Raw genomic sequence first — 110962 nt, 5'->3', positions numbered from 1 at the left:
AGTGAAAGTGCCCGGCATCGACCACGCGCCCAGTTGGCTTGACTGGCTTACTCTCTCCCTGGCCATCCTCGGTGTCCTGCTCGGCATCTTTAACACTTGGAGCAACATCAGAGCCCGCCGCCTGCGCGTGAAGGTCACTCCCGCCTTCGCCATGACAACGACCGGAGGGCAAGGCTTCAGCATCGAGGTGTTGAACCGAAGCTCCTTCCCTATCGTGGTCAATGAGGTCGGATTGACCCTCAAGGATACGACACAGCGGGTGACTGTCGGTCGCCCCTACTTTGCTGACGACGGCACAATGCCTCGTAGGCTCGGTGCGAGAGAGGGGATGATAGCTTATTTCGAAAGGCCCGCTGACATCGGCTTCCCATTCGGGGCAGCCTATGCCCACCTATCGAGTGGTGAACAGGTCAACGGGTCGGGCCATGCGATCCGGCAGCTAAATCGCGAGCTATCCAAGCGCAAGCGAACCCGCGCACAGTAGGCCGGCCGTATCCTCGCGCCTGCCCGGACCTCTCATCCGAGTGCCTCGATGTCGAGCGAGAGATGGGCCCGGTAGACAACCCTACGCGCATCGTCTCGCACCACCGCGAGGTAGTCGTGGCGGTCGTGAGCAGGGTCGAACCCTTCGGCCACCCTGCGCATGATTTGCACGAGCTTTTCCCGCGCGGCGTCGGAGTCCGGGAAATCGAAACCAACCGTATCCTGCACGTGGGTGGCTCCGTCGTGGATGTCGATGAAGTACCGTGGCATTGCCCGTGGCCTTTGAATGGGCTCCCCGGGGCGGCTTGTACTCCTTGGCGGGGGTGATGTGCCCAATCCCTATAGCCGCAGGAGGCGGGATACCGTTCGGTGATGCTATCGTGCCGCTACCCTTGATCGGGTTAAAGCGGAGCCGCGGGGTATGACACGGCGGTGAGGGTCGTCGGTGCTTGGTAACATATTCCCATCATGCGGTGGTGAACCTGCGTTGCCCACGCCCGTTGACCCAGCAGTCATGCTCACCCGCATGCCAGGAGTGCTGATGCCAGATGCCCCCCTCATGCCACCTCAAGCCCCGATGGACGTCACCTTCAAGGGACGTGGGCTGGGCCGCATGTTGGGCTTAAAGGTTGCGTTACTGATTTGCCCAAGGTGCTCTCAACGGAACGCTCCGAAGGTCGAGGCGAAGGGCTACTGCAACTGGTGCTCCTACGAGGCCACGCGGGGGACGCGGAGCCGGCGGGGAGAGGGTGAAGGATAACGGTTCGGGGGCCGGCTATCCGGCGCGGAATATACAACGACTCACGAACGAGATCGAAATGGCGAACCTCACTCGCAAATAGTTCCCCATATCTAGCACCGTTGAGGAAGCCCGCTGTGAGCGATTTCGGAATGCCAAGTCATTTGCGGGGTCGAGCAGGCGCAACGGCACCGTAGGCCGCAGATGCTACGCGGGATGGGTAGAAATTAGTTCACTGCCCTATCCAATTCGGCATCGGTGATGCCTACCGTCGCCCCGAGTGGAAGCGGTAGCGCCAGCCCTCCTCCAGCCTGCGCTCATCCGCGCTCTCCTCCGGGGGTAGTTCTAGCCTCAGCAGGATCATCGCGAAGCCGTTCTGCTGGAGATACACCTGCTCGTAGAGGGCCGGCGCGCGGAGGTCGCGCTTCACATCGATCCAAAGATCGGGACTGCACGCGGCGATGTCGCCCGCGATATTCGGCCGATGCGAACTGCTGTGATAGCGCGAGCGTGTTGGGACCGGGCTGCCAACCGCGCAGATGATGGTGGGAAAGGAGAGGCTGCGGTAGCACCGCTGCACCCGGCCGTTGCCCGCCACGACAATGGCGATCCGCTCCGGGTGGTACTGCACGTAGGCTCGCGCCGCCGCCTCCTTACCGACCGCAAAGTCGCGCGCGAGCGCAAGTACGTGCTGCAGGTCCGGCTCGCGAAAGGCAGCCATGGCCTCCCTCAGCAAGTGCGGTGGCATCAGCACGAGTGCGGCGAAGCGGTTGGCCTCGACTTCCCTAAGCTGGCGTACGTCGCCCTCCTTCGCTGTGAGGCGCACTAGGTCAGAACTCTTGCAAAGGAACCGCCCGGGCTGATCCGGGACGTGGTGCGCCATCAGGAAGTGGCCGAGTTCGTGCGCGATGGTGAAGCGGCGACGCGGTTCGCCCCCGCGCTTGGCGAGGATGGTTCCTTCGGACCGCTTCACGTTGGTGACGAGGCCGCCCTCGAACTCGTCACTGTCCAGGTCCTCGATCCTGAAGATCCCGAGGCGTGCACACATCTCATGGATCGGCACGGGCACCGGCAGGTTCGGTTCGGCCTGTAGAATGCGTTTGACGAGCGCCTCCGGCGAGCCCGCGCCCCCGATGTCTATCCTGCTGATTGCCATCCGCGCAGCCCCTTCCCCTCCCTGAGCCGAATCATCATGCTCCCCCGCACCCGCGATCCCGAAACCGGACTGCGGGGAGTTCGTACAGGCAGCATGCCGAAATAGGCTTCGTAGCCGATTGAGTGGCATGCCAAATTGAAAAGGGCCGCCCCAGAAGGCGGCCCTATCAAAACAGATAACTTGGGTTTTTACGCGGATCAGAAATCCATGCCGCCCATGCCGCCCATACCGCCGCCGCCACCCGGCATCGCCGGCGCTTCCTGCCTCGGAGCATCCGAAATCATGGCTTCAGTGGTGACCAGGAGCCCAGCGACTGACGCTGCACCTTGTAGTGCTGCACGCACGACCTTTGCGGGATCAACGATACCGGCCTGGAGCATGTCAACGTACTCCTCGGTCTGAGCGTTGAAGCCATAAGTCGCTGAGGAGTTGGCAAGGATCTTCCCGACCACAATCGAGCCTTCGACGCCCGAGTTCTGGGCGATCTGACGGATCGGGGCTTCGAGCGCCTTCAGCACGATCTTGATGCCGGCCTGAACGTCAGGATTGTCGTTGGTAAGGCCCTGAGCCGCGGCCTTGGCGCGAAGGAGCGCTACGCCGCCGCCGGGCACGATACCTTCCTCGACCGCCGCACGCGTTGCATGAAGCGCATCATCAACACGGTCCTTCTTCTCCTTGACCTCGACCTCGGTCGAGCCGCCGACGCGAATGACGGCAACGCCGCCGGCGAGCTTGGCCTGCCGCTCCTGGAGCTTCTCACGGTCGTAGTCCGAGGTGGTGTCCTCGATCTGCGCCTTGATCTGCGCCACACGTGCTTCGATGTCGGCCTTGTCGCCGGCACCGTCGATGATCGTGGTGGTCTCTTTGTCGATGCGCACCCGCTTGGCGTGTCCAAGCATCTCGAGGGTGACGTTCTCGAGTTTGATTCCGAGATCCTCGGCGATCATCTGGCCCTTGGTCAACAGGGCAATGTCTTCGAGCATGGCCTTGCGACGGTCACCGAAGCCCGGAGCCTTCACAGCCGCGACCTTGAGGCCGCCGCGCAGCTTGTTCACGACGAGCGTGGCAAGCGCTTCGCCCTCGATGTCCTCGGCGATGATGAGCAGCGGCTTGCCGGTCTGCACCACAGCTTCGAGGATCGGCAGTAAGGCCTGTAGCGAACCGAGCTTCTTTTCGTGGATGAGGATGTAGGGATCCTCGAGATCCGCCATCATCTTCTCGGGGTTCGTCACGAAGTACGGCGAGAGATAGCCACGGTCGAACTGCATACCCTCGACGACGTCGAGCTCGGTCTCGGCGGTCTTGGCTTCCTCTACGGTGATGACGCCCTCCTTGCCAACCTTCTCCATGGCGTGAGCGATCATCTCGCCGATTTCCTTGTCGCCATTGGCAGAGATCGTGCCTACCTGGGCGATCTCCTCGGAGGAGGCCACCTTGCGGGCACGCTCGCCGATGTCCTTCACGACCGCCGCAACAGCGAGGTCGATGCCACGCTTCAGGTCCATTGGGTTCATGCCGGCGGCCACGTACTTCACGCCCTCGCGGACGATGGAGGCAGCCAGCACGGTTGCCGTTGTGGTGCCGTCACCGGCGATGTCGCTCGACTTCGAAGCCACTTCGCGCACCATCTGAGCGCCCATGTTTTCGAACTTATCGGCGAGTTCGATCTCCTTGGCGACGGTGACGCCGTCCTTGGTGATGCGGGGCGCGCCGTAGCTCTTCTCGATGACGACGTTGCGACCCTTGGGCCCCAGCGTGACCTTCACGGCGCTGGCAAGAAGCTCGACACCGCGCAACATTTTCTCGCGGGCATCGACGGAGAAACGAACGTCTTTGGCAGCCATGGGGGTGATCTCTTCAGTGATGTAAGGCCCTGAGGCACGCCACAGCGGCCGCCTCGAAAGGGCAGGTCATCGGGTTTGCGAGCGACGCACCCGACCTAGGCGACGACGCCCATGATGTCGGATTCCTTCATGATCAGAAGGTCCTGACCGTCGATCTTGACCTCGGTGCCGGACCACTTGCCGAACAGCACGCGGTCACCGGCTTTCACGTCGGGAGCGTTGATGCGCCCTGATTCGTCCCGAGCGCCGGGCCCGACCGCGATGACCTCGCCCTCTTGCGGCTTCTCCTTTACGGTATCCGGGATGATGATACCGCCCTTGGTCTTCTCCTCACCTTCGATGCGGCGGACGACGACACGGTCGTGCAGAGGGCGAAACTTCATGTTTTGGATCCGGTTTCCTAGCGAACAACCGTCGCCAGTAGGGCGCGGTATCGCAAGGGAGGCAGCTGTCCGAGATTCCACAGCTTACCCCGCGGCCGAGGCTTAGCACTTAATCAGCGAGAGTGCTAACGAGCCCCGTTGCAGTATGTTTGCCCGCACCCAATCACATTGAACGGAATCTGTGATGGGTGAGAAATCAGGCAGGCCATGATACGACACAAGCGCCCCTTGAACTCATCGTCGATAGCGAGCCCTTTGCAGCTTCTCGCGTCCCGCGGAAACGCGAACTATGAAAAGCCCTGCGTTGATGCTCCTACTTTGCACGTGGCTTGCTGCCTGCTGAGCCTTGCGGAAACAACTTCGTGAAGGCAGCCTGCATTTGCTCCGGGCTTTGAGGAATCAGCGTCATCCAGCTTTTCAGGAGCGCCTCAGGTGAAAAGCGGTTCATTTCGTCTAGAACCCGTTTTTCCATCTCAGCCATAATGGCCGCCTGCATTGGCTTGACATCTGGAAGCCCCATAAACTGCCTCGCCTCTTCCGGAGTACAATCCACCTCAACCGTGACTTTCATCTCGTGAATCCCTCCCAAAACCTCAACGCCGTTGAAATGCGTTCCATTGGTGAAGCATGTGCCTGTGTAAGGCTCAAGGCGCTTGCGAGGCCAGCCATGGGAACGATGGGTCCGGGCGGCAGACCTTCCCGGCGGCACCGAATTTGAAGCGGGCCACAGGCACAAATTGCCAGCACCAGAAACGTTTCTAGTACAGCTGAAGATTTCTCATCGGTTCAGTCTATAGGGTTGTACAATGAATAGGGGGCAAGAAATAAATGCACATACGACCCTACAGGTGCGGAGATGACCAGGCTACTGTGCTCGCGGTCTTCGAACGGACCTTCCACATTTCCCATTCATTCTTAGATAGCAGCGAGCAAATAAAGGCTCGCCAGCATCTCGCACTTATGCTGAGCCGCCCGGAAACCCTGATTGCAGAGATGGATAGCTCCGTGATTGCCTTCATTACCGTGGATGATGGAGATTACATTTCAGCATTGTACGTAGACCTCCCACATGTCAGCCGGGGTGTGGCATCGGCCCTCCTGCAGGCGGCACAAGATCGTCACCAGATCCTTTGGCTTCACGTCTTCGCGCAGAATGTTTCTGCCGTGCAGTTCTACAAAGCTCGGGGCTTCGCCGTAGTGGATGAGGATAGGCAAATCGATAGCTCAGGTCGCCGGCACCGACGCTTCGAAATGGAAAACGCCAACGGTTTCGCCACGTATCGTTGACTGCGAGCCACGCGATGGAGCTCTAGTTTGCGTTGGCTCAGCTCAGGCAGTTAGTCCGATGCTTCGGGGTTTACCCTTATGGAAAACCGATCACGCGCCGTGATGCGTTCGGTGGGGAGGTCGATCACTTCCCCCTGAAATATTTCCTGGCTTAGGAAAGAGCGCTCAATGTCGGACCGCTCTTCTTCGATGTCGATATACCAGCACCGCCTCCGACTGCTCCAGCGATAGCTACGAGCTTTCAGGACGTCCTTCGTTACGATGGGTGAGCCAGCGGCCCAAATGCGAAGACTGGGCTTGCGCGCGGTTTCGAGCAGGCACGCCAGCGCAAGCCGACCGGAGGTCTTCAGGGGGGCTGCCAGCAGTGCACGAAGGGCATGGCAATCGTCGATGGCACGGTGGCCCTTATGGAAGAAACCGTAATCGGTCAGCAGGTAGCCGAGCTTCATGCCCTCGTGGCCTTCGTCACGCCATGGCACTTGATGGCAAGAGCAAGCCCAGTTCTTCTCAACGAAGATCGGCCAGCGGCTCTCACAAAACTGGCGGTCGAAGCTTGCGTTATGGGCGATCACCACGACGGCATCGCCAGCCATCGCTTGTACCGCCGCGTCATTAATCCGTTGACCGGCCACGTCAGCGTCCGTGATGCCGGTCAGTCGCGTGATCTCTGGCGGAATCGGCTTCTGCGGCTCTTGGAGTTGGTTGAAGACCTGGAGCACCCGGTAGATGCGGCCGCTCGCGCCGTACTCGAACTTGATCATGCCAAGCTCGATCACCTCGTCGTGCGTGTGATCGACCCCGGTTGTTTCGGTATCGAGGATCAGGCCAATGAACGTAGGCTCGGTCGGCTGATCGGTGCAATTGACGAACGGTCCGACCCTCCTAAGCACGCGGTATTCGCCTGTGCTCTCCAGCACAGAAGCAATGCTGTCGAGGGGGTGCATCACCGCTACCGTGTCCTTGCCTTCAGACTCACCGTCGCATGGCATCTAGGGGCTGCGTCCCGCTCGTGGAAAGACACGGTTGCGTTGGCTCAACTCGACGTGCTGAGCCTCGGTGCCGAGGGAATCAGCATGTGTCAGGGTTCATGCCCCCAAAGGCAGAGCGGCCATGCGGCCCTACGGCTTACCCGCAATAACGCTGCCACGCTCTTCAAGCGCTCGGCCTCGCGTGCGCGAGGCGAAGTCCAGCAAGATCCAGCTTTAGCCGACACAAGCCGATACAAAATGTGGGGTGAATTGGGGGTGGTCGCTCGTCGTCAAGCCAAATTCCGCAGCGATTGCAATGATTTGGCTTGGTCAAATGGCGGAGGGAGCGGGATTCGAACCCGCGATACCGTTTCCGGTATACACACTTTCCAGGCGTGCGCCTTCAACCACTCGGCCACCCCTCCAGTCTCACACGTCGATGCCAGCCAAAGAGGCGGCGGCGATGCGCGAGTGGCGTGCTGTACAAGCCGCGTTCTCGGCGTGCAAGGGACCAGAGCACCGATCGGGTGAGGAAACGTCCGATTTCGCGATTGCTCCGGTGTACCTGTGTCTCAATGGCACCGGGCGGGCGCATCGGAACGCGGCATGCGTTGCGCCATGCGAGGGGGGCTTGGACCGCCACGCGAGGGGGGCTTAGACCGCCATGCGGCGGGTTTTGCGCGATTAGGCGCATGGCGCATCGCGGGGGCTCGAGCGTGGCCTGTCATTGCCGGTTCCATTGTCGAGCGCGGGGATAAGACCGAGCGGTTCGTTCGGTCGTCGGCGCGCTTCGGCAGGCCCGGATGAACAGACCGTGTCCTGCCGTTTGCTGATGTCCCTTCCGTTGAAGGTCCGTTCCGGTTTGCCCGTCCAGCTAAGGCTCGAGGGGCGTGGTTTACCGAGCATTCCATGGACGGGCGCGTCGGCCTGTAAGATGCCTTCCCAGATAGACTAGTTGGATAGTAGCTCTCCGGTTTCTAGTACTTTTTATGCAATTGCAGCATCACTTCGCATCTGGTTTCTAGAAACGGCAGATTGCGACGAGATCATGGCGAGTTTTCGTCATGCATCGACCTGAACGTTGCGATGCAGCGAGGAGCGGGACATGCCTTCTATCAAGTATACGTACGGCGTTGAATTCGATCCTAACGCGAGCCTTGCGATATCGATATCGAACGCGATCTATGACGATGACGGCGCAAAGTACAAATTTCGCGGGCAGATCAACAACGATCCGTATGGCAATGTGATTGCCCAGCTCTATAATGGCATCAACAATCTGTCGGAAGATTATATCCTTGAACAATATAAAGTCAGTTTCAACATAAATTTCTCCGATACTACTGGAAATGTGACGCTGAATGGGCATGATTTCGATGACATCATTCAGGGCGGCGTGGGAGACGACATTCTTCGCGGTGGTGCGGGCGACGACACGATACGCGGCATGGGCGGTGCCGACACCTTCTGGGGCGGTGACGGCGACGACCGCCTCGTCGTAAGGGAGGCGGGCGCGAGCGTTCACGGCGATGCCGGCATGGACAAACTGTTCCTGCAGGGAGGAGACAGTTTCGTCTTCACTGACGATACGCTGCAGAATGTCGAGATCATTCATCTCGGTGCGGGCTCCGAATTGGACCTCTCCGCCGTCACGGCGGGCGTGACCATCATCCAGACCAGCAAGATCGGAACTCCCGGCACGATCGTCGGCACTCAGGATGCCGACACGATCATCGCAGGTGGTGGATACGTCTCTATCAGGGGCGGCGACGGCGACGATGTTCTCAAAGGGACGACCGGATTGCCCAGCTTCGCCGGAGAGGGTGGGAACGATGTCATCACCCTCGGCATGCGGGGCGGCTACGCAACCGGGGGCGAAGGCGATGACGTACTTGTCGGAAGCTCCGTGGCATCGAGCGCACTACACGGCGATTCCGGCAACGATCGCATCAAGGCCGGTGCGGGTGGAGCGACGATCGGGGGCGGCGCGGATGCCGACAAGCTGTTCGCCAATTCGGGAGAGGACCTGTTCGTCTTCACCGCCGGCTTTGGCCGCGACAACCTCTATGGCCTCGATGTCGAGAACGATCGCATCGCTGTGGCCATCGCGGGTGTGGAGTCCGGCGATCTCATGTTCCGTTCGATGAATGGCGGGCAGGATACGCTGGTGACGTTCCGCGGCGTCGAGAGCAGCAACAAGATCATCCTGCACGACGTCCACGTCGCGGACCTCAAAATGGCCCAGGACGACCTGTTCCTCTTTGGTGCGTGACGGCGAGACTGGCCGCGAGATCCCCGCCCCACCGGACGGCTCCGTCCCGAGCCGTCGACCCGCCCGGCTCAGGCTGCGGCGGGTTTCCGGCTTCGCCCGAATGCGCCGAGCATGAGAAGAGTCGGGGATGGCTTTGGACGGGTCCATGGGCCGGGCCTCCGGAGGCTTCGATCTGCGGGGTGAAAGCATCACGGAAGCCCCGTCGTTTCTCGCAGGTCATGAATGACACTTTGGCACCATGATAAACATAGGTGTATGTATTTCCGCGCAAATCCTTAAATTGTGCTTAGTATTCATTAGATTTGGAACATGGAGGATGAGTAATTATTGACCGCCGTCAGTAACGGAGAATGCCTATGTCGAACATTCGCTTGCTCGCACTCGTCGCTCTACTCGGCATGGTCCCGGTCGGGACCGCAACAGCCCAGCAGGGCACAGGATCGCCGGGCGCCAGCGGGGCTCCTACGGGGGCCGAAGGTCAGAAGGTAGAGACCGGCAAGGAGATGACGGGCGGCGAGCGCGGCGGCGGATCGGGAAATACCGGAGTCCCCGGTGGCTCCCCGGCAGCCGATGGCAACAAGACGCAGGATAGCCGGACCACCAAGACCCGCGATCGCTGATCTGCCCCTGCCTCGTTCTAGCCGGAGCGCTCCGCGCCGAAGCGGGTTCCGGTTCGGCGAAAAAGAGCGCGGCACGAGGAAGGCCTGGAGATGTGCCCCGGCCCGACGTGGTCGGGCGCATCTCTCGGCGGATCACTCCGCGCCCGGCAATCGATGCTTTCGGCGCCGTATTAGAGGCGGCCGAGAGCGCTCTCTTCTGGAAGCGAGCCTCCCTCCCCTCCTAGCGCCCCTCCCCTCAAGCCGGTTCGGTCGCCAACGAGCCGGATTTGGTGGTGGCAGTCCTCAAAAATTAACTCTTCGCTAACCCTGAGCCCGGCAATTCTTGCCGGGTCCACGTGGGACGTGAAGGGTGTCGAGTATGAGCGAGACGGGCGCCGCCGCGCCGGCTCAGGGGCCGGGTCTGGGGCAGTTCGCGAGTTTCGCGATGCCCAACCGCGCCAACCTCACCGCTCTGTCGAAGCGCACCGACCTGTTCTTCGCCACGGCGGTGATGGGCATCCTCACGGTGCTCATCTTCCCGCTGCCGGCGTTCCTGCTCGACCTGCTGCTGGCCGTCTCGATCATCATCTCGGTCATCATCATGATGACGGGCCTGTTCATCGACAACCCGCTCGAATTCACCGTCTTCCCGACCCTGCTCCTCGTCGCGACCCTGTTGCGGCTGGCCCTGAACCTCGCCTCGACGCGCCTCATCCTCGGCCATGGCCACGAGGGAACGGCGGCTGCAGGCCACGTCATCGAAGCCTTCGGCAACTTCGTGATGGGCGGCAACTTCGTCATCGGCATCATCGTGTTCGCGATTCTCATCATCGTGAACTTCGTCGTCATCACCAAGGGTTCGGGCCGTATCGCGGAAGTCGCGGCCCGCTTCACCCTCGACGCGATGCCCGGCAAGCAGATGGCGATCGATGCCGATCTCTCGGCCGGTCTCATCGACGAGAAGGTGGCGAAGGCCCGGCGCGCCGCGCTGGAGGAAGAATCCTCCTTCTTCGGTGCCATGGACGGTGCCTCGAAATTCGTGCGCGGAGACGCCATCGCCGCGCTGCTCATCACCTTCATCAACGTCATCGGCGGCATCATCATCGGCGTGGCCCAGCAGGGCATGCCCTTCGGTGCCGCCGCGAAGACCTACACGCTGCTCACCATCGGTGACGGCCTCGCCAGCCAGGTTCCGGCCCTCATCGTCTCGACGGCGGCCGGTATCCTCGTCTCGAAGGCGGGCGTGAAGGGATCGGCCGACAAGGCGCTCGGCAAGCAGCTCGCCAACTACCCGAAGGCGCTCGGCATGTCGTCGGGCGTGATGGTTCTGCTCTCGCTGCTGCCGGGCATGCCGATGCTGCCCTTCCTCGCCCTCGCCGGCGCTTCGGGCTACGCCGCATGGCACTTCGCCAAGGTCGCCCGCGAGGCCCCGCCCCTCGATTCCGACGGTGCACCGATGGACGCCACCGCCGTGGCCGCCGCCCAGGCCGCCAAGGAGGAGACGGTGACCGATCTCCTCAAGCTCGACGATCTGAAACTGGAAATGGGCTACGCGCTCCTCGCCCTCGTCAACGGGCAGGAGGGCCAGGACCGCCTGACGGACCAGATCAAGGCCCTGCGCCGCCAGCTCGCGGCGGAACTCGGCTTCGTCATGCCCTCGGTCCGCATCCTCGACAACGTCCAGCTCGATTCCAACGCCTATGTGGTCCGGGTGAAGGAGATCGAGGCCGGCACGGGTCAGATCTTCCCCGGTCAGTTCATGGCGATGGACCCGATGGGCGGACAGGTGCAGCTGCCCGGGCAACACATGCTGGAGCCGACTTTCGGCCTGCCCGCCACCTGGATCGACGCCTCCCTGCGCGATCAGGCGCAGCTCAAGGGCTACACCGTGGTGGATGCGGCCACCGTGGTCTCGACCCATCTCACCGAGATCATCAAGGCGCATGTCTCCGAGCTTCTCAACCATGTGGAGGTGCAGAAGCTGCTGAAGGAGCTCTCGAAGGACCACGCCGACCTCGTCAAGGAGGTGGTGCCCTCGCAGATCGGCACCACGGGCATCCAGCGCGTGCTGCAATACCTCCTCGCCGAGCGGGTCTCGATCCGCGATCTCGGCTCCATCGTGGAAGGCATCGCCGAGGTGGCGGGCCATGTGAAGAATCCGCGCGACATCGTCGAGCATGTCCGCGCCCGTCTCGGCCGCCAGATCTGCGCGCAGTACCAGGGGCATGACGGCATGCTGCCCATCATCACCCTCTCGCCGCTCTGGGAGCAGACGTTCCTCGAATCCATCGCCGGGGAGCGCGACGAGCGCTACCTCGCGATGCAGCCCTCCAAGCTGTCGGAATTCGTCAACACGGTGCGCGACCGCTTCGAACAGGCCGCGCGGATGGGCGAGATGCCTGTCCTCGTCACCTCGGCTCAGGCTCGGCCTTTCGTGCGCTCGATCATCGAACGCTTCCGCCGCGAGACGGCCGTCATGAGCCAGGCGGAGATCCACCCGCGCGCCCGGCTGCGGACGGTGGGGTCGGTCTAAGGCCGGGATCCGGAATCACGGTGAGGGTCCGCCTGACCGTATCGCGGCGCTCTAAAGGCTCCTTGAGCCGTTTTCCCAAAGCTCTGCCTCATCCTGAGGTGCCGCGTAGCGGCCTCGAAGGAGACGTCCAGAGATCGCGCGACCACTGGAGGTCTCCTTCGAGGCCTTCGCTGCGCTTCGTCACCTCATGACGAGGTGAGCTGATTGGATGATGGACCTTGGCACAGGTACCCGATGGGACATCCGAACGACCGGATTCTCAGAGCGGCTTCTTCTCCAGCCGCTTCTCGATCCTGTTCGGATCGATGCCCGGAGCGACGACGGGGGGAGCGGGCACGGCGGAGGCCGGCGGCGCTTTCGCGAGGTCGGCCAGGCGTGAGCGCTCGTAGAGCAGGACGACCACCACCGAGATGAGCGCCGGGATCCAGAAATAGAACACCCGGAACACGATGACGGCCGCGATGATCGCGTCCTTCTGGCCGGGATCGGTGATCTGCATCGCCGTGATGAAGACGAGTTCGAAGACGCCGAGCCCGCCCGGGGCGTTCGAGACCAGGGCGACGGAGAACGAGGCGAGGAAGATGGCGATGACCGCGATCGGGCCGGGATTCACCGCTTCCGGCAAGGCGAAATACAGGATGCCGGCGGCGCCGAGCAGTTCGAGGGGGGCCGCCAGGAGCTGGCGTCCCATGATCGCCGGGCGCGGATATTCGAGCTTGAACTTGCGGATGTGGAGCGGCGGAAGGCGCAGGATCGACCCGGCGACGTAGAGCGCGACGAAGGCCAGAAGGCCGATTCCGACGATGAGGGCGGTCTTCGGGTCGGTGAGGAAGCCCGGCAGGATGCCCTTGAGCCGCGAGAGCAGCTGCGGCTCGACCACCAGGACGACACCGCCGAGGAGCACCGTTCCGAGGAAGAAGGTGAAGGAGCAGAGAGCCACCAGCACCGCCACCTGGGCGGCCGAAAGGCCCTTGGCCGTATAGGCCCGGTAGCGGACCAGGGCGCCGGAGAAGACCGAGGCACCGATATTATGGGACAGCGCGTAGGTGGTGAACGAGCACACCGCCACGAAGAACCAAGAGATGCCGCGCACCCCCAGATGCAGCAGCGCGATCCGATCGTACCAGGCCAGGGCCGCATAGGCGACGAGGGTGGAAAGCCCGGCCAGCACCATGCGATGCGGCGGAATGGCGACGATGGCCGCCCATACCGCCGCCATCGAGGTCGTCTTCAGCTCCTGGTAGAGAAAGTAACCGGAGATGGCGATCGCCAGGATGCCGATGAGCGGCCAGGCGAAATCCTTGATTGTCTTCATCACGAACCGGTCATGCCCCCACAGCCCAGCCTACCTGCACGACCGCGAGGAGCATCGCAAGCGAGACGGCCGGCCCAGGCATTACCCGGACAGATGTCATGTGAACATGACGACTTCGTGCCGCCCGCCGCGCCTCTCGTTCAGGCGCGGATGCGGGAGAGGCCGATACTGTCCATGGCCGCCTGATCGCGGGCCGCCTCGGCGACGCGTTCCGCCGTGCGCTCGCGATCCTCGAGGATCTCGATCTTCTTGAGCTCCTCGAACGCCTCGCCGAGCTCGGCCTTGGCGTCCGTGAGCTGGCCTTCCAGGGCGAGCGCGGATTGGCGCATGTTGTCCCGGCGGGTCGCGGCGGCGCGGGCATAGGTCGGATAGGCGAAATGGCCGGTGTCGGTGATGCCGGCGCGGCCTTCCTCGTAGGCGACCTCGCGGTCGAGCTCGGACGCCATCCGGTTGAAATCGGCCATCATCATCTCGATTTGCGTCACCCGCCGACGCTTCTCGTCGACCTGGAAGCGGCGCAGCCGGATCAACGTGTCACGCGATTTCATATTGAGGGTCCCATTCCACGCCACGCACGAAAGGCCGGCGCCGTCGGCGCCGGAGACGAGAGAGAAGACGTTCCGGACGTCACTCAGGCGCCGCCGACGATCGCTGCCAACCGTTGGTAACCCTCGCCTATCGAGGTTGCTTCTTCCTTACTCTGACCCAGAAAAGCCTCGATACTTGGCATCAACCCGACGGCTTCGTCCACTTCCGCCGACGCGCCGGCCCTGTAGGCACCGAGTCTGATGAGTTCCTCCATGTCGGCATAGGTGGAAAGGATGCGCCGGGCGCGCCTCACGGTCGGCAGATGGGCAGGGTCGCAGGAGCGCGGCATGGTCCGCGAGACGGAGCGCAGGACGTTGATGGCCGGATAGCGCCCCCGCTCGGCGATGCCGCGCTCCATCACGATATGCCCGTCGAGGATGCCGCGCACCGCATCGGCAACGGGCTCGTTATGGTCGTCGCCCTCCACCAGCACGGTGAAGAGGCCCGAGATCGCGCCCTGCCCCGTGCCGGGTCCGGCCCGCTCCAGCAGGCGCGGCAATTCGCTGAACACCGTCGGCGTGTAGCCCTTGGCGGTGGGCGGCTCGCCCGCGGCGAGGCCGATATCGCGCTGGGCCATGGCGAATCGGGTGATCGAATCGATCATGCAGAGAACCTGCGCGCCCTGATCGCGAAAGTACTCGGCCATGGCCAGGGTGACGTAGGCCGCGTTGCGCCGCATGAGGGCCGGCTCGTCCGACGTCGCCACCACCACCACCGAACGGGCGAGGCCGGCGGGGCCGAGATCGTCCTGGAGGAATTCCTGCACCTCGCGCCCGCGCTCGCCCACGAGGCCGATCACCGCCACATCCGCCGCCGTGTAGCGGGCGAGCATGGAGAGGAGGACGGACTTGCCGACCCCGGAGCCGGCGAAGATGCCCATGCGCTGGCCGGCGCACATGGTGATGAAGGTGTTGATGCAGCGGATGCCGAGATCCAGCGGCGGGCCGACTCTCCGCCTTGCATGGGCCGGCGGCGGATCGGCGCGAAGGGGGTAGATGGCCGGGCCGGGCGGCAGCGGGCCGAGCCCGTCCACGGGACGTCCGAGGGCGTCGATGGTCCGCCCGAGCCAGCCGGCGGAGGGGCGGATCGCGCCGGCGGCCTCGTCGCGCACCATGGCCGGACAGCCGCGCCGAACGCCTTCGAGCGAGCCGAACGGCATGGCCAGCGCCCGGTCGCCCTGAAACCCGATGATCTCGCAGGGGACGGCGCCGCCGCCATGCTCCACCATGATGTCCAGGCGCCCGCCGAGCCGCATGGCAGCGACCGGCCCGGCGACCTCCACCAGCAGGCCCTTGATCGCCACGACGCGACCGAAGGTCTCCAGGGTCTGGATGCCCGCGAGCGCAGCCTGGGCCGCAGCGAGATTCAGCGTGGGAGAAACGCGGGGTCGGTCCGTCATATGCGCGTCTCTCAACGATTCATTTACCTCCCTCCTTAACACTGCGTACATCGGGCTTGAAGCGGTCCGTCGTCATTCATGAACGGACTTTCGTTCGTTCAGGCTGCGATGCATCGCTTGGGCGTGTCAGTTGAGATACATCTGCCGACGAAGGCAAATCTATCAAGTGCTTAGCTGAATGTTTTCGTGTAATGCTTCCGCCGGCCCCTCACCTCTCGGGGCCGGATCGCCGATCGGTCGCAGCATCATTTTCGGAAACGTTCAATTCTGTGCTTGCCACCGAGAATCAGGTTTTGTTAACGATTAACCATTAGCGTTTCACGTCTATGACGAGGGAGCGTCTGCCACGGGCCGGTGGTGGACGAATGGCGGGGGCTTGCCCGAACGCTGAATACGGCCGGCTGGGCTGGGGACCGACGATGCGGGTACTTCTGATCGAAGACGACAGCGCGACCGCGCAGAGCATCGAACTGATGCTCAAGTCGGAGAGCTTCAACACCTACACGACGGATCTCGGCGAGGAAGGTATCGACCTCGGCAAGCTCTACGACTACGACATCATTCTTCTCGACCTGAACCTCCCCGACATGTCGGGTTACGAGGTGCTGCGCAATCTGCGTGTGGCGAAGGTCAAGACGCCGATCCTGATCCTCTCCGGCATGGCCGGCATCGAGGACAAGGTGAAGGGCCTTGGCTTCGGAGCTGACGATTACCTCACCAAGCCCTTCCACAAGGACGAGCTGGTCGCCCGCATCCATGCGATCGTCCGCCGCTCGAAGGGCCATGCCCAGTCGGTCATCACCACCGGCGACCTGATCGTGAATCTCGATCAGAAGACCGTCGAGGTCACCGGCAGCCGGGTCCATCTCACCGGCAAAGAATATCAGATGCTGGAGCTTCTCTCGCTGCGGAAGGGCACGACCCTCACGAAAGAGATGTTCCTCAACCATCTCTACGGCGGCATGGACGAGCCCGAGCTCAAGATCATCGACGTCTTCATCTGCAAGCTGCGTAAGAAGCTGGCCAACGCCTCCTCCGGCAAGAACTACATCGAGACCGTCTGGGGACGCGGCTACGTCCTTCGCGAGCCGAACGAAGGCGAAGAGCGGATCGCCGTCTGATCCCCCTCGCTTCGGAACTCGGAAAAAAAGGCCTCGCGTGAGCGGGGCTTTTTTGTTGGGCCATGGTCCAGCGAGTCGAGAAGCGGGCGATTCCAGAGCTGGTTCGGCACGCGTTCGGGTGAGCTGGGCCTCGATACGGAGGGCGCCCCTCCCCCCTGTTCGTATCGGTTCGGCAAGGACAAACGCCAGCGGCGCGCCCTGCCTACGACAGGGACTGAAAGTGGCGGCACTTACGCCGATCAGCAGAATACCCGAGGCTCGGGCGATCCCTTGGGCATCGCGGCTGCCGAGAATCACCCTGTATGCGCGATCGATCCCGGCGCCTGGCGGCTCGGGCGCCGGGCGGTGGGGGAGGCTTTCGGGAAACGGCGTTCGAGAGGCATTTATGAGTCACCTGCCAGTCGAGCGGCTTGTTTTAAGCACGATGCGGACGAAGGCGACGGCGTTGAGATCGGCGGGCGTGCCGAAATAGCGTTCGTGATCCCTGGCGAGGCGGCGGAAGCGCGTCGCCCAGGCGAAGGAACGCTCCACGACCCGGCGTCGCGGCGGGAGAACGAAGCCGCGCTTGGCCTCCGGAGTTTGACGGCCTCCAGGGCGACGCTGTCCCCGGCGATGGCCTGCACGGCCTCGGCCAAATGCCCGACCCGGGCACGGTCGTCCGCACGGCGGGGGTGACGTGCAGGGCCGGGAGGTGGCCCAGGATGTCGACGGCCCGATGGACTTTCGAGCCCTTCTTGCGCTTGGCCCCATCGTAGCCGGCCCGCTCACCGCTCCCGGGCGTCGAGCGCAGGGTCCGACCGTGGAGGGTCGCCGCGCTCGGCTCAGGAGAACGCCCGGAGGCCAGACAATCTGTGCTGGGCCTGCCGGTAGGCGGACTCCCGGGGAGGGAGAGCATGGGGCAACCACCGCCACGACGCGCCTGTCTCGACGATTGAGCGCGGTCCGTTGGCAGTCCGTCGAATGCCGCGCGACGCGAAGACTCACGCGGTCGCGCATCCTCTCGCAGTAGCGTCAGGTAGGGCGCGACCCGCGACCATTCATCAACGGAAACGAAGGACGAGTAGGCTGGGCGCGAAGAGGTCATGCCGCCTCACCTGGTTCTCCATCGCCAGAGGTCCATCACAGCCTCTCTGTTCGAATGTTCGCCTTCGCGCTCGCGATAGCGCAGCCCGGCTTGAAGAAGCATGGCATCGCTGGAAACCCAGTGGAAGCGGTAAGCGATATCGATCCAATGCAGTCGACATAAAAATGCCTCAACGGTATTATTCGCTCAAGACAAAGGCACGTCGCGGCAATCAAGTTTAGAGACTAAAACAACGTATTATATTATAAATTGATGCTATAAGATTTACTTATAAGTGAATTAATCAATATTATATATAGCCTTCACAATTATGTGATCCTTGTTCGGATATTACCTCATCTATGCAAATAATCGCATGGCATATTGTGCTTAATATAGGCGGGTACGACGCCTTATTCAATGATTTATTCGTCTAATGGGAGAGAAATTTTCCTTATTTTAGTGTTTTCGGGGCTTGAATAGACTGCTTACTCCCAACCGAGGCTGTCATGGGTATCCAAGTCAAACATCTGCTGGTCGGTTTAATCACACTCCTGATGGTCGCCATTGCGGGCCAGGGCGGCATGGCGCTCATGCAATTGCAGACCGTGAACGCGAATGCGGTCGATCTGGCCGAAAGTTGGCTGCCGAGCGTGCGCGGACTGGGGGACATCAAATATAGGATCACCCGCCTTCGCCTGCTCGATGCACGGTACGTGTCCTTGCTGGAACCCACGTCCGAGTTGGATGCCCTGTCCGTCAAGCGTCTGAAAGACGTCGAGGTCGCCGCCAGGAGCTATGAGCCTTTCATCACCAGCGCGGATGAAAAAGCGCTCTATGAGACGTTCAAGTCGAATTGGTCGACCTATTTGACGATGCGCGCGAATCTCGTGGCCCTGGTCGCAGGCCGGGAGCAGGCTCCGCTGATCCAGAATTTCTCCGCTTCTCGGGTGCCATTCGAGAAAGCCCTGGGCGCCATCGACCAGAACAGCGAACTCAACACGCAGGGCGGCAACAAGGCGCAGACCGAAGCAGGCAGGACTTACCGTCAAGCCCTTTGGGTGAGCAGCTTGCTCTGCATCGCCGTCCTCCTCTGCGGTCTCGGCGCGATCGTCTTCGTCATCGGCGGCGTCACCAAACCCATCACCGGATTGATTGGCCGGATGCGCACGCTCGCCGATGGCGACCTGGAGACCCAGATCCCCTATCTCGGCCGGAAGAACGAGATCGGTGCCATCGCAGCCGCGGTCGAGGCGTCACGGGACAATCTCCTCCGCACCCGCCAACTCGAAGCGGAGACGGCGCATGCGCGCCTGGCCGCCGAGGAGCAGCGCAAGACCGGCATGCGCCAGATGGCCGATGCCTTCGAGACGGCCGTCGGCGGCATCATCGGCTCGGTGTCGTCCTCTGCGACGGAGTTGCAGGCGACGGCGCAGCAATTGACCTCGACGGCCTCTCAGACGGCCGGCCAGTCGGCCACCGTGGCGGCTGCGGCCGAGGAGGCGGCGGCCAACGTGAACACTGTCGCGTCGGCGGCCGAGGAGCTGGGCGTGTCGGTGCAGGAGATCAGCCGTCAGGTCTCGGGTTCGTCCGACCTCGCCCAGCGGACGGTGGGCGAGGCCGACCGAACCGCCGCGCTCGTTCAGGAATTGAGCGATGCCGTGGCGCGGATCGGCGATGTGGTGCAGCTGATCTCGACCATCGCGGGCCAGACCAATCTGCTCGCCCTGAACGCCACCATCGAGGCGGCCCGGGCCGGCGAGGCCGGGCGCGGCTTCGCCGTGGTGGCGTCGGAGGTGAAGGAGCTGGCCAACCAGACCGCCCGCGCCACCAGCGAGATCAGCGAGCAGATCAGTCGGATACAGGGGGCTACGGGGCAGGCCGTCGATGCCATTGGCTCGATCACGACGCGCATCAAAGAGATCAACATGGTGGCAACGACCATCGCCTCCGCGGTGGAACAGCAGGGCGCGGCCACGCAGGAGATCGTTCGCAACGTGGCAGAGGCCTCGACCGGTACGTCCGAAGTGACGAGCAACATTTCCGGCGTGGCACAAGCCTCTCAGGAAGCGAAGGCCGCTGCCAACCAGGTGCTCGGCTCGGCCTCCGAGCTGTCCCGTCAGTCCGAATATCTCTCGGCAGAGGTTCAGCGCTTCCTATCAACCGTGCGAGCTGCTTGACCCGACGATCCATCGGCTTGCACCAATCTGAATATCGATCTTCGTATCCTCATGGCTCTCGAAAGAGTGCCACGAGGGTACGATTATCTCAGATGTCTTCATGAGCCGCCTCTCAGTCGAGCTGCCTGTTTGAGCATGCGGCAGACGAAGGCGACGACGTTGAGATCGGCGGACATGCCGGGATAGCGCTCGTGATCCCTGACGAGGCGGCGGAAGCGCGTCGCCCAGGCGAAGGAGCGCTCCACGACCCGGCGTCGCGGCGAAAGAACGAAGCCGTGCTTGGTCTCCGGGAGTTTGACGACCTCCAAGTCGATGCCGTGCGTGCGCGGTCTTTGCCGGCTTCTCGCCGGTGTAGCCCTGGGCGACATAGGCCAGGGTGACGCTGTCCCCGGCGACGGTCTGCACGGCCTCGGCCAAATGCCCGACCCGGGTACGGTCGTCCGCACGGCGGGGGTGACGTGCGGGGCCGGGAGGTGGCCTAGGGTGTCGACGGTCCGATGAACTTTCGGGCCCTCTTTGCGCTTGGTGCCGTCGTAGCCGGCCCGCTCACCGCTCTCGGGCGTCGAGCGAAGGGTCCGACCGTCGAGGATCGCCGCGCTCGGCTCAGGAGAACGCCCGGAGGCCAGACAATCTGTGCTGGGCCTGCCGTAGGCGGGACTCCAGGGAGGGAGAGCATGGGGCATCCACCGCCACGACGCGCCTGTCTCAACGATTGAGCGCAGTCCATCGAATGCCGCGCGACGCGAAGACTCACGCGGTCGCGCATCCTCACTCAGCAGCGTCAGATAGGACGCGACCCGCGACCATTCATCAACGGAAACGAAGGACGAGTAGGCTTGGCGCGAAGAGGTCATGCCTCCTCACCTGGTTTTCCATCGCCATCGGTCCATCATAGCCGGTCGATCGACGCGCGGCCGCGGCCCGGGCGGCACAGATCGTGAACTACAATCCCACGACCTTGCGCAGCATCGGCTGAGGCTGCGTGGCCAAGCCCGGCCGTGCCGCGCTTGGCGCCTGGCCATAGAGCCCGCGATGCTGCGGGTGCGGCACGAGCCGGTCGGTGAGCCCGATCACGGTTTCGGCCGCGCCGAGAAGGACGACGCCGTCCGGGGTCAGGCTGGAGCTGAGACGTCCCAAAACGTCGCCCTTCGTCGGCGCGTCGAAATAGATCAGCACGTTGCGGCAGTAGATGATGTCGAACGCTCCGAGCGATTCGAACGGATGCAGCAGGTTCAGCGGGCGGTAATCCACCATCTGGCGCAGGCTGGCGGAGATGCGCCACTGATCGCCCACCTGCTCGAAATGCTTGAGCAGGGATTGTACCGGCAGGCCGCGCTGCACCTCGAAATGGCTGTAGAGGCCGGCCTTGGCCTTATCCAGCACCTCGGTCGAGAGGTCGGTGGCGACGATATCCACCTGCCAGCCGGCAAGGCGCGGTGCCGCGTCCTGGATCAGCATGGCCAGGGAATACGGCTCCTGGCCCGTGGACGCCGCCGCGCACCAGATCCGAAGGCGGCGCTGGCTCGCGCGCCGAACCAGGGCTTCCGGCAACAGCACGTCCCGGAACAGATCGAAGGGCACGCGGTCCCGGAAGAAGAAGGTCTCGTTGGTGGTCATCGCCTCGACCACCGCGCGTTCCAGGCTCGGGTCACGCGGGGACTTCAGCGCGTTGACCAGATCGTGGAGGGTCGCGAGGGTGAAGCGCCGGCAGACGGGCGTGAGCCGGCTCTCGATGAGGTAGCGCTTCTCGGCACTGAGAGCGAGGCCCGACCGCGTCTTCAGGTAGTTGCGCAGGAAGTCGAATTCGAGATCGGTCATGCGCCATGCCCCGTCAGGAGGTTGCGGAGTGCCGGGCCGATCTCGCCGAGCGGTAGCACGGCCTGGGCGAGGCCGGCCTTGGCGACGCTGCCCGGCATGCCCCAGACGGTGCTGGTCGCCTCGTCCTGGGCGAGCACGGCCGCCCCCGCCTCCGTCAGCGAGCGAGAGCCGTTGGTGCCGTCGGACCCCATTCCGGTGAGGATCACCGCGAGGGCCGCCGATCCGTAGAGGGCCGCGGCGTCGTGGAACAGCACGTCCACCGCCGGGCGGCAGAAATTCACCACCGGCCCATCGTCGAGGCGGATGGAGAGGTCGTTCCGGCTGCCCTGCAGGCCCATATGGCGGCCGCCCGGGGCGACGTAGATTCGGCCCGGCACGATACGCTCGTCGGGCTTGCCCTCCGCCGCCGGAATACCGGTCCTGGCACCGAGATGCTCGGCGAAGACCGCCGTGAAGACCGGTGGCATGTGCTGGACGATCAGGACCGGAAACTGCCGCAGGGTCGCGGTTCCGATCTTCTCGAGCACCTCGCCGACGGCGCGCGGGCCGCCGGTGGACGAGCCGATGAGCAGGCAGCGCGGCGGGATTCCCGTTCGGGTTTTCGGGCGCAGGACGAAGGGCGTCGCCGGCCGTTGGGCCGGTGCCGGGGCACTCTGGACCGCTCCGACAGGGGCTGGCGCGGCATGGGGCCGCCGCCGGGCGCGGGCCGCTCCGAACACGCGGACCCGCTCGATCAATTCGGCGCGGAACGTATCCGAGGTGGTGACGCCGCGATTGCTTTCCGGCTTGGCGAGGTAATCGACGGCGCCGAGGGCGAGGCATCGCAGGGAGATGTCGGCGTTGCGCGTCGTCAGCGTCGACATCATCACGACCTGGACACCAGGACTCTTGGCGAGAATCAGAGGCAGGGCCTGCGTCCCGTCGAGTTCCGGCATGTCGATGTCGAGAAGCACGACATCGGGATCGGTGCGCGACATGGATTCCAGCGCGATCCGGCCATTCGAGGCCGTCGCCACCACCTCGAACCCGGCTTCGCCGATCCACCGGGCCACGAGGCCGCGAACCACGGCGGAATCATCGGCGATCATGACCCGCACGCGAGCGGCGTTGCTCGCGGCGCCCCCGGTATGCGGAGCGAAGGCGGGGGCGGAGGCGGCAGCGGCCATGGAACTCTACGCTTCGTCGGGACGACGGGAAAACCTCAGCGACGATGGGGCGGGACTGGAACCCCCCTGTCTCCGGGTTAGGCGGCGTCGGCCTGCTGGCCGAATCCAACCTGTTCGAGCTTGGCCGTGACGATGTCGCGGTCGAACGGCTTCATGATGTACTCGTCGGCGCCGGCATGCAGTGCCCGTGCGATGGCACCGACGTCGTTCTCGGTGGTGCAGAACAGCACCTTCGGCGCCAGGCCTCCGGGTGTCTGGCGCAGGACCCGGAGGAACTCGTAGCCGTCCATGGTCGGCATGTTCCAGTCGAGCAGGATCACGTCGGGCATCGCTTCGACGCAGGCCGTCAGGGCCTTGGCGCCGTCCTCGGCCTCCCCGACCTTGAAGTTCATGGACTCGAGGATACGCCGCGCGACTTTCCGGATGACGGCGGAATCATCGACGATGAGGCAGTTCTTCATGGGGCTGTCCTCGATCTGGATGGTCAAGCGGCACCGGCGACGTCGAGTTTCGTTCCGAAGGCGAGCAGCGCGTCGACATCGAGGATGACGAGAAGTCTTCCATCGAGCCGGTGCACCCCGAGGGAGAGATTGCGCCAGCGGGAATCGAGGTTGATCGGCACCGGCTCATGCGTCTCCGCTCCGAGCTTCAGCACTTCGCCGACACCATCGACCACGAGGGCGAAGGTTTCGCCACCCTGTTCGAGGCCGATCGCCATCTTCTGGCTGTCGTCGGCACGGTCGGCGAGACCGAGACGGCGGCGCAGGCACAGGGCCGTGACCACGCGTCCGCGCAGGTTGAGGAGGCCGACGATCTCCATTGGCGCCAGCGGGACGGGCGTCACGCCGGCGGGAATGAAGACGTCGTGGACCCGGTCGATCGCGAGGCCGAACATTGTGTCGGCGACGAAGACCGTGATGAAGTCGGTGGTGGCGCCGGAATCGACGCCTTTGTTGCTGTTGGCGGCCTGCATCATGGCTCAGATTCTCCGATTCTGTTCGAAGGCCGTGTTCAGGCGGCTTTGGGAAGGCTGACGATGTCGATTTCGCTCAGGGCCGAGATCAGCCCGCTGCGGTCGAACTTCGCCACCAGATCGAGGATCGAAAGCGACCGGGCGCGCTCGATGGCATCGACGCCCACCGTGCCGGAGAGGCCGATGACCGGGAGCTGCGAGACCCGCTCGTCGCCCTTCCGCATGGCGGCGACCAGGTCGAAGCCGTTGCGGCCCGGCATTTCCAGGTCGCACACCACCACGTCGATCCGGCTGTTGTTCACCAGGGTGGTGAGAGCGGCTTCCGCGCTTCCGGCGGTGATCACGTTGTAGCCGGCGGCCTTGAGGACCGGGCTCAGCATGTCGCGGAAGAAGGCGGAATCGTCGACCAGGAGCAGCGTCGCGCTGCGCTTCTCCGGCTTGTGCGCGCCCCGCGCCCAGTCGTCATAGGCGAGCGGCAGGAAGTGGGCGATGTTGATGATTTCGGTGGCGCGGCCGCGCAGGACCGCCGAACCGATGAGGTCCGAACGCTCGGCCGCGATCTCCACGTCGAGGCGCTCCTCGACGATGTCGATGATCTCGTCCACGACCAGGCCCATGGCCCGTTCGCCGTCCGAGAACACCACCAGCGCCTGCGTGCCTTCGCTCCTGATCTCGATCGATTGATCGGCCGGGACCAGCGGCATGAGCCGGCCACGGTACTGGATGAGCGGGCGTCCGCCGACCCACTCGATCTTGTTGGCTTCGATCTCCTCGAGCCGTGTCACGAGCGAGAGCGGCACCGCCTTGAAGCTGCCTCCGCCGCCCTTGAATACCAGCAGCGTCGCCTTTGCGTCGGCGGCATCGGTCTCCTCCGGCTCGGCATCCACCGGGATGACGCCGGTTTGCGTGCCCTGGCTGACCTGGCGGGCGATGCCGTTCGGATCGACGATCAGGACCACGGCACCGTCACCGAGAATGGTGTTGCCGGCGAAGAGCGGCAGATGGCGCAGCTTCGACGACATCGGCTTCACGACGATTTCTTCCGTGTGGAAGACCTCGTCCACGAGGATGCCGAAACGCTGGCGTCCGACCTGGGCGACGACGACGAAGCCGGAATCGATGCTATCGGCGTTCTCCTGCTGCCCGAGCACCCCGGTCAGGGTGACGATCGGGAGAAGGCGCTCGCGCAGGCGCAGCACTGGCGAGCCGTTGATGCGCTCGACCTTCTGGGCCGTGGCCTTGTCGACGCGCACGAGTTCCAGCACCGCAACCTGCGGCACGGCGTAGCGAAGGTCGCCGGCCTTGACGATGAGGGCGGCGATGATCGCCAGCGTGAGCGGGATCTTGATGGTGAAGGTAGTGCCGCGGCCGAGCTGCGTGTTGATGTCGATGACGCCGCCGATCAGCTCGATATTGGTCTTCACCACATCCATGCCGACGCCGCGGCCGGACACCGAGGTGACCGCCTTCGCCGTCGAGAAGCCGGGATGGAAGATGAACTTCGCCACCTGGGCGTCGGTCATCTTGTCGATCTCGGACTGGCTCGCGACGTTGCGCTCCACGGCCTTGCGGCGGATGGCGGCGAGATCGAGGCCCTTGCCGTCATCGGCGATCTCGATCGTGATCGTTCCGCCCTCGTGATAGGCGGCGAGGCGGATCGTGCCACGGGCCGGCTTGCCCGCCGCTTTCCGGTCGGCGGTGGATTCGATCCCGTGGTCGGCCGAATTGCGCACCATGTGGGTGAGCGGGTCCTTGATGACCTCGAGCACCTGACGGTCGAGTTCGGTCTCGGCGCCGCTCATGATGAGCTCGATCTGCTTGCCGAGTTCCGACGACAGGTCGCGAACCACGCGCGGCAGCTTCTGCCAGGCATTGCCGATCGGCTGCATGCGCGTCTTCATGACGCCTTCCTGCAGCTCGGCCGTCACATGGCTGAGGCGCTGCAGGGGAACCTTGTAGGTGGAATCGTCGTGGCGACGGGCGATCTCGAGGAGCTGGTTGCGGGTCAGCACCAGCTCGGACACCATCGTCATGAGGTGTTCGAGCGTGTCCACGTTGACGCGGATGCTCTGGACCTTCGAGGCTCCGCCCTCGGATTCCCCGGAGGGAGCGTCCGACCCGTTCTTCCGGTTGGCGCCCTTCGAGGACGAATCCTCGGCCAGCGACGCAGGTTCGAACTCGGGAGCGGTGAATTCGGGCTGCTTCGGTTCGGCCATGGCGACGGGGGCCGGCTCGAGGGGGAGCGGCTCCGACAGGTCGGGGCCTTCGGCTTCGAGGAAGGCGCGCTCCAGATCGTCGAGGGAGACTTCGCCGGGCTTGAGCTCACGCACGACGGGGTCGGGGAGCTTTGTCTCGACCACGGCGGCCGGCGCCACGAACGGGGCGGCCGACATGGCGTCGAGGGCATTGATCAGGTCGTCGTCGTTTCCGGCCGGCTCGGTGCCGGCGATCTCGAGATCGCCGAGGATCTGCTTGAGCCGGTCCAGCGTCACGAGGATCAGGCTGACGGCGGGGCTGCTCACCGGCATTCCGTCGCGGAACTGGCCCATCAGCGTCTCGGCTGCATGCGCCAGCGCTTCCAGGCGCGGAAGGCCGAGGAAGCCGCACGTGCCCTTGATCGTGTGGACGAGGCGGAAAATGTTCCGCAGGATCGTCTGGTTGTTGGGGTCCTGCTCGAAGCGGACGAGTTCGGCGTCCACCGTGTCGAGATGCTCTGCGCTCTCGGTCAGAAACTCACGCAGCAAGTCATCCATTAGAGGCACTCGGTCCAGACGCGCACTAGGTTTGTGCGAAGTCCACCTTGAGGCCGACAGGTTAGTGAAGAGTTTCGAGAGAGAGACAAATCCACAAGTCGCGGCAGGATTTGATTGAGTCCTGCCGCGACAGTCGGGCCCGTGATCAGGCGAGCGAGGTTTCGGGGGGCTCGCTGTCGGAGGGGCGGGTATCCTCGACCGGGGCAGCGGCGGGGGGCGAGGCCGGCGCGACGGCGGCTGCCACGGGCTCCGCGCTGATCGTCACTTCGTCGCCTTCGATCCCGAAGCGCACGTTCATCGCGGCGACGCGGGCGACGAGGCCCGCATAGAACGGCAGGATGCTGTGTGCGTCCACCGCGCCGTTCTCCGGCGTTCCCGCGATCAGATCCTCCACATGCGCCGGGATGCGGGCATGCGACCCCTTCGACCTGATGACGATGGAGGGAGCCTCGCCGTCGCCGCTCACGACGACGTCGATGCGGCCGCCGCGCGGGATCGTGGTGGTGGCGATCATCACGAGGTTGAGCAGGAGCTTGACCTTGTTCTTCGGATAGAGCGCCTGCGGCGCGCTCCAGGTCAGCTGGGTCTTCTCGTCGCCGAACATCCCGCGGGAGACCTTCTCGGCATCGGCGAGGTCGATCGAGGCGCCCGCCGATCCGGCGGCGCCGAAGGCGATGCGGGCGAATTGCAGCCGCGCCGAGGCCTGTTTCGCGCTCTTGCTGATGAGTTCGAGGGCGAATTCCCGCATCGAGGTGTCGCTCTCGTCCTCCAGGACTTCGAGCCCGTTCACGATGGCGCCGACGGGGCTGATCACATCGTGGCAGACGCGCGAGCACAGCAGCGCGGAGAGATCGAGGGAATCGAGATCGACGGGGGTCATCGTGCTCTCCGCACAGGGCAATGAATGGGCCGCCGATGCGGCCGGTCCGTCGGCTCCGAGAGATGAAACCGACTGGGTGCGGCACCGATAGACGGCACAGCATGCTTTGAAAAGCGACGCGACGAGTGCGTAGGACGCTTTGAAGCCAACTCTAGAGTCGACAAGGCGCGGCTCGCAAGGCAAGACTTTCCCATGCCCCTCGATCCGCGGATGCGCGACAGCATCGCGACGACATTGACCGACATCGCCTGCGAAGCGGGCGACATCCTCCGACGACATCATGGTGGCGATTGCGCACACGTGATCAAGCCGGACGGGACCCCTTCGAGCGTCGCCGATATCGCCTCCGAAAAGCTGATCATCGAAGCGCTGAAGCAGCGTTATCCGACGATCCCGATCGTTTCCGAGGAGTCCACTCACGACCTGCCGCCGGCCGACCTGTTCTTTCTGGTCGATCCATTGGACGGCACGCGCGATTTTCTCGCGGGAAACCCGGATTACAGCGTCAATATCTGCCTGATCGAAGGAAACAGGCCGGTGGCCTCGGCCGTGGCCGGTCCGGGTATCGGCCGCGTCTGGGGGGCCGGCGTCACCGCGTTCGAGGCGGTGATCCATCGCGGGCGACCGACGGGTCGGAATGCGATCCGGGTCAGGAAAGTACCGGAGGACGGGCTCGTGGCCCTGGTCAGCCGCCGCCACGGCGACACCGAGACGGAGGCCTGTCTCGCCGGCCTTCCCATCGGTCAGAGGCGGGGCGTGGCCTCGGCCCTGAAATTTTGCCTCATCGCCTCGGGCGAGGCCGATATCTATGTCCGCTGCGGCCCGACCATGGAGTGGGACACGGCCGCCGGAGATCATGTGCTGACCACGGCCGGCGGCAGGGTCGTCGTGCCCTCCGGGCGCGAGATCACCTACGGCCATTACCGCATCTTCTACCGTAACGGCCCTTTCGCAGCCCTTGGGGATCCAAGCTATACCAGCCGTCTCGGACTGCCCGATCGGGGGCCCAACCTGAATACGATCCGGGAAGGGCACACCGCGCGGCCCTGACCGGGGCGCCCGTGTCAGCGGGTCACGCCGTCCTCCGTGAGCGACTTCAGGCTCGGCCACGTCTCTTCCGCCACCCCTATGATGGCGGGAGACGCCACGACCTTCGCGCGATGTTCAGAGTTGCGGAACAGGTAGAGCGCATCCCCCGTCGGACCGGGCAGGATCGCGAAGACCAGCGGGTCCGTATCGACGATCCGGCCATCGACGATCCCGATCGGATCGTAGCCGCCGAGACGCGGTGCGTAGACCGACGGCGCATCCCGGAACGCCGCGAGATTGCTCGCCTTCGAAAAGCGCCAGGTCCGGTTCTTCCAGACCCATTCGTAGGTGGCTTTGCCGGCGACCGGCTGGCCTTCGGGGTCGAGGAAGTAGCTCACCGCGTCGAAACCGTTGAGGGCGATCAGCCCCTGCCCCGCCGAGGCGCTTCGAGGTGCGGCGAGGCACGACGCCAACGCGACCCCTCCGAAGTTACGCCGCGTTAACCCTATCATGCGGTACTTCATGCTCGACTCGGCGCGACGCAAGCTCGTCTCTCCGCTCGTCCCGGACCGGATAGACCCATTCGGCAGAATGTGGGTGATCGGGACGGATGTCGAACCATTGATGGGCGAACATGGAGCTCCGGATGACAGATCCTTCGAATCCCCTCTCCGCATCCGCCGAGCCCTCGCCGCTCATCACCCGTCGGCGCGTTCTGAGCCTCGGCGTGGCAGCCGCCGCGCTGTCGATCGCCGCGTCCGTCGCCCCGGCTCTGGCCTTCGACGAGCCGCCCCCCGGCCGTTTTCGTCCGGCCGAGATCGTGGATAACGGGCATAAGTTCTTCGGCTCAATGTCGCGCGGCCTCGCCCTCACCGTCGAGGAAGCGACCCGCCGCTGGGGCGAGCCCAACGGCTACATCCTCGGGCAGGAAGCCTCCGGCGCCATCGTCGGCGGCGTCCGCTACGGCGAAGGCACACTCTATACCCGCAATGCCGGGCAGCGCCGGATCTACTGGCAGGGACCGTCCATCGGGTTCGATGTCGGCGGCGACGGCGACCGCACGATGATGCTCCTCTACAACATGCCCTCGGTCTCCGGCCTCTACCGGCGCTTTGCCGGGGTCGACGGCTCGGCCTATTTCATCGGCGGGTTCGGGATGACCGCCGTCACGAATGACGGGATGGTGGTGGTGCCGATCCGGACCGGTGTCGGCGCGCGCCTCGGGATCAATGTCGGCTACCTGAAGTTCACGTCGAAGCCGACTTGGAACCCGTTCTGATCCGGTTCGCCCGGCTCGGTCGGCGGCGGCTTATTCCAAGCCGTTCAAAGGATTGGTCTCGCACGGGGGAAATGGTTTAAAGACGTTCATGCTGAGGTCTGTCGGCTCGCGAATCTGGCCTATGCAAGCCTGCGGCGGCGTGCCAACGCGAGCCTGCTTAGACCGTTGAAATCTCGCAGGTTTCAAAGCGCAGAACCGGTGACCACTTTTGCGAAACCTGCTTAGGAAGAGCATCCCCGCGTGATCGAAACCGTGATGATCTTCGCGCTCGGCTTCCTTGCGGCGAGCCTCTGCGCCCTCATGGTCCTGCCGGCCGTGAACGCCCGGGCGATCCGTCTCTCCAAGCGTCGGCTCGAAGGGCTCGTCCCCCTCTCCGCCTCCGAGATCGCCGCCGAAAAGGATTTCCTGCGCGCGCGTTTCGCCGTCACCCAGCGTCGTCTTGAACGGAAGGTGGAAGCCGCACGCGCGAGCCGCCATTCGGATATGGCTGCCATCGGAGCGCGGACCCTCGAGATCGCCGCCCTGGCTCGAAATGTGGAGGAGCGGGATGCCACCCTCGCATCCACGAGAGCGACCCTCGACGGCGTCGAACGCGACCTCGCCACCGCGCGCGCGGAAGGAACCCTCAGCCTCGCCACGCTCGAAGTCCTGGAGAACGCCCATCGCGATCTCATCGACGATCTCCATGCGCTACGCAGCCCAGTGGCATCGTCGGAGACCGTGGAAGGAGACACCGCCAGCGACGAACCCGCGCCGGATCTCCAAGCCCGCTACGTAGCGCTTCTGGAGGAATGCGAGGCGCTGCGAGCGGCAAAGGTGCCGCAGGCCAACGTGCAGCAAGACCAAGAGATCGCCGTTCTTCGCCAGCGTATCGTCGAGGTGGCGGATTCGCTGCTGAGGCAGAACCGGCTTCCGTCCGTCGATGTTTTTCCCATGCCCGGCGCGCAGGCCGGCCCTGTTCCCTTGAAACAGGCCGAACGGGTCTGATCAGCCGCCGAAGCCTGACAGGCTTGTTGCAGGTCATGGAAGCTGTGGCGTAGAAGCCGCGTTGTTCATGGGATGACCACCGGCGTGCCTTGTTTCGACCATGCATAGGCATCATCGGGTTCGTCACATCTCCACTGTCTGAGACGGATCTCGTTCCCTATGGCATTCAAGTCGACTTCGCTTGCCCTCGCTCTCGCCACCATGGCCATGTTCTCGTCGGCGGCGGCTTTCGCTCAAGCCGCTCCCCAGACGAAGCGGGGCAACGAGACGTTGAAGAAGTATTGCACCGGCGATTACCTCACCTATTGCGGGAACCTCTCTCCCGATGATCCGGCGGTGGACAAGTGCTTCCAGACCAACTGGACCAAGCTGTCCGAGAATTGCCGCCGCGCGATCGACGCCTACGAGAAGACGGGCGGCAAGAAGGGCTGACCAGCCCGGCTGACACGAAGGTTTGATCCCCTTCCCTGAGGCCTCCGGGCCTCAGGCTGCACAAAGCGTGGCCGTTGCGCTCGCATCGGCGAGCGGCAGCGGCTATGATGCCGCCGCCTGAGGTGCCGGACCCGCGTTGATGTTGTTTCGTTCCCGACTGACGTTGCTCCTCGCTGTGGGCTGCGTGGCCCTCGCCGGTTCCGGCTGCGGCCGGCGCGGTGCCCTGCAGGCCCCTGATACGCGAGCACCGGTGCAATCCTCCGGGATCGGCCTCGGAGCGTCGCCGGTGGCGGATGCGACCGCGGTGGCCGATGGCGACGACCTCGACCCGACTGCGATTTCCGGTACGCCCCAGGCGATCTTCGAGGCTCCCGTACAGACCTCGAGGGGCGTCAAGCGCGGCTATACCGTCCCCAAACAGCCCTTCATTCTCGATCCGCTCCTCTAGATTGACGCGGGCCTGACGTCCGTCCCGACGGGGCTATGTCGGGCGTGCCGTCTTCTGTCAGGTTCGCGTTTCGGGATTCGCGTCCCAAGGCCCGCCATGCACCATTTCCAGTATCGTGACGGCCGGCTGGCCGCCGAGGATGTCGACCTGACCGGCCTCGCGGCCGAAGTCGGCACGCCGTTCTATTGCTACTCCACGGCGACGCTCGAGCGGCATTACCGCGTCTTCGCCGAAGCCTTCGCGGGAGACGACGCCCTCGTTTGCTATGCGATGAAGGCGAATTCCAACCAGGCGGTACTCACCACCCTGGCCCGTCTCGGGGCGGGGATGGACATCGTCTCCGAGGGAGAGTTGCGGCGGGCGCTTGCCGCTGGCGTCGATCCGCAGCGGATCGTGTTCTCCGGCGTGGGCAAGACCCGCGAGGAGATGGCGGCGGCCCTGCATGCCGGCATCTACTGCTTCAACGTGGAGAGCGAGCCGGAGCTCGAAACCCTGTCCGAGGTGGCCTCTTCTCTCGGGGCGACCGCTCCGGTCTCCGTCCGGGTCAACCCGGACGTGGATGCCGGGACCCATGCCAAGATCTCCACCGGAAAATCCGAGAACAAGTTCGGTATCCCCATCGGACGCGCGGCCGAGGTCTATGCCCGCGCCGCCTCCCTGCCGGGGATCGCCGTGTCCGGCGTCGACATGCATATCGGCAGTCAGATCACCGATCTCGCACCCTTCGCCCATGCGGCCGGGCTCCTGGCCGAATTGGCGCGCAGCCTGATGGCGCAGGGTCACCCCCTGCATCACATCGATTTCGGCGGCGGTCTCGGCATTCCCTATCGCGAGGACAACGCCCCTCCCCCGGAGCCCGCCGCCCTGGCGGATATCCTGCGCCCGCATTTCCGGCCCCTCGGCCTGCGCCCGGTCTTCGAGATCGGCCGCATGATCGCGGGCAATGCCGGCATCCTCGTGACCCGCGTCCTCTACGTGAAACGCACGGAGGGCCGGACCTTCGTCATCGTCGACGCGGCAATGAACGATCTGATCCGCCCGACACTCTACGAGGCCTACCACGCCCTTCGCCCGGTCATCGAGCCCGGTGCCGACACGCCCCGCCTCATCGCCGACGTGGTCGGGCCGGTCTGCGAGAGCGGCGACTATATCGCGCTGGCCCGGGATATCCCCGATGTCGCACCGGGCGACCTCGTCGCCGTGATGACCGCGGGCGCCTACGGGGCTGTCCAGGCCGGAACCTACAATACGCGCCGCCTCGTGCCAGAGGTTCTGGTGAGCGGCGACCGCGCCGCCATCGTCCGGCCGCGTCAGAGCTACGACGACCTCATCGGCCTCGACCGCGTGCCCGACTGGCTGCGGTCGGACTAAGCAGGTTTAGTAAAAGTGGTCACCGGTTTTGCGTTCCGAAACCTGCGACACTTCAAAGGCCTAAGCGAGGTGAAGCGTTGGCTCGCCAATGCGAACCTGCTTGGCCGCGCAGCCGCGATGCGGGTGGGCCGATTTGACCCGATCGCCGCGCGCCGCCACCATGCTAGGCTGACATGGCGGGATGCCTGGAGCATTCCCCGCCTCGGGAGCCCAAACAGAATGGACGAGGCCGACGCGACGACCTCCAAAGCGACCCAGATGACGGCGCCGAAGACGCCGGCAGCCCGAAGCCGGCTCGATCGGCTCGTGTCGCAATCGCAGGCCGCCGGATTGTGGGAACGTGCCTGGCCGCTCGTCTGGCGGGCGCTTGCCGTGGTCCTGGCTTTCCTCGCGGCCTCGTGGCTCGGGCTCTGGCTCGATCTGTCGCCGTTCTGGCGTATCGCCGGCCTCGCCGCCTTCGCCCTCGCCTTTCTCGCCGCTCTGGTGCCGCTGGTCCGCCTATCGCGCCCGAGCCGCCGCGAGGCACTGGCCCGCCTCGACCGTGACGCCGCCGACGGCGCTTCGTCCCACAATCCGGCCTCGGCCATCGAGGACACGCTCGCCGTCGGAACGACGGACCCGGCGACGCAGGCGCTTTGGGCGCTGCATCAGCGCCGCGCAGCCGAGGCCGTCTCCCGTTTGAGCGTCGGCCTGCCCCGTCCGGGCATGCCGCGCCGCGACCCCTTCGCCCTTCGCGCCGGCCTCGTCGTGGCGGCGTTGGCCAGCCTGTTCGTCGCAGGCCCGGAATGGCGCCAGCGCATCGGGAGCGCGTTCGACTGGCACGAGGCCGCCGGCCCGGGACCGAACTTTCGCGTCGATGGCTGGATCGATCCGCCGCTCTATACGAGGCTTCCGCCCCTCGTCGTCACGATGAGCGGGACCGAGCAGCGCCTGCGCGCACCGGTCAACTCGACGCTGATCGTCCGGATCGCCGGCCAGGGCGATGTCGTGCTGACGCCGAATGCGGGTTTCAAGCCTCTCCCCGGCAAGGAAGCGCGTCCCGACCTTCGTGAGGACCGTTTCCAGCTCGTCGGCGGCACCGCCGATCTCATCATCGCCGCGGGCTCGGCGCCCAAGCAGCATCTCATCGTCGAGACCATCCCGGACCTCGCCCCGGAAGTCCGGCGCGTCGGCGCCCTGGAGGTGAATGCGCGCGGCACCTTCAATCTGAGCTACCGCGCCAAGGACGATTACGGCATCGCTTCGGCCGACGGGATCGTCGAGCCCCTGACAGGCGGTCGCTCCCTGGTGCCCCTTCCGAAGATGCCCCTCGCTTTGCCCTCGGACGCGAGCGGCGAGACCGATACGAAGACCCTCGTGGACCTCACCGACAATCCCTGGTCGGGCGCGCGGATCCGGCTGACCATCGTGGTGAAGGACGAGGCCGGTCAGGAGGGGCGGACCGAGACGGCGGAGATCACGCTGCCGGCCCGGCCGTTCCGCGAGCCCCTGGCGCGCGCCCTGGCCGAGGAGCGTCGACGCCTCGTCACCGCTCCCGACGAAAGCCGGCGCCGGGTGCAGACCGCCCTCGACGCGCTGATGATCGCACCGGACCAGTTCACGCCGCAACCCTCGATCTTCCTCGGGTTGCGCACCGCGTCCCGCCGGCTCAAGGCGGCACGGACCGACGAAAACCTGATCGAGGTGGCCGACCTGCTGTGGGAGATGGCGCTCAAGATCGAGGATGGCGACCTCTCCGATGCGGAGAAGAGCCTGCGCGCTGCCCAGGACAGGCTGAAGGACGCCATCGACCGCAACGCGCCGGACGAGGAAATCAAGAAGCTGACGGAGGACCTGAAACAGGCCCTCGACAAGTTCATGAAGCAGATGGCCGAGCGCCAGCAGAAGCAGCCTCAGCAGCAGGGCGAGAAGGGCAAGTCGCAGCAGAACGCCAAGACCGTCACCCCGGACGATCTGAACAAGATGCTGAAGGACATGGAAGAGGCGATGAAGCGCGGCGACACCGCCGAGGCGCAACGCCTGCTCGAACAGCTGCGCAGCATCCTCGAGAACCTCCAGACCGCCGAGCCGGGAGCCAAATCCGACCCGAATGGCCGTGAGATGAGCAAGCAGGCCGAGGAACTCGACAAGATGTCCCGCGAGCAGCAGGCGCTCCGCGACGAGACCTTCAAGGACGGCCAGAACAAGCGCGGCCAGCAGCCCGGGCAGAAGCAGGGCCAGAAGCCCCAGCGCGGCCAGCAGGGGCAGCAGCAGAATGGCGACCAGGGCCAGCAGGGCGGAGAGCAGGGCCAGCAAGGGCAACAGGGTCAGAAAGGCCAGAAGGGCGAGCAGGGCCAGGGTGGCGCCGGCGAACGCCAGCAGGCTTTGCGCCAGCGTCTCGAAGATCTGCAGAAGCGGATGAAGGAGCTCGGGATGCAGGGCGAGGAAGGCCTCGCCGATGCCGAAGAGGCGATGCGCGACGCCGAAGGCGCCCTCGGCGAGGGCAAGGAAGGCGATGCCGTCGACGCTCAGGGCCGCGCCCTCGATGGGCTCAAGCGCGGCGCGGACGGCATGCAGAAGCAGATGGAGGAGATGGCCCAGGGCGAGGGTGAAGGCGAGGGCGAGCAGGAGGGTGGCGAGAACCCGAGCCAGCAGGGGCAGGCCGGCAATCGTGACGACGATCCGCTCGGCCGTCCGACCAAGGGCCGCGACCTTTCCGACGGCCGTGGCAAGGTCCCGACCGCCGACGAATCCGCGGTTCAGCGCACGCGCCGGATCATGGAGGAGTTGCGGCGCAAGCTCGGCGATCCGAGCCGGCCCAGGGAAGAGCTCGACTATTTCGAGCGCCTGCTCCGGCGAAACTGATGGTCGCACCCGTTCCGCGGGTGCGATCCCCTGCCCTATGGGCTAGGGGATCGGCGGAGCCATATGGGCTCCGTCCCCCCGTTCCGAGCGCGAGCCTCCATGTCATCCAACACCCTGGTCCTCGTCGCCTGCCTCGCCGTGGCCGTCGTGCTGTTTCTCGGTCTCATCAACATGATGCGCGGGGGCAGCGCCAACCTGTCTCAGCGGCTGATGCGCCTCCGCGTACTGCTCCAGTTCTTGGCGATCATTTTCATCATGGGCGTCGTCTGGTGGCGCTCCGCCTGAGCAATCATCACATCTCGGTGAGTGTGGCGGCTGGGTCTCACCTCTCGTCTAAGACGATATCGGGACGGGATTACTGATCGTCCGGGCTGACACCAGCGTATTCCTGCGTGGTAGGAAGGTCGGGTTCACTTTGGATCCGTCATCGATGCAAGCCATCTGCTCTCGCCTGGTCGCCGGCATTCTCGCCCTGCCCGTCGTGTGTTCCGCCCAGGCCGCCGATCTCGGATCGCCGCCTCCCGCCGCGGCCTACGTCACGCCTGTCCAGCCGCTGAGCATCGTGTCCGAAGTGCGTATCGGCGGGGCCGTGCAGGATCCCGGCAGCGCCGAGAAGAACACCAACGCCATCAACGGCGAGATCCTGTTCTCCAAGCCGGTGGTGAGCCTCGATCCGTTCTGGCAGGCCTTCGTGCCGCGCCCGACCGTGGGCGGCAGCTACAATTTCGATGGTCGCACCAGCTTCGCCTATATCGGCGCGACCTGGACGGTGGACCTCTTCCCGCAGACCCTGAACAACCGGGTCTTCCTCGAAGGTTTCTTCGGCGCGGGCGCGCATAACGGTTATACCGGCCTGAAGGCCAACGCACCGGCGGGCTTCAACGCCCTGGGCTGCAACCCGCTCTTCCGCGAAGCGGCGGCGCTCGGCTATCGTCTGACCGAGCATTGGAGCATCATGGCCACCGTCGAGCACATGTCGAATGCCGGCCTGTGCCACGAGAATCGCGGCCTGACGAATTTCGGCGGCAAGATCGGCTACACGTTCTGAGCCCGATGCCCGGATCTGAGATCGGATAACCCTTGGTCACCCTGAACCGCATCTACACGCGCACCGGCGACAAGGGCTCCACGGCGCTCGCCAATGGCGAACGTCGCTCCAAGGCGGATCTGCGGGTCGAGGCCTACGGGACGGTCGATGAGACCAATGCCTGTATCGGTCTCGTCCGTCTCCACGCCGATATCGTCCTCGACGCGATGCTCGGCCGTATCCAGAACGATCTGTTCGACCTCGGGGCCGATCTCGCGACCCCGGAAAGCGACGAGCCGCCGGCCTACGAGCCTCTGCGTATCATCGCCAGCCAGGTGAAGCGGATCGAGGCGGATATCGACGTGCTCAACGCCGAGCTGTCGCCGCTGAAATCCTTCGTATTGCCCGGCGGTTCCGCGGCCTCAGCCGCGCTCCATCTCGCCCGTACGATCTGCCGCCGGGCCGAACGCCTGACGGTGGCCCTCGCCGCGGTGGAGGGCGAGCGCGTTTCGCCCGAGGCGCTGCAATACCTCAACCGCCTGTCGGACTTCCTTTTCGTGGCGAGCCGCACGGCCAATGCCAATGGAGCCGACGACGTGCTCTGGGTTCCAGGCAAGAACCGCTGAAGCGGGAAATCTGGTAGACCGCATACAAGCGAGCGTAAATTACGGATCGCATGTGTTCGACGCGGGGCTAGACTGTCGCACGCGTTGACAAGTCTGAAATCCCCCCGTTACGGTCCGCCGCTTCATTCCAAGAGGGTGCCCGGACCTTCGACCGCGTCGAAGGCCCCTCGCGCGCTGCGCCGGCCCTTGCCAAGAAAATCATTGGAGGATTGTGACCGCCATGAAGGTTCTGGTGCCCGTCAAGCGGGTCGTCGACTACAACGTCAAGATCCGCGTCAAGGCCGACGGTTCGGGCGTTGAACTCGCCAACGTCAAGATGTCGATGAACCCGTTCGACGAGATCGCCGTCGAAGAGGCGATCCGTCTGAAGGAGAAGGGCAAGGCGACCGAAATCGTCGCCGTGTCCATCGGTCCGCAGCAGGCGCAGGAGACCTTGCGCACGGCTCTCGCCATGGGCGCCGACCGGGCGATCTTGGTGAAGACGGACGGGCTCGTGGAGCCGCTGGCGGTGGCCAAGATCCTGAAGGCCGTCGTGGAGAAGGAGGCCCCCGGCCTCGTCATCCTCGGCAAGCAGGCCATCGACGACGATTCCAACCAGACCGGGCAGATGCTCGCCGCCCTGCTCGATTGGCCGCAGGGCACATTCGCGTTCAAGCTCGAATTCGGCGAGGGTTCGATCGACGTCACCCGTGAGGTCGATGGCGGCCTGCAGACCGTCACCCTCGCCCTGCCGGCGATCGTGACCACGGATCTGCGCCTGAACGAGCCGCGCTACGCGTCGCTGCCCAACATCATGAAGGCGAAGAAGAAGCCCCTCGAGGAGCTGAGCCCCGATGCGCTCGGCGTCGACGTGACGCCGCGGGTCAAGGTGCTGAAGACCGTCGAGCCGGCCGGACGCAAGGCGGGCATCAAGGTCGGCTCCGCGGCCGAACTGGTCCAGAAGCTGAAGGGCGAAGCCTCGGTCATCTGAGCTTCAGGCTCCGTCCACGCTCCGGCCGTCGCAGGATGGCCGGCGCCGGCCCACAATCCTTATCCTCGGCCGCAATCCGGCGCGACGCCGCGACGGATGCCAGGCCGCACCGCATATGAGGTTCGACGCATAGCATGGCCATTCTCCTCCTCATCGAGCACGATAACGGCGCCGTGCGCGACGCCAGCCTGAAGGCGCTCTCCGCCGCCAAGGAAATCGGCGGACCGATCCACGCCCTGGTCGCCGGTGCGGCGAGCCGCCCGGCAGCCGATGCCGCCGCCGCCCTCGACGGTGTCGAGAAGGTGCTGCTGGCCGAGGATGCCGCCTACGACCACGCTCTGGCCGAACCGACGGCGGCGCTGATCGTCTCTCTCGCTGGCGATTACGACGTGATCATCGCCGCCGCCTCCACCACCGGAAAGAACGTGCTGCCGCGCGTAGCCGCCCTTCTCGACGTGGCGCAGATCTCCGACATCATGAGCGTGATCTCGCCCGACACGTTCGACCGGCCGATCTATGCCGGCAACGCGATCCAGACCGTCCAGGCCGCCGAGGGCAAGAAGGTCATCACGGTCCGCATGGCGGCGTTCAAGGGCGCTGCCGCCGGGGGATCGACGGCTCCGGTGGAGCCCGTCACAGTGAGCGCGCCCGCTTCGTCCAAATCTACCTTCAAGGGCGAGGAGATCGCCCAGTCCGACCGGCCCGAACTGGCCGCCGCCAAGATCATCGTCTCGGGTGGCCGCTCGCTCGGCTCCTCGGACAAGTTCAAGGAGCTCATCGAGCCGCTGGCGGACGCTCTCGGCGCGGCCGTGGGTGCCTCGCGTGCCGCCGTCGACGCGGGCTACGCTCCGAACGACTGGCAGGTCGGCCAGACCGGCAAGGTCGTGGCGCCGGACCTCTACGTGGCGGTGGGCATCTCCGGCGCGATCCAGCATCTGGCCGGCATGAAGGATTCGAAGGTCATCGTCGCCATCAACAAGGACGAGGATGCGCCGATCTTCCAGGTGGCGGATTACGGCCTCGTCGGCGACCTGTTCCAGATCGTCCCCGAGCTTCAGGCCGAGATCGCCAAAGCCAAAGGTTGATCCGGACCGGATCAGAACGATGGAACTCCGCCGCAGCCATCCGCGGCGGAGTTCTTTTCCCATTTAAGCGCTTGCCCGGGCTGCACCTCAGCGAGAAAATGATCTAGGAATTTTGTGCGCCGCATTTCAATTGCGGCGCCAACGCCTCGATCGCTAGGCGGGCGTTCTGCGGCCGAACCGGCCGCGCCTCAGGGGTGCGAGTTCAAGCGATGGCCATCGAGATCAAGACCGTCGGAATCATCGGCGCCGGCCAGATGGGAAGCGGCATCGCCCATGTCTGCGCCATGGCCGGACTGGACGTGCGGCTGAACGACCGCGACACCGCCCGTATCCATAGCGGGCTCGCGACGATCGACGGCAATCTGGCGCGACAGGTCTCCAAGGGTACGATCACCGACGAGCAGAGGCGCAGCGGCGTCGCCCGTATTCAGGCCGCCGAGAGCTATGACGACCTCGCCCCCTGCGATCTCGTCATCGAGGCGGCGACGGAGGACGAGGCGACCAAGCGCCAGATCTTCACCGCCCTGTGCCCCTCTCTGAACCCCGACGCCATCGTGGCGACGAACACGTCGTCGATTTCGATCACCCGCCTCGCCGCCGCGACCGACCGGCCGGAGCGGTTCATCGGCATCCATTTCATGAATCCGGTCCCCGTCATGCAGCTCGTTGAGCTGATCCGGGGCATCGCGACGGCGGACCCGACCTACGTTTCGGCCAAGGCCTTCATCGCCAAGCTCGGCAAGACCTCCACCATGTCGGAGGATTTCCCGGCCTTCATCGTCAACCGCATCCTGCTGCCGATGATCAACGAGGCGATCTATACGCTCTATGAGGGCGTCGGCTCCGTGGAGGCCATCGACACCGCGATGAAGCTCGGTGCCAACCATCCGATGGGACCGCTGCAGCTGGCCGATTTCATCGGCCTCGATACCTGCCTGTCGGTGATGCAGGTGCTCTACGAAGGACTGGCGGATTCGAAGTACCGCCCCTGCCCGCTTCTGGTGAAATATGTCGAGGCCGGCTGGCTCGGCCGGAAGACGAAGCGCGGCTTCTACGATTATCGTGGAGAAGTCCCGGTTCCGACCCGCTGAGAGTAGGCGGAACGCGAAGGCTTAGGTCCCGAGTTGCGGTCGTAGCTCTTCAAGCAAAGACCTCTTGCGAGAGGTCCCACCGGATCAACGATGCTTCTTAAAGAAGACGCTACGGCTTCGAAGCGGATAGGTCCGCCGCAATGCCGTAGCGCGCTGTCGTCATTGCCGGTCGCTGGGACCGACATGATGTCTGGATTATTTCTGGCCGCCATTGGCCGAAGGTTGGGCCGGCGCCGGGTAGGCTGGGTTGCCAGCGGGAACGTTGCCGGTATTCGCCGACGAGGTTCCGTTTCCGGACCCGTTCACGGAGCCGGTGACCTGACCACGGGAGGCGTCCTGGCTCTGCGAGGCGTAGTCTTTCGGAGAGTTCGCACCCTGCCAGGTCATCAGACCGGTGATGGCGATGGCGAGGAGGACGAGGCTGCCGATCAGGACGTAGAGGACCGGCTTGCCCTTCTTGCCCTGACGCGCGTCCTGGCCGTCGAGTCGTTCTGCCATGGGATACCTTTCGAAGCTCGGCCGGGGACGGCCGTCATGTTCAACCTGAGACGCGGATGTCCCATTTGGTGGATTGAACGCGACGGCCGAGCTCCCTGTTCCGAGTCGATTGGCCCTGCTCGCGGCATATGACGCAAAAGCCGCAGCTACATCCAGGTTAAGCCCTGCGTCACCTCCCGGTCGTCAGCATGATCTTGCCGAGATGCGCACTGGATTCCATGAGCGCATGGGCCTCGGACGCCTTCTCCAAGGGGAAGGTGGCATGGATGATGGGCTTCATCCGGCCATCGGCGAGGAGGGGCCAGATGTCCCGGCGCAGGCCCTCGGCGATGGCCGCCTTCTCCGCTTTGGGACGCGCCCGCAGGGTCGCACCGGTGAAGGTGAGCCGCTTCATCATGATCGGCGTCATGCTGAAGCTCTCGACCTTGTAGCCCTGCATGAAGGCGATCTGCACGAGACGTCCCTCGATCGCCAGGGAGGCCAAGTTGCGGGCGAGGTAAGGTGCGCCCACCATGTCGAGGATGACATCGACGCCCTTGCCCTCGGTGAGGCGCTTGATCTCCTCGGCGAAATCCGCCTCCCGGTAATTGATCGCCTCGTCGGCGCCGAGCTCCTTGCAGAAGGCGCATTTCTCGGCGGATCCGGCGGTGGCGAAGACCCGCGCGCCGTGGAGCTTCGCCATCTGGATCGCCGTGGAGCCGATGCCGCTCGATCCGCCATGGACGAGGAAGCTTTCGCCCGACTTCAGCCGCCCGCGCTCGATGACGTTGCTGTAGACGGTGAAATAGGTCTCCGGCAGTCCGGCGGCCTCGATCAGCGAGAGCGGCGCCGGGCGCGGCAGGCATTGTCCGGTTTCGGCCACGGCGAATTCGGCGTAACCGCCGCTGATGGTGAGGGCGCAGACCTCGTCGCCGATGGCGAAACCCTCCGCCCCCTCGCCGAGGGCCGCGATCCGGCCGGCGACTTCGAGGCCCGGGATCTCGGTCGCCCCTTTCGGCGGCGGATACTTGCCTTCGCGCTGCTGGATGTCGGGCCGGTTCACGCCGGCCGACACGACCTCGATGAGCACCTGGCCGGGACCGGGCTGGGGCAGCGGCACCGTCTCAAGCGTCAGGACGTCCGGCCCACCTGCTCCCGCGAACCGGATCTGGCGCATGGTCTCGGGCAGGTCTGGGCTTGACGTCATCGCATCACATCTCCGGTTGGCGTGACCCGTCATGTGCGGCCGGAGGGCGGGTTGGCAAGGGCGCAGTTGGTAAGCGAGGAATGTCTCAGCGGGTGCCGTACATCCGGTCGCCGGCATCGCCGAGGCCTGGCACGATATAGCCGTGGTCGTTGAGGTGGCTGTCGATGGAGGCGGTCCAGACCGGCACGTCGGGATGCGTCGCCTGGAGCTTGGCGACGCCTTCCGGCGCGGCGAGGAGGCAGACGAAGCGCAGGTCGCGAGCGCCGCGCTGCTTCAAGAGGTCGATGGCCGCGATGGCCGAATTGGCCGTGGCGAGCATCGGGTCGAGGACGAGGACGGTGCGGTCGGCGAGGTCGGACGGCGCCTTGAAGTAATATTCCACCGCCTCCAGCGTCTCCGGGTCGCGATAGAGCCCGACATGGGCGACGCGCGCGGAGGGCACCAGCGACAGCATGCCGTCGAGGAAGCCGACGCCCGCGCGCAGGATTGGGGCGAGAACCAGCTTCTTTCCGGCGATCTGCGGTGCCTCCATCGCCTGGATCGGCGTCTCGATCGTCACCCGCTCCAGGGGAAGGTCGCGGGTGACCTCATAGGCGAGGAGCATCCCGATCTCGTTGAGGATCTGGCGGAAGCCCTTGGTCGAGCGCTCCTTCTGGCGGAGGAGGGTCAGCTTGTGCTGGACCAGGGGATGGTCGACCACCGTGACCGTCGCGCGGATCTCCGCGCCGGGACCGTCCGTATTCGCCATCGCCTTCACTCCCCCGAGAACCGGCCCACCGTGCCACGAGCGGCACCGGACCGACCCCACGCTCTCTTGAGCTCCCGCCCTTATGGCCCCCCGGGGCATGAAAATCCGATAAAGAAGCTCGGCCATGACGCGGTGAGGGGCGCGTCCCGGTCGTCGGAGCGATGCAAACAGGGTGGTCCGGGTCGTCGATGAAACTTATCCGAAACAGTACGCCCATGAGCAAGTCCGCCCGTAACGACAGGGTCCGCTATCGCGCCACGTTCCTCAATACGCTCGGGGCGTCCCTGGTGATGGTCGGCTTCTTCCTGCCGGGGATGCGGCTCTACGAAGGGTTTGACCACCGCCTGTCCCGCTCCGAGGCGTGGAGCGTCTCGCTACGGTTCTTCTAGACCGAGCCGGGTGCGGTGAGCGTGACGGCCCTCATCCTCGGCTTCTGCCTGCACTTCATCGCCCTGCATCACCTGAAGAAACTGCAGGATTGATCTCGCCGCCGGACAAACGAAAAAGGGCTCCCGGCATCGCTGCCGGAAGCCCTCCTTGCCCCGAATGGGGGATCGGTCAGACGCTCTGCGTCGGGCCGCTATTGTTGCGCTTGGCCATGAAGGCGTCGAACTGCTCGCGGTCCTTGGCGCGCTTCAGTTCTTCCACGAACTCGGCGAAGGCGCGGCTCTCCTCCTGCAGCGCCTTGCGCTGGGCATTGAGCCGGTCGAGTTCGGCGCGGCGGTAATCGTCGAAGGCAAGGTTGCCGGTGCCGCGCAGGTCTGCGGCCTCGAACGCCTGGGCGAAGCGCGACTTGCGCATGCCCGCCTGCCAATCGGATCCGCGGCCGATCATGCCGCGCAGTTCGGACAATGCCGGGTAACCCGCCACCTTCCAGGCGATGTAGGCCGCCGCCAACGGCCACCAATAGAAGAACGCGACGACGACGGCGCCGATCTCGAAAGAGCGGCGGGGAAACGGACCGCTGCGGCAGGCTTTGCCGGTGGCCCAGGGAGAGGTCGAGGAAAAGCTCACGGCTCACAGCTCCGATGTTAATGTGAACCACATTTACTTGCGAATGCGACGTGGCGGTTTCAAGGGTCGTTTTCAGGAGAGTGTCAGGCCGAGGGTCGGGGGCGTCCCGCGCCATGGACGAGGGCCAGCACGCCGGCGCGTAGCAACTCGTATTTGTCTGGCATTCCCGGCCCCTTCGGCAGATGGCCGGAAGCCGCGAGCGTGGCGAGCCCGTGCGAGAGGGCCCAGACTTCCAGGGCGACGAAACGAGGCTCGACTCCGCCGAATCCATCCGGAAACGTCGATTTCAGCGCTTCGAGCAGAAGGTCGAAGGGGCTGGGCCTGGGCGGGACGTCGGAGGCTGCAGAATCCGCTGCCATCGGTGCGCCACGCGTCTCGAAGATAGCGGCATAATAGCCGGGCTCTTCCTCGGCGAAGGCGAGATAGGCCTCGCCCATTCGGGTGAAGCGCTCGAGAGGTGTTCCGCGTGAGGTGAGGGAGCGTGCCAGACGCTCGGCGAGGTCGGTGAAGCCACGGCCGGCCACCTCCTCCAGCAGAGCTTCGCGACCCCGGAAATGACGATAGAGCGCGGCCGGAGTCACTCCGACGAGGCGTGCCGCATCGACCAGGGTGAAACCGCCCACGCCGCGTTCGGCGATGAACCGGCGCGCCGCTTCGATCAGCGCCTCTTTGAGGTTGCCGTGATGGTAGCTGCGCCGGTCTCCCGGTCCTTCTCGCCAGGGTCGCACTGGATTCCATCCTCGGGCGATCGCCGGCCAGCGGCTGCACCTTTGCCGCGACTCTGCCGGGATGGCCCTCCCCTAACACGCGGAGCGCGCTTTTCGACCCTCCTCTGCCTACCCGTGGACAGAGATTTTCAAACGGGATTGACAGGGACGATCCCACGAATTGTAATAGTATTACATTACATAGTGGATTTCCGATGAGCCAGCGCGATCACCGTCTCCCCGTCACCGTCCTTTCCGGCTTCCTCGGTGCCGGCAAGACCACGCTGTTGAACCACATTCTCAACAACCGCGAGGGACGACGCGTCGCCGTGATCGTCAACGACATGAGTGAGGTGAACATCGACGCGGCCCTGATCCGTGAGGGCAGCGCCAACCTCTCCCGCACCGACGAACGCCTGGTGGAGATGACCAATGGCTGCATCTGCTGCACGCTGCGAGACGACCTCCTGGCCGAAGTCCGGACGCTCGCGGAGGAAGGGCGGTTCGATTACCTCCTGATCGAAGGCACCGGCATCGCCGAGCCGCTACCGGTGGCGAGCACCTTCTCGTTCCGCGACGAAGACGGGGCTGCGCTGAGCGACGTCGCCCGCCTCGACACCATGGTCACCGTGGTCGACGCGGTGAGTCTCCTGCGCGATTACGGTTCGACGGCGTTCCTGCGCGACCGGGGCGAGAGTGCGGGCGAGGAGGATGCCCGGACCCTTGTCGACCTTCTCGTGGAGCAGATCGAGTTCGCCGATGTGGTCGTCCTCAACAAGGCCGGTGATGTCGGGGCGGATCAGCTCGCTCTGGTCCGCTCGGTGATACGTGGGCTCAATGCCGATGCCCGCATCGTCGAGGCCTCCTATGGCCGCGTCCCCCTCGACCAGGTTCTGGATACCGGCCTGTTCAGCGAGGAGAAGGCGCAGGAACATCCGCTCTGGTTCAAGGAGCTCTACGGCGCCGCCGATCACGTGCCCGAAACCGAGGAATACGGGATCGGCTCCTTCGTCTACCGGGCTCGCCGTCCCTTCGCCCCCGAGGCCTTCGATGCCTTCACCAAGGTGACATGGCCGGGCCTCATCCGCGCGAAGGGGCATTTCTGGCTGGCGACGCGGCCGGACTGGGTCGGCGAATTCTCCCTCGCGGGTTCCATCGCGCGGGTTTCGCCGATGGGGGCGTGGTGGGCCTGCGTACCGAAGGCCCGCTGGCCGGAGGATGCGGAGTGGCGTAGGCATCTGTCCCGGAACTGGAGCGAGCCCTGGGGCGACCGCCGCCAGGAACTCGTCTTCATCGGGACGGGTCTCGACCAGGCAGCGATCACCGCCGCACTCGACGCCTGTCTGGTCGGTTCCGAGGAGGTGACTCGGTTCGATCCGGCGCCCTACCGCGCCCTGCCCGATCCGTTTCCCGCCTGGCAGCGTGCCGCCTGATGGCGTTCTTTTCCCTCAAGGATGCCCGCGCCCGCTCGGCCGCACGGTCGGCCGATGCGGCGAGGCTCAAGGGCGCGCTTCGCCTGGGTCTCGGGCTCGGCGAGGATGACGTCCTCGCCGTCAACGAAATCGCCTGTGGCGAGCCCGGCTGCGCCGATCGCGAGACCATCGTCCTGGTGATGCGGGTCGGCGAGCCGACGCGGGCGCTGAAGATCGCGCGTGGACTCGAGGCGGTCGTGGCCGACGACATCGCCCGGCTGGGCGAGGAAGAGGATGCCATGAGGCGGGAGGGCGCGGCCCCGCCCGGGGAGTCCGCGCCTACAGTTTGAAGATCGATGATGCCCGGTCCAGCGCGGATTTCTTGCCGGTTCGGGCCGATTCCAGCCGCTCGATCTCGGCGCGCAGCAGGGCGATCCGCTCGGCGATCTCGTCGAGGGAGAGTGTGTCGAGGCTCTCGCCGATCGTATGGGAGACCGTGCGCTTCGGCCGGTCCGTGTCGTCGTCGCGCATGGCTTGTCCCCCTGTCTTCCGGCGCTCGCCTAACGGTCCCACCGCGAGACCGAGCGAACGTGCTGTTGAGTGCCGGCATATTGCTTGAGGAATGTCGTCATTTCCGACAGTTCCGGCGCTTTCGAGCGGAAGGTGACCGAGAGGGCCAGAAGCGTGTCGGCATGGTCGAGGCCGGGATAGATCCGCTCCTGAACCGGCACCCGCACCGCGCGCAGTCGCGCCGCGAGGCTCTGGGTATTCTGCGGACGGACGATGGTGTCGTTGCCGCCCGTGGCCAGGAATGCGGGCGGTGAATGAGGACTGGCGAAGGTGATCGGCTGCGTCGCCGCGGGGTCGGGGGCCTGTCCGAACACGTCCCGTGAGGTGTCCTGGTCGAAAGGATGGAAGTCATAGGGGCCGGACAGACCGGCCACGGCCCGGATCACCTTCGGGTCGACGCCCGCCTTGCGCAGGTAGCGCGGATCGAGCCCGAGCATCAGGGCATTGTAGGCCCCGGCCGAATGGCCCGCGAGAACGATGCGGCGCGGGTCGCCGCCATATTCGGCGATGTTGTCGCGAACCCAGGCGATGGCGGCGGCGCCGTCATCGAGGAAGTCGGGGAACCGCACTTCCGGATAGACCCGGTAATCGGGGATGACGGTGACGAAACCCTGGGCCGCCAGGGCCTGACCGACGAATTCGTAATCGTCCTTCGCGCCCGATTTCCACGAGCCGCCATAGAAGAAGACCAGCACCGTCGCATCCGCCGCGCCGCCGACGGGCGTGAAGACATCGAGGCGTTGCCGCGGATGGGTGCCGAAGGCGACGCTCTTCTGGGCGAGCCGGCCGCCCTGGTCGCGCGGACCAATGGCATCGAAGAGGGCGAGGGGCGAACAGGCCGTGACCCCGAAGGCGGCCAGTGCGAGGCAGGCGAGAGTGGCGAAGGCGGCGAAGGCGCGGGTCATGCATCTCTCAAACGGGGAAACGAAGACCCGAATGACACGTGCCGCACGGCGGATTCATGACCGGAAAAAGGGTTTTTCGGATTCAGGTGCGCAGCACGATGCAGGCGCCCCCGACCTTCCGGATGCGGCCGCACAGGATATCGCCCGCCGCCCGGCTCTCGGCCGGGATGCGGATCCGGTAGAAGGCACGCGTGCCGCGACTGCGCAGGCGCGTCCCGATGATCATCGGCCGCACCTCGCCGATCACCCCGGCATAGAGCTTCCGGGTGCGGGAGAAGCTCTGGAGGGCGAGGGATTTCGAGAAATTCCCGGCGAGCTGAATGCCCCACGGGGCAGCCGGCCCCTCGTTGCCGCCGAGGGCGAAGCGATCGCCGCGTGAGGGAATCCGCAAAGCGGCGGTGACCTGCAGGCAGGTCTTCGGCGCTTCGGCCATCGATGCTTCCTTCTTGGGGGCATCAGACTCTCCGTCGGCTCCGTTGACGGCCGCGCCTCCGCGCCAATCCTCGGCCGGCGCGCCGGTGATCGCCATCACGTAGGCGCGCGTCTCGGCAGGCAGGCCGCCCGTTCCGGCGAGCCAGCCCGAGACCCGGCCCGCGCCGCCATTATAGGCCGCAGCCGCGAGGCCGAGATTGCCGAACTGGCGATTGAGATCGGCGAGGAGATGGGCGGCGTGGGGGATCGCCTGTTCGGGATCGAACGGGTCGGTCAGTCCGCGCTCACGTGCCGTTCCCGGCATGAACTGCGCGACGCCCTGCGCACCGACCGGGCTCACGGCCGTGACGCGAAAACTGCTTTCCCGCCAGATCAGCCGCGTCAGGAACGGCACGGGCAGGCCGCGCACCCTGGCCGAATCCTCGATCAGGCGGCAGAGCGCCTGCTCCACGGTTTCCGTCGCCACCTCGGCCGAGGCCGGCGCGGCGGCGAGGAAACAACAGGCGAGGATCAGGCTGCGGAGGGATGTCACGGGGCGTTTGTAATGCGGTCTGGCGCCGGATCAATCGCCGTTCGCCGATCTCATCGCGCCGCGCTATAAGAACCTCGGCTTTCCCAATCCGCGGACCCGGTGCCCTTCCCTCGATGACTGACACGCTGCTCGACGTCCAAGACCTGTCGGTCGCCTTTCGCTCGCGTGAGCGTGAGACGCTGGCGGTGGATCGCGTGAGCTTCACGATCCACAGGGGCGAGACGGTGGCCCTGGTGGGCGAGTCCGGGTCGGGCAAGTCGGTGACGGCCCTGTCGATCCTGCGTCTCCTCGATGGCAGCGCCGTCCATCCCGGCGGTCGCATCCTGTTCAAGGGACGGGACATTCTGGCCTTGCCGGAGCCGGAGCTGCGCAAGATCCGTGGTGCCGACATCACCATGGTGTTCCAGGAGCCGATGACCTCGCTCAATCCTCTGCACACGATCCAGCGGCAGATCGGCGAGGTTCTGGAGATCCATCGCGGCCTGTCCGGCCGCAAGGCCCGCGCCCGCATCCTCGAATTGCTCGAACTCGTCGGCGTCCGCGACGCCGAGCGGCGCATGGGCGCCTATCCGCACGAATTGTCCGGCGGCCAGCGCCAGCGCGTCATGATCGCCATGGCGCTCGCCTGCGAGCCGGACCTTCTGGTGGCGGACGAGCCGACCACCGCCCTCGACGTCACCGTTCAGGCGCAGATCCTCACGCTCCTGGCCGATCTGCAGAAGCGCCTCGGCATGTCGATGCTGTTCATCACCCACGATCTCGGCATCGTGCAGCGCATCGCCTCGCGGGTCTGCGTGATGCTCGCCGGCCGCATCGTCGAAGCGGGGCCGGTGGACGAGATCTTCGCCAAGCCCAAACACGAATATACCCAGCGCCTGCTCGCCTCCGAGCCGAAGGGGCGCGCCAACCCGGTGGCGGACGACGCTCCGCGCCTGTTGGAAGCCGGCCCGCTCAAGGTGTGGTTCCCGGTCCGCGAGGGGCTTCTCCGGCGCACGACCTTCCATGTGAAGGCGGTGGATGGCGTGTCCCTCGCCGTCCGCGAGGGAGAGACGATCGGGATCGTCGGGGAATCCGGATCGGGTAAGACCACTCTGGGGCTCGCCCTGCTGCGCCTCACCGGCAGCGAGGGTCCTATCGTCTTCCTCGGCCAATCCATTGCCGGGCTCGGCCCCGGACCGATGCGACCGTTCCGGCGCGACATGCAGGTGGTCTTCCAGGACCCTTACGGCTCGCTCTCGCCGCGCATGACGGTGGCCGACATCGTCGCCGAGGGCCTCGTCGTGCAGGGGGCGGTGACGTCGCGCACCGAGCGGCGCGCCGTGGTCGCCAAGGCACTGACCGATGTCGGTCTCGATCCGGCGACGATGGATCGCTACCCGCACGAATTTTCCGGCGGCCAGCGCCAGCGCATCGCCATCGCCCGCGCCATGGTGCTGAAACCGCGCTTCGTCGTCCTCGACGAACCGACCTCGGCCCTCGATCGGTCGGTTCAGGCTCAGATCGTCACCCTGCTCCGCGACCTGCAGAAGGAGCGCAAGCTCGCCTACCTCTTCATCAGTCACGATCTCAAGGTCGTGCGCGCGCTGGCGAACTACGTGCTGGTGATGCAGAACGGCAAGGTCGTGGAGGAAGGCCCGGCGGAGGCCATCTTCGCCCGGCCGCAGACCGAGTACACGAAGGCCCTGTTCGCTGCCGCCTTCGATCTCAACAGCGCCACCACCGAAGACGTGGTCCCGGCCTGAACACGACGAGACCCATGGCGCGCGTCTTTCTCATCGTCCTCGATTCGGTCGGCATCGGCGGAGGGCCGGACGCTGCCCGCTACGGCGACGAGGGCTCGGACACGCTCGGCCATATCGCGGAATCCTGCGCCGCCGGGGCGGGCGATCGCGCGGGCCTGCGAGCCGGCCCCCTCGCTCTGCCGAACCTGACGCGTCTCGGCCTCGGTCTCGCCGCCGAGGGGGCGAGCGGCCGCATCCCGCCCGGGCTCGAGCCATCCGGTCCGGTCGATGGGGCCTACGGACATGCCGTCGAGACCGCGCCCGGCAAGGACACACCCTCCGGCCATTGGGAGATCGCGGGCGCCCCCGTCACCGAGGAATGGGGCTACTTCCCCGACAGGGTGCCGGCCTTCCCCGCCGCCCTCACCCAAACGCTGATCGAACGGGGCGAACTCCCCGGTATCCTCGGCGATTGCCACGCCGCCGGCATCCCGATCGTCGAGCGTCTCGGGGCAGAGCACGTCCGGACGGGCAAGCCGATCTGCTACACTTCGGCCGACAGCGTCTTCCAGATCGCCGCTCACGAGGAGACGTTCGGGCTGGACCGGCTCTACGAGCTTTGTCGGATCGCCCGCGAGATCTGCGACCCCTACCGGATCGGCCGGGTCATCGCCCGCCCCTTCCTCGGCTCGGAGGAGAGCGGTTTCCGGCGTACCCCGAACCGCAAGGATTTCGCCACGCAGCCGCCGGGCGAAACCCTCCTCGACCGCCTGAGCGAGCGGGGACGCCCTGTGGTCAGCGTCGGCAAGATCGGCGACATCTTCGCCCACCGCGCCACGGGCCGCGAGATCAAGGCCGCCGGCAACGTTGCCTGCCTCGATGCGGCGCTGGCCGCGTTCCGCACCCTCCCCGAGGGCGGGCTGGTCTTCCTGAACCTGGTCGATTTCGACACGGAATACGGCCACCGCCGCGATGTGCCCGGCTACGCCACCGAGCTGGAGCGTTTCGATGCGCGTGTGCCCGAGATCCATGCGGTGCTCGAGGCGGGTGATGTCTGCATCGTCACCGCCGACCACGGCAACGACCCGACATGGTCGGGGACGGAGCATACCCGCGAGCAGGTGCCGGTCCTGGCCTTCGGTCCCGGTCTCGGCGCCCGGTCACTCGGGCGTAGGGAGACCTTCGCGGATATCGGCGCCTCCATCGCCCGACATCTCGACGTCGGCGAATTGGGACGCGGCACGTCGTGGTGGTGAGACTTTCCCACTCGAACAGGGTGGGATCGAAACTCAGACCTCCCAGGTCTCTTCCACCTCAGGCGGGATCGGCCTCGGGCGGCGGTCGCTGCCGATGGCGACGAAGGTGAACAGGCCTTCCGTCACCTTCATCGTAGTCTCGCTCTCGCGTTCGCGGCGCCAGACCTCGACCTGGATGCGAAGCGAGGTGCGGCCGACCTTCACGATCCAGGCATAGATGCTGACCTCGTCGCCGACGATGACCGGGCGATGGAAGGTCATGGCATCCACGGAGATCGTGGCGCAGCGGCCCCGCGCTCGCCGCGCGGCGACGTTACCCGCTGCCAGATCCATCTGCCCCATCAGCCATCCGCCGAAAATATCCCCGGCCGGATTGGTGTCCGCGGGCATCGCGATCGTGCGGACCACGGGGGAGCCGCGGTCGGTGGGCTGTCGTGGCTCGGAAACATCGGTCGACATGGGGTGGTGCGGTCTCTTGTGATCTCGGTTCTGCCAATGCAAGCGGCGCGCCGCCTGTGTCGTCCTGTCACATCCGGCCGGGCGCGAACAGGTGACACGCTTGAAGGGTGACGGCGGTCGTCACGCCTTCATCACAGTCCGGACCGTCCCGTTCCTCCCGGCGGCGGCGAAGGCGGGCGCCTGCGCAGCATCACCGCCCCGCCCGCCAGCAGCGCGATGCAGAGCAGGGCGTAGGGCAGGCCCAACAGCAGTAGGAAGAACCCGGCACTCGCCTCGCCACCACTGGCACCACCGGAATTTCGGTCGAGAAGCCAGCCCAGGACGCCCGTGACCGCCAGGAGGACGATGCCGTTCAGGAGGATGGCGCCCCCGACGGCGAGGCAGCCCCAGCCTATGCGTCGACGCTCGTCGCCCACGCGGGCAAGGAGAAGCGTCACGGCGATCACCACGCTGGCCTGAAGACCGATGGAAAGGAAGGGCAGCATGTCTACCGCCGGTCCCGGCCAGGTTATGGCGGCATCCCGCATGCCCGGGTTGGGCCGGACCATCATACCGATGAGGGCCGTCAGGGCGGGAAAGATCACCCCGCCGATCGCCCAGCCCACGAACAGGCCGAAGACGCTACTGATGACCCATCGCCGGGTGTTCGGGTTCATGCCGTCACTTCCTGCCGCCGGGCAAATACGATTGGCCCCGCTATCGACGACAGCACGCTACTCGCACGCCGTCTACGCGATGATAGCGATCCTCGACCCCCTATCACGACGGTCAACCATCGTGCTGGCCAAGTTTGTGGGGGGGAGCATGTCCGGCAGGGAGTCGATGACGGAGGCGCTCCTCGGCCCGTCGAGGCGGACATGCGAAGTGACGAGATATCGTCAGTCCGGCAGGGCGAACACGACGAGCGCGTCGCCGGTGCCGAAACCCGAGCCCTTGGTGAACGAGGCTCCGCCGGCCGCCACGGCCACGTATTGCCGGCCGTCCAGCGAATAAGTGATCGGCGGCCCGCCGATCCCGGCACCGCACTGGAACCGCCACAGCATCGTGCCCGTCGCTGCGTCATGGGCGTCGAGATGGCCGTCCTCCTCGCCGGAGAAGACCAGACCGCTGGCGGTGGCGAGCGTGCCGCCCGAAAGGCGGCTTCCCGCCTTCACCGACCATTTGATCGCGCCGCCCTTGGCGAGGTCGATGGCCGTGAGTGTGCTGAAGGACGGCTCTCCCTTCGCCTCGCTCGTTTCGGTGAAACGGATCTGCGGCCTGCCGGCCGCGGCGGGAACAGTCCTCACCGTGTAGGTCGTCGCGCCGTGACGGACTTGGGCATAGGCCATGCTCGTCGTCGGATCGAAGGCGACCGGATGCCAGGAGATCGCCCCGAGGGGGCCGGGGCTGACGACGGTTCCGGTCTCGGTGGGCGGTGCGTAGAGGTTCTTCTGCGTAGTGAGCGGCGCGGACTTGCCGAGGAGCGCGCCGGTCGCCCGGTCGTGGACGTACAGCCAGCCGGTTTTGCTTGCTTCGGCGACCGCCTTCACCGGACCTTGGGGCGTCGCGTAATCGAGCAGGAAGGGCGGGCTCGCGACGTCGTAGCCCCATTCGTCATGGGGGACCTGCTGGGAATACCAGCGCAGCTTTCCGGTCTTCACATCGAGTGCCACGAGGCTCATCGTGTAGAGGTTGTCGCCCGGCCGCGAGAGGCCGAAATTCTGCGGCGCGGGGTTGCCGGTGCCGACATAGATCAGGCCGAGATCGGCATCGTAGGCCGGGGTCATCCAGAGCGAGCCGCCGCCGACCTTCCAGGCCTCCCTGTGCCGGGGCGCGGCCGCCTTCTCGGCGGCGATGTCGCGATTGAGCGGCACCCCATCGGCGGTCTTCTCGACGAAGCCGCCTTCCCAACCGTCCTCCTTGGTGACGTACCAGCGCCAGCGCTCCTCGCCGGTGGCGGCATCGTAGGCGGCGAGCCAGCCGCGCCGGCCGTATCCGCCCTCGATCCCGACCACAGCGCCGCCGTCGAGCCCGCCCTTTTCGTCCTCCACGTGGAGGCCGTAGCCGGCACCGGCCACGCCGACGATGACCAGTCCGTCGGCCACTAGGGGCGGCATCTTGAAACCGAGCCGGCTCGAACCCTGGATCGCGCCCGCGCCCAGCGTTCCCGCAAGATCAGAGGCGGTCTCCGACTCGCCCTCCTCAGGGCGGACGGCCTCGTGGTCCCACAGGACCTTGCCGGTCTTGGCGTCGAGGGCGATGACCCGCCCGTCCATGGTCGCCTCGAAGACCTTGCCGCCCGAGACCGCGACACCGCGATTCGAGGGCGGCCCGAAAATCTTCTCCGTCCGGGCCTTGTGGGTGTAGGTCCAGATCACCCGCCCGGTCTTCGCCTCCAGGGCGGCGACGTGGTTCTGCGTGGTGGAGACGTACATCACGCCGTCCACCACCACCGGCTCGGCCTGGAAGTAGCCGGTGATCCCGGTCTGGAAGATCCAGGCCGGGCGCAGCTTGGCGACGTTGCCCCGGTCTATGACTGTCAGCGGCGAGAAATGCCGGTTGGTATGGTCGCGGCCGAACATCGGCCATTCCTCGGCACGCGCTCCCGGGGAGATTGCCAGGGCGCCTACCATCAGCGGAAAGACGGAGCGGCGGACCATCGCCAATGACTTGATCATCCCGTCACGCCCCATCCATCGATCGGTTGGCTTCAGTCGACGCTCAGCCGGGCGAGCCGGATGGCCGCCTCGAGCTGGAACGGCGTGTCGGCGGCGTTCATGGAACGGGCGAGATCCGCGGCATTCTGCCCGTTGCCGTCGCGCCTGGCCGGGTCGGCACCCCGCGCCAGCAGGAGTTCCACCATCTCGGTGCGGTTGAACATGGCCGCCGTCATCAGCGCGGTGCGCGTGCCGGTTCCGGTACCGTCGATAGTGGCGCCCTTCTCCAGCAGTAGCTCGACGATGGCCATGTCGCCCTTGAAGGCGGCGCCGGCGAGCGGCGTCTGCCCCCGGTCGTTGGAGAGCTCGGGGTCGCCACCGTTGTCGAGGATGAGGCGCGTGGTCTCGACCTGCCCGTTATAGGCGGCCAGCATCAGCAGGCTGTCGCCCTTGTCATTGAGGAGGTTCGCCGGGAGTCCCTGAGCGAACAGCTCTTCGAGCTCGTCCACATGCCCTGCCCGCGCATATTGGAAGACCCGGCCCGCGAAGGCCAGGGTCTCCGAGTCGAGTTCGGGAAGCGCAGGGTTGGGCGAAGCCGGCGTTTCGGATTGCATCGTCACTTTCTGTCTCAGTGAATGCTGTGTCAGGGAATGACTTTTTCGGTCCGCAACCGGCCGAACAGGTCGAGGAAACTGTCGTCGCTGGGCTGATAATCGAGGAAGCCGAGCCGGCGGCTGCGCGCCATGTCGGTGACCACCTCGATCGGTCGGCCGAGATCCGCATCGGTGTGCCATGCGGAGGCGAGACGGTCGAGGTCGGACTCGACCAACCCGTGGCGTTGAGCCAGATCCCTCCAGACCGGCCCGTCCTTGGCCATCTGCTCTTCGAGGGGCGTCGCCGCACCCGGATAGGGCGCCGGCTCCAGGCCGAACCATTCCGCGATGCGGCCCCACATCCACGACCAGCGGAAGACGTCGCCGTTGACCACATTGAACGCGGTGTTCGCCGCGGCGGGATCGGTAGAGGCCCAGGCGAGATGACGGGCCAGCAGCCGCGCGTCGGTGACGTCGGTCAGGCCGTTCCATTGCTGCGGTGAGCCCGGGAACAGGAACGGGCGTCCGGTCTCTCGACAGAGGGAGGCGTAGACGGCCAGCGTCACGCCCATGTTCATGGCGTTGCCGAGGGCATAGCCGACGATGGTGTGCGGACGGTGCACGCTCCAGCCAAAACCCTGGCGCTTGGCGGCAGCGAAAACCTCATCCTCCTGTACGTAGTAGAAATTCTCCACCGGCAGGCGGTCCTGGTCCTCGCGGAACGGCGTCTGCGGCAGCGTGCCCTTCCCGTAAGCTTCGAAGGGCCCGAGATAATGCTTGAGGCCGGTCACCAGGGCCACGTGGCGCAACGGAGCCGCTTGCAGCGCGTCGAGGAGGTTGCGCACCATGGCGCCATTGACGCGGCAATTCTCGGCTTCGGTCGCCTGTCGCATCCAGGTGGTGATGAAGACATGTGTCGGCGCCAGGTCCGACAAGGCCGCCCGCAGGGAGGCGGGATCGGTCAGGTCCGCCGTCACCGGGGTCACGCCCTCGATATCCACGGGCCGGCGCGCCAGGCCCAGTACGTTCCAGCCCTCGGCGACGAGGTGACGGGCGAGGTTGTTGCCGACGATGCCGCTCGCACCGGCGATGAGCGCCGTACCCTTGATCCTGTCCGACATGCTGTCTCCAATAGAGATGCATTCCTCCTCGGCCCATCCGATGGAGGGACCGGCCGAGGAGGGAATGTGTCTATCGGAACGCGGGAGGCCGGATGTCGATCCGGCGCGGATCCGCTTCAGGCGATGGGCGTCAACTCGCCGGTCTCGCTGATCTCGTCGGTATGCACGTCAAAGCTGGCGAGCAGGGCCGTGCTGAAGCTCGTGGAGATCGCCACGTCGGTGGCGTCGCGGCCTCGCGCGATGAGGATGCGGCCGATGCGGCGCTTGTTGTTGCGGGCGTCGAAGGTGAACCAGCGCCCGTCGAGATAGACTTCGAGCCAGGCCGAGAAGTCGCCCGGCGGCACCACGGGCACGCCGATATCGCCGAGATAGCCGGTGCAGTAGCGGGCCGGGATGTTCATGCATCGGCAGAAGGCGACGGCGAGATGCGTGAAATCGCGGCAGACGCCGATCTTTTGCGTATAGGCTTCGAAAGCCGTGCGGGTGGCGTCCGCCTGCTGGTAATCGAACTTGATGTGCCGGTGCACGAAATCGTGGATCGCCTGGACCCGTGCCCAACCCTCGGGTGTGGTGCCGAAGAGACCCCAGGCGATGTTCGAGAGCTTGTCGGTCTCACAATAGCGGCTGCCGAGCAGGAACGGCATGACGTCGTCCGGGAGATCCTGCACCGGATACTGTTTCGCATCGGGCACGAGTTCGTCGAGCTCGCCGGAATCCTCGATCAAGAAATCGGCCGACACCGTGATCCGGCCACAGGGGGCGAGGATGCGGGTGCAGACGTTGCCGAACGGATCGAGGTAGCTGTGGGCCTCCACCGGCGGCTCGATCGTCATCGTTTCCGGCGTCAGCAGATCACCGGCCCTGGATGGGTGGACGTTGAGCATCAGGGTGATCGGCGTCGGGCCGAACGTGTCGTAGCCGATCGTGTAGCCGGTCCGGATTTTCATGGGGTCGCTCGCATCGGGCAAAGGGGGGCGCGGCTCGTCTCCACCCGCCGCCGCCCTGCGCCCGAGACCGTGGGCCTCGAGCGAGCGGGTGGCGTCGAGGCGGCGACGATCTGGTGCCGCCATGCCCGCCTCGGCCGCTCCCGTTCGAGAGCGGTATCGTCTCGTCACTGGTTAGCACACGGAAAGGTTGCCACCTAACGTTTTGGTGCTCCTCAGGTTTCATCCAGGGCGGCCCGGAGATCGGCGAGGTCGAGGCGGCGGGTGAACATGGTGAGGCCACCCTCGGCATCGCGCGGCCATTCCGCTTCCGGCCTGTCCCTGTACAGTTCGACCCCGTTCATGTCCGGGTCGCGCAGGTACAGTGCCTCGCTCACACCGTGGTCGCTGGCCCCGTCGAGGGCGATGCCGGCCGCGTCGAGACGCTGCAGGGCATCGGCGAGGGAGGCGCGGGTCGGATAGAGGATTGCGAGGTGGAACAGGCCGGTCGTACCGGGCGGCGGCGGGCTGCCGCCTTCGCTCTCCCAGGTGTTGAGCCCGATATGGTGGTGGTAATCCCCCGCCGCGATGAAGGCGGCCTGGGTGCCGTAGCGAGCCTTGAGGGAGAATCCGAGCACGCCGCAATAGAAGGCAAGAGCCCGGTCGAGATCGGCGACCTTGAGATGGACATGGCCGATCCGCGCCTGCGGATGGATCGGGTTCGACGTCGTCGTCATGATGGGTCTCGCTCCTGATTGGCGCGAAGCGATGGGCCGCCCTTTCCCCTTTCGTTCCGCGGGGCCATATTCCACCCATGCCTCCTGCGAACAAACCCCGCGTCTCCTCGGCGAAGGCTTCGAAGCCCGAGCTGAAACCGCTCGACGAGCACCTGGCGGCCCTGCTGAGCCCCGCGCTCAACCGTAACCGGCTGCCCGCCGTCGAGAATCCTGCGCCGTCGGCTCCGCCGAAGAAGCCCGGCAGGCCCAAGAAAGCCGCATCGCCGCCCGGCGGTTTCGGTGAAGCGCCGCAGGCCGGGTTCACCCTCGGCGACGCGGCCGAGGTCGACCCACGCCTCGCCCAAGCGCTGGGGATCACGCCGCCGGAAGACGGTCCGGCACCCGAGGCGCTGGCGAACGAGGATGAGGGGTCGCTGGCCACCGACGGCGTATCCGCCACGGTGGATGCCCTCTCGCGCCTCCTCACCGAGGGCAACCCGCTGTTCCGGGACGGCAAGACCTGGGCGCCGCATCGCCCGGAGCGGCCGAAGAAATCCGAGGGCGGCCTCGCCTTCACGTTGAAATCCGAGTTCGAACCGGCGGGCGACCAGCCGCGCGCCATCGCCGAACTGGTGGAGGGGGTGAACAAGAACGAGCGCGATCAGGTGCTGCTCGGCGTCACCGGCTCCGGCAAGACCTTCACCATGGCCAAGATCATCGAGGCGACGCAGCGCCCCGCCCTGATCCTGGCACCGAACAAGACCCTGGCGGCGCAGCTCTACGGCGAGTTCAAGAGCTTCTTCCCCGACAACGCGGTGGAGTATTTCGTCTCCTACTACGATTACTACCAGCCCGAGGCCTACGTGCCGCGCTCCGACACGTTCATCGAGAAGGAATCCTCGATCAACGAGCAGATCGACCGGATGCGCCACTCGGCCACCCGCGCTCTGCTCGAGCGCGACGACGTCATCATCGTCGCCTCGGTCTCGTGCATCTACGGTATCGGCTCGGTGGAGACCTACACCGCCATGTCGTTCACGGTGTCGCTGAACGAGCGGATCGAGCAGCGCCAACTGGTCGCCGACCTCGTGGCGCTCCAATACAAGCGCATCCAGTCCGATTTCGCCCGCGGCACCTTCCGGGTGCGCGGCGACGTGATCGAACTCTGGCCCGCCCACTTGGAGGATCGCGGCTGGCGCATCGGCCTGTTCGGCGACGAGATCGAGTCGATCACCGAATTCGATCCGCTTACCGGGAAGAAGATCAATGACCTGAAATTCGTGAAGGTCTACGCCAACTCGCACTACGTCACGCCGCGTCCGACCCTCCAGCAGGCGATCAAGGGCATCAAGACCGAGCTGAAGCTGCGTGTCGACGAGCTGACCAAGATGGGCCGGCTCATCGAGGCGCAGCGGATCGAGCAGCGCTGCACCTTCGATATCGAGATGATCGAGGCGACGGGCGCCTGCAACGGCATCGAGAACTATTCGCGCTACCTCACCGGCCGCAAGCCCGGCGAGCCGCCGCCGACGCTGTTCGAATACCTGCCCGACAATGCCATCGTCTTCACCGACGAGAGCCACGTCACGGTTCCGCAGATCGGCGGCATGTACAAGGGCGACTTTCGCCGCAAGGCGACGCTGGCCGAATACGGTTTCCGCCTGCCCTCCTGCCTCGACAACCGCCCGCTCCGTTTCGAGGAATGGGACGCCATGCGACCGCAATCGGTCCACGTCTCGGCGACACCGGCAAAATGGGAGATGGAGCAGACCGGCGGCGTCTTCGCCGAGCAGGTCATCCGCCCCACCGGCCTCGTCGATCCGGTGATCGAGATTCGCCCTGCCCGTTCGCAGGTCGACGATCTGCTGGGCGAAGTGCGCGAGGTGGCTCAGGCCGGCTACCGCACGCTGGTGACGACGCTGACCAAGCGCATGGCCGAGGATCTCACCGAGTATCTACACGAGAACAGCGTCCGCGTGCGCTACATGCACTCGGACATCGACACGCTGGAACGGATCGAGATCATCCGTGACCTGCGGCTCGGCGCGTTCGACGTGCTCATCGGCATCAACCTGCTGCGCGAGGGCCTCGACATCCCCGAATGCGCCCTCGTGGCGATCCTCGACGCCGACAAGGAAGGCTTTCTGCGTTCCGAGACCTCGCTGATCCAGACCATCGGCCGCGCCGCGCGTAATGCCGACGCTCGCTGCATTCTCTACGCGGACAACATCACCGGCTCGATGGAACGGGCCATGGCGGAGACCGAGCGCCGCCGCCAGAAGCAACTCGCCTATAACGAGGAGCACGGCATCACGCCGCAGAGCGTGAAGCGCGGCATCTCCGACATTCTCAGCAGCGTGTTCGAGGGCGACCACGTCCAGGTCGATACCGGTCTGGCCAAGAACGCGGCCACGATCGGCCACAACTTCAAGGCCGTCATGGCCGACCTCGAGAAGCGCATGCGCACGGCCGCCGCCGATCTCGATTTCGAGGAAGCGGCGCGCCTGCGCGACGAGCTGAAGCGCCTCCAGGCGACGGAGCTTCTGCTTTCCGACGACCCTATGGCGCGCCAGGGTGACGTGGAGCGCGATGCCGGAAAGTACGGCGCGAAGCGGAGTCGTATCTCGAAGCCGAGCCTCGACAATATGGGCCCGGGCACCGACCGCGAATTACCCGTGGGAGGCGAAGCGCCGCTCTGGGCCGAGCGCCCGAAGGCGCGCTCGACCCAGGGGCTCGGCGGCCAGAAGCCGAAATACAAGGGCGGCGGCGGGCGCAAGCGCGACTGAAACCCGCACCGGCGTCGGAACCCCCGGCCTAGGCTCGGGCTTGGAGAAGCATGTGACGGCGCCCGAACCCGGGCGCCCCCGTGCCTCGAACCGACGGAGCAATCCCATGCGCAAGGAACCTCTCATCCGGGCGAACCTGCTCCTCGCTGCCGGCATCTTCCTGGTGCAGACCGCGCCTGCCCAGGCAATCTCCGATCGCCGCGACCAACCGACGGCCGCCGACGTGCCGTCGGAAACCCGATCCGGCGAGACATCCGGTTCGAAGCCCATCGGCGACGTGAAGCCGCCGAGCGCCATCCGCCCCACGACGGCTGTGACCGAGGATGACGGCAAGTCGTCTCGGACCAACCCGCTCGATCATCTGCCCGCGCGCGACCGCGCCGGGACCGGCGGACGCCGGGAATAGAATTCGCCGTCAAGGCTCGCTGCTCAGGAGGAACGACCATGGGATTACTCGATCAGGTCATCAGCGGTGTGCTCGGCAACGTCCTCGGCGGTGGCCGGGGCAGCGATCACCAGCAAGGCGGCGGTTCCGGTGGCGGAGCGCTCGGTGGCTCCCTGTCGCCCATCGTGCAGGCTTTGCTGATGCTGCTCCTGCAGAAGGGCGGCGGCGGGTTGAGCGACATCCTCGGCGGCGGTCGGGGAGGCCAGCCGGAAATGGAGCAGGGCCGGCGCGGGCCGCCCGAGCCCTATGACGACGGTGACCAGGGCGGCTTCAACCAGGACCCGTACAATGAGGGCCGAGACCGTGGCGGCTATGGTGGCGGATCACGCGGATCGTCGCCGGAAGGCGATTTCAGCGACCTGTCGGGGATGCTCGACGGACCCGGCGGCGGCCAGGGCTATCAGGGCTCTCGCGATCAGGGCCATTCCTCCGGCGCGGGGCCTTACAGCCGCCTCGACCAGGAGCAGGGCGACGATCTCGGTGGGTTCGACGGGTTGATCGACCGGCTCCAGCGGGGCGGTCTCGGCGACGCCATCGGTTCCTGGATCGGGCATGGACAGAACCAGCCCGTCGAGCCGAACCGGCTCGCGGACGCCCTCGGTTCGGACACGGTGAACACGCTGCAGAGCCGCACCGGCCTCTCCCGCGACGAGCTGCTGTCACAGCTTGCCCAGGCGCTACCGGGCGTCATCGACGGACTGACCCCGCAGGGGCGTAAGCCGGATCCGGAGGAGCGTCGCGGCTGGTAATACCGAGTCAGGCCCGGCGAACAGCGGGTTTGCCGGGCTTCGCAGGCTGGCAGGTGGCACAGTAGAAGGTCGAGCGTCCCGATTGCACGATCCGCGCTATGGTGCCGCCGCAGCCTTTCGCCGTGCAGGGTTCGCCGGTGCGGTCGTAGACCCGGAACGCATGCTGGAACGAGCCCGACCCGCCATCGGTATGGGCGTAGTCGCGCAGGGTGGACCCGCCGGCGGCGACGGCCTCGGTGAGCACGTCGCGGATCATCCGTGCGAGCAACCGTGCTTTCGTCGTCGGGCGCCCATCGTCTTTCGCCAGGATTCCCGCCGGCAATTCGGGATGCAGCCCGGCGCGGTGAAGCGCTTCGCAGACATAGATGTTGCCGAGACCGGCAATCAGCCGCTGATCGAGGAGAGCGGCCTTCAGCGGCGTGATCTTGTTGCGGAAGAGGAGCGCCAGGCTCTCCGAGCTCATGGCCTCGCTCAGTGGCTCGATCCCCATCGCGGCGAAATGCTTACAGCCGGCGAGGTCCAGGGTCGGTACGAGATCCATGAAGCCGAAACGGCGCGCGTCGTTGTAAGTGACGGTGGCGCCGTTCGACATCGCCATCACCACATGGTCGTGCTTGGCGTTGCCGAGCGCCCCTTCGAGATAGAAATCTCCCGGCGAGACGTTTCTCCCGTCCGGCAAGGCCACGTCGAAGCGCCCGCTCATGCCGAGATGCAGGATCAGCGTTTCCCCGGTATCGAGACCGGCGGTAAGGTATTTCGCCCGTCGCGCCAGATCGGTCACCGTGGCGCCCTCGAGCCGCTGGGCGAAGCGCTCGGGGAAGGGAAACCGCAGGTTCGGTCGGCGCAGGGTCACGCGGGAGAAGCGTGCACCCACCATGGCGGGGGAGAGCCCGCGACGGACGGTTTCGACTTCGGGCAGTTCTGGCATGGAGGGGGGCGAGGCTCTGGATCGGGGGACGGCGCCGACATGGCGAGGGCCGGCATTTGCCACCGATCGTCATGCACCTGTCTAACCCGGCACATGGCGATCCTTGCCGGCTTTCGCTATGACGCTCGCGCAAGAGGATGGTGACATGAGTTCGGCCGAGCGTTCGAAGGACGAGACCAGCACGCATTTCGGGTTCGAGCAGGTTGCGCTCGACGAGAAGCAGGGGCGTGTCGACGACGTGTTCCGCTCCGTGGCGAAACGCTACGACCTGATGAACGACCTGATGTCGGGCGGGCTCCACCGCGCCTGGAAGTCGCATCTCATCTCGATGCTGCGGCCACCACGCAACCGGCCTTTCCACCATCTCGATGTGGCCGGCGGCACCGCCGACATCGCCTTCCGCTGCCTGGAGGCGGGGGGCCCCGAGACCCATGTCACAGTGCTCGACATCAACGAGGCGATGCTGCGGGTCGGCGCCGAGCGCGCCGGCCACCGCTATGACGGGCGGATCGATTTCGTCACCGCGAATGCCGAGTCGCTTCCCCTGCCGAACGAGGCGTTCGACGCCTACACCATCGCGTTCGGCATTCGGAACGTGCCCCGGATCGACCTTGCCCTGGCCGAGGCGCGCCGCGTCCTGAAGCCCGGCGGGCGCTTCTTGTGCCTCGAATTCTCCAAGGTCGATCTACCGGTCCTCGACCGGATCTACGACGCCTATTCGTTCCACGTGATTCCGCGCCTGGGCGCGAGCGTGGCCGGCGACGCGGATTCCTACCGGTACCTCGTGGAATCCATCCGCAAATTCCCGACCCCCGGTCGATTTGCCGGCATGATCGAGGAAGCCGGGTTCAAGCACGTCACCCACCGGCCCCTGTCCGGCGGGATCGTGGCGATCCATTCCGGCTGGAAGATCTCGTGACGTCAGAGCGATTGTCTCAGATCGGCGCAACCTCGATACACCACCTCAGGATGAGGGTCATGGGTGGGATGAAGCGCCGATCCGAGCCGACCATCCGCCCTGAAAGCATCCCATGCTAGGCGCCATCGTCTATCTCATCCGTGGTGCCGGGGTCGGCTTCGTTCTGGCGCGCGAAGGCGGGCTGTCGTTCATCGACCCCACCGAGCTGCCGCCGCATCTTCGCTTCGCCCTAAAGCTCGGGCGGATGCTGGAACGGCCGGGCCTCGGCGCAGGGGCGGGGCCGCTGCAGCGCGCTCTGACACGGCTCGGCCCCTCCTACGTCAAGTTCGGCCAGTTCCTGGCGACGCGGCCCGACATCGTCGGCATGAACGCCGCCCTCGATCTCGAGAAGCTGCAGGACCGGGTTCCGCCTTTCCCACAGGAGCAGGCGATCCGCGTGGTCGAGGCCGCCTTCGGCAAGCCGGTCCGCGAACTGTTCCTGTCCTTCAGCGAGCCCGTGGCCGCCGCGTCCATCGCCCAGGTCCACAAGGCCCACATTCTCGACGCGAACGGCGTCGAGCGGGTGCTGGCTGTGAAGATCATGCGGCCGGGCGTGCGGGAGCGGTTCCAGCGCGATCTCCAGGTGATGCGGTTCATGGCCCGCGTGGTCCATGCCCTGTCGCCGAAGGCCGAGCGCCTGCGTCCGCGCGACGTGGTCGAGATCCTGGCCCGCTCGGTGATGATGGAGATGGATTTCCGGCTCGAAGCCGCAGCCATGTCCGAGCTGGCGCAGAACACCAAGGACGATGCCGATTTCCGCGTGCCGAAGCCCGAATGGGAGCTGACCGCGCGGGACGTGCTGTCGAGCGAGTGGATCGAGGGCATCCGGCTCAATGATCGCGCCGCCATCGTCGCCGCCGGCCGCGACCCCAAGGCGCTCGGCCTCGCGGTCATCCAGTCGTTCCTGCGGCAGGCGATCCGCGACGGTTTCTTCCACGCCGACATGCATCCCGGAAATCTGTTCGTCGATGCGAGCGGCACGCTCGTGGCGGTCGATTTCGGCATCATGGGCCGGCTCGGGATCATGGAGCGGCGCTTCCTCGCCGAGATCCTGCTCGGCTTCATCCTGCGCGACTACAAGCGCGTGGCGCAGGTGCATTTCGAGGCGGGCTACGTGCCGGCCCACCATTCCGTGGAGGATTTCGCCCAGGCCATCCGCGCCATCGGCGAGCCGATCCACCAGCGACGGGCCGACGAGATCTCGATGGCCAAGGTGCTGACCCTTCTCTTCGACATCACTGCCCTGTTCGACATGAGCACGCGCACCGAACTGGTGATGCTGCAGAAGACCATGGTGGTGGTGGAGGGCGTCGCCCGCTCCCTCGACCCGCAGCTCGACATGTGGACCGGGGCGGAGCCGGTGGTCCGCTCGTGGATCGCGCGTAATCTCGGACCTCTCGGGCGAATCGAGGGTGCGGGACGTGCGGTCCTGACATTGTCCGACGTCGTCACCGACCTGCCCGATCTCGCCCAGCGCCTGCGCCGGATTCTCGTGCGTCTCGACGAGAGCGGAACCGGCGACCGCAAGGCTCTGGAGAGCATCGCCCGCCAGGAGCGTCGCCGGGCGCTGTGGTCCACGGCGGCGCTCTGGGCCATCGCGGTAGGCGCGCTGGTGATGGCGTTCCGGTAAGGGCCGGGTGAACGGGATGGCGCGGACACCGCTGTTCGTGGCCGCCATGCCAAATCCGTTCGCTGTGGACGATCACGAAGAGCGGGAGTAGCCCTTCATCATGACCCTCCCCCTCCAGAACCGACGCATCCTGCTCGTCATCGGCGGCGGTATCGCCGCCTACAAGTCGCTGGACCTGATCCGCCGCCTCCGCGAGCGCGGGGCGCGGGTGCGTCCGCTGCTCACGTCGGGGGCACAGGAATTCGTGACCCCCCTCGCCGCTGCCGCCCTCGCCGGGGAGCGTGCCCATACCGACCTGTTCGACCGGGCGGAGGAGGCCGATATCGGCCATATCAAGCTGGCACGCGATGCGGATGCCATTGTGGTCGCGCCCGCCACCGCTAACCTGATGGCACGGATGGCGAGCGGCGACGCCTCGGATCTCGCCTCCACGGTTCTCCTGGCGACGACCCTCCCGATCCTGATCGCTCCGGCGATGAATGTCCGCATGTGGCAGCATCCGGCGACGCGTCGGAATCTCGCGACCCTGAAGGGCGACGGTGTCCGGGTGGTCGGACCCAATGACGGCGCCATGGCGGAAGCTGAGTTCGGTCCGGGCCGCCTCGCGGAACCCTTGGAGATCGCCGACGCGGTCGAGGCCATGCTCGGTGAAATCTCGAGGGCATCCTCGGCGGCGACCGGGGGATTTGGATTTCTGGCCGGTCGTTCGCCGCAGAAGCCTCTCGCGGGCCGGCGCGTGCTCGTGACGTCCGGCCCGACGCATGAACCGATCGACCCGGTGCGCTACCTCGCCAACCGCTCGTCGGGGCGACAGGGCCACGCCATCGCCGCCGCTGCCGCAGAAGCGGGCGCGGAGGTCACGCTGATCTCCGGTCCCGTTTCCATCGCCGATCCGAAGGGCGTCACGATGGTGCGTGTGGAGACCGCGCGGGAGATGCTGGCGGCGGTAGAGGCCGCCCTACCCGCCGACCTCGCCATCTTCGCCGCTGCAGTGGGGGACTGGCGCCCGGCGCAGGATCACGCGTCCAAGATCAAGAAGGACGGGGCGGCCGTACCGCCCCTCTCGCTTGTGGAGAATCCGGACATTCTCGCCACCATCGCCCAGCGCAGTGAAGGACGCCCGAGGCTGGTGGTCGGCTTTGCCGCCGAAACAGATTCGGTGATCGCTCATGCCCGGGCGAAGATCGCCCGCAAGGGCTGCGACCTGCTCGTCGCCAACGATGTCTCCGCCGAGGGCGGTGTCATGGGCGGCACCGCCAACACCATCCATCTGCTCGACCGGGAGGGTGGTCTGGAGACATGGCCGACCCTCGACAAGGACGAGGTCGGGCGACGGCTGGTGGAGCGCTTCGCCGCGCGGCTCGCATCGTGATGCGGATCAATCCCGCGGATGCCACGTTAAGGCTTGACGAACCCTTCGCACCGCATCATGTGGGCGCAACCGCCGTTGCCCGGCATATGCTCGGCTCGGTGGATCACAGGAACTTTCGAACCCAATGCCCAGCGACAGTAGTCGATGGACCGCGCCGACTTCGGCCGACAGCGTGTTGAGCGCCTGATCGCTTGATCGGGTTCACCCGCGATCGGCCCTGACGGCCGGTCGAACGAGGTGAGCCCATGACCTTCCAGACCCTTGCTTTCCGCCGTGCCCGCTCGCGCGCCGCTTCGCCCTCCCGCGACAACAGCGTGGCGTTGATCCTTCTCGTGATGATGACCCTGGTCTTCGCACCCGTCATCGGCATGCATCTGGTGGCGGCCTTCGCCCCCTCCTCGCTTCCTTCGACGATGATGACGCGCTCGACCGGCACGGCGATACCGCCGGGCTGAGCCCGGCGGCCGGATGCACGTCTCAGGATTGCGGCGGAATGGCTGCCGGATCCATATGCATCAGCTCCCAGACGTGGCCATCCGGATCTTGGAACGAGCAGCCATACATGAAGCCGTAATCCATGTTCGGCTTCCAAGGCTTGGCCCCGGCCGCCAGCGCCTTGGCCAGGGTATCGTCGACCTCCTGACGTGATTCGCAGGAGAGACAAGTCAGCACTTCGGTGGCCTTCGATGCATCGCAGATGTCGCCGGTGATGAAGTCACGGAAGCGCGCTTCCGTCAGCAGCATCACGAAAATGCTGTCCGACACCACCATGCAGGCCGCATTCTCATCGGTGAACGCCGGATTGAACGTGAAGCCCAGGGCGCCGAAGAAGGTCTTCGAGGCTTCGAGATCTTTCACCGGCAGATTGACGAAGATCATCCGCATGTCTGTGGCTCCTTTTCATGATTCCGATGGGCATGGTGGGTCGCGAACAGTGATCAGTCCGCTTCCTGCTGCTTGGCCGCGAGGGCGGATTCGTCGGCCGTGATCTTGCGGAAGGAGGGGCGATCCTTGATCCGGGCCACGTAGGCGACGATCACGGGTTCTTCCGGGACGAGTTTGAAAGCGGTCATCCAGCCGAGTGCGGCACCCCAAAGGATGTCGGCGGCGCTGAATCGCTCGCCCAGAAGATACGGCCCCTTCGACAGGCCCGCGACGATGCTGTCGAGAACCGCGTCGAAGCTGCCATAGGGCGACATCGCCATCGGGCCCGGTTCTCTTTCGAGCGCGCGGTCGATCACCGCCGGCTCGAAGCACGACCCGTAAAGGATCATCCAACGAAGATAGGGACCGCGCAGCGGGTCCCCGACCGGCGGCGCGAGGCCTTTCTCGGCGAATTCGTCGGCGAGATAGAGATAGATCGCGGCCTGCTCGGTGATGACCGCATCCCCGTGCCGGATGGCGGGGACCTTGCCCAGGGGATTGATCGCCAGATAGGCGGGCTCGCGATGCTCCCCTGCCCTCATGTTGAGGACGTGCAGGCGATAGGGCACCTGGAGCTCGTCCAGCAGGATTCGGACGCCGGACGAGCGCGTGTTGGGTGAATGATAGAGCGTGATGTCGGAGGTCATCTATTCCGTTTCGCGTGCGAATCGTGGAAGGCCACTTTCTCCGAAGCCCGGTCCCGGTCAAACGTCGTCTCATCGTCGAGCGAAAAAAGACAGTCGCCGGATGATCGTGTCGGGAACGAGAGGGCTGTGTCGGGGTGCCCCGTTCAACTGTCGAGGCTGCGGATAACCTGTTCGTAGTCCGATACATTACTTGCTGTCAGCCGATTGTTTTGTTCGGTCGGCGTCATTCAGTGCGGAATGTCGATGGCCCGACCGAGGGTTCGGCAGCATCGGCGGTACGGACATTCGCGCCTGTCGCGTTGACGGAATGCCGGGGCGTGTCTATAGAGCGCGCTTCGCCGACAGGCCGCACTCACGCAGCCCGTCGGCTTCGCCATTGCCCGAACAACCTTCGCGCGTAGACCGACACACCAAGCCCGCGGGCTCGTCGGCATCGCCCTACATGAACGAGGATGCCCCATGGCCAACACCGTGTCGGCCAAGAAAATGACCCGCAAGATCGCGAAGCGGACCGCTGTGAACCGCTCGCGCCGCAGCCGTATGCGTACCTTCCTCCGCAAGGTCGAAGAGGCGATTTCCGGCGGCGACCAGTCCGTTGCGCTGACCGCCCTGCGGGCAGCCGAGCCCGAGATCATGCGGGCCGCTCAGCACGGCATCGTTCATAAGAACAACGCCTCCCGGAAGGTTTCGCGCCTCGCGGCGCGGGTCAAGGCTCTCGCAGCCTGATCCCTTCCTTCCTCGGATGACGCGAAAGAAGCCCGGCCTCAGTGCCGGGCTTCTTTCGTTTCAGGCCGTGTTTTCCCGCCTCTGTCCCAATGCTTCCGCCGTGCGAGCCCGCCGGATGTTTCGTCGCGGGTCATTGCCATCCCGGACTGTCCGGTGGGCTGTTGGTCGCTCCAATCCGAGTCGAACCGTTAACCCTACTTGCGAATCTGCCGTGTTGCGGAGTCTAGGAGGGCTGTGTAGATTAATGATGTCTCGCCAAAAGCGGGAAAATTCACACTTAATTCAAACCTATCCGAATCGTCCGCAAGGTTTCGGGCGGCTCAGGACTCGGTGCGGATCAGCGAGACTCTCAGGGCACCTCACACTGCTTTCCCCGCAACCCCCGTTGTTAGGAGAACCGTAGCTTATTGTTGATAGGGTCTTCTCATCGGCAAAAGCCTGCGGTGGAGGTGTTGACTCCGCCGGATCTCTATGGGTTCCGCGAATTCCTTGCGGGGCGTGAAGTCAGTCCAGTGTGCGTACGTTCCGGGCGGCGGCTTCCGCCCTCGGCGCGAGGAGAGCGATGATGCATGTCGACGGTAGCGTGGCGGGTAACGCCGAGACCGGCATGAGTGGCGCAGGGGGATCGGACACGGTTGCTGCCTGGGCGCGCGTGAAGCGGCGCCTGCGGGCGGAACTGGGCGAAGACGTCTTTGCCAGCTGGTTCGCGCGTCTCGAATTGGTGGAGGTGGTCTCCGGGACCGCCCGCCTCAGCGTGCCGACCCGGTTCCTCAAGAGCTGGATCGAATCCCATTATCTCGACCGTGTCCTGGCCACGTTCCGCAGTGAAGTAGAGAGCGTCTCGCTCATTGAGGTGGGCGTTCGCGGGGCCGGTGCTCCCCCACGCGTCGTTTCGGGTGCGGTCAAGTCCTCGGCTCCCGCGAGTCCCCTCGCCCGTCTCCAGGCCGCCAGCAACGTGCAGCCGTCATCCGGCGAGATGAGCTTCCCGGCCGAGGCGGAATCCTCCTCTCAGGCGCGCGGCGAAGCCTCCGGCGACCTCAACGGCGCGCCCCTCGACAATCGCCTCACCTTCGCGAGCTTCGTCGTCGGGCGATCCAATGCCCTGGCACACGCCGCAGCCGAGCGCGTGGCCCGTCATGACGGCCAGGGTGCCCTCTACAATCCGCTCTATTTCCATGCCGGCGTCGGCCTGGGTAAGACCCACCTTCTCCACGGCATCGGCCACGCCGCGCGCGAATCCGGCCGCCGGGTAATCTACCTCACCGCAGACCGCTTCATGTACGGCTTCGTCAACGCGCTGAAGACGCAAAGTGCGCTGGCCTTCAAGGAGAAGCTGCGCGCCATCGATCTCCTGATCCTCGATGACGTCCAGTTCATTCAGGGCAAGTCGATCCAGGCTGAGTTCGGGCACACGATCAACTCGCTCATCGATGCGGGCCGTCAGGTCGTCGTGGCCTCGGATCGTCCTCCCACCGAACTCGAAGCCCTGGAAGAGCGGGTGCGGTCGCGCCTGGCCGGCGGCCTCGTGGTCGAGATCGGCACGCTGGACGAGCAGCTACGCATGTCGATCCTGTCGGCGCGGCTCGCTGCCGTGCGGGTAGCGCATCCGAATTTCGAGGTGTCGCCCACCGTCGCCACCTATGTCGCCCGTGCGATCACCGCCAATGGCCGCGATCTCGAGGGCGCTGTGAACCGGCTTCTCGCCCATGCCACGCTCACCGGTACCGCCGTGACCATGGAGACGGCCGAGACCGCGATCCGCGACCTCGTGAAGAACCGCGAGCCGAAGCGCATCAAGATCGAGGACATCCAGAAACTGGTCGCCTCGCGCTACAACGTCTCGCGTTCGGACATCCTGTCGGAGCGGCGGACCGCCGCCGTGGTCAAGCCGCGCCAGATCGCGATGTACCTCTCCAAGGTGCTGACCCTGCGGTCGCTGCCCGAGATCGGCCGCCGCTTTGGGGGGCGCGACCACACCACCGTGCTCCACGCGGTCCGCAAGATCGATAAGCTGATCGGCGAGGACAATGTGCTGAACGACGAGGTCGAGCTCCTCAAGCGGATGCTGCAGGACTGAAAGCCTGGACGAGGCGAAGCCGCATGAGCAGCTTCGCCTCGAGCTCGAGCGAAAGCTCCGGTTCGCGGTGACCGGCATTGCCGACCGAGGGCGTCGAAGAAAGCCGGGGCAAGCGCTCGGAGCGGTTGCCCTGGAGGACGTCTCTTCCGCATTGCCCTGGATAGAGCGTTTCGCGCTCTTGCGTTCGGACAGGGCCTTCGCCAAGTTCACCGGCCAAGCCGCCGGCTCCATCCGTCATCGTTTTCGGGGTCGGCGACGTTTTTCCGACTGACCACGAGTTGTTGCGATGAAAGTCACTGTCGAGCGCGCGGCCCTCCTTCGATCGCTCGGCCACGTGCATCGTGTGGTTGAGCGGCGCAATACGATTCCGATCCTCTCCAATGTGCTCCTGCGCAGCGGAACCGACGGATTGGAGTTGAAGGCGACCGATCTCGACATCGAGGTGACGGAATCCGTGCCGGCCGACATCGTCGATCCGGGCGCCACCACGGTGCCCGCCCATGTGATCTACGACATCGTACGCAAGCTCCCCGACGGGGCGCAGGTCTCCCTGGAGACCAGCGGCGAGACCGGTCAGATGACGATCCGCTCCGGCCGCTCGCGCTTCTCGCTCGGTGCCCTGCCCGAGGGCGACTTCCCCGATCTCGCCGCCGGCGAACTCGGTACCAGCTTCGCCATCGGCGCGAGCGACCTCAAGCGTCTCATCGAGAAGACCCAGTTCGCCATCTCCACGGAAGAGACGCGGTACTATCTCAACGGGATCTACCTCCACACGATCGATGTCGACGGCGCCCTCAAGATGCGTGCGGTCGCCACCGATGGCCATCGCCTCGCCCGCGTCGAGATCGACGCTCCCGAGGGCAGCCGTGGCATGCCGGGCATCATCGTGCCGCGTAAGGCCGTGGCGGAGATTCAGAAGCTGGTGGAGGATGGCGGCGAGACCGTCGAGATCGACCTGTCACCGGCCAAGATCCGCTTCCGCTTCGCCAGCGGCGTGACGCTGATCTCCAAGCTCATCGACGGCACCTTCCCCGACTACCAGCGGGTGATCCCGTCGGGGAACGACAAGTTTCTCACGGTGCAGCGCGACGAGTTCGCCCGTGCGGTCGACCGTGTCTCGACGATCTCGTCCGAGCGCGGCCGCGCGGTGAAGCTCGCCGTGCAGGAGGGCCGCCTCGCCCTCTCCGTCAACAACCCGGATTCCGGCAGCGCCACGGAAGAGCTCGACGTCGATTACGAGGCCTCCGCCCTCGATATCGGCTTCAACGCTCGCTACCTTCTCGACATCACGAGCCAGCTCGAGGGCGACACGGCTCTGTTCAAGCTCGCCGATCCCGGCTCGCCGACCCTGATCCAGGACCGCGAGGGCGCCTCGGCGCTGTATGTGCTGATGCCGATGCGGGTGTGATCGAGGTCGTTTCGCCGATTACCCCAGAAAGTTCGGGCATCGTGGATCCATCCACCGACGAACCGTCCGTCGTCGGTCTGCGCCTCACCCGTGTCATCTGCCGCGACTTCCGCAACCATGCCGATCTCGACCTCGCGGTCGGGAGCCGCTTCGTCGCGCTCGTCGGAGAGAACGGGGCGGGGAAGACCAACCTCCTCGAATCGATTTCGCTCTTCTCCCCCGGCCGTGGCCTGCGGCGCGCGGACCTGTCGAGCATGGCGCGCAATGCCGGCTCCGGCGGGTTCGCGGTCTCCCTCGCGCTCAAACAGGGTAAGGAGGAACATCGCATCGGTACGGGCTTCGAGCCCGCCGTGGGCGACGGGCGGGCCACGCGTCTGTGCCGGATCGACGGCGAGACGGTAGGTTCCCCCGTTGCCTTCTCCGAGTTTCTGAGGGTGGTCTGGCTGACGCCGGATCTCGACGGGTTGTTTCGCGGCCCCGCCGGCGACCGACGCCGCTTCCTCGACCGCCTGGTCCTTGCCGTCGACGCGACGCACGGCGCCAGGGTGAACGCGCTGGAGCGGGCACTTCGATCCCGCAACCGCCTGCTCGAAGAACGGCCCAGCGACGGGCAATGGCTCGATGCGATCGAGCGCGAAGTCGCCGAACTCGGCGTCGCTGTGGCGTTGGCGCGGCGCGAGACCGCCGAGCGGCTGGATCGTCTCATCGCCGAGACCCGCGACGACGCGCAGCCCTTTCCATGGGCGGGGCTGAGGCTGGAAGGCGACCTCGACGACCTCGTGGCCGTCTGGCCGGCCCTGGAGGCGGAGGACCGGTTCCGCGCCGCCCTGCGTCAGGGCCGCAACCGCGACCGCGCCGCCGGGCGCACCCTGGTCGGCCCGCAGGCCACCGATCTCGTAGTCCGCCACGGACCGAAGGACGTGGCCGCCGCGACCGCTTCGACTGGTGAGCAGAAGGCGCTGCTCATCGGCCTCGTCCTGGCCCATGCGCGCCTGGTTCAGGCCATGTGCGGCATCGCTCCCGTCATCCTGCTCGACGAGGTCGCGGCGCATCTCGATCCGCGGCGGCGGGCGGGCCTGTTCGATGCCTTGGCCGCCCTGCAGGGTCAGGTCTGGATGACCGGCGCCGATCCGGCGTTGTTCGCCGAGCTGGACGGCCGGGCTGACATGGTTTCGGTGTCCGACGGGCGTATCGTGCCTGCCTGAATCACCGCGCGATCAGCCGCTCGAACATCTCGTAATTTACCGGATTGTCGGGACACAGGCCGAACCCGCATTCTGCGAAGGTCGAACCGGCATTGGCCAGCGCCACGACGAGGAACAGCAGGACGACGGATAGGCCGAGCGCCCCGGCCCGGGTGCCGGGAAGAACTGTCGGCGCCGTTCCGGTGGGCTGCCCGAGGACCGAGACCGTCTCCGAGCGCGACACGGCGGCCTCAGGAGTGAACTGCCGATCCCACAGGCACAGGATCGCGACGGCGACGATGATGCCGGTGAAGGCGATGAGCGCCCAGACATAGAAATGGAAGCCGAACAGGTCCGAGCCATAGGTCCCGGTTCCGGGGATGATGTGCAAAGCCGTCTGACGGGCGGAGACCGCGCCTCCCACCACGGCGCTCAGGATGACGATGGCATAATGTGACGGTCTCGGCCGGTCGCAGATGTTGAGGACGAGCCCCAGCCCGACTGCCGTGAAAGCGGCGCGCTGGAGCACGCAGAGCGGGCACGGCAATTCTCCGAGGACGATCTGAAACCAGAACGCCACGAGAAGGATGAGGCTGCAGCCGAGGAGTCCCGCTGCGTTCAGCGCGCGGGCGAGGGACGATGCGGACATTCCGGGGCCTTCAGAAGACGAGCGGCAGGGCGTCGGTGGCGTGCTCGCGGAACAATGCCAGCAGCACGCCCAGGGACAGGCCCCAGAGCAGCAAGGCCAGGCCGCGTCTCCCGGCGATCGCCGCCCCCGTGGCGCCAGCGAAACCGAGGAAGGGAAGGACCATCATGGGATAAACTCGCCGGTCTTTCATCGGCCCGCGATGACGACCCGCTGACCCTTGCCCAATCTGAGCAGACATCTCCTTTCGGGTGACTTAAGATGTGAAGTCTTTGTATGCCCTGTATTGCAACTGTCGACCGGAGCAGGCGTCATTCCCATCGCGCATCTTGTCGTCTTTGCCGCCATCTATGCCGCCGCCGTAGCCTCCCCCGGCCCCGGCATCGCAGCCCTGGTGGCGCGTGTCCTCGCCGAGGGCACCCGCGGCATCGGTGCCTTCGTCGCGGGCTTCATTGTCGGTGACCTGATATGGTTCGCCGTGGCGGCGGGTGGATTCGCCCTGGTGGCGCAGACCTTCGCGCCGCTTCTCGTCGCCCTGAAATATGCCGGCGCGGTCTATCTCGCTGTCCTGGCGTTCAAAGCCTGGACATCCCGGGTCGGCGTGATCGACGCGGTGCCTCTTCGTGACGAGGGTGCATTGCGTCTGTTCGCGGGCGGCCTCGCCATCACCCTGGGCAACCCGAAGGTGATCCTGTTCTTCCTGGCCCTGCTGCCGACCGTGGTCGATCTCGGCCGGATCGATGCTCTGGGGCTGGCGGAGCTTGGTGTCACCATCGTTCTCGTCCTCGGCATCGTCCTCTCCGGTTACGTCCTGGCGGCCGAACGAGCCCGGCGCGTGATGACCTCTGCCAGGGCGCAGCGACTGCTCAACCGTGGAGCCGGAACGGTCATGGCCGGTGCCGCCGTCGCGATCGCATCCCGCTGACACGTTCGCGATCGAGGCGAGGCGGCGATCCCGACGATTGACCTTGGAGCCCGAGGCCGTCAAAGCCACCATCCTGGCAAATGACGGCCGCGACGGCGGCATTGCCGTGCCGAGGATGGCCGGCGCGAAGTCCGCCTGCCGCCCTTCCCTGACCGCGATGACGGGCCCTGCATGACCGACCGCCTCGACGAAGCTCGACGCGCCCTCAAGAAGACCTTCGGCTACGACGATTTCCGGCCCGGACAGGACGAGGTGATCGGTGCCGTCCTCGATGGGACAGACGTGTTCGCGGTGATGCCGACGGGCTCGGGCAAGTCGATGACCTATCAGCTGCCGGCCCTGGTCGAATCCTCACTCACGGTGGTCGTGTCGCCGCTGATCGCCCTGATGCACGATCAGGTCCAGCAGATGATCGGTTTCGGCGTCGAAGCAGCGACCCTGAACTCATCGGTGGCGGAGGCGACGTCGCGGGAGACCTGGCGAAAGATCCGCAGCGGCGATCTACGGCTCCTCTTCGTCTCGCCTGAGCGGCTGATGATGGAAGGGCTGATGGATGCCCTGCGCGGGGCGGGCGTCCGGCGGCTGGCCGTGGACGAGGCTCATTGCGTCTCGCAATGGGGCCATGATTTCCGCCCGGAATACCGCGACCTCTCCAAGGCGCGCGAGGCATTGGGGAATGTCCAGACCGTGGCGCTCACCGCCACCGCCGACAAGGCGACGCGGGCCGATATCACCGAGCGGCTGTTTCCGGCCGGCCGCGACCTGAAGGCCTTCGTGCATTCCTTCGACCGGCCGAACATCCGGCTGACTTTCACGCCGAAGGACAACCCAACCCGCCAGATCGAGCGCTTCCTGCGCCACCGCCGCTCCGAGAGTGGGATCATTTACTGCTCGTCGAGGAAGCGCACGGAGCAGCTCGCGGAGGTGCTCGCCAAGGATGGGTTCAACGCCCTCCCCTACCATGCCGGCCTCGACCAGGGCACGCGCATGAAGAACCAGGACACGTTCCTGCAGGAGGATGGGGTGGTGATGACCGCCACCGTCGCCTTCGGCATGGGCATCAACAAGCCGGACGTGCGCTTCGTCTGCCACGCCGACATGCCCTCCAATGTCGAGGGCTACTATCAGGAGATCGGCCGCGCCGGCCGCGACGGCCTGCCCGCCGACACGCTCACGATCTACGGCCTCGACGACATGTCGCTCCGCCGCCGGCAGATCGACGAGAAGGACGTTCCGGACGAGCGCCGCCGGGTCGAGCGGCGCAAGCTGGAGGCGATGATCGCGCTTTGCGAGGGCGCAACTTGCCGGCGGCAATCCTTGCTCGGCTATTTCGGGGAGGCGAGCGAGCCCTGCGGGCGTTGCGACCTCTGCCGCAGTGGCATCTCGCTCATCGACGCCACCGTGCCGGCGCAGAAGCTGCTCTCGGCCATCGTCCGTACGGGGCAGCGTTTCGGCGCCGCCTATGTCTGCGACGTCGTCCACGGCAAGGAAACCGACACGATTCGGCGCAACGGCCACACGGCGCTGAAGACCTTCGGCGTCGGTGCCGACAAGCCGCTCCCGGCATGGCGGGCAATGCTGCGCCAGCTCTTTGCAGCCGGGGCCGTGGCGGAGAACGACGACGGGTTCGGCGGGCTCTCCCTGACCGAGAAGGGCGAAGCCATCCTGTTCGGCCGTGAAGCGATCCAGATGCGGCCGGACCCGGAGCCGAAGGTGGCCGAGCCGCGTGACCGCAAGCGCAGCGGCGCGGCGCGCGAAGATGCGACCCTCGATCTCGATCCGGCGACGGAAGCTTTGTTCCAGCATCTCAGGGGCCTGCGTGCCACCATCGCCCGCGGCGAAGGCATCGCCGCCTTCATGGTCTTTCCCGACCGCACGCTGATCGAGATGGCCAAGGCCAAGCCCGTCGACCTCTACGCCTTGCGGACGGTGCACGGAGTCGGTGAGCGCAAGCGCGACGCCTATGGCGACCGCTTCGTCACCGCCATCGCGGAATACCTTGCGCACGGCTAGCGCTGGACCCGAGCATGTTGGGCCGGGACAAAGCTCCAGCCCCTTGTTGTGCCGCGCTCTTTTCCGCCGAACCGGCATCCACTTCGGCGGAGAGCGTTCTCGACCGACACAGCCTGATGCGGTTTCGCACTCGTATCGTGCCGGCCAGTTCGTGTAGGCAGCGGATTCGGCGCCCCGCTCGCGCCTGTCTTCCACACAGTCACGGATACCAGCCCCATCGCCTCCGAACCGCCGGCCCCCGACACCTTGCCTCGCCAGGTCTTCTACATGCCGGGTTTCGACCCGCGTGAACCCGAGACCTATTGGGGCCTCTTCCGGCGGGAGAGCCGGCTGACCGCCGTCCGGCGCGGCATGACCATCACCGTGAGCGATCCGGAACGGTCCGCCGACGGATTGCGTCTCGACTGGCGCGTGGAGGCGGATGGCGCGCCGACGCGCTACACCCTGCTGCGCTGGGACGACATCGTCCGCGCCCGGTTTCCACGTTCGACCCTGCGCCGGCTCGTCGAGGTGCCCGCACTCTGGTGGCGGCTCTTACGGGACGGCTACCCGAAGCGATTCCGTCGCGAGGCGAAGCGCTTCGCCCGCGTGATCATCGGCGTCCACGCGATCTATGCCGCCCTGGTGGTCCTCTCCCTCGTCCTCGCGGCTTTGCCGGCCTGGCTCGGACCGGAGCAATGGCGACCCTGGAGCCTCGCGGCGATCCCCATTCTCGCCTACGGGATTCATCTCGGCCTGATGGCGGTGACACGGGGCAAGCCGTTCTACGTCGCCCATCTGGTGGACGATACCGCCTTCACCTACGACCATGCCAGCGGCGCCGAGACCCGGATGCGCGCGCGCCTCGACGCCTTCGCGACCGAGATCCAGGCCGCCGAGGGCCATGCCTCCGAGATCGTCGTCATCGGCCATTCCTCGTCGAGCTTTCTCGGCATTGAGGCCCTCGACCGGATCCTCACCCGCGATCCGGATTTCGGCTTGCGCGGCACGCCCGTCTCCTTCGTCAGCATCGGCAGCGTGATCCCCTGGATCACCCTCGATGCGCCGGCCAAAGAGATGCGCGCAGCGCTCTCCCGGGTGGCGGCGGCACCGGCGATTCGCTGGATCGATGTGCGCGCGAAATGGGACTGGCTCTCGGTCCACGATCGCGACGTGCTCACCGCCTCCGGTGTCCCGTCGCTTGCCGGGCACCAGCCGGTGGAGATCCATGTCCGCATCACCGATCTGATCGAGCGCAAGATCATCGCCCGGCGCAAGTGGAACCTGTTCCGCATGCATTTCCAGCTTCTGATGTCGAGCCTGAACCCGGAGGCGTTCGATTACGTCGCCTTCGTCGCCGGGCCGGAGCCTATCCACAGCATCATCGACCGCTGTCGCGGAGCGGGTGTCCTGCCCCCGTCCAAAGCGGCCTGACGGCGCTTTTCCACGAGAGCGCATGGCCGGACGCCGCGATGACGTGTTGCCAGCACAGGCGCTTACACTCTAGAGCCGACCCAACTAGGTTCACCTCGCGCGACTTCCGTCCATGGGAGGCCGCCCGAGTGGAGCCTGAGCGGTCGAGAGGGCTCGCATGTTCCGCAACGATGTTCCGATCACCCCTGAACTGGTGCGCCAGCATGGACTGACGCCGGACGAGTATGAGCGTTTTCGTGGCCTCATCGACCGCGACCCGACGCTGACCGAACTCGGCATCGTCTCGGCCATGTGGAACGAGCACTGCTCCTACAAGTCCTCCCGCAAGCATCTGCGCGGGCTGCCGACCTCGGCGCCGTGGGTGATTCAGGGGCCGGGCGAGAATGCGGGTATCATCGATATCGGAGACGGTCTGGCCTGCGTCTTCAAGATGGAAAGCCACAACCACCCGAGCTTCATCGAGCCCTACCAGGGCGCGGCGACCGGGGTCGGCGGCATTCTGCGTGACGTGTTCACCATGGGCGCCCGGCCCATCGCGGCGCTGAACGCGCTCCGCTTCGGCTCGCCGGACCATCCCCGCACACGCCACCTCGTCTCCGGCGTGGTGGCGGGCATCGGCGGCTACGGCAATTCCTTCGGCGTTCCCACCGTGGGCGGCGCCGTCGGCTTCCACCCGCGCTACGACGGCAACATCCTCGTCAATGCCATGGCGGTGGGCCTCGCCCGCACCGATGCGATCTTCTACGCGGCGGCCACGGGCGTCGGGAATCCGATCGTCTATCTCGGCTCGAAGACCGGCCGCGACGGCATCCACGGCGCCAGCATGGCTTCGGCCGAGTTCGACGACGCCTCTGAATCGAAGCGGCCCACGGTGCAGGTCGGTGATCCCTTCGCCGAGAAGCTGCTGCTCGAAGCCTGCCTCGAACTGATGGCGACGGGGGCCGTCATCGCGATCCAGGACATGGGTGCGGCCGGCCTCACCTGCTCGGCCGTCGAGATGGGCGCCAAGGGCGATCTCGGCGTGGAACTCCACATCGAGAAGGTGCCGGCCCGCGAAGAGAATATGAGCGCCTACGAGATGATGCTCTCGGAGAGCCAGGAGCGCATGCTCATGGTGCTCAAGCCCGGTATGGAAGCGGAAGCCGAGGCCATTTTCGTGAAATGGGGCCTCGATTTCGCGATCATCGGGCACACCACCGATACGCTGCGCTTCGTGGTGAAGCATGACGGCGTGACCATGGCCGACCTGCCGATCAAGGAACTCGGTGACGAAGCCCCGCTCTACGACCGCCCTCATATCGCCAATACGCACCAGCCGGTCATCGCCGCTGCCGACGTGCCCGCGCCGATCGGCAATGCCGAGGCCCTGAAGAAGCTGGTCGGCTCCCCCGACCTGTCGTCGAAGCGCTGGGTCTACGAGCAATACGACCACTTCATCGGTGGCAACACCGTGCAGAAGCCCGGTGGCGACGCCGCCATCGTGCGCGTCGAGGACGGCCCCAAGGGACTCGCCCTCACCGCCGACGTCACGCCGCGCTATTGCGAGGCCGATCCGGTCCAGGGCGGTCGGCAGGCCGTGGCGGAAGCTTGGCGCAACATCACGGCGGTGGGCGCGAAGCCTCTCGCCATCACCGACAACCTGAATTTCGGCAACCCGGAGAAGCCGGAAGTGATGGGTCAGCTGGTCGGCTGCCTCAAGGGCATCGGCGAGGCCTGCCTCGCCCTCGACTTCCCCGTCGTCTCCGGCAACGTCTCGCTCTACAACGAGACCAACGGCGTCGGCATCCTGCCGACCCCGACGATCGGCGGCGTCGGCCTCCTCGACGACGTGACGAAGCATGCAACGCTCTCGCTGAAGCGCGACGGCGACATGCTGGTCCTGGTCGGCGCGACGGAGGGCTGGCTCGGCCAGTCGGTCTATCTCTCGGTAGTCTCCGGCCGCGAAGACGGTGCGCCGCCGCCGGTCGACCTCGCGGTCGAGCGACGCAATGGCGATTTCGTCCGCAGCCTCATCGTCTCCGGGCTCGTCGACACGGTGCACGACCTGTCAGATGGCGGCCTTGCCGTGGCCTTGGCCGAGATGGCCATCGCCGGTGACATCGGCGCGACGCTACCGGAAGCGCCGGCCGGTCTACCTGCGCATGCTTATCTCTTCGGAGAAGACCAGGCCCGCTATCTCCTCAGCGTGGATCCCGAAAACGTGCCGGACCTTCTCTACAGCGCGAACGCGCAAGGCATCCCGGCCGCTGTCATCGGCCTCACCGGGGGGCAGGATTTGACCTTGCCCGCGGGTGAAACCATATCCGTCGCGGATCTCCGCGAGGCGCATGAAGGCTGGCTGCCGACCTACATGGCGACCCGGCCTGCCGCGGTCTGAACGTCACTCGAAAGGGATTAAGTCCGATGCCGATGGATGCGCGCGATATCGAGGCCATGATCCGCGAGGCGCTGCCCGACGCCACGATCGAGATCAAGGACCTTGCCGGCGACGGCGACCACTACGCCGCGACGGTCATATCCTCGGCTTTCAAGGGCAAGACTCGCGTGGCGCAGCACCAGCTCGTCTACGGGGCGCTCCAGGGGCGGATGGGGGGCGTGCTCCACGCCCTTGCGCTCACGACGGGCGTCCCTCAGGATTAAGGGCGATCAACGAGGCGTCCCCATGGACCAGCCGAGCCTTTACGACGACGATGCCGTGGCCTGGGCAATGGAACAGGCTGTAGCTCTGCGCGCGGTTGGACAGCGCCCGGAATTATCGAATGTTCTCGATTGGCATAATGTAGTCGAGGAGATCGAGAGCGCCGGGCGATCCGAGATCGATCGTGTCGAGAGCGCGCTTTCCCAGGTGCTCATTCACATTTTGAAGTACGTCTCTGCGCCTACGGCTCAATCGACCCGGTCATGGCGCAAGGAGGTCATCGTTTGGCATGCGTCGGCTGCGCGCAACTACAGGCCCTCGATGCGTCAGCGGATCGACTGGCAACGCTTGTGGAGCATATCGGTAAAGCTCGCCGACGCGTCGCTCAACGTGTTTGGAGAATCCCTGCCCGGCGGCCTCCCGGACATCATGCCTTTCACGCCCGAGGAACTCACCTCGCTCGACTTCGATATGGACCGCGGCCTCGAGCGTCTTGCAGCCGTATTGAAACCGGCGCCCGACCATCACTAGATCAGGCCAGTAACAAGGAACATCGCAATGACCGACGCCAACACCGCCATCAAGACCGAAATCGACTCCCAGGACGTGGTCGTGTTCATGAAAGGCACGCCGCAATTCCCCATGTGCGGCTTTTCCGGCCAGGTCGTGCAGATCCTCAATTACCTGGAAGTGCCGTTCAAGGGCGTGAATGTCCTCGACGACATGGCGATCCGCGACGGCATCAAGGCGTTCTCGAACTGGCCGACCATTCCGCAGATCTACGTGAAGGGCGAGTTCGTCGGCGGATGCGATATCACCCGCGAGATGTTCCAGTCCGGCGAATTGCAGCAGTTCCTGACGGAGAAGGGCATCCCGGTGAAGGCGACCGCAGTCGCCTGACACCAGCGAAGTCCGAATGGAGACGTCGATCAAGGGCGCGAGAGCGCCCTTTTTCGTGTCGATTACCCAGAGGAGGCGACGTCCCGATCTCGACAGGGCGACCTTTCCCAGGATCGTCGCCGTGATCCCCAACGAGCCGCCGAGCTTGCTCGAACCATTGCGGTGACCATGCCCAATGCTTGAATTCGAGGTACGAATATAGGGGTGCCCAGCGTCGATTCTGTTTTATTCGACGTGTTATCAAGTCACGGTCATGTCTGGGATGCCGGGACGTACGGTTCCTGACGCAATGAGCAGAAGAATACTTGTCTTTAATCGTAGATTTCGACCGGATGACGGTTCCGTGTTCACGACCAGGGGGCGGTCTGCATTGGAGACTTGCCAAAGAAGCGATAGCTTTACTCAGATAAGATTTTCGAATGACAAAAACCCTGGGTCGTCGCAGTTAGAGCTTTGATCCGGTGCGCTTTCGCACTGCGAAAACTTCGTGGCAGTGCAAAAGCAAATTAAGCGTAAATAATCAGGGTGATCGGGAACTTGTTGCCGCAATCCCCATTATTCGCTTATACGAGCCCAACGACCCCTGCGAATCCGCACGGCTCAAGGTCCGGTGACCGCAATGCCAGTGTTCGAAGCCAAGAATCTCGACGCCGATCTCGAAGGCCAAGCCCTTCTCGCGGCAATCCTGTTCCCGACACTGGAAAGCCAGGACCGTGCGCTGACGCATGGTCGGACCCGCATCACGCGCGCCAGCGCGATGGTCCATCCCATGACCATCGAGCCGCGCTTTCCGCATTCCCTGCGTGATCCGGAAATCGAGGTTCAGGTTTCCTGAAGTCGCACCCTCGTGCTCATTTCGTTCCCATCACCACGTCTGGTTCGTGATTAGCCCTTGCTTCGTCACAACGGTCCAGCCACGACCGCGCCGTTCCACCGCATCGACCTTGCCGATACCGGGAATCGTATCGCCCGGACCGACTTCCACCAGACGATGGCGGCGGTCTTCGATGACGGCAACCCCGTTATAGACCTCCCGCACGGCCCAGGTTTCGATCACGGCCGGGGCGGCGACCTTCGGTTTATCCGGGATCGAGCCGGTTTCAGTCGGCTCAGCCTGATGAGGTTTTGCGGCTTGCGGCGCCACCACCGGTGCGGCCGGAGCGGGTGCCACGGCGCGCTTTTCGATCTGAGCCGTTAGGGCCGCGATCTTCGCCGTCTGGTCGCGCTCGGTCTGGTCCTGGCGATCGCCGAGGCTCGTGATTTTTGTCACGATGGCCTGTTCCGATTTTCCGATCCGGTCGTTGAGCGTCGCGGAGCGGTTCTTCGCTTCGCTGCGAACCGATTCGGTCGCATCCTGCACCTGAGCGAGGACCCTGCCGAGTTTCTCGATGTCGGTCTGCAGACGACCGAAATCCGCGTGGCGGGCATCGAGACGGGATTGAATCTGCGTCAGGGATTCCGAGGAAAGGTTACCGTTCGGGGAGGCAAGGCTCATCGCGCCCGCACCCATGGCGAGGCCGAGAACGAGAGCCGCCGCGGCGACACCGGCGAGAAGCGGATCGATGGCCGGCAGGCGCTTGCGTGCCTCCGGTACCGGCGCCGGCCGCGTCTTGGCGCCGCTCACGGCCTGTTTCAACAGCGCTTCCGGCGACCGATCGGACGCCGCCGCCCCGATGACCTTATCCGCCATGACCCATGCTTCCCGTTTGACTGTGTCAGAAAGCATTAAGGACGTTTGTTTACCGAAAGGTTACCGTCTCGCTGTGGCGAGGTGGCATCGACCCATCGTTAAAGCTGAGCTATCCAGCATGATCGCTCGGGAATGGCGGCGAGGGAGAGGCATGGCGAGGACGATCGCGACCTATGGCCTGCTCTTCGGTATGGTCCTGGCGTCGGCCGCGCCCGCTCTCGCGCTCGAGCCACTCCGCCCCGAGCCCCAGCAAGCGGCGAAACCCTGCCCCCGCCACGGCTCCGGCTTCATTCGTATTCCCGGCTCGGACACGTGCATTCGCATTGGTGGTCGGGCGACGACGGGCCTCGCTCTCCGCTCTCGCGAAGACGGTCCCGCCTCGCGGCCGATCACCGGCGGCCGACTGGCCGTCGATACGCGCGTGGACACGGATTACGGTCCGGTCCGCACCTATGTGAGGATCGACGCGGGCGGGCGTTGAGCCGTCAGAGGCTGCGGGACAGAACCAGCGGCTGGCTCCGGGTAGCCGCGCCCCTGCCGTATGGCGAAGGCGGCTGCGAGGGACGGCCGTAGACGGTCGCCGTCCTCGACCGGCTCATATCCTCGGCCAGGGACTTGACCAGGCTTTCCGACACCGTGCGCGCCGTCGCCAGGACGATCTGGCTGGTCTCGACCACCTGAGCGAAGCGCTGGTGCGCGGATTTAAGTCCCTCGATCGAGTCCGGGGCAAAGCGCGCCAGCGCGATGGCATTGGCCTTCGCGACTTCGAGACCCTGCATATAGGACGCACCAAGAGCGGTCTTCCGCTCCGTGTCCGACAGCCCCTGGCGCAGCCGACCGGCCCTTACGTGGCTACCCTCTTCGACGAGGATGGCCTCCAGCGACTGCATCGTCTCCATGATATGGGCGATCAGCGCGTCCGCGCCGGCCTTGTCGACGATCCGTAGCGTTCTGGTCTCAGATCCGGGGTGCATTGCCGGCCTCCTGCATCTTGATCATCTCACGGTAAACCTGATCGGCAATGCCGATTCCGCCGCTCTTCACCATCTGGCCCGCATATTCTTTGGTCAGCATCGAGCGGTAGACCGCTCCGCCGGTGCCGTTATCGCCTAGCGGACCGTCGGTTCCCTCCGAGGTGGTGAGTCGCTCCAGGGTCTGTTCCAGGAACATCGTCTCGAACTCGTTGGACGCTTTCCGGGCCTTGACCTCCGCCGGGGTTTTGGCGGCCGTCGCCGACAGTCTGGCAGTCGCTGACGTCGATGCGGATTTGGCGCTTTCCTTGGCCGCGTCTTCCTTCAGGCCGTTGCCGACGGTCTTGGCGATGTCGCCGATGAGCGCGCGGCCGACGCCAATGGCGGCCTTGGCGGCGAGGGGGGCGAACAGCATGGTCAGCGCCTCTTGGGTGGGAGGAAGGAAAGGGGTTGCATCACATCACCTCGATATCGGCCTGGAGGGCGCCGGCGGCCTTGATGGCCTGGAGGATCGAGATCAGGTCGCGGGGGCCGACCCCCAGCGCGTTGAGGCCATCCACCAGCTCGCGCAGGGTGACGCCTTCCTTGACCATGGCGAGCTTGTTGCCGTCGCCGGTATCGACCTTGACCCCCGTGCGAGGCACGACGGTGGTGGTGCCGTTCGAGAGGGGTGCGGGCTGGCTCACCTGCGGCTGCTCGGTGATGGTGACGGTGAGGTTGCCCTGCGCGATGGCGACGGTGGAGACGCGCACGTCGCGGCCCATCACGATGATGCCCGAGCGCTCGTCGACGACGACCCGCGCCGTCTGGTCAGGCTCGATCTTCAGCTGCTCGATCTCGGTGACGAGGCGGATCATGTTGCCGTTGTATTTGGCGGGAATCTGCAGGGTCACGGTGGCCGGATCGGTGGGCTCGGCGGTGTCGGCGCCCATGAAGTCGTTGATCGCGGCCGCGATCCGCTTCGAGGTGGTGAAGTCCGGGTTGCGCAGGGAGAGGCGCAGGGAGCGCATGTCGTTCATCTTGAACGCCGTCTCGCGCTCGATCATCGCCCCGTTGGGGACGCGCCCATTGGTCGGAACGCCGCGGGTGATCTTCGCGGCATCGCCTTCGGCCGAGAAGCCCGCAATGGCCACCGATCCCTGCGCCAAGGCGTAGACCTCGCCATCGGCACCGAGCAGGGGCGTGACCAGGAGCGTGCCGCCTTGGAGCGACTTGGCGTCGCCCAGCGACGACACCGTGATGTCGATGCGGTTTCCCTGCGTGGCGAAGGGCGGCAAGCTCGCCGTGACCATCACGGCCGCGAGGTTCTGGGTTCGCATGGTGGCGCCCCGCGTATTCACGCCGAGGCGTTCCAGCATCGCCTGAAGCGATTGCCGGGTGAACGGGATGTTGTTGAGCGTGTCGCCGGTACCGTTGAGACCGACGACAATCCCATAGCCGACCAGCTGGTTCTGTCGGACTCCCTCGATGCTCGCGAGATCCTTCACGCGTGACAGGGCGGAAGCCTGCCCGTTCATGGCGAAGACCAGCGTCAGCAGCGCGGCTGCGCAGGCAAGGAGAGCGGAACGTTTGGGCCGGGCGATCGCGAGTGGCATGAGTCGCTTTGCTGGTCGACGGGGCATGTCGGTCAAGTCGGACATGCAGGTATGTCTGCCAGGACCGTGCCAACAGATCTGGTCTTATAAGTGACTGATAATAATTGATTTTATTGATTCTTTCTGGCGATGTCGAGGCATGGAAGGGGCGGCCTTCCCTGCCGACCCGGCAGGTTCTGCCGGCTTGTTTACCGATGATTAACCATCGAGGGCGGAATCTGCTGGCCGGAACGATCGTCGTGCCGATGCGCGAAACGACGCCCTGATTTTCGGAGACGGCCCATGCGCGTCGATAACCGCCTCGTCTCGCAGGCTTCGGCCGCTGCCTCGCCGACCGTTCGCAAGGCGGATGCGTCGCCATCCTTCATGCTGGGCCATGATACCGCGGCGACTTCCACCGCCGCCTCCACCGCATCGACCACGTCTCTGGCGGGGCTCGACGCGATCTTGACCCTCCAGGGCCAGGACGAGCAGCCCGGCGAGCGTCGCCGTCGTTTCGCCAGGCGCGGCCACGACCTTCTGGACGGTCTCGACCGGCTCAAGGCGTCGCTGGTGATGGGGCAGGTGTCGACACGTGAACTTCAGTCCATCGCGAGTCGTCTCTCGGAACGTGCGGGAACGAGCGGTGATCCGCGCCTAGATGGGCTCATCGCCGATATCGAGCTGCGTGCGGCGGTGGAACTCGCCAAACTGCAATCGGCCCAGGACAGCTGAGGGGTTACGAGCGCCCGACGACGCGCCCTCCGATCAGTTTTCCATCATCTCGCGAATACGCCCGGCCAGGATCTCCACGGGGAACGGCTTGGTGATCATCTGCATGCCCGGATCGAGCTGGCCGTTGCCGAAGATGGCGTTCTCGGCATACCCCGTGATGAACAGCACCTTGAGGCCGGGCCGGGTTTCACGCGCCTGATCGGCGAGTTGGCGACCGTTGAGGCCGGGGAGGCCGACATCGGTCACGAGCAGGTCGACGCGCTCCTGGGTCGTGAGAATCTTGAGGCCGGACAAACCGTCAGCGGCGGAGATCGCACGGTAGCCGAGGTCTTCCAGCACATCGACGATGAGGTCCCGGACCACAGTCTCGTCTTCGACGACGAGAACCGTTTCCCCGGCGCCGAGGCGAGCAAGTTCCGCGACGGCGCCGACCGCGTCCACCTCCACGACCGCTTCGATGGAGCGGGGCAGGTAGAGCTTCACTGCCGTGCCGCTCCCCACTTGGGAATCGATCTTGGCATGCCCGTCGGATTGTCGGGCAAAGCCGTAGATCATCGACAGGCCGAGGCCGGTCCCCTGCCCCAGGGGCTTCGTCGTGAAGAACGGGTCGAAAGCACGGGCAATGACATCGGCCGGCATGCCGGTGCCGGTATCCGACACGACGATGCAGACATATGGGCCCGGCTCCACCCCCGGATGCAGGCGGGCATAGGCTCGGTCGAGTTCGGTGTTGCTGGTCTCGATGCGGAGCCGGCCTCCATCCGGCATCGCATCGCGGGCGTTGATCGCCAGATTGAGGATGGCGTTCTCGAGCTGGTGCGGATCGCACAAGGTCGGCCAGAGCCCCTTCCCCATGGCGATGTCGAGAGCGATCGTCTCGCCCATTGTCCGGCGCAGGAGATCTTCGAGCGACGCGATGAGCGCGTTGGCATCCACTAGTTTCGGATCGAGCGGCTGGCGCCTTGCGAAGGCGAGAAGCCGGTGGGTCAGTGCGGCTGCCCGGTTGGCCGAGGACATCGCCGCCTTGGCGTAGCGCTCGATATTCTCCATCCGCCCCTGCGACAGGCGGGTCTGCATCATGTCGAGGGAGCCGACGATCCCGGTCAGGAGGTTGTTGAAATCGTGGGCGATGCCCCCGGTGAGCTGGCCCACGGCCTCCATCTTCTGGGCTTGGCGCAGGGCATCCTCGGCGAGTTCCAGGGCAGCGGCCTGTTCGCGCTCCGCCGTGGTGTTGCGCCCGCTGGCATAGATCCGTCCGTCCTCGAACGCCCCCGTCCAGGCGAACCAGCGATAGCTGCCGTCGGCATGGCGCAGACGGAGGTCGAAAGGAGCGGTGAGCGGTTCGGCGACAATGGCCGAGAAGGTCGAGCAGACGGCATCGCGGTCTTCGGGATGGGCGAGTTCCGCGAAGGACCGTCCGGTGAGAGCGTCGGAAGTCCAGCCGAGAAGCGTCGTCCACGCCGTGTTCACCGCCGCGATCCGGCTGTCGGCTTCGGTGACCATCAACAGGTCCTGTGACAAGCGCCAGGCCCGGTCGCGCTCCTCGGTCCGCTCCTGCACCTCCTTCGTGCGGGCCTGGACCTGCTGTTCCAGTGTCTCGTTGAGGCGTCTCAGGGCATCTTCCGCCTGGGCCCTGTCGGTGACGTCGTGACCCTCGGCGAAGATGCCGCTGACCGTTCCGTCGGCTTCCGTGATCGGCTGATAGACGAGGTTGACGACGCGCTGTTCGAGGCCGCCCTCCCGTCCGAACTGAACCGTCACGGTCATGTTACGCCCGATGAAGGGCCTGCCCGTCGCATAGACCTCGTCGAGGAGCTCGAAGAAGCCCTGGCCCTCGACCTCGGGCAATGCCTCACGGACGGCGATCCCGATGATGTCGCGATGGCCGATGAGCTGAAGATAGGCCTCGTTCGTATACTCGAAAACGTGCGTCGGGCCGCTCAGGACGCACATGAAGCCGGGCGCGTCCTTGAACAGAGACCGCATGCGGTCGCGCTCGGCCGTCCGCTGCCGCACCTCGGAAAGAAGGGCGTCGTTGGCCTGCCTCAGGGCTTCGGCCGCCTCCTGCCGCATGCGGACGGCTTCGGCCAGGACGGCGTTGCGCCGCCGCTCGGCCTCGTAGGCGGAAACGCTGGCGAGGCTCGACGAGATCTGGCCGGCGAGAAGCTTGAGGAAGCTGAGATAATCCGCATCGAAGGGCCGGTGCGGATTGAGGCCGACCGTGACGATGCCCAGCGGTGCGCTTCCACCCTGTCCGACGAGGGGCAGCGTCACTGCCCTCGCCGGCGGCCTCGACCAATCGCCCGTGGGCCAGTTCTGCGCCTGATCGAGATCGATGATCCTCTCGCCTTGGGTGCCGCCGAACCATTCGGCGAGGGGGCCCGCAGGATCGATCACACCCGGCAATGCGGGATGGTCCCGGGATATTCCGGTGGTGGAGGCGAGATGGGCGAGGTTGCCCCCCTCGAAGAGATGGATGGCACTGAAGGGAAGATCTCGACGCGCCACGCCTAAACTGGCCTCGACCGCACTGAGGACGTCGGGGCGGGATTCCGCACGCGCGAGGCTCTCTCCCAGAAGGCGTAGGATACCGAGCCGGCGCTCGCTGATGACCCGGTCGGTCTCTTCGCTGACCGCGCAGAACAGGCCGCCCACCGATCCGTCATCGTCGATGACGGGGCTGTACGAGAAGGTGTGATAGGTCTCCTCGGGATAGCCGTTGCGCTCCAGAAGAAGCAGCAACCCACGGTCCCAGGTCGCTTCGCCGTGATCGTAGACGCTGCGGATCCGTTCCTCGATGTCGTCCCAGATCTCGGCCCAGAGGATCCGGGTGGGTTTGGCCAGGGAATCCGGGTGCTTGAGGCCGAGGGTCGGGCGGTAGGCATCGTTGTAGAAAAACGCGATGTCCGGCCCCCAGCCGAGCCACATCTCGAATCTCGAGGTCAGCAGGATCCGCAAGGCGACCTTCAGCGCCTCCGGCCAGCCTTCCGGCGAGCCGAGAGGGGTCAGTGACCAGTCCTTGGCCCGCATCAGGGCCGCCATCTCGCTGCCGCCTACGAAGATCTCCGAATGTTCTTTGATCGGCTTCGGCAAAGATCGGCTTTCCGGCACTCTCAGGGCCTCGGTTGCACGCTTAAGGCGAGATCGAGCCGTCGGTCACCGGACCAGCGCGAACGAGACAGGTATAGGTCACGACGGTCCAGCCGCATACCGGCCGTACCGCTCCGGCGACAGCCATTCGCGCAACCTGTCCGACTGCGTACGGTCTCGATTGCCACCGCTATGGCCCAATCTGACGCGCCGTCACCCGACCCCGATAATCCTCGGCGACCGGGTAGAACCGCCACCGACGCCCCCCGCCGGGAGGATGCACCCGTTGCGTGTTTGTCGCATGGTATACGCATCATGAAATCAGATGAGGTTCGGGACGTCGGGTGCGTTGTAGTGTGGGGCGCCCTCAAGTATAGGCACGCGAAACATCGCCGCGTACCGGCTGTGACGGACTTGCGAAGGGGCGAGGATGGCGACAGTCAAGATCGAAGACGGATATGTTCCGTCTGAGAACGAGCCGTTCATGAACGATCGGCAGCGTGAGTATTTCCGCCGCAAGCTGGTGGGTTGGAAGGCCGATATCCTGCGCGAGGCGCAGGATACACTCGTCGCACTTCAGACCGAGAACGAGAACCATCCCGATCTCGCCGATCGCGCGTCGTCCGAAACCGATAGGGCCATCGAGTTGCGGGCGCGGGATCGGCAGCGCAAGCTCACCGGCAAGATCGACGCGGCGCTCGCCCGTCTCGAGGACGGAAGCTACGGATTTTGCGAGGAAACCGGCGAGCCGATCTCGTTGAAGCGGCTCGATGCCCGGCCCATCGCCACCCTCTCCCTGGAAGCGCAGGAGCGCCACGAGCGGCGCGAGCGTGTCTATCGGGACGAGTAGCACCAACCTCACGTCATCAACCGGCTCTATCGGGGCTGGCATCGGTGATCAAGCATTGCGGACACCGGAGCCCGAGCTTTCGATCCGATTGTCGAGGCCCGATATCCGGCGTAAGCTTGGCAGGGCATTGACTTTCTGCGCCGGAACCTTCGCGCTCATCTCGTGATTACTGATACGACTTCGCGTCGATCAAGGATCCCGAAATGGACAATGAAGTTCTGATCCTGGTGCTTGCGCTCGCCACCTTCGCTCTCGTGATCGGGGTGGCGATGTGGCAGCGCCGCCGTGTCGCCGCGCTCAAGAAAGATCCCGAACGCTCCGCCTTCGTCGACAATCACGGCACCGCGCCGCGCCCGAACCGGCCCGGCACCGACCATTGACCGGCCTCTTCCGGCTTAGAACGGAAGCAGGATGTCGACGAGTTGCTGGCCGTAACGGGGCTGCTGCACATCGGTGATCTGACCGCGACCGCCATAGGCGATGCGGGCCTGGGCGATCTTCGAGGAATCGATCGTATTGTCGGATTCGATGTCCTCCGGCCGGACCACGCCGGCGACGATGAGTTCGCGCACCTCGAAATTGATGCGGATTTCCTGCTTGCCCTCCACGACGAGGTTGCCGTTGGGCAGGACCTGGTTGACGATCGCCGCGATGTTGGTCGTCACCGTCTCGTTGCGCTGGACCGACCCCGAACCATCGCTCGATGAGGTCGATGTCCCGGCGATCAGCTTGTCGGGGCTGATCCCGGCGGCGGCGACGGCGGCGCTGCTCTCCAGGCCGAAAGCGTTGGGAAGGCCCATTCCTTCCGCATTGGAGCGGGAGCGCTTCGTCTCGTTGTTCAGGTTGGCGCGGTCGGTGACGTTCACCTTGATCGTCACGAGATCGCCGATCCGGGCGGCGCGCTGATCCTTGAAGAAGGCGCGCGATCCCGTCCGCCACAGGGAGTTCGGTGCGTAGGAGACCGGCTGGACGTCCGGCATCGGCAGGCGCACCGGGCGGTAGCCCGGCTGCGAAGTCGGGTCCTCGATGGCCGAGAGCGTAGGCGTGGCGCCGACCTGCGACAGCCGATCGACCGTATTGCAAGCGCCAAGGGCCGACGAGACCAGCACGGCAGCGGCAAGCGAGAGCGGCTTGAAGGTGAGGCGGGTGGTGCGGTTGGTCATGGGAGCCAGCTTTTTTCCTAGAGGCGATCGGGTGGGATCAGCGGGCGGCGTCGAACGCCGCGCTGGCCTGGCGGCCGAGGCTGGCGGGCGAGCTGACCGAGACGCGGCCGGGGCCGATCACGGTGGCGGCGAGGGATTTCTTGGAGACGGGATTGGTGACGGTGATCGCGGCACCGAGGCGGCCGTTCTCGTTGGCCTGGCCGCGTAGGGAGAGGTTGAGGCCGGGGGCATCGAACACGATGGTCACGGCCTCGCCACGCTGGACCATATCCGCCGGTGCGACGTCGCCGGATCGGAGAATGGAGCCGGCACTCAGGCTGCGCTGTGCGACCTGGCCGATGGAGACGACCGACCCGGCCTGGGCGTCGGTGGGCGTCGCCTCCCGGGGGCGGCGCTCGATGGTGACGTCGGCGGCGCTCACTGTGTCGCCGCGATTGAGTGTGCGGGAGAGAATCTGGACCTCGCGGATTTCCTGCACGAGTCCGGCGACGCGCAGGGATGCCTGACGCTCGCCCAGGGTGATGAGGGCAGCGACCCGCTTCAGGCGCGGATCGTAGGTGACGTCGAGGGCCGTCGCCTGTCCGTCGAGATCGAGGGGGGCGAGGAGAACGGTGTTCTCCCCATCGACGCGGATCGCGAGGTTGCGCGGATCGAGCCCGTAGGACGTCTCCAGCACGCGCTTGATCGCGGCCTCGATCTCGGTCGGGCCAACGCGCCGGGCAGCGCGCTGCACCGAGACCTGAGCCCGCCCGCCTGTCTCGATCTCGCCGAGCCCGAGGGGCGCGATCGCGTCGGCGATGCGGCGAGCCTGGATCGTGCCGGACGCCCCGAGCGCCGGCGCGCGGAACAGCGCGCGCTGAGCGAGATCCGCCGGCGCACCTTCCACGAGATCACCGAGGGTCAGGATGTCGCCGCGTGCGGTGACGTCGCCGCGGAGGCGGAGCCGCTGGCCGTTGTTCTCCGCGAGAACCTGCACGGTCATGAAGCAGAGGGCCGCCAGGGCGAAGAGGGCGCGCACCACGATGCCGGGGGTGAGCGTGGCGGCGCGCCGTGACTCGGCGGTGGGGATCTGTCTCAGGGCGTACATGGCATGACGCTTTCGGAGGCGGGGTAAAATGGAAGGACGAGGCCGGGACGTCAGGGGAGTGAAGCGCCCGCACCGTCAGGCGCGGAACATCTGCGACGTTGTCGAGAGCATCTGGTCGGCCGCCGTGACGACCTTCGAGTTCATCTCGTAGGCGCGCTGCGCGGCGATCAGGGACGAGATCTCGTTGACGGCGTTCACGTTCGCCTCTTCGAGGTAGCTCTGCTGCAGGTTGCCGAAGCCCTCGGCACCCGGCAGACCGTTGATGGGGGGGCCGGAGGCGGCGGTCTCGACGAACAGGTTGTCGCCGATGGATTCGAGACCGACCTTGTTGACGAAGCGGGATAGCTGGAACTGGCCGAGATTCTGCGGCGCGGTCTGACCCGGCACCGTGGCCTGGATCGAACCCTGCGCGCTGATCGTCACGCTGGTCGCATTGTTGGGGACGGTGATGCCCGGATCGACGGGGTAGCCGTCGCGGGTCACCAGCTGTCCCTGTGCGGAGAGGTCGAACGAGCCGTCGCGGGTGAAGGCGATGCGGCCATCGGGCATCGTGACCCGGAACAGACCCTCGCCGCGGATGGCGACGTCGTATTCCTTCTCCGTGGATGCCAGCGGACCCTGCGACATCGTCCGGGCGGTGGAGGTCGTCTTAACGCCCGAGCCGATGGCGAGGCCGGCGGGAAGCTGGGTATTCTGGTCCGAGGTCGACGAACCGGCCCGGCGCAGGTTCTGGTAGAGCAGATCCTGGAAATGGGCGGTCTGGCGCTTGTAGCCGGTGGTCCGCAGGTTCGCGATGTTGTTCGAGATGACCTGGACGTTGAGTTCCTGGGCCGCCATGCCGGTGGCGGCAGCGTAGAGGGCGCGCATCGCCTGGGTTCCTTACGCGACGTCGGCGAGGCGGCGGATCGCCGTGCCCCGCAATTCGTCCAGGCGCGAGATCACGCCCGAGACCATGGTGTAGGTGCGGTTCACGTCCATCAGCCGGGTCATCTCGATGACGGGCTTGACGTTGGAGCGTTCGAGGGCACCCGATTCGAGGCGGCCGTTCACACCGGCGGCTACCGGAGCCGCCTGGGACGAGTAGAGGTTGGCGCCTTCGTTGGTGAGGGCCTGCGGGTTGGGGAAGGTCACCATCCGCACGCGACCACGGATGCCGAGATTGGTGGAGACCGTTCCGTCCGGACCGATGGCGATGCCGGTTTCCTGGGGGTTGATCTGGATCGGCCCACCCTCGCCCTGGACGGCATAGCCGTCGCTGGTGACGAGGTTGCCCTGAGGGTCGGTCTCGAACGCACCGTTGCGGGTGTAGCGGTCGCCGGTCGGAGTGCGGACCACGAGGAACGCCTCGCCGCGCACGGCCACATGCAGAGGATTGCCGGTCTGCTCGATCGGCCCCTGGGCGAGGTCGAGGGCCGTGCCCTGATCGATGACGTAGGAGACGCGCCGATCCTGCCGCTGGAACGAGTCGGCGCTCGCCACCGGCATCAGGTATTCCTGGAACCGTGAGCTGCGGCCCTTGAAGCCCGTGGTGGAGACGTTCGCCATGTTGTTGGCGATCACGTCGAGTTCACGCTGCAGGGCGACCTGACTGGAAACTCCGACAAACAGCGCGTTCTGCATGGATCGAAAGGCCTTGGGCTGCGACGACGTTAATCATGTCCGCACGGCCCGTGCCATCCGCCAAAAAATTGATTTGATGATGAGTATCAATTGCTTGGTGCGAGTCCGGCTTGCTCCCGTTCGCTGATCTTCCTCTCCCCACGGCAAGAACCGCCCGGCAGAATTTGCCTCCTTAACGAGGTGTTAACCGTAGCCACAGATATATCCCTCCAAGGGGTCGCGGGCACACATCGCCGAACGCACCCTGAGACGAGATCCGAAGGGGGCGCGCCATGGCCAAGAAGCCGACGAAGACCCCTTCCGCCGACGGGGAAGACGCCGAAGGCGAAGCCCCGAAGGGTGGAAAGAAGAAGATCATCATCATCGGTGCGGCCGTGCTGCTGCTGGCCGGCGGTGGTGGTGGATATTTTATGATGAAGAAGAAGGGCGGCGACGATCACGCCGCCGTCGAGGTGAAGAAGCCCCTCGTCTTCCTCGACGTGCGCGAGATGACGATCAACCTCGCCAACGACCCCGGCCAGGAAAAGCCGCGCGTGGCCAAGGTCAAGGTGTCCCTCGAACTGAAGGACGCCAAGGTAGAGAATGAGGTCAAGCCGCTGATGCCGCGCATCGAGGACACGTTCCAAGTCTACATGCGTGAGCTGCGCGCCAGCGATCTCGCCGGCTCGGCCGGCCTCTACCGGCTCCGCGAGGAACTGCTGCGGCGCGTCAATGTCGCGATCCATCCGGCACGGGCCGAGGCCGTGCTCTTCAAGGACGTGATCGTCCAGTAATCCCCCTCAACCGGTATCGAGACGGTCATGGCAGGTCCCGAAGACGAGCTCGAAGAGGACGATTGGGCAGCGGCCCTAATCGCGCAGAACGCCGAAGGCGGCGAAACCTCGCTCGCCGACGAGTGGGGCGCCGCTCTCGCCGAGCAGGGCACGAGCACGCATGCCAGCGACGTCGCCGCCGAATGGGCGACGATGATCGAGGACGGGGAGACCGACAATCTCCCCGAACTCGCCGGCAACGACCGCATCCTGAACCAGGATGAGATCGACGGCGTCCTCGGCTTCAGCCTTCGCGAATTGTCGGCATCGGGCGCCGGCGGTGTCCGCGCCATCGTCGATTCTGGCGTCGTCCAGTACGAACGCCTTCCGATGCTGGAAATCGTCTTCGACCGGATGATCCGGTTGTTGTCGACCAGCCTGCGCAACTTCTTCCAGGACAACGTCGAGGTGACCCTCGACAACATCACCTCTGTCCGCTTCGGCGATTATCTCAACGCCATTCCGCTGCCGACACTGCTCGGGGTCTTCCGGGCCGATGCCTGGGAGAATTCCGGCCTCGTCACGGTGGAATCGAACCTCGCCTACTCGACCCTCGACCTGCTGCTCGGCGGCAAGCGCGGCGGCTCGGCGACCCGACTCGACGGGCGTCCGTTCACGACCATCGAGATGCAGCTGGTGCGGCGCCTCGTGGAGATCATCCTCAGCGATCTCGAACTCTCGTTCCAGCCCCTCTCCCCGGTGCGCTTCGGCATCGACCGGATCGAGACCAACCCACGCTTCGCCACGATCACCCGGCCGGCCAACGCCGCCATCCTGATCACCCTGAAGCTCGACATGGACGGCCGCGGCGGCCAGCTCCAGATCCTGTTCCCCTACGCCACGATCGAGCCCATCCGTGAACTGCTCATGCAGAGCTTCATGGGCGAGAAGCTCGGCCGCGATCATGTCTGGGAGAGCCACCTCGCCACCGAGATCTGGCAGGCCGATGCGACGATGGACGCGGTCCTCCACGAGATGATGCTGCCGCTGAAGAAGGTGCTGTCGCTCAAGGTCGGAGACACGCTGATGTTCGATACCAAGCCCACGGACCTGATCTCCGTGCGCTGTGGCGACTGGGCCCTGACGCAGGGGCGCATCGGCCGGGTCGACGACAACATCTCGGTGCAACTCACGCGGCCGCTGCGGCGCTCGCGCACCACGTTCCAGGCCTTCGAGGCTTCTATCAACAACCGCAACGACGGGTGACCGCGCCATGAGCCTCCTCGTCACCCTCGCCGCCGATATCCTCGTTGCCGTGCTGCTCGTCGCCAGCATCGTTTCGTCGGTGAGCCTGAGCCGGCGCATCACCCGGATGAAGGCCGATGAAGCGGCCCTGCGCCAGACGATCGGCGATCTCGTCGTGGCGAGTTCCACCGCCGAGCGGGCGATCATCGGCTTGCGCGCCACCCTCGACGAATGCGACCGCACCCTGGCCGACCGTCTCGGCACGGCGGAGCGCTATGCCGCCGATCTCTCTGCCCATGTCCAGGCCGGCCAGACCGTGATCGCCCGCATCTCGGCCATCGTCGCGCATTCCCAGCCGTCGCAGTTAGCCGCGGTGCCGCCCGTCGAAATCCGCCCCTCCGACATCCGCCCGACGGAGCTCCGCGCCAGCCGGACCCAGCCCGAGCAGGCGCCGGTCGCGGCATCGAGCCCTAACGGCGAGCGTCTCGGAGCCGCCGCCGCCGCCGCGCTCGCCATGTCCGAGCGCGCCCTTGGACGCCTGCGGAGCCGCGCCGCATGAAGAAGTCCGGCTTCCTCGTCCGCGCGGGGCAGAACCACCTCGGAAAGCTGCGGCCGGGCCGTAAAGGTCCCGGCCAGGTTCGGCCCTACAAGCTGCGCCTCATCGATGCCGTGACGATGGCGGCCGTCGGACTGCTCGTGCTCAAGCTCGGCGCCATCGTCGTCGACGACATGGGGCCGAGCGCGGCCTCGGCGGGCGGGCAATTGCCGGACTTCGCCAGGGTCCTCGCCAAGGCGCGGACCAATTACGAACTGGCCGACCCGCAGACCACGGGTTCGGTGACACCGAAAGAGCCGGAGAAGCCGGCGGCCGAGCCGGAGCCGCCTGCTCCACGGCCACCGCCGCCCGCGGAGCCGATGCCGGCCAGCGAGCGCGCCATCCTCGAAAAATTGTCTGCTCGGCGCGACGCGCTCAAGCAGCGTGACGAGACCCTGAGCCTGCGTGAGCAGATGCTCGGCACCGCCGAACGCAAGCTCGAAGAGGGCGTGAAGGATCTCAAACGCAACGAAGAGAGGCCCGACGGGGCCGGCGCCCAACAGGCCGAGGCCGAGAGGGCGGCCCTGAAGAACATCGTCACGATGTACGAGACGATGAAGCCGAAGGATGCCGCCCGCGTCTTCGACCGTCTTGCACTCGACGTGCTGGTGCCCATCGTCCTGGCGATGAACCCGCGTAAGATGGCCGACGTCCTGGCCCTGATGCAATCGGAGCCCGCCGAGAAGCTGACCGTGGCCCTGGCCAACCGCGCGCGTGGCCAGACACCGACGCAGCAGCCCGTCGTCATGGGCCTTGGCCCCAACGAATTGCCGGCCATCGACCAGGGCACCGGCCAGGACAAGCGGCGTTGAACCCGGCGGGTAGATCAGGCAAGGCGAACGGGTCGGATTGCCGGTGGGCGATAAATCGCGATGCCAACCGGTGCATTGCGCTCGGAGGCAGGGAGGGCTAGGCGGCAGGCGTGACTTCGTTCGAACGCCGGATGCCCGCTTGATGCGTTGGAGACATGTTTTACCCCTGGTCGGCGTGATCTCGCTTGCCGCGATCGGGGATGCCTGGAACGCCGCTTACGCCCAGGAGGCCGCGCCGGAGCAGGACACACCGGCCGCCGAGTCGTCGCCGAAGCCCAAACCCAAACCGAAACCCAAGCCCGCACCGAAACCGGCCGCTGCCGCCACAGCCGTGCCTGCGCCCACCGCCCCCGCAAAGGCGACGTGGCCGGAAGGAGCCAGCGCGCTGAGCGAGAGCTATGGCGATTGGAGCATCAATTGTTCCCGCGAGAATCAGGCGACGATCTGCTCGGTGGTCCAGGCCCAGGGATCGAAGCGCGACAATCGCCGCGAATTCGCCATCGAGCTCAAGCCGCCGGCGAACGACCGCACCGATGGACTGATCCTGATGCCGTTCGGGTTCCAGATCGAGGCGGGGTTGAGCTTCAAGATCGACGAGGCGGTCCTCGGCAAGGGCGCCCCCTATTACACCTGCAGTTCCGAAGGGTGCCTCGTCCCGGTGAGCCTGCCCACCCTCGCCACCGATACGATGAAGACCGCGAAGAACCTGCTCATTCTCGCACCGAAGCAGGACGCCACCGAACCCACGACGATCACCGTGCCGCTCAACGGCTTCGGTGCCGCCCTCGCCCGGGCCAGCGCGCTCTCGCACTGACGGCAAACAGTCAGGCGATGCGACAGACAGGTAGGAAAACGCCACCCATGAAGCAGATCTTGCTCGCCTCGCTCCTGTTAGGAAGCCTGACGCTCCCGCTCGCCGCGCAGCCCGCCCCGGATGCGCCAGCGCCCCCGGACACCAAGGAGGAGCGCCAGAAGAACACTGCCGCAAAGCTCGCCGGGCTGTTGCAGTTCGTCTCGGCGTCCTGCCCCGAGGCGAAACCGAATTACGAGACCTTCAAGACGGTGGTGAGGAGCCTCGGTCTCGAGCCCGATGCCTTGGCGGGCGGCGAACTCATTCTGCGCGTGAAGGCCTATGCCGACGTCTATTCGCAGGACGTTCCGGCCAACTGCGCCAAGGCGCTGGAGAATTTCGGCGCGAACGGCAAAACCCTTCCGGGCCTCGTCGTGAAGCAGTGACCGGATCGGGTATCCGCCCGATCCGTTTGTACAGACCGTCGATCCGGGACCGTCGTCGGTCCCGGATGGGTCAAAGTTCGGTCGTCGGCGTACGTGTCAGGGTTTGGACGTCGCTTTGATCGACGCATCCGGGCAGTTCGGCAGGATTGCCTTGCCAACCTTGTTGTCCGGATCGCAGGCGGGAACAGCGGGGGCTCCGCCGTTCTCGACCCTCTCCGTGCGAAGCGATTCGAAATTCCATACGCCGACCCAGATCACCGCAAGGATCGCAGCCAGACCCAGCAGCACCATGGGCATGAGGCGACGCATCAGCGCGGCGCCGTCTGCTGGACGGGCGCGGTATGTGCCGTGTCTCCGTTTCGGACGAACGCATATAGAATTCCTGCCGCAAGTAGGGCGAAGACGGCGATCAGAACGGGAAAGTAGCGGTGCATCGGTGTTCCTAAGGACGAAATGTGAGAGTGACCGGCCCGGCGGGAGACGGGCGGCGCTGTAAGGGTTCGGCCCGATGGGCTAGGAGCTTGCCACCAGGGCTACGCCTCCGATCATCAGTAGGCCGCCGACGATGCGCCACAGGGTCGCCGGATGGCGTTCGAAGCCGACCCATCCGAAATGATCGAGCATGATCGAAGCGACGACGCCCGCCGTCACGAGCATGCCGAGGAAGGGAGCCGCCCCGATCTGACGCGCCACCATAAGCTGCGCGACAACGATGCCGCCGCCCAGCACTCCGCCGAACCATGCCCACCAGGGGGCCTCGAGCACCTGAGCCGTGGTCGGCAGCGTGAGCTTGCCCGATGCAAGCCCTACGAGAAGCACGCAAGTGGCCGTTCCCGCTGCCACGACGAGGCCCGCACTCAGCGAGCCGCCGAAGCTTTTCGCCAATGCACCGTTCTGTCCCGCCTGCACAGCGTTCGCGACGCCAGCGAGCAGTACGAGGCCGTACAGATACCACATCGGTTGCCGAACCCATCGATAGCCTGCGTCATCTAGGGCGGTAACGCGCCGGGGAGGTGCGACATCTGCGCAGTCGCAGTCTTTCCGGGATGATTCCGGTGCCGTGAAGCGTCTAACCCATACCCTCGGCCCCGAGGGGGATATGACGACTTCGCCCCGTCTGGCCTATGCCGGGCGGGGCTTTTACTATCGCGATCTCCGTTGTCCAGTATGGATATTTCCGCTCGCTCCCGCGTTACCTCCGGGCATTCGCAGGAGCACCTATGAAGACCTTAGCCATCACATTTTGTGCGCTCGCCGTTTCCTCTCTCGCGCTCGCTCAGATGACGACGTCCGCCGATGCGCGCTCGCGCTACTCCAAGCGCGGCCTTGGCACCCCCAGCATGTCGAACAATACTGGTGGCCGCAGCGGTCGCGACAGCTCGGCGGCGGGCGGCAATTCCAGCCAGCCCTCACGTCGGTCCGGGGGCGGAAGCGCTGGCGGTGGCAGCGGCGGAAACGGCGGTCTGTAACGCCCATCATCGACCGGATCTGTCCCGTCCGCCCTGGGCAACGCCGACATATGCTCGAGCGTCAGGGTAGCCCAGCCTCGAAAGCCGGGGAGATGTTTGGGGTCGATGTGGTAAATGTGGGATCTCACATGATATGAAGGGTCATTCCTCCCAAGGAATGTCCTTCTGAACACTGCCCCGTTTGGCGAAAGCCGAGCGGGGCTTTTTTTTTGTTCGGAGGGCGAGATAGCGCGGATCCGACGATATCGCGCTTCGAAAGAATGCACGCGCCAGTATCGCTCGAGCGACGCGCAGTTTTGAGACAGCGCGCCAGGCGGCCGTTAGGCGGGCGTTAGCCTCGAAGGGGGAGAGTCGCCGACGGTGTATCGTTTCGCGGCGGCTTGTCTTCGGCTCTCCGCGCAACCGGGTGTGGCGTAAACTGCAATGGGAATGGGGGCCGGAATCGCGAGACGTCGGCGCCACCTCATGGCCGGCTTCATGGCGACCTCGATCGTGGCGGGGACGTTCGTCTGGGCCAGCGAGGCGGAAGCCGCGCGGCTCCTGACGGTGAAGGCCAATCAGGTCGGGCGTTACGCCCGAATCGCCATGACCTTCAATTCGGCGGTTCCGGTGAAGGCCAGGATGTCCGGCCTCGTCCTCCTGGTGAATTTCGGCGAGCCCACCACTCCTGCGCCGGAAAAGATCGTCAGTGATATCCCCGAATTCGTCTCGATGGTGCGGCGGGACCCTGACGGGACCGGCATGCGTATCGCCTTGCAGAAGCCGTATCGCCTGAACGTCCAGGCGGCGGGCGAGCATGTTTTCATCGATCTACTACCTGAGGATTGGTCCGGGCTTCCCCCTCCCCTGCCACCGGAGATCGTGGCCGACCTCGTCCGTCGGGCGCAATTGGCAGAAGCTGCCATGAAGGCGGCCACGCCCATCGTGGAACCGAGGCGACTCGCCCTCGAACTCTCGCGTCTCCCAACGCTGACACGCCTCAGCTTACGGCTCCCGCCGGATACGGTCGCTCGCTTCGACGAGACCGGATCGGGAACGCGGCTGACGATTCCCGGTGCCTGGCGCATCGACGACGGCGCTCCCCGCGGACGGACGAAGCCTGCCATCGAGACTCTGACGGTCGAGAACGACGCGGACGGCGCCCGTCTCATGGTGAGTCCCGCCGCCGGCTACGAGATCCGGACCGGACGGGACGATGACGGCGTCACGCTGGATATTCTCCGCAAAGCTGTGCCATCGGACGCCAAGGCCGTGCCCGTCGATGGCAAACCCTCCCCTGACAGTAAGTCCTCCACCGACGGCAAGGCCGCGGATGCGAAGGCCGAACCTGCGTCGAAACCCGCCTCGCCGCTCACCGCAACGATGCAGAAGCAGGTGGGTGCCCCGCAGGTGACGGCCCCGCAGAAAACCATCATCCTGCGGCCAGCCGGCCCAGGCCTCGCTTTCCCGTTCAGCCGACAGCCGGCGGCGGCTTTGTTCGAACGCGCAGGCATCGCTACCCTCGTCTTCGAGACCGCCGAAACCGTCGTCGTGCCCGCTGGCGATTCGGTCTTCGAGACCGTCAGCCAGCCACGGCGGCAGGGTGCCTTCATCGTTCTGAGTTTCAGGGTTCCCCGCGAGCGCCTTCTCGATCTCGTGCCGATTGGCGATGCCGACGCACCGACCGGGTGGGAACTCGTCGCCGGTGAGAATCTGTCGGCTAGCGAACCGCTTTCGGCGATCCGCAACCCGGAAGCCAGCGGCCGGATCGGCATCGGTATACGCCTGCCGCATCCGGGCGGGGCGACATGGATCGAGCGGAACGGCGAGCGGATCGGTGTCGTGACCGGTTATGGGCCCAAGCCCGCCGGGATCCCCAAACGCCAGGCGTTCGTGGATTTCGAGCTGCTGCCCAGTCGTCAGGGCGTCGCCGTCCTTGCGAAAGCCGATGACCTGCTGGTGCGGCCGGATATGGACGGCGTCGTGATCGGCCGCGAGGGCGGCATGTCGGTTTCCGGCGTCGCGCGTCCTGCCGAGCCGGCACTCACCGCCGTGAGCGATCTCGCCATAGAGCGCACGCCCTGGGATGCGGCGAGGAGCGGCAATATCGGCGAGAACCTGCGCCAGCAACTGAACGACGTGGTGGATGCCCCACGGCCGGCGCGTGGGCCGCTGCGACTGATCCTCGCGAGGGGTATGCTCGCCAACGGGCTCGACGTGGAAGCCCTCGGTGTCCTTCAGGTGGCGGCCAGCGAGGATCCGGTTCTGGCCGGACAACGCGAGCTCGCCATCCTCACCGCCGTGGCAAACATCCAGATGGCGCGCTACGCCGATGCGCGAAAGGCGCTGGAGAACGAGTTCCTCCGGGCGGACCCGGAAGCACGGCTTTGGAAAGGCTACCTCGATGCCATGGCGGGTCGCTGGCCGGCCGCCGATACGGCCTTTCGCGATACGGCCGGCATCATCGAGCGCTATCCCGACGACTTGCAGGGACTGCTTCGCGCGGCGGCAGCGGAGGCTGCCATCGAGAACGGCGATTGGGCCGCTGCGGGCCGGCAGATCACGACGGCGCTGGCGCGCGCGGCGGATCGCTCCGTCACCGACAGGCTCGCCTTCCTGCGCGCACGCATCGACGAGGTGACGGGCCAGACCAGTGCTGCCCTCGACACCTACACGCGGCTCTCGGACACGGCGGACCGGCCCATCGCGGCGGTGGCGACCCTTCGCGCCGCGATCCTGGCCCATGCCCTCGACAAGATGCCGGTGGCTGAGGCGATCGAGCGGCTGGAAACCCTCCTCCTCACCTGGCATGGCGACGAGATCGAGCAGAGGACGATCGCAGCACTCGCCAAGCTCAACATGGAAGCCGGGCGCTGGCGGCAGGCTTTTGCCGCGTCACGCAAGGCGGATGCGCTGGCGCCGGGATCACCGATCAGCCGCGAGCTCCACGACAGCGCTCAGGAATTGTTCGATGACCTCTTCCTGACCGAGAAGGGCGCGAAGATGTCCGGCGTGGAGGCGCTGGCGCTGTATTTCGACTTCAAGGATTTCGCCCCGATCGGTCGCCGCGGCGACGAGATCGTGCGCCGCCTCGCGGACAAGCTGGTCGAACTCGATCTCCTCGATTCAGCCGGTGAACTGCTCCAACATCAGGTCGACCACCGGCTGTCCGGGCCGGCCCGCGCCAGTGTCGCTGCGCGGTTGGCGACCATCAGGATGATGGACGAGAAGCCCCTTCAGGCGCTTCAGGTCATCGACGCTACCTACCAGCCCGAGCTTCCCGAGGATCTGCGCCGCGCCCGCGCCCTCATCCGCGCCCGCGCCCTGTCCGACCTGTCACGCACGGATCTGGCTTTGGAGACCATCGAAGCGGAGTCAGGCCCCGACGCGGACCGGCTGCGTGCGGACATTCTCTGGAGTGGTCGCCGCTGGCGCGAGGCCGGCGAGGCGCATGAGGCCATGGTCGGCGAGGCTTGGCGCATGCGCAAACCCCTCGACGATGCCATGCGCTCCGACATCATCCGCGCCGCCATTGCCTACGGCTTGTCGAACGAGGTGCTCGGGCTCGAGCGCCTGCGGGCGAAGTTCGCCGGCCCCATGGCCGACAGCATGGACGCGCGCACCTTCGCCCTGCTCACCCAGCCGAATGCCGTGCGGAGCCAGGCCTTCCGGGATATCGCGCAGCGAGCCACCAAGGCGGATACGCTGCAGGCCTTCCTCAAAGAGTATCGTAAGCGCTACCCGGAAGTGTCCGTGCCCCAACCGGCCAACGCCGATGGCGCGCAGGTCGAGGCCAAGGCCAGCGAGCCCCCGCCCTCACCGAAGGGCTGAGGCCCGCCTTTCAGGACAAAGCCTCAGCGCCGGAACGCGATGGGGCCGTTCATGCCCGGCCAGTCGGAATAGCCGTTGGCGCCCCCGCCATACCAATACGCCTTCGGAGCCTCGGCGAGCGGTGCGCCGGTGCGCAGCCGCTCCACGAGATCGGGATTGGCGATATAGGGCCGGCCGAAGCTGAACAGGTCCGCCCTCCCCTCGGCGAGGTCCTTCTCGGCAAGTTCGAGCGTGTATTGATTGTTGCCGATATAGGCGCCCTGGAAACGCTCGCGGATCTGACTGAAATCGACCTCGTCCGGCACGTCGCGGGTCTGTTGTGTCACGCCCTCGATCGTGTGGACGTAGAGCAGATCGAACGCGTTCAGCGCGTCGATATAGGTGCCGAACGTTGCCTTCGGATCGCTGTCGAGAGGCGTCTTGCCCGGCTCCGTGGTGGCGGGCGAAAGACGGATGCCGACGCGCTTGCCGCCCCAGACCTCCGTCACCGCCTTCACCACGGCAAGGGGGAAGCGCAGGCGGTTCTCGATGGAGCCGCCATACCGGTCCGTCCGCTTGTTGGTGGAATCGCGCACGAATTGTTCGAGCAGGTAATTGTTGGCCGAATGGATCTCGACACCGTCGAATCCCGCGCGCTTCGCGTTCTCGGCGGCCTTGCGATAATCCTCGACGATTCCTGGGATCTCGTCCGTCTCAAGCGCACGGGGCGTCTCATGCGGCTTCATGCCGGATTTGGTGAAAGCCATACCCTCGGGCTTCAGGGCCGAGGGCGCCACCGGCGACCGGCCGTTGGGCTGCACGTCGGGATGCGAGATGCGCCCCGTATGCCAGAGCTGCAGGAAGATGCGGCCGTCACTGGCGTGAACCGCCGCGGTCACGGGCTTCCATCCCTCTACCTGCGCATTGGTCCAGATGCCCGGCGTCAGGGCGTAGCCGACCGCCTGAGGCGAGATGTTGGTCGCCTCCGAGATGATGAGACCGGCATTGGCCCGCTGAGCGTAGTAGTCGACCGCGAAATCCGGGGGGATGCCCTCGTCGGAGGACCGGCTCCGGGTCAGCGGAGCCATGACGACGCGGTTCTTGAGGGTGAGGTCGCCGAGGGTGAAAGGTTCGAGGATCGGGCTCATGAGGGGCAAGAATCCTTGGGGCAAGACGTCGGCGGAAGGCGGTGGCGCCCTCCGGTGCCGACCTCACCCGATCTGCCCGAACCATCCCGACCCGTCCGTGGGCGGTAACGCGACGGCGAAGGACCGGGGTGAAGCGGGATGAGCGGGAAAGCCCGCTTCACCACGCCTTGTTCCCCGCCCGGCCGAGCCTTCGCGACGCAGGCCCGCCCTCAATACCCTTTGGCGGCAATAGAGTCCGACCAGTTCACCGCGCGGCGCGCCATGCTGATATGCTGGCGCTCGTACATGCGGCCCTCGACCTTGATGGCACCCCGCTTGGCATTCTCCGGCTTGTCGAAGGCCTCGATCACCAAGGTAGCGCGGCGGACTTCCTCCTCGGTCGGGGCGAAGGAGGTGTTGGCCGGTTCGAGCTGGTTGGGATGGATCAGCGTCTTGCCGTCGAAGCCGAGGTCCCGGGCCTGCCGGCACTCGGTGCGGCAGCCCTCCACATCGCCGATATCGTTCCACACGCCGTCGAGGATGGTGAGTCCTTCGGCGCGGGCGGCGGCGAGGGTGAACATCATCCAGGGCAGCATCGGCACCCGGCCCGGCACGAGCTGGGCCCAGGTATCCTTGGCGAGATCGTTCGTCCCGAGCACGAAGCAGGTGAGCCGGGTGCGCCGGTCGCGCCGGGCCTTGGCGATCTCCTGGATGTTGAGGATCGCCGCCGGGGTCTCGATCATCGCCCAGACATCGATGCTCTCGGGGGCGTCGAGGGCTTCGAGATGGTTGGCGATGCTCTCGAGAACCGCCGGCGAGGACACTTTCGGCATCAGGATGGCGTCGGGACAGGCCTGGATCGCGGCCTTCAAATCCGCCTCGCCCCAGGGAGTCTGGGGAGCATTGACGCGGATCACGAGCTCGCGGCTGCCATACCCGCCACCCTTCACGGCCGCGCAGACCTGATCCCGGGCCAGTTCCTTCTCGTCCGGCCCGACCGCGTCTTCGAGGTCCAGGATCAGAGCGTCCGCCTGCAGGGTCTTCGCCTTGTCGAGGGCTCTTTGGTTCGAGCCGGGCATGTAAAGGACGCTGCGGCGCAGGCGAAGATCGGACATGAACGCATTCCAGTGACGATGCGGTGCAGCTTAGTGCAACACGGCTGCCGCGACAGCCCTCCGGATATAAAATGCGCACCGATGACGCGCGATTGACAAGCGGCCATGCGTGCCGAAGACCGCCGCATAGGTCTCTTGGGAGAAATCCGGAGAGAAGAGTTTCGCCGATGCTCCGCTTTTGCCTCGCGCCGAGATCGCGCTGAGGAACGGGTTCAGATGATGCGCCTAACTGGAATCATCTTGCCGTCTGCGCACGGCCTCTGCCACGCTTCGGCCATGCCATGACCGAAGCGCGCCCCTATACTTCGACGTCGGAGGGGATTCGGCTCGCGGTGCGCCTGACGCCGCGTGCGAGCCGGACGGGCCTCGACGGGCTGGTCGAGACCGCCGATGGACGGGTCTGGGTACAGATGCGGGTCGCCGCGCCGCCGGTGGAGGGCGCCGCCAATACGGCTCTTATCGCTGCCTTGGCGGTGGCCCTGTCACTGCGACGATCCGAGATCCGGATCGCGGCGGGCGAGTCCTCGAGGCAGAAAATCCTCGCGCTCAGCGGAGATCCGGTCGGGATGGCCGCGCGAGTGGACGCCTGGATAGCGACCGCTCCCCGCCGGCGGTGAGTCTACATTCAGAACAGGCGGCTTCCGTCCGGCACGGCATGGTCGGGGCGGAACAGTACGACGGCACCGTTCGTATCGGCGAAGCCCAGCGTCAGGACCTCCGAGAGGAACTTGCCGATCTGGCGCGGGGGGAAGTTCACCACCGCGGCGACCTGCCGGCCGACCAGATCCTCCGGCCGGTAATGTTCGGTGATCTGGGCGCTGGAGCGCTTGGTGCCGATGGCCGGACCGAAATCGATGACGAGCTTGATTGCAGGTTTCCGCGCTTCAGGGAAAGGCTCGGCGGAGACCACCGTGCCGATCCGGATGTCGACGGCGAGGAACTCGTCGAAGCTGATCGGGGCGGCCGCCGGGGCCGCCGAATCGTGAGTCACATGCACGGCCTGTGTCTCCGCTTCACGCCGTCCGCAGTGTCCGCCGACGCTTGTCCGCCGACGACCATTGCATGAGGGCGACCATGACCAGGATCGTGCCGAGATAGACGATGACCTGCAGCCCCGTCGGGCGGTCGGTATAGCCGACGAGGGCGTGGAGCACGCGGCCGAACATGCTGCCCTCTGACAGGATGTTGGCGGTGTTCCAGAGCGGCCGGTCGAGCACGGTGATGAGCCCGGCATTGGTGAGGAACTGTGCCGCCTGCGCCGCGAGACCGGCGGCGAGGAAGATGATGAGCGCGCTGGTCACCGAGAAGACGTAGCGGGTCGGGATCGCGGCCAGGCCGAAATAGCTCACCGCCGAGATCAGGATGCCCACGCCGACTCCGGCCAGCGCCCCGATCTGCAGGTCGGGGCCGGACGTGCCCGAGGCGACGAGGCCGTAGAGGAAGAGGACGAGCTCCGCGCCCTCGCGCAGGATCGCCGCGCCGACTACGAAGGCCAGGGCGGCGGATGTGGTCTCGCCCCTGCGCACGGATTCTCCGGCGGCCTTCAATTCGCCCGCGAGCTCGCGCCCGTGGCGGCTCATCCAGGTGTTGTGCCAGATCAGCATGACAACGGCAGTGGCGAGGACCGCCGCGTTGAGGATGTCCTGTCCCGCGCCCTCGAACGCGTCGGAGATCCCTTCGGCGAAGAGCGCCACGAGGCAGGCTCCGGCAAGCCCGCCGACCACGCCGAGGCCGATCCAGCGGCCGCGCCCGGCGATGCCGCGCGTGGCCGCCAGCACGATGCCGATGATGAGGCCGGCTTCGATGACCTCGCGGAAGGCGATGACGAATGCTCCGATCATGCGGAGATTTCCTTCGATGTCGCGGGCGGGCTGTGTGAGCGCCCTACCAGATCCAGAACAGAAGCACCCAGCCGGAAACCGACAGGGAGGCGGCGGCGGCGATGCAGGCCGTCGTGCCCGCCCGGCGCCATCCGCCGGTAGTGAGCCCCGCCACCTGCCAGGCGAGCCACGCGCTCCACAGGCTCGCGCCGATGAGCAGCCCGGCCCGCATCTCGGCGACGTAGGGAAGCGGGAGCCCCTCCCCGCGCAGGAAGGTGACGGTGAGGGCCGAGAGGCCGAGGAAAACGCCACATCCCGCGATGGGGATCAGCGTCTGCGTCAGGTGGTGGAAACGCGACGACGACCAGGGGCCGAGAAAGCGAGTGCCGAGGGCCACGAGGGCGGAGAGGCCGAATCCGAGGATGATCGTCGCGGCGCCGATATAGGCCAGCAGCAGGCCGCCATCGAGCAGGGTCATGACGTCGTTGTGCTCGGGGTAGTTGGTGAGCACGAACCACGGCAGGGTGGTCTCCAGCGGCCAGACCATCCCGTGTTCGATGAACCAGGTGGCGAGCCATTGCTTGGCGTCGATGAACCAGGGGCTCGACGACCATTGGAAGGCACCGGCCGCGAGGCCCATCATGCCGAACAGGATCAGGATCGTCTGTTCGAGGCTCGGTTCGGTGCCGGCCACATGGACGATCTCGTAGGCGGGGGAGCGCCGGGCGAGGCGGACCGCGCCGCGATAGCCGCTGCAGCGCCCGCACATATGGCAGGAGCCGGCCCCGCGCATGGTCTTCACCGGCACCAGGGGCGCGCAATTGAAAGTCGAGCCCTGCGGCTTGTCGGAGGCAGCCCAGGCGGGGCGGTCGACCTGGAAGCTCACTGGCGCGAGCTTGGCCAGCACCGCGAAGACCCCGTTCACGGGGCAGAGATAGCGGCACCAGACGCGCTTGTTGCGGCCATAGACGAGGCCCACCGCGATCGCCGCCACGGTGGAGCCGCCGAGGACGGCGAGCACTGGCTTCGGGTAGCCGTAGACGCTGACCATCTGCCCGTAGACCGTGGTTCCGGCGAACGCGATGAAGGGCCATCCGCCCCAGGTGATCCAGCGCGGCACCGCGCGGCCGAGGCTCCAGCGGCTGGCGAATTCCGTGAGCGTGCCCTCTGGGCACAGCACCCCGCACCAGGCCCGGCCGACGAGGACCATGCTCACGAGGACGAAGGGCCACCAGATGCCCCAGAACGCGAACTGCGCGAGGACGGTCAGGTTGTTCCAGAGATGGGCTGTCCGGTCCGGCAGGGGCAGGAAGGCCGGCACGGCCACGAGGACGAGGTAGACCGCGACCACAGCCCATTGCACGCTGCGGATGATCCCGCCGTGGCGCTGGAGCCAATGGCCGAGTTCCGCGAGGCGCTGGTCGATCCAGGCTTCACGCAGGTCCGTCGAGACGCTCGCCGCCATCGGACTACTTCGCCACCAGCTTGGCTTTGGCTTCTGGGTGGAAGTCGTCGAACACGTCGTAGGTGCCGGGGTCGAGGGTGCGGAAGACGATTCCCGAGGTCGAGCCGGCGGCCAGGGCCTTCTCGCGCTTCAGTTCCATGCTCTCGAACTCCACCGGCGAGGTGCCGGTATTGGTGATCTCCAGCTTGAAGCGGGTATTGGCCGGCACCTCGATGATCTCGGGGATGATCACGCCATCCTTCATCTCGAC

Annotated in this window: 110 protein-coding genes, 1 tRNA gene and 2 pseudogenes (1 of these 113 running past the window's edge); 57 read left to right on the top strand and 56 right to left on the bottom strand. The window is 65.7% G+C overall.

What is annotated here, in order from left to right; all coding sequences use genetic code 11:
• Positions 1-7 precede the first annotated feature (7 nt).
• A complete protein-coding gene (locus ACYQOP_RS14275; protein ID WP_461222777.1) occupies positions 8-484 on the top strand; it encodes a hypothetical protein in 477 nt (158 codons plus the stop codon).
• A 32-nt stretch (positions 485-516) separates the two neighbouring features.
• Here the strand turns inward: ACYQOP_RS14275 and ACYQOP_RS14270 are convergent, their stop codons facing one another.
• The 5 genes from ACYQOP_RS14270 to ACYQOP_RS14250 form a co-directional block, all read right to left on the bottom strand.
• Positions 517-753: a DUF6894 family protein gene (locus ACYQOP_RS14270; protein ID WP_461222776.1), complete on the bottom strand. Its 237-nt coding sequence runs from the start codon at positions 751-753 to the stop codon at positions 517-519.
• Between the two features lie 734 nt (positions 754-1487).
• The gene (locus ACYQOP_RS14265; protein WP_461222774.1) at positions 1488-2378 is read right to left on the bottom strand and encodes an ImmA/IrrE family metallo-endopeptidase; all 891 of its coding nucleotides are present in this window, start codon (positions 2376-2378) and stop codon (positions 1488-1490) included.
• Between the two features lie 197 nt (positions 2379-2575).
• A complete protein-coding gene (gene groL, locus ACYQOP_RS14260; RefSeq protein ID WP_461222773.1) occupies positions 2576-4222 on the bottom strand; it encodes a chaperonin GroEL in 1647 nt (548 codons plus the stop codon).
• A 95-nt stretch (positions 4223-4317) separates the two neighbouring features.
• Complete coding sequence (groES, locus tag ACYQOP_RS14255; RefSeq protein ID WP_311274917.1) at positions 4318-4605, bottom strand: co-chaperone GroES; 288 nt, start codon at positions 4603-4605, stop codon at positions 4318-4320.
• Positions 4606-4918: 313 nt separating this feature from the next.
• On the bottom strand, positions 4919-5176 hold the full coding sequence (locus ACYQOP_RS14250; RefSeq protein ID WP_461222772.1) for a DUF6489 family protein: 258 nt from the start codon (positions 5174-5176) through the stop codon (positions 4919-4921).
• 299 nt (positions 5177-5475) lie between these two features.
• On the opposite strand from ACYQOP_RS14250, the gene ACYQOP_RS14245 reads away from it, so the two are divergent.
• On the top strand, positions 5476-5892 hold the full coding sequence (locus tag ACYQOP_RS14245) for a GNAT family N-acetyltransferase (RefSeq protein ID WP_461222771.1): 417 nt from the start codon (positions 5476-5478) through the stop codon (positions 5890-5892).
• A gap of 50 nt (positions 5893-5942) precedes the next feature.
• On the opposite strand, the gene ACYQOP_RS14240 is transcribed toward ACYQOP_RS14245, so the two are convergent.
• Together ACYQOP_RS14240 and ACYQOP_RS14235 are read right to left on the bottom strand one after the other, a co-directional pair.
• Positions 5943-6836 carry a 3'-5' exonuclease gene (locus ACYQOP_RS14240; protein WP_461222770.1) on the bottom strand — a complete coding sequence of 298 codons (894 nt, stop codon included), beginning with the start codon at positions 6834-6836 and terminating at the stop codon, positions 5943-5945.
• A gap of 359 nt (positions 6837-7195) precedes the next feature.
• Positions 7196-7285, bottom strand: a tRNA-Ser gene (locus ACYQOP_RS14235).
• Between the two features lie 680 nt (positions 7286-7965).
• Here ACYQOP_RS14235 and ACYQOP_RS14230 point away from each other — a divergent pair.
• The 3 genes from ACYQOP_RS14230 to flhA all read left to right on the top strand — a co-directional run bounded on the left by ACYQOP_RS14230 (position 7966) and on the right by flhA (position 12264).
• Positions 7966-9132, top strand: a complete 1167-nt coding sequence (locus ACYQOP_RS14230; RefSeq protein ID WP_461222769.1) for a calcium-binding protein — start codon at positions 7966-7968, stop codon at positions 9130-9132.
• Between the two features lie 356 nt (positions 9133-9488).
• Positions 9489-9752, top strand: coding sequence for a hypothetical protein (locus tag ACYQOP_RS14225; protein WP_056424916.1), 264 nt, complete (start codon positions 9489-9491; stop codon positions 9750-9752).
• Positions 9753-10110: 358 nt separating this feature from the next.
• Positions 10111-12264 (top strand): flagellar biosynthesis protein FlhA, encoded by a 2154-nt coding sequence (flhA, locus tag ACYQOP_RS14220; RefSeq protein WP_311274912.1) that lies wholly within the window; start codon positions 10111-10113, stop codon positions 12262-12264.
• Positions 12265-12523: 259 nt separating this feature from the next.
• Here the strand turns inward: flhA and ACYQOP_RS14215 are convergent, their stop codons facing one another.
• The 3 genes from ACYQOP_RS14215 to fliI form a co-directional block, all read right to left on the bottom strand.
• Positions 12524-13579: a lysylphosphatidylglycerol synthase domain-containing protein gene (locus ACYQOP_RS14215; RefSeq protein ID WP_056424910.1), complete on the bottom strand. Its 1056-nt coding sequence runs from the start codon at positions 13577-13579 to the stop codon at positions 12524-12526.
• Between the two features lie 140 nt (positions 13580-13719).
• Positions 13720-14127: a flagellar export protein FliJ gene (gene fliJ / locus ACYQOP_RS14210; RefSeq protein WP_461222768.1), complete on the bottom strand. Its 408-nt coding sequence runs from the start codon at positions 14125-14127 to the stop codon at positions 13720-13722.
• An 83-nt stretch (positions 14128-14210) separates the two neighbouring features.
• Positions 14211-15566 (bottom strand): flagellar protein export ATPase FliI, encoded by a 1356-nt coding sequence (gene fliI / locus ACYQOP_RS14205; protein WP_461222766.1) that lies wholly within the window; start codon positions 15564-15566, stop codon positions 14211-14213.
• 419 nt (positions 15567-15985) lie between these two features.
• Between fliI and ctrA the strand changes: the two genes are divergently transcribed.
• Positions 15986-16687, top strand: a complete 702-nt coding sequence (gene ctrA, locus ACYQOP_RS14200; RefSeq protein WP_018042682.1) for a response regulator transcription factor CtrA — start codon at positions 15986-15988, stop codon at positions 16685-16687.
• Between the two features lie 390 nt (positions 16688-17077).
• On the opposite strand, the pseudogene ACYQOP_RS14195 reads toward ctrA, so the two are convergent.
• Positions 17078-17771, bottom strand: a pseudogene (locus ACYQOP_RS14195) (transposase).
• A 488-nt stretch (positions 17772-18259) separates the two neighbouring features.
• Here ACYQOP_RS14195 and ACYQOP_RS14190 point away from each other — a divergent pair.
• Positions 18260-19930 carry a methyl-accepting chemotaxis protein gene (locus tag ACYQOP_RS14190; RefSeq protein ID WP_461222764.1) on the top strand — a complete coding sequence of 557 codons (1671 nt, stop codon included), beginning with the start codon at positions 18260-18262 and terminating at the stop codon, positions 19928-19930.
• Between the two features lie 98 nt (positions 19931-20028).
• Here ACYQOP_RS14190 and ACYQOP_RS14185 read toward each other — a convergent pair.
• The 7 genes and pseudogenes from ACYQOP_RS14185 to chpT all read right to left on the bottom strand — a co-directional run bounded on the left by ACYQOP_RS14185 (position 20029) and on the right by chpT (position 27520).
• Positions 20029-20784 (bottom strand): annotated as a pseudogene (locus ACYQOP_RS14185) (transposase).
• A gap of 88 nt (positions 20785-20872) precedes the next feature.
• The gene (locus tag ACYQOP_RS14180) at positions 20873-21748 is read right to left on the bottom strand and encodes a CheR family methyltransferase (protein WP_461222763.1); all 876 of its coding nucleotides are present in this window, start codon (positions 21746-21748) and stop codon (positions 20873-20875) included.
• Positions 21745-22914 (bottom strand): protein-glutamate methylesterase/protein-glutamine glutaminase, encoded by a 1170-nt coding sequence (locus ACYQOP_RS14175; RefSeq protein ID WP_461222762.1) that lies wholly within the window; start codon positions 22912-22914, stop codon positions 21745-21747. The genes ACYQOP_RS14180 and ACYQOP_RS14175 overlap by 4 nt, the downstream gene beginning before the upstream one ends.
• A 77-nt stretch (positions 22915-22991) precedes the next feature.
• Positions 22992-23375: a response regulator gene (locus tag ACYQOP_RS14170; RefSeq protein ID WP_056425005.1), complete on the bottom strand. Its 384-nt coding sequence runs from the start codon at positions 23373-23375 to the stop codon at positions 22992-22994.
• Positions 23376-23398: 23 nt separating this feature from the next.
• Positions 23399-23887 carry a chemotaxis protein CheW gene (locus ACYQOP_RS14165; RefSeq protein ID WP_056425002.1) on the bottom strand — a complete coding sequence of 163 codons (489 nt, stop codon included), beginning with the start codon at positions 23885-23887 and terminating at the stop codon, positions 23399-23401.
• A gap of 38 nt (positions 23888-23925) precedes the next feature.
• Positions 23926-26640 (bottom strand): hybrid sensor histidine kinase/response regulator, encoded by a 2715-nt coding sequence (locus tag ACYQOP_RS14160; protein WP_461222761.1) that lies wholly within the window; start codon positions 26638-26640, stop codon positions 23926-23928.
• Positions 26641-26785: 145 nt separating this feature from the next.
• Complete coding sequence (gene chpT / locus ACYQOP_RS14155; RefSeq protein WP_419952262.1) at positions 26786-27520, bottom strand: histidine phosphotransferase ChpT; 735 nt, start codon at positions 27518-27520, stop codon at positions 26786-26788.
• Between the two features lie 192 nt (positions 27521-27712).
• Between chpT and ACYQOP_RS14150 the strand changes: the two genes are divergently transcribed.
• Positions 27713-28570: a 3'(2'),5'-bisphosphate nucleotidase CysQ family protein gene (locus ACYQOP_RS14150; protein WP_056424893.1), complete on the top strand. Its 858-nt coding sequence runs from the start codon at positions 27713-27715 to the stop codon at positions 28568-28570.
• A gap of 14 nt (positions 28571-28584) precedes the next feature.
• On the opposite strand, the gene ACYQOP_RS14145 is transcribed toward ACYQOP_RS14150, so the two are convergent.
• The gene (locus ACYQOP_RS14145; RefSeq protein WP_419952263.1) at positions 28585-29022 is read right to left on the bottom strand and encodes a YHS domain-containing (seleno)protein; all 438 of its coding nucleotides are present in this window, start codon (positions 29020-29022) and stop codon (positions 28585-28587) included.
• Positions 29023-29195: 173 nt separating this feature from the next.
• Between ACYQOP_RS14145 and ACYQOP_RS14140 the strand changes: the two genes are divergently transcribed.
• The 12 genes from ACYQOP_RS14140 (at position 29196) to ACYQOP_RS14085 (ending at position 40709) form a co-directional block, all read left to right on the top strand.
• The gene (locus ACYQOP_RS14140) at positions 29196-29828 is read left to right on the top strand and encodes a DUF1134 domain-containing protein (RefSeq protein ID WP_419952264.1); all 633 of its coding nucleotides are present in this window, start codon (positions 29196-29198) and stop codon (positions 29826-29828) included.
• Positions 29829-30068: 240 nt separating this feature from the next.
• Positions 30069-30815 (top strand): hypothetical protein, encoded by a 747-nt coding sequence (locus tag ACYQOP_RS14135; RefSeq protein WP_461222760.1) that lies wholly within the window; start codon positions 30069-30071, stop codon positions 30813-30815.
• Between the two features lie 159 nt (positions 30816-30974).
• Complete coding sequence (locus ACYQOP_RS14130) at positions 30975-31247, top strand: 3',5'-cyclic-nucleotide phosphodiesterase (protein ID WP_311274901.1); 273 nt, start codon at positions 30975-30977, stop codon at positions 31245-31247.
• Positions 31248-31386: 139 nt separating this feature from the next.
• On the top strand, positions 31387-31695 hold the full coding sequence (locus ACYQOP_RS14125; RefSeq protein ID WP_056424881.1) for a hypothetical protein: 309 nt from the start codon (positions 31387-31389) through the stop codon (positions 31693-31695).
• 96 nt (positions 31696-31791) lie between these two features.
• Complete coding sequence (gene lysA, locus ACYQOP_RS14120) at positions 31792-33066, top strand: diaminopimelate decarboxylase (protein ID WP_461222759.1); 1275 nt, start codon at positions 31792-31794, stop codon at positions 33064-33066.
• 219 nt (positions 33067-33285) lie between these two features.
• Positions 33286-35910: a TIGR02302 family protein gene (locus ACYQOP_RS14115; protein WP_461222758.1), complete on the top strand. Its 2625-nt coding sequence runs from the start codon at positions 33286-33288 to the stop codon at positions 35908-35910.
• A gap of 99 nt (positions 35911-36009) precedes the next feature.
• Positions 36010-36195 carry a twin transmembrane helix small protein gene (locus ACYQOP_RS14110; RefSeq protein ID WP_056424872.1) on the top strand — a complete coding sequence of 62 codons (186 nt, stop codon included), beginning with the start codon at positions 36010-36012 and terminating at the stop codon, positions 36193-36195.
• A 145-nt stretch (positions 36196-36340) separates the two neighbouring features.
• Positions 36341-36958, top strand: coding sequence for an acyloxyacyl hydrolase (locus ACYQOP_RS14105; protein ID WP_056424869.1), 618 nt, complete (start codon positions 36341-36343; stop codon positions 36956-36958).
• A 32-nt stretch (positions 36959-36990) separates the two neighbouring features.
• Positions 36991-37563 carry a cob(I)yrinic acid a,c-diamide adenosyltransferase gene (locus tag ACYQOP_RS14100; RefSeq protein ID WP_461222757.1) on the top strand — a complete coding sequence of 191 codons (573 nt, stop codon included), beginning with the start codon at positions 36991-36993 and terminating at the stop codon, positions 37561-37563.
• Positions 37564-37783: 220 nt separating this feature from the next.
• Positions 37784-38533 (top strand): electron transfer flavoprotein subunit beta/FixA family protein, encoded by a 750-nt coding sequence (locus ACYQOP_RS14095; protein WP_056258098.1) that lies wholly within the window; start codon positions 37784-37786, stop codon positions 38531-38533.
• Between the two features lie 134 nt (positions 38534-38667).
• Positions 38668-39618: an electron transfer flavoprotein subunit alpha/FixB family protein gene (locus ACYQOP_RS14090; RefSeq protein ID WP_461222756.1), complete on the top strand. Its 951-nt coding sequence runs from the start codon at positions 38668-38670 to the stop codon at positions 39616-39618.
• Positions 39619-39827: 209 nt separating this feature from the next.
• Positions 39828-40709: a 3-hydroxybutyryl-CoA dehydrogenase gene (locus tag ACYQOP_RS14085; RefSeq protein ID WP_207412617.1), complete on the top strand. Its 882-nt coding sequence runs from the start codon at positions 39828-39830 to the stop codon at positions 40707-40709.
• A 195-nt stretch (positions 40710-40904) separates the two neighbouring features.
• Here the strand turns inward: ACYQOP_RS14085 and ACYQOP_RS14080 are convergent, their stop codons facing one another.
• The 3 genes from ACYQOP_RS14080 to upp all read right to left on the bottom strand — a co-directional run bounded on the left by ACYQOP_RS14080 (position 40905) and on the right by upp (position 43141).
• Positions 40905-41207, bottom strand: a complete 303-nt coding sequence (locus tag ACYQOP_RS14080; RefSeq protein WP_056424851.1) for a flagellar basal body-associated FliL family protein — start codon at positions 41205-41207, stop codon at positions 40905-40907.
• Between the two features lie 169 nt (positions 41208-41376).
• Positions 41377-42393 (bottom strand): NAD(P)H-quinone oxidoreductase, encoded by a 1017-nt coding sequence (locus ACYQOP_RS14075; RefSeq protein ID WP_461222755.1) that lies wholly within the window; start codon positions 42391-42393, stop codon positions 41377-41379.
• 85 nt (positions 42394-42478) lie between these two features.
• Positions 42479-43141 carry a uracil phosphoribosyltransferase gene (gene upp, locus ACYQOP_RS14070; RefSeq protein WP_461222753.1) on the bottom strand — a complete coding sequence of 221 codons (663 nt, stop codon included), beginning with the start codon at positions 43139-43141 and terminating at the stop codon, positions 42479-42481.
• Positions 43142-43356: 215 nt separating this feature from the next.
• Here upp and ACYQOP_RS14065 point away from each other — a divergent pair, with 215 nt between their 5' ends.
• Positions 43357-43530, top strand: coding sequence for a hypothetical protein (locus ACYQOP_RS14065; RefSeq protein ID WP_461222752.1), 174 nt, complete (start codon positions 43357-43359; stop codon positions 43528-43530).
• Between the two features lie 169 nt (positions 43531-43699).
• On the opposite strand, the gene ACYQOP_RS14060 is transcribed toward ACYQOP_RS14065, so the two are convergent.
• Together ACYQOP_RS14060 and ACYQOP_RS14055 are read right to left on the bottom strand one after the other, a co-directional pair.
• A complete protein-coding gene (locus ACYQOP_RS14060) occupies positions 43700-44155 on the bottom strand; it encodes a DUF2852 domain-containing protein (protein WP_056424840.1) in 456 nt (151 codons plus the stop codon).
• Between the two features lie 83 nt (positions 44156-44238).
• On the bottom strand, positions 44239-44883 hold the full coding sequence (locus ACYQOP_RS14055; RefSeq protein ID WP_461222751.1) for a TetR/AcrR family transcriptional regulator: 645 nt from the start codon (positions 44881-44883) through the stop codon (positions 44239-44241).
• Positions 44884-45077: 194 nt separating this feature from the next.
• Between ACYQOP_RS14055 and zigA the strand changes: the two genes are divergently transcribed.
• The gene (gene zigA, locus ACYQOP_RS14050) at positions 45078-46295 is read left to right on the top strand and encodes a zinc metallochaperone GTPase ZigA (protein WP_461222750.1); all 1218 of its coding nucleotides are present in this window, start codon (positions 45078-45080) and stop codon (positions 46293-46295) included.
• A complete protein-coding gene (locus ACYQOP_RS14045) occupies positions 46295-46624 on the top strand; it encodes a hypothetical protein (RefSeq protein ID WP_207412624.1) in 330 nt (109 codons plus the stop codon). The genes zigA and ACYQOP_RS14045 overlap by 1 nt, the downstream gene beginning before the upstream one ends.
• On the opposite strand, the gene ACYQOP_RS14040 is transcribed toward ACYQOP_RS14045, so the two are convergent.
• From ACYQOP_RS14040 to ACYQOP_RS14030, 3 genes are all read right to left on the bottom strand, one after another.
• A complete protein-coding gene (locus ACYQOP_RS14040) occupies positions 46614-46805 on the bottom strand; it encodes a DUF1192 domain-containing protein (RefSeq protein WP_207412625.1) in 192 nt (63 codons plus the stop codon). The two genes, ACYQOP_RS14045 and ACYQOP_RS14040, sit on opposite strands and share 11 nt — an antisense overlap.
• 29 nt (positions 46806-46834) lie before the next feature.
• Positions 46835-47749, bottom strand: a complete 915-nt coding sequence (locus ACYQOP_RS14035; protein ID WP_461222749.1) for an alpha/beta hydrolase — start codon at positions 47747-47749, stop codon at positions 46835-46837.
• A gap of 82 nt (positions 47750-47831) precedes the next feature.
• The gene (locus ACYQOP_RS14030) at positions 47832-48713 is read right to left on the bottom strand and encodes a lytic transglycosylase domain-containing protein (RefSeq protein WP_461222748.1); all 882 of its coding nucleotides are present in this window, start codon (positions 48711-48713) and stop codon (positions 47832-47834) included.
• 113 nt (positions 48714-48826) lie between these two features.
• On the opposite strand from ACYQOP_RS14030, the gene ACYQOP_RS14025 reads away from it, so the two are divergent.
• Positions 48827-50455 carry an ABC transporter ATP-binding protein gene (locus ACYQOP_RS14025; RefSeq protein ID WP_461222747.1) on the top strand — a complete coding sequence of 543 codons (1629 nt, stop codon included), beginning with the start codon at positions 48827-48829 and terminating at the stop codon, positions 50453-50455.
• A 14-nt stretch (positions 50456-50469) separates the two neighbouring features.
• Complete coding sequence (locus ACYQOP_RS14020) at positions 50470-51690, top strand: phosphopentomutase (RefSeq protein ID WP_461222746.1); 1221 nt, start codon at positions 50470-50472, stop codon at positions 51688-51690.
• A gap of 33 nt (positions 51691-51723) precedes the next feature.
• On the opposite strand, the gene ACYQOP_RS14015 is transcribed toward ACYQOP_RS14020, so the two are convergent.
• From ACYQOP_RS14015 to ACYQOP_RS13985, 7 genes are all read right to left on the bottom strand, one after another.
• The gene (locus ACYQOP_RS14015; RefSeq protein WP_311274889.1) at positions 51724-52149 is read right to left on the bottom strand and encodes an acyl-CoA thioesterase; all 426 of its coding nucleotides are present in this window, start codon (positions 52147-52149) and stop codon (positions 51724-51726) included.
• Between the two features lie 131 nt (positions 52150-52280).
• Positions 52281-52805 (bottom strand): hypothetical protein, encoded by a 525-nt coding sequence (locus ACYQOP_RS14010; protein WP_461222745.1) that lies wholly within the window; start codon positions 52803-52805, stop codon positions 52281-52283.
• A 222-nt stretch (positions 52806-53027) separates the two neighbouring features.
• On the bottom strand, positions 53028-54806 hold the full coding sequence (locus ACYQOP_RS14005) for an outer membrane protein assembly factor BamB family protein (RefSeq protein ID WP_461222744.1): 1779 nt from the start codon (positions 54804-54806) through the stop codon (positions 53028-53030).
• Positions 54807-54838: 32 nt separating this feature from the next.
• Positions 54839-55399, bottom strand: a complete 561-nt coding sequence (locus ACYQOP_RS14000; RefSeq protein WP_461222743.1) for an ankyrin repeat domain-containing protein — start codon at positions 55397-55399, stop codon at positions 54839-54841.
• Between the two features lie 29 nt (positions 55400-55428).
• Positions 55429-56487 carry an SDR family oxidoreductase gene (locus ACYQOP_RS13995; RefSeq protein ID WP_461225324.1) on the bottom strand — a complete coding sequence of 353 codons (1059 nt, stop codon included), beginning with the start codon at positions 56485-56487 and terminating at the stop codon, positions 55429-55431.
• 128 nt (positions 56488-56615) lie between these two features.
• Positions 56616-57446, bottom strand: a complete 831-nt coding sequence (locus ACYQOP_RS13990) for a transglutaminase-like domain-containing protein (protein ID WP_461225322.1) — start codon at positions 57444-57446, stop codon at positions 56616-56618.
• A gap of 212 nt (positions 57447-57658) precedes the next feature.
• A complete protein-coding gene (locus ACYQOP_RS13985) occupies positions 57659-58159 on the bottom strand; it encodes a VOC family protein (RefSeq protein WP_056424800.1) in 501 nt (166 codons plus the stop codon).
• 77 nt (positions 58160-58236) lie between these two features.
• On the opposite strand from ACYQOP_RS13985, the gene uvrB reads away from it, so the two are divergent.
• The 3 genes from uvrB (at position 58237) to ACYQOP_RS13970 (ending at position 62118) form a co-directional block, all read left to right on the top strand.
• Positions 58237-60924, top strand: a complete 2688-nt coding sequence (uvrB, locus tag ACYQOP_RS13980; RefSeq protein WP_461222741.1) for an excinuclease ABC subunit UvrB — start codon at positions 58237-58239, stop codon at positions 60922-60924.
• Between the two features lie 106 nt (positions 60925-61030).
• Positions 61031-61330: a hypothetical protein gene (locus ACYQOP_RS13975; protein ID WP_461222740.1), complete on the top strand. Its 300-nt coding sequence runs from the start codon at positions 61031-61033 to the stop codon at positions 61328-61330.
• A 38-nt stretch (positions 61331-61368) separates the two neighbouring features.
• Positions 61369-62118, top strand: a complete 750-nt coding sequence (locus ACYQOP_RS13970; protein ID WP_461222739.1) for a YidB family protein — start codon at positions 61369-61371, stop codon at positions 62116-62118.
• A gap of 7 nt (positions 62119-62125) precedes the next feature.
• Here ACYQOP_RS13970 and mutM read toward each other — a convergent pair whose 3' ends face one another.
• Positions 62126-63046, bottom strand: coding sequence for a bifunctional DNA-formamidopyrimidine glycosylase/DNA-(apurinic or apyrimidinic site) lyase (gene mutM, locus ACYQOP_RS13965; RefSeq protein ID WP_461222738.1), 921 nt, complete (start codon positions 63044-63046; stop codon positions 62126-62128).
• A gap of 145 nt (positions 63047-63191) precedes the next feature.
• On the opposite strand from mutM, the gene ubiE reads away from it, so the two are divergent.
• The 4 genes from ubiE (at position 63192) to ACYQOP_RS13945 (ending at position 67461) form a co-directional block, all read left to right on the top strand.
• Positions 63192-63965 carry a bifunctional demethylmenaquinone methyltransferase/2-methoxy-6-polyprenyl-1,4-benzoquinol methylase UbiE gene (gene ubiE / locus ACYQOP_RS13960; protein WP_461222737.1) on the top strand — a complete coding sequence of 258 codons (774 nt, stop codon included), beginning with the start codon at positions 63192-63194 and terminating at the stop codon, positions 63963-63965.
• A gap of 112 nt (positions 63966-64077) precedes the next feature.
• The gene (gene ubiB, locus ACYQOP_RS13955; RefSeq protein ID WP_461222736.1) at positions 64078-65634 is read left to right on the top strand and encodes a 2-polyprenylphenol 6-hydroxylase; all 1557 of its coding nucleotides are present in this window, start codon (positions 64078-64080) and stop codon (positions 65632-65634) included.
• Positions 65635-65734: 100 nt separating this feature from the next.
• A complete protein-coding gene (locus tag ACYQOP_RS13950; RefSeq protein ID WP_461222735.1) occupies positions 65735-67006 on the top strand; it encodes a phosphopantothenoylcysteine decarboxylase domain-containing protein in 1272 nt (423 codons plus the stop codon).
• Positions 67007-67251: 245 nt separating this feature from the next.
• Entirely contained in the window at positions 67252-67461 is a 210-nt protein-coding gene (locus ACYQOP_RS13945) for a hypothetical protein (protein WP_056258007.1), read from the top strand.
• 22 nt (positions 67462-67483) lie between these two features.
• Here the strand turns inward: ACYQOP_RS13945 and ACYQOP_RS13940 are convergent, their stop codons facing one another.
• Both ACYQOP_RS13940 and ACYQOP_RS13935 read right to left on the bottom strand, forming a co-directional pair.
• Complete coding sequence (locus ACYQOP_RS13940) at positions 67484-67891, bottom strand: VOC family protein (protein ID WP_207412638.1); 408 nt, start codon at positions 67889-67891, stop codon at positions 67484-67486.
• Between the two features lie 53 nt (positions 67892-67944).
• Complete coding sequence (locus ACYQOP_RS13935; RefSeq protein WP_461222734.1) at positions 67945-68577, bottom strand: glutathione S-transferase family protein; 633 nt, start codon at positions 68575-68577, stop codon at positions 67945-67947.
• A gap of 459 nt (positions 68578-69036) precedes the next feature.
• Here ACYQOP_RS13935 and rpsT point away from each other — a divergent pair, with 459 nt between their 5' ends.
• The 4 genes from rpsT to recF all read left to right on the top strand — a co-directional run bounded on the left by rpsT (position 69037) and on the right by recF (position 73993).
• Complete coding sequence (gene rpsT, locus ACYQOP_RS13930; protein WP_018042629.1) at positions 69037-69303, top strand: 30S ribosomal protein S20; 267 nt, start codon at positions 69037-69039, stop codon at positions 69301-69303.
• 565 nt (positions 69304-69868) lie between these two features.
• The gene (dnaA, locus tag ACYQOP_RS13925; protein WP_461225320.1) at positions 69869-71380 is read left to right on the top strand and encodes a chromosomal replication initiator protein DnaA; all 1512 of its coding nucleotides are present in this window, start codon (positions 69869-69871) and stop codon (positions 71378-71380) included.
• Positions 71381-71666: 286 nt separating this feature from the next.
• A complete protein-coding gene (dnaN, locus tag ACYQOP_RS13920) occupies positions 71667-72788 on the top strand; it encodes a DNA polymerase III subunit beta (RefSeq protein ID WP_056424765.1) in 1122 nt (373 codons plus the stop codon).
• 41 nt (positions 72789-72829) lie between these two features.
• Complete coding sequence (recF, locus tag ACYQOP_RS13915) at positions 72830-73993, top strand: DNA replication/repair protein RecF (protein ID WP_461222733.1); 1164 nt, start codon at positions 72830-72832, stop codon at positions 73991-73993.
• Between the two features lies 1 nt (position 73994).
• Here the strand turns inward: recF and ACYQOP_RS13910 are convergent, their stop codons facing one another.
• Together ACYQOP_RS13910 and ACYQOP_RS13905 are read right to left on the bottom strand one after the other, a co-directional pair.
• On the bottom strand, positions 73995-74621 hold the full coding sequence (locus tag ACYQOP_RS13910; RefSeq protein ID WP_056424762.1) for a disulfide bond formation protein B: 627 nt from the start codon (positions 74619-74621) through the stop codon (positions 73995-73997).
• A 10-nt stretch (positions 74622-74631) separates the two neighbouring features.
• Entirely contained in the window at positions 74632-74787 is a 156-nt protein-coding gene (locus ACYQOP_RS13905; RefSeq protein WP_018042624.1) for a DUF5993 family protein, read from the bottom strand.
• Between the two features lie 117 nt (positions 74788-74904).
• Between ACYQOP_RS13905 and ACYQOP_RS13900 the strand changes: the two genes are divergently transcribed.
• From ACYQOP_RS13900 to ACYQOP_RS13865, 8 genes are all read left to right on the top strand, one after another.
• Positions 74905-75543: a LysE family translocator gene (locus ACYQOP_RS13900; RefSeq protein WP_461222732.1), complete on the top strand. Its 639-nt coding sequence runs from the start codon at positions 74905-74907 to the stop codon at positions 75541-75543.
• Between the two features lie 171 nt (positions 75544-75714).
• Positions 75715-77556 (top strand): DNA helicase RecQ, encoded by a 1842-nt coding sequence (gene recQ / locus ACYQOP_RS13895; RefSeq protein WP_056424759.1) that lies wholly within the window; start codon positions 75715-75717, stop codon positions 77554-77556.
• Positions 77557-77823: 267 nt separating this feature from the next.
• Positions 77824-78969, top strand: a complete 1146-nt coding sequence (locus ACYQOP_RS13890) for a hydrolase (protein WP_461225318.1) — start codon at positions 77824-77826, stop codon at positions 78967-78969.
• A 157-nt stretch (positions 78970-79126) separates the two neighbouring features.
• Positions 79127-81346: a phosphoribosylformylglycinamidine synthase subunit PurL gene (gene purL / locus ACYQOP_RS13885; RefSeq protein ID WP_461222730.1), complete on the top strand. Its 2220-nt coding sequence runs from the start codon at positions 79127-79129 to the stop codon at positions 81344-81346.
• Between the two features lie 26 nt (positions 81347-81372).
• Entirely contained in the window at positions 81373-81609 is a 237-nt protein-coding gene (locus tag ACYQOP_RS13880) for a BolA family protein (protein WP_018042619.1), read from the top strand.
• Positions 81610-81631: 22 nt separating this feature from the next.
• A complete protein-coding gene (locus tag ACYQOP_RS13875; RefSeq protein ID WP_461222729.1) occupies positions 81632-82138 on the top strand; it encodes a DUF29 domain-containing protein in 507 nt (168 codons plus the stop codon).
• A 27-nt stretch (positions 82139-82165) separates the two neighbouring features.
• The gene (gene grxD, locus ACYQOP_RS13870; protein WP_056424753.1) at positions 82166-82507 is read left to right on the top strand and encodes a Grx4 family monothiol glutaredoxin; all 342 of its coding nucleotides are present in this window, start codon (positions 82166-82168) and stop codon (positions 82505-82507) included.
• A 619-nt stretch (positions 82508-83126) separates the two neighbouring features.
• Positions 83127-83342, top strand: a complete 216-nt coding sequence (locus tag ACYQOP_RS13865; RefSeq protein ID WP_056454960.1) for a hypothetical protein — start codon at positions 83127-83129, stop codon at positions 83340-83342.
• A gap of 30 nt (positions 83343-83372) precedes the next feature.
• Here ACYQOP_RS13865 and ACYQOP_RS13860 read toward each other — a convergent pair whose 3' ends face one another.
• Positions 83373-84197, bottom strand: coding sequence for a hypothetical protein (locus ACYQOP_RS13860; RefSeq protein ID WP_461222728.1), 825 nt, complete (start codon positions 84195-84197; stop codon positions 83373-83375).
• 151 nt (positions 84198-84348) lie between these two features.
• Here ACYQOP_RS13860 and ACYQOP_RS13855 point away from each other — a divergent pair, with 151 nt between their 5' ends.
• Entirely contained in the window at positions 84349-84678 is a 330-nt protein-coding gene (locus ACYQOP_RS13855) for a porin (RefSeq protein WP_461222727.1), read from the top strand.
• A gap of 4 nt (positions 84679-84682) precedes the next feature.
• On the opposite strand, the gene ACYQOP_RS13850 is transcribed toward ACYQOP_RS13855, so the two are convergent.
• The 3 genes from ACYQOP_RS13850 to ACYQOP_RS13840 are packed head-to-tail and all read right to left on the bottom strand — an operon-like array spanning position 84683 to position 86763.
• Positions 84683-85171 (bottom strand): hypothetical protein, encoded by a 489-nt coding sequence (locus ACYQOP_RS13850; RefSeq protein ID WP_461222726.1) that lies wholly within the window; start codon positions 85169-85171, stop codon positions 84683-84685.
• Complete coding sequence (locus ACYQOP_RS13845; protein WP_311274873.1) at positions 85155-85583, bottom strand: rod-binding protein; 429 nt, start codon at positions 85581-85583, stop codon at positions 85155-85157. The genes ACYQOP_RS13850 and ACYQOP_RS13845 overlap by 17 nt, the downstream gene beginning before the upstream one ends.
• A 40-nt stretch (positions 85584-85623) precedes the next feature.
• Positions 85624-86763, bottom strand: a complete 1140-nt coding sequence (locus ACYQOP_RS13840; protein WP_056424736.1) for a flagellar basal body P-ring protein FlgI — start codon at positions 86761-86763, stop codon at positions 85624-85626.
• Between the two features lie 282 nt (positions 86764-87045).
• Between ACYQOP_RS13840 and ACYQOP_RS13835 the strand changes: the two genes are divergently transcribed.
• Positions 87046-87477 (top strand): flagellar assembly protein FliX, encoded by a 432-nt coding sequence (locus ACYQOP_RS13835; RefSeq protein ID WP_461222725.1) that lies wholly within the window; start codon positions 87046-87048, stop codon positions 87475-87477.
• A 33-nt stretch (positions 87478-87510) separates the two neighbouring features.
• Here the strand turns inward: ACYQOP_RS13835 and ACYQOP_RS13830 are convergent, their stop codons facing one another.
• Positions 87511-90519, bottom strand: coding sequence for a PAS domain-containing protein (locus tag ACYQOP_RS13830; RefSeq protein WP_461225316.1), 3009 nt, complete (start codon positions 90517-90519; stop codon positions 87511-87513).
• A gap of 478 nt (positions 90520-90997) precedes the next feature.
• Here ACYQOP_RS13830 and dksA point away from each other — a divergent pair, with 478 nt between their 5' ends.
• Both dksA and ACYQOP_RS13820 read left to right on the top strand, forming a co-directional pair.
• Positions 90998-91417, top strand: a complete 420-nt coding sequence (gene dksA / locus ACYQOP_RS13825) for an RNA polymerase-binding protein DksA (RefSeq protein ID WP_056424729.1) — start codon at positions 90998-91000, stop codon at positions 91415-91417.
• Positions 91418-91620: 203 nt separating this feature from the next.
• Positions 91621-91797 carry a hypothetical protein gene (locus ACYQOP_RS13820; RefSeq protein WP_200919058.1) on the top strand — a complete coding sequence of 59 codons (177 nt, stop codon included), beginning with the start codon at positions 91621-91623 and terminating at the stop codon, positions 91795-91797.
• A 15-nt stretch (positions 91798-91812) separates the two neighbouring features.
• On the opposite strand, the gene flgH is transcribed toward ACYQOP_RS13820, so the two are convergent.
• The 4 genes from flgH to flgF form a co-directional block, all read right to left on the bottom strand.
• On the bottom strand, positions 91813-92580 hold the full coding sequence (gene flgH / locus ACYQOP_RS13815) for a flagellar basal body L-ring protein FlgH (protein WP_056424727.1): 768 nt from the start codon (positions 92578-92580) through the stop codon (positions 91813-91815).
• Between the two features lie 37 nt (positions 92581-92617).
• A complete protein-coding gene (gene flgA / locus ACYQOP_RS13810; protein WP_461222724.1) occupies positions 92618-93667 on the bottom strand; it encodes a flagellar basal body P-ring formation chaperone FlgA in 1050 nt (349 codons plus the stop codon).
• A gap of 75 nt (positions 93668-93742) precedes the next feature.
• Positions 93743-94534, bottom strand: coding sequence for a flagellar basal-body rod protein FlgG (gene flgG, locus ACYQOP_RS13805; RefSeq protein ID WP_461222723.1), 792 nt, complete (start codon positions 94532-94534; stop codon positions 93743-93745).
• A 12-nt stretch (positions 94535-94546) separates the two neighbouring features.
• Positions 94547-95287: a flagellar basal-body rod protein FlgF gene (flgF, locus tag ACYQOP_RS13800; RefSeq protein WP_056424716.1), complete on the bottom strand. Its 741-nt coding sequence runs from the start codon at positions 95285-95287 to the stop codon at positions 94547-94549.
• A gap of 272 nt (positions 95288-95559) precedes the next feature.
• On the opposite strand from flgF, the gene fliL reads away from it, so the two are divergent.
• The 6 genes from fliL to ACYQOP_RS13770 all read left to right on the top strand — a co-directional run bounded on the left by fliL (position 95560) and on the right by ACYQOP_RS13770 (position 99927).
• The gene (fliL, locus tag ACYQOP_RS13795) at positions 95560-96060 is read left to right on the top strand and encodes a flagellar basal body-associated protein FliL (RefSeq protein WP_056424713.1); all 501 of its coding nucleotides are present in this window, start codon (positions 95560-95562) and stop codon (positions 96058-96060) included.
• A 27-nt stretch (positions 96061-96087) separates the two neighbouring features.
• Complete coding sequence (gene fliM, locus ACYQOP_RS13790) at positions 96088-97305, top strand: flagellar motor switch protein FliM (RefSeq protein ID WP_056424709.1); 1218 nt, start codon at positions 96088-96090, stop codon at positions 97303-97305.
• A 7-nt stretch (positions 97306-97312) separates the two neighbouring features.
• Positions 97313-97843 carry a DUF6468 domain-containing protein gene (locus tag ACYQOP_RS13785; protein WP_056424706.1) on the top strand — a complete coding sequence of 177 codons (531 nt, stop codon included), beginning with the start codon at positions 97313-97315 and terminating at the stop codon, positions 97841-97843.
• A complete protein-coding gene (locus ACYQOP_RS13780) occupies positions 97840-98691 on the top strand; it encodes a MotE family protein (protein ID WP_244478239.1) in 852 nt (283 codons plus the stop codon). Before ACYQOP_RS13785 ends, ACYQOP_RS13780 begins: the two co-directional genes overlap by 4 nt.
• A gap of 142 nt (positions 98692-98833) precedes the next feature.
• Complete coding sequence (locus tag ACYQOP_RS13775; RefSeq protein ID WP_461222722.1) at positions 98834-99505, top strand: invasion associated locus B family protein; 672 nt, start codon at positions 98834-98836, stop codon at positions 99503-99505.
• Positions 99506-99552: 47 nt separating this feature from the next.
• The gene (locus tag ACYQOP_RS13770; RefSeq protein ID WP_461222720.1) at positions 99553-99927 is read left to right on the top strand and encodes a hypothetical protein; all 375 of its coding nucleotides are present in this window, start codon (positions 99553-99555) and stop codon (positions 99925-99927) included.
• 96 nt (positions 99928-100023) lie between these two features.
• Here the strand turns inward: ACYQOP_RS13770 and ACYQOP_RS13765 are convergent, their stop codons facing one another.
• A complete protein-coding gene (locus ACYQOP_RS13765; RefSeq protein ID WP_461222718.1) occupies positions 100024-100224 on the bottom strand; it encodes a hypothetical protein in 201 nt (66 codons plus the stop codon).
• Between the two features lie 216 nt (positions 100225-100440).
• Complete coding sequence (locus ACYQOP_RS13760; protein WP_056424691.1) at positions 100441-100884, bottom strand: DMT family transporter; 444 nt, start codon at positions 100882-100884, stop codon at positions 100441-100443.
• A 323-nt stretch (positions 100885-101207) separates the two neighbouring features.
• Between ACYQOP_RS13760 and ACYQOP_RS13755 the strand changes: the two genes are divergently transcribed.
• Positions 101208-101396 carry a hypothetical protein gene (locus ACYQOP_RS13755; RefSeq protein WP_461222717.1) on the top strand — a complete coding sequence of 63 codons (189 nt, stop codon included), beginning with the start codon at positions 101208-101210 and terminating at the stop codon, positions 101394-101396.
• 477 nt (positions 101397-101873) lie between these two features.
• On the top strand, positions 101874-105206 hold the full coding sequence (locus ACYQOP_RS13750; RefSeq protein WP_461222716.1) for a hypothetical protein: 3333 nt from the start codon (positions 101874-101876) through the stop codon (positions 105204-105206).
• A 23-nt stretch (positions 105207-105229) separates the two neighbouring features.
• Here ACYQOP_RS13750 and ACYQOP_RS13745 read toward each other — a convergent pair whose 3' ends face one another.
• Entirely contained in the window at positions 105230-106333 is a 1104-nt protein-coding gene (locus ACYQOP_RS13745; protein ID WP_461222715.1) for an alkene reductase, read from the bottom strand.
• A 209-nt stretch (positions 106334-106542) separates the two neighbouring features.
• Positions 106543-107427, bottom strand: coding sequence for an HpcH/HpaI aldolase/citrate lyase family protein (locus ACYQOP_RS13740; RefSeq protein WP_461222714.1), 885 nt, complete (start codon positions 107425-107427; stop codon positions 106543-106545).
• A gap of 281 nt (positions 107428-107708) precedes the next feature.
• On the opposite strand from ACYQOP_RS13740, the gene ACYQOP_RS13735 reads away from it, so the two are divergent.
• Positions 107709-108044: a DUF167 family protein gene (locus tag ACYQOP_RS13735; RefSeq protein ID WP_461222713.1), complete on the top strand. Its 336-nt coding sequence runs from the start codon at positions 107709-107711 to the stop codon at positions 108042-108044.
• Positions 108045-108052: 8 nt separating this feature from the next.
• Here the strand turns inward: ACYQOP_RS13735 and ACYQOP_RS13730 are convergent, their stop codons facing one another.
• The 4 genes in view from ACYQOP_RS13730 to ACYQOP_RS13715 are tightly spaced (at most 43 nt apart) and all read right to left on the bottom strand, a layout consistent with a single transcriptional unit that may run on beyond the window.
• Positions 108053-108424, bottom strand: coding sequence for a tRNA-binding protein (locus ACYQOP_RS13730; RefSeq protein WP_461222712.1), 372 nt, complete (start codon positions 108422-108424; stop codon positions 108053-108055).
• Positions 108425-108440: 16 nt separating this feature from the next.
• Complete coding sequence (locus ACYQOP_RS13725) at positions 108441-109268, bottom strand: FTR1 family iron permease (RefSeq protein WP_461222711.1); 828 nt, start codon at positions 109266-109268, stop codon at positions 108441-108443.
• 43 nt (positions 109269-109311) lie between these two features.
• Positions 109312-110712 (bottom strand): 4Fe-4S binding protein, encoded by a 1401-nt coding sequence (locus ACYQOP_RS13720; protein WP_461222709.1) that lies wholly within the window; start codon positions 110710-110712, stop codon positions 109312-109314.
• A 4-nt stretch (positions 110713-110716) separates the two neighbouring features.
• Positions 110717-110962, bottom strand: the 3' portion of a protein-coding gene (locus tag ACYQOP_RS13715) for a cupredoxin domain-containing protein (protein ID WP_461222708.1). The gene runs 90 nt beyond the window's last position; 246 of the gene's 336 nt are visible here — the last part of the coding sequence; its start codon lies off the right edge, out of view; the stop codon is at positions 110717-110719.

This window comes from Methylobacterium sp. CM6247 (assembly GCF_054817925.1).
This window is presented reverse-complemented; position numbering and strand designations above follow the sequence as displayed.

Bases quoted from the DNA above. Each gene is read 5' to 3' on its own strand.
- ACYQOP_RS14270 (WP_461222776.1), bottom strand. From the start codon at position 753: ATGCCACGGTACTTCATCGACATCCACGACGGAGCCACCCACGTGCAG.
- ACYQOP_RS14265 (WP_461222774.1), bottom strand. From the start codon at position 2,378: ATGGCAATCAGCAGGATAGACATCGGGGGCGCGGGCTCGCCGGAGGCG.
- groL (WP_461222773.1), bottom strand. From the start codon at position 4,222: ATGGCTGCCAAAGACGTTCGTTTCTCCGTCGATGCCCGCGAGAAAATG.
- groES (WP_311274917.1), bottom strand. From the start codon at position 4,605: ATGAAGTTTCGCCCTCTGCACGACCGTGTCGTCGTCCGCCGCATCGAA.
- ACYQOP_RS14250 (WP_461222772.1), bottom strand. From the start codon at position 5,176: ATGAAAGTCACGGTTGAGGTGGATTGTACTCCGGAAGAGGCGAGGCAG.
- ACYQOP_RS14240 (WP_461222770.1), bottom strand. From the start codon at position 6,836: ATGCACCCCCTCGACAGCATTGCTTCTGTGCTGGAGAGCACAGGCGAA.
- ACYQOP_RS14230 (WP_461222769.1), top strand. From the start codon at position 7,966: ATGCCTTCTATCAAGTATACGTACGGCGTTGAATTCGATCCTAACGCG.
- ACYQOP_RS14225 (WP_056424916.1), top strand. From the start codon at position 9,489: ATGTCGAACATTCGCTTGCTCGCACTCGTCGCTCTACTCGGCATGGTC.
- flhA (WP_311274912.1), top strand. From the start codon at position 10,111: ATGAGCGAGACGGGCGCCGCCGCGCCGGCTCAGGGGCCGGGTCTGGGG.
- ACYQOP_RS14215 (WP_056424910.1), bottom strand. From the start codon at position 13,579: ATGAAGACAATCAAGGATTTCGCCTGGCCGCTCATCGGCATCCTGGCG.
- fliJ (WP_461222768.1), bottom strand. From the start codon at position 14,127: ATGAAATCGCGTGACACGTTGATCCGGCTGCGCCGCTTCCAGGTCGAC.
- fliI (WP_461222766.1), bottom strand. From the start codon at position 15,566: ATGACGGACCGACCCCGCGTTTCTCCCACGCTGAATCTCGCTGCGGCC.
- ctrA (WP_018042682.1), top strand. From the start codon at position 15,986: ATGCGGGTACTTCTGATCGAAGACGACAGCGCGACCGCGCAGAGCATC.
- ACYQOP_RS14190 (WP_461222764.1), top strand. From the start codon at position 18,260: ATGGGTATCCAAGTCAAACATCTGCTGGTCGGTTTAATCACACTCCTG.
- ACYQOP_RS14180 (WP_461222763.1), bottom strand. From the start codon at position 21,748: ATGACCGATCTCGAATTCGACTTCCTGCGCAACTACCTGAAGACGCGG.
- ACYQOP_RS14175 (WP_461222762.1), bottom strand. From the start codon at position 22,914: ATGGCCGCTGCCGCCTCCGCCCCCGCCTTCGCTCCGCATACCGGGGGC.
- ACYQOP_RS14170 (WP_056425005.1), bottom strand. From the start codon at position 23,375: ATGAAGAACTGCCTCATCGTCGATGATTCCGCCGTCATCCGGAAAGTC.
- ACYQOP_RS14165 (WP_056425002.1), bottom strand. From the start codon at position 23,887: ATGCAGGCCGCCAACAGCAACAAAGGCGTCGATTCCGGCGCCACCACC.
- ACYQOP_RS14160 (WP_461222761.1), bottom strand. From the start codon at position 26,640: ATGGATGACTTGCTGCGTGAGTTTCTGACCGAGAGCGCAGAGCATCTC.
- chpT (WP_419952262.1), bottom strand. From the start codon at position 27,520: ATGACCCCCGTCGATCTCGATTCCCTCGATCTCTCCGCGCTGCTGTGC.
- ACYQOP_RS14150 (WP_056424893.1), top strand. From the start codon at position 27,713: ATGCCCCTCGATCCGCGGATGCGCGACAGCATCGCGACGACATTGACC.
- ACYQOP_RS14140 (WP_419952264.1), top strand. From the start codon at position 29,196: ATGACAGATCCTTCGAATCCCCTCTCCGCATCCGCCGAGCCCTCGCCG.
- ACYQOP_RS14130 (WP_311274901.1), top strand. From the start codon at position 30,975: ATGGCATTCAAGTCGACTTCGCTTGCCCTCGCTCTCGCCACCATGGCC.
- ACYQOP_RS14125 (WP_056424881.1), top strand. From the start codon at position 31,387: ATGTTGTTTCGTTCCCGACTGACGTTGCTCCTCGCTGTGGGCTGCGTG.
- lysA (WP_461222759.1), top strand. From the start codon at position 31,792: ATGCACCATTTCCAGTATCGTGACGGCCGGCTGGCCGCCGAGGATGTC.
- ACYQOP_RS14115 (WP_461222758.1), top strand. From the start codon at position 33,286: ATGGACGAGGCCGACGCGACGACCTCCAAAGCGACCCAGATGACGGCG.
- ACYQOP_RS14110 (WP_056424872.1), top strand. From the start codon at position 36,010: ATGTCATCCAACACCCTGGTCCTCGTCGCCTGCCTCGCCGTGGCCGTC.
- ACYQOP_RS14105 (WP_056424869.1), top strand. From the start codon at position 36,341: ATGCAAGCCATCTGCTCTCGCCTGGTCGCCGGCATTCTCGCCCTGCCC.
- ACYQOP_RS14095 (WP_056258098.1), top strand. From the start codon at position 37,784: ATGAAGGTTCTGGTGCCCGTCAAGCGGGTCGTCGACTACAACGTCAAG.
- ACYQOP_RS14090 (WP_461222756.1), top strand. From the start codon at position 38,668: ATGGCCATTCTCCTCCTCATCGAGCACGATAACGGCGCCGTGCGCGAC.
- ACYQOP_RS14085 (WP_207412617.1), top strand. From the start codon at position 39,828: ATGGCCATCGAGATCAAGACCGTCGGAATCATCGGCGCCGGCCAGATG.
- ACYQOP_RS14080 (WP_056424851.1), bottom strand. From the start codon at position 41,207: ATGGCAGAACGACTCGACGGCCAGGACGCGCGTCAGGGCAAGAAGGGC.
- ACYQOP_RS14075 (WP_461222755.1), bottom strand. From the start codon at position 42,393: ATGACGTCAAGCCCAGACCTGCCCGAGACCATGCGCCAGATCCGGTTC.
- upp (WP_461222753.1), bottom strand. From the start codon at position 43,141: ATGGCGAATACGGACGGTCCCGGCGCGGAGATCCGCGCGACGGTCACG.
- ACYQOP_RS14065 (WP_461222752.1), top strand. From the start codon at position 43,357: ATGAGCAAGTCCGCCCGTAACGACAGGGTCCGCTATCGCGCCACGTTC.
- zigA (WP_461222750.1), top strand. From the start codon at position 45,078: ATGAGCCAGCGCGATCACCGTCTCCCCGTCACCGTCCTTTCCGGCTTC.
- ACYQOP_RS14045 (WP_207412624.1), top strand. From the start codon at position 46,295: ATGGCGTTCTTTTCCCTCAAGGATGCCCGCGCCCGCTCGGCCGCACGG.
- ACYQOP_RS14040 (WP_207412625.1), bottom strand. From the start codon at position 46,805: ATGCGCGACGACGACACGGACCGGCCGAAGCGCACGGTCTCCCATACG.
- ACYQOP_RS14035 (WP_461222749.1), bottom strand. From the start codon at position 47,749: ATGACCCGCGCCTTCGCCGCCTTCGCCACTCTCGCCTGCCTCGCACTG.
- ACYQOP_RS14025 (WP_461222747.1), top strand. From the start codon at position 48,827: ATGACTGACACGCTGCTCGACGTCCAAGACCTGTCGGTCGCCTTTCGC.
- ACYQOP_RS14020 (WP_461222746.1), top strand. From the start codon at position 50,470: ATGGCGCGCGTCTTTCTCATCGTCCTCGATTCGGTCGGCATCGGCGGA.
- ACYQOP_RS14015 (WP_311274889.1), bottom strand. From the start codon at position 52,149: ATGTCGACCGATGTTTCCGAGCCACGACAGCCCACCGACCGCGGCTCC.
- ACYQOP_RS14010 (WP_461222745.1), bottom strand. From the start codon at position 52,805: ATGAACCCGAACACCCGGCGATGGGTCATCAGTAGCGTCTTCGGCCTG.
- ACYQOP_RS14005 (WP_461222744.1), bottom strand. From the start codon at position 54,806: ATGATCAAGTCATTGGCGATGGTCCGCCGCTCCGTCTTTCCGCTGATG.
- ACYQOP_RS14000 (WP_461222743.1), bottom strand. From the start codon at position 55,399: ATGCAATCCGAAACGCCGGCTTCGCCCAACCCTGCGCTTCCCGAACTC.
- ACYQOP_RS13990 (WP_461225322.1), bottom strand. From the start codon at position 57,446: ATGAAAATCCGGACCGGCTACACGATCGGCTACGACACGTTCGGCCCG.
- ACYQOP_RS13985 (WP_056424800.1), bottom strand. From the start codon at position 58,159: ATGACGACGACGTCGAACCCGATCCATCCGCAGGCGCGGATCGGCCAT.
- uvrB (WP_461222741.1), top strand. From the start codon at position 58,237: ATGCCTCCTGCGAACAAACCCCGCGTCTCCTCGGCGAAGGCTTCGAAG.
- ACYQOP_RS13975 (WP_461222740.1), top strand. From the start codon at position 61,031: ATGCGCAAGGAACCTCTCATCCGGGCGAACCTGCTCCTCGCTGCCGGC.
- ACYQOP_RS13970 (WP_461222739.1), top strand. From the start codon at position 61,369: ATGGGATTACTCGATCAGGTCATCAGCGGTGTGCTCGGCAACGTCCTC.
- mutM (WP_461222738.1), bottom strand. From the start codon at position 63,046: ATGCCAGAACTGCCCGAAGTCGAAACCGTCCGTCGCGGGCTCTCCCCC.
- ubiE (WP_461222737.1), top strand. From the start codon at position 63,192: ATGAGTTCGGCCGAGCGTTCGAAGGACGAGACCAGCACGCATTTCGGG.
- ubiB (WP_461222736.1), top strand. From the start codon at position 64,078: ATGCTAGGCGCCATCGTCTATCTCATCCGTGGTGCCGGGGTCGGCTTC.
- ACYQOP_RS13950 (WP_461222735.1), top strand. From the start codon at position 65,735: ATGACCCTCCCCCTCCAGAACCGACGCATCCTGCTCGTCATCGGCGGC.
- ACYQOP_RS13945 (WP_056258007.1), top strand. From the start codon at position 67,252: ATGACCTTCCAGACCCTTGCTTTCCGCCGTGCCCGCTCGCGCGCCGCT.
- ACYQOP_RS13940 (WP_207412638.1), bottom strand. From the start codon at position 67,891: ATGCGGATGATCTTCGTCAATCTGCCGGTGAAAGATCTCGAAGCCTCG.
- ACYQOP_RS13935 (WP_461222734.1), bottom strand. From the start codon at position 68,577: ATGACCTCCGACATCACGCTCTATCATTCACCCAACACGCGCTCGTCC.
- rpsT (WP_018042629.1), top strand. From the start codon at position 69,037: ATGGCCAACACCGTGTCGGCCAAGAAAATGACCCGCAAGATCGCGAAG.
- dnaA (WP_461225320.1), top strand. From the start codon at position 69,869: ATGCATGTCGACGGTAGCGTGGCGGGTAACGCCGAGACCGGCATGAGT.
- dnaN (WP_056424765.1), top strand. From the start codon at position 71,667: ATGAAAGTCACTGTCGAGCGCGCGGCCCTCCTTCGATCGCTCGGCCAC.
- ACYQOP_RS13910 (WP_056424762.1), bottom strand. From the start codon at position 74,621: ATGTCCGCATCGTCCCTCGCCCGCGCGCTGAACGCAGCGGGACTCCTC.
- ACYQOP_RS13905 (WP_018042624.1), bottom strand. From the start codon at position 74,787: ATGATGGTCCTTCCCTTCCTCGGTTTCGCTGGCGCCACGGGGGCGGCG.
- recQ (WP_056424759.1), top strand. From the start codon at position 75,715: ATGACCGACCGCCTCGACGAAGCTCGACGCGCCCTCAAGAAGACCTTC.
- ACYQOP_RS13890 (WP_461225318.1), top strand. From the start codon at position 77,824: ATGCCGGGTTTCGACCCGCGTGAACCCGAGACCTATTGGGGCCTCTTC.
- purL (WP_461222730.1), top strand. From the start codon at position 79,127: ATGTTCCGCAACGATGTTCCGATCACCCCTGAACTGGTGCGCCAGCAT.
- ACYQOP_RS13880 (WP_018042619.1), top strand. From the start codon at position 81,373: ATGCCGATGGATGCGCGCGATATCGAGGCCATGATCCGCGAGGCGCTG.
- ACYQOP_RS13875 (WP_461222729.1), top strand. From the start codon at position 81,632: ATGGACCAGCCGAGCCTTTACGACGACGATGCCGTGGCCTGGGCAATG.
- grxD (WP_056424753.1), top strand. From the start codon at position 82,166: ATGACCGACGCCAACACCGCCATCAAGACCGAAATCGACTCCCAGGAC.
- ACYQOP_RS13865 (WP_056454960.1), top strand. From the start codon at position 83,127: ATGCCAGTGTTCGAAGCCAAGAATCTCGACGCCGATCTCGAAGGCCAA.
- ACYQOP_RS13860 (WP_461222728.1), bottom strand. From the start codon at position 84,197: ATGGCGGATAAGGTCATCGGGGCGGCGGCGTCCGATCGGTCGCCGGAA.
- ACYQOP_RS13855 (WP_461222727.1), top strand. From the start codon at position 84,349: ATGGCGAGGACGATCGCGACCTATGGCCTGCTCTTCGGTATGGTCCTG.
- ACYQOP_RS13850 (WP_461222726.1), bottom strand. From the start codon at position 85,171: ATGCACCCCGGATCTGAGACCAGAACGCTACGGATCGTCGACAAGGCC.
- ACYQOP_RS13845 (WP_311274873.1), bottom strand. From the start codon at position 85,583: ATGCTGTTCGCCCCCCTCGCCGCCAAGGCCGCCATTGGCGTCGGCCGC.
- ACYQOP_RS13840 (WP_056424736.1), bottom strand. From the start codon at position 86,763: ATGCCACTCGCGATCGCCCGGCCCAAACGTTCCGCTCTCCTTGCCTGC.
- ACYQOP_RS13835 (WP_461222725.1), top strand. From the start codon at position 87,046: ATGCGCGTCGATAACCGCCTCGTCTCGCAGGCTTCGGCCGCTGCCTCG.
- ACYQOP_RS13830 (WP_461225316.1), bottom strand. From the start codon at position 90,519: ATGGCGGCCCTGATGCGGGCCAAGGACTGGTCACTGACCCCTCTCGGC.
- dksA (WP_056424729.1), top strand. From the start codon at position 90,998: ATGGCGACAGTCAAGATCGAAGACGGATATGTTCCGTCTGAGAACGAG.
- ACYQOP_RS13820 (WP_200919058.1), top strand. From the start codon at position 91,621: ATGGACAATGAAGTTCTGATCCTGGTGCTTGCGCTCGCCACCTTCGCT.
- flgH (WP_056424727.1), bottom strand. From the start codon at position 92,580: ATGACCAACCGCACCACCCGCCTCACCTTCAAGCCGCTCTCGCTTGCC.
- flgA (WP_461222724.1), bottom strand. From the start codon at position 93,667: ATGTACGCCCTGAGACAGATCCCCACCGCCGAGTCACGGCGCGCCGCC.
- flgG (WP_461222723.1), bottom strand. From the start codon at position 94,534: ATGCGCGCCCTCTACGCTGCCGCCACCGGCATGGCGGCCCAGGAACTC.
- flgF (WP_056424716.1), bottom strand. From the start codon at position 95,287: ATGCAGAACGCGCTGTTTGTCGGAGTTTCCAGTCAGGTCGCCCTGCAG.
- fliL (WP_056424713.1), top strand. From the start codon at position 95,560: ATGGCCAAGAAGCCGACGAAGACCCCTTCCGCCGACGGGGAAGACGCC.
- fliM (WP_056424709.1), top strand. From the start codon at position 96,088: ATGGCAGGTCCCGAAGACGAGCTCGAAGAGGACGATTGGGCAGCGGCC.
- ACYQOP_RS13785 (WP_056424706.1), top strand. From the start codon at position 97,313: ATGAGCCTCCTCGTCACCCTCGCCGCCGATATCCTCGTTGCCGTGCTG.
- ACYQOP_RS13780 (WP_244478239.1), top strand. From the start codon at position 97,840: ATGAAGAAGTCCGGCTTCCTCGTCCGCGCGGGGCAGAACCACCTCGGA.
- ACYQOP_RS13775 (WP_461222722.1), top strand. From the start codon at position 98,834: ATGCGTTGGAGACATGTTTTACCCCTGGTCGGCGTGATCTCGCTTGCC.
- ACYQOP_RS13770 (WP_461222720.1), top strand. From the start codon at position 99,553: ATGAAGCAGATCTTGCTCGCCTCGCTCCTGTTAGGAAGCCTGACGCTC.
- ACYQOP_RS13765 (WP_461222718.1), bottom strand. From the start codon at position 100,224: ATGCCCATGGTGCTGCTGGGTCTGGCTGCGATCCTTGCGGTGATCTGG.
- ACYQOP_RS13760 (WP_056424691.1), bottom strand. From the start codon at position 100,884: ATGTGGTATCTGTACGGCCTCGTACTGCTCGCTGGCGTCGCGAACGCT.
- ACYQOP_RS13755 (WP_461222717.1), top strand. From the start codon at position 101,208: ATGACGACGTCCGCCGATGCGCGCTCGCGCTACTCCAAGCGCGGCCTT.
- ACYQOP_RS13750 (WP_461222716.1), top strand. From the start codon at position 101,874: ATGGCGACCTCGATCGTGGCGGGGACGTTCGTCTGGGCCAGCGAGGCG.
- ACYQOP_RS13745 (WP_461222715.1), bottom strand. From the start codon at position 106,333: ATGAGCCCGATCCTCGAACCTTTCACCCTCGGCGACCTCACCCTCAAG.
- ACYQOP_RS13740 (WP_461222714.1), bottom strand. From the start codon at position 107,427: ATGTCCGATCTTCGCCTGCGCCGCAGCGTCCTTTACATGCCCGGCTCG.
- ACYQOP_RS13735 (WP_461222713.1), top strand. From the start codon at position 107,709: ATGACCGAAGCGCGCCCCTATACTTCGACGTCGGAGGGGATTCGGCTC.
- ACYQOP_RS13725 (WP_461222711.1), bottom strand. From the start codon at position 109,268: ATGATCGGAGCATTCGTCATCGCCTTCCGCGAGGTCATCGAAGCCGGC.
- ACYQOP_RS13720 (WP_461222709.1), bottom strand. From the start codon at position 110,712: ATGGCGGCGAGCGTCTCGACGGACCTGCGTGAAGCCTGGATCGACCAG.